This window comes from Paenibacillus sp. DRB1-1 (assembly GCF_052119485.1).
Taxonomy (GTDB): domain Bacteria; phylum Bacillota; class Bacilli; order Paenibacillales; family Paenibacillaceae; genus Paenibacillus; species Paenibacillus polymyxa_B.
Map to the genome: position 1 here is coordinate 230,687 of NZ_JBODQH010000001.1, position 115,343 is coordinate 346,029.

At 45.8% G+C, this 115,343-nt stretch carries 110 protein-coding genes, 1 pseudogene, 1 CRISPR repeat array and 1 other annotated feature (2 of these 113 running past the window's edge); of the genes and pseudogenes, 8 read left to right on the forward strand and 103 right to left on the reverse strand.

Features of this window, described 5'->3' with window-relative positions:
* Positions 1–513: direct repeats of the CRISPR family, unit length 32 nt; unit sequence ATTTCAATCCACGCACTCACATAGAGTGCGAC; it begins 795 nt to the left of the window's first position.
* Positions 514–759: 246 nt separating this feature from the next.
* From ACQW03_RS00965 to ACQW03_RS01005, 9 genes are all read right to left on the reverse strand, one after another.
* On the reverse strand, positions 760–1,569 hold the full coding sequence (locus tag ACQW03_RS00965; RefSeq protein WP_071640586.1) for an SDR family oxidoreductase: 810 nt from the start codon (positions 1,567–1,569) through the stop codon (positions 760–762).
* Positions 1,570–1,831: 262 nt separating this feature from the next.
* Positions 1,832–2,668, reverse strand: coding sequence for a hypothetical protein (locus ACQW03_RS00970; protein WP_013309993.1), 837 nt, complete (start codon positions 2,666–2,668; stop codon positions 1,832–1,834).
* 12 nt (positions 2,669–2,680) lie between these two features.
* Complete coding sequence (locus ACQW03_RS00975) at positions 2,681–3,433, reverse strand: vWA domain-containing protein (protein ID WP_071640582.1); 753 nt, start codon at positions 3,431–3,433, stop codon at positions 2,681–2,683.
* Positions 3,434–3,517: 84 nt separating this feature from the next.
* Positions 3,518–5,563 (reverse strand): hypothetical protein, encoded by a 2,046-nt coding sequence (locus tag ACQW03_RS00980; protein ID WP_441947879.1) that lies wholly within the window; start codon positions 5,561–5,563, stop codon positions 3,518–3,520.
* Positions 5,564–5,763: 200 nt separating this feature from the next.
* The gene (locus ACQW03_RS00985) at positions 5,764–6,039 is read right to left on the reverse strand and encodes a WXG100 family type VII secretion target (protein ID WP_013309990.1); all 276 of its coding nucleotides are present in this window, start codon (positions 6,037–6,039) and stop codon (positions 5,764–5,766) included.
* Positions 6,040–6,287: 248 nt separating this feature from the next.
* Positions 6,288–6,824: a WXG100 family type VII secretion target gene (locus tag ACQW03_RS00990; RefSeq protein WP_025719059.1), complete on the reverse strand. Its 537-nt coding sequence runs from the start codon at positions 6,822–6,824 to the stop codon at positions 6,288–6,290.
* Positions 6,825–6,829: 5 nt separating this feature from the next.
* Positions 6,830–7,672, reverse strand: coding sequence for a hypothetical protein (locus tag ACQW03_RS00995; RefSeq protein WP_441947882.1), 843 nt, complete (start codon positions 7,670–7,672; stop codon positions 6,830–6,832).
* A gap of 16 nt (positions 7,673–7,688) precedes the next feature.
* Positions 7,689–11,684: a type VII secretion protein EssC gene (gene essC / locus ACQW03_RS01000; RefSeq protein WP_441947884.1), complete on the reverse strand. Its 3,996-nt coding sequence runs from the start codon at positions 11,682–11,684 to the stop codon at positions 7,689–7,691.
* A gap of 67 nt (positions 11,685–11,751) precedes the next feature.
* Positions 11,752–12,072 carry a hypothetical protein gene (locus ACQW03_RS01005; RefSeq protein WP_023988263.1) on the reverse strand — a complete coding sequence of 107 codons (321 nt, stop codon included), beginning with the start codon at positions 12,070–12,072 and terminating at the stop codon, positions 11,752–11,754.
* A 389-nt stretch (positions 12,073–12,461) separates the two neighbouring features.
* Between ACQW03_RS01005 and ACQW03_RS01010 the strand changes: the two genes are divergently transcribed.
* Complete coding sequence (locus ACQW03_RS01010; RefSeq protein WP_013370782.1) at positions 12,462–12,701, forward strand: hypothetical protein; 240 nt, start codon at positions 12,462–12,464, stop codon at positions 12,699–12,701.
* Between the two features lie 128 nt (positions 12,702–12,829).
* Here ACQW03_RS01010 and ACQW03_RS01015 read toward each other — a convergent pair whose 3' ends face one another.
* Positions 12,830–12,979 (reverse strand): hypothetical protein, encoded by a 150-nt coding sequence (locus tag ACQW03_RS01015; protein ID WP_023988262.1) that lies wholly within the window; start codon positions 12,977–12,979, stop codon positions 12,830–12,832.
* Positions 12,980–13,195: 216 nt separating this feature from the next.
* On the opposite strand from ACQW03_RS01015, the gene ACQW03_RS01020 reads away from it, so the two are divergent.
* Positions 13,196–14,215: a flagellar motor protein MotB gene (locus tag ACQW03_RS01020; RefSeq protein WP_256703236.1), complete on the forward strand. Its 1,020-nt coding sequence runs from the start codon at positions 13,196–13,198 to the stop codon at positions 14,213–14,215.
* Positions 14,216–14,333: 118 nt separating this feature from the next.
* Here the strand turns inward: ACQW03_RS01020 and ACQW03_RS01025 are convergent, their stop codons facing one another.
* From ACQW03_RS01025 to ACQW03_RS01035, 3 genes are all read right to left on the reverse strand, one after another.
* Positions 14,334–14,672: a L,D-transpeptidase gene (locus ACQW03_RS01025; protein WP_013309983.1), complete on the reverse strand. Its 339-nt coding sequence runs from the start codon at positions 14,670–14,672 to the stop codon at positions 14,334–14,336.
* Between the two features lie 82 nt (positions 14,673–14,754).
* On the reverse strand, positions 14,755–15,852 hold the full coding sequence (gene rsgA / locus ACQW03_RS01030) for a ribosome small subunit-dependent GTPase A (protein WP_441947887.1): 1,098 nt from the start codon (positions 15,850–15,852) through the stop codon (positions 14,755–14,757).
* Between the two features lie 483 nt (positions 15,853–16,335).
* Positions 16,336–16,932 (reverse strand): metalloregulator ArsR/SmtB family transcription factor, encoded by a 597-nt coding sequence (locus ACQW03_RS01035; RefSeq protein ID WP_441947889.1) that lies wholly within the window; start codon positions 16,930–16,932, stop codon positions 16,336–16,338.
* A 295-nt stretch (positions 16,933–17,227) separates the two neighbouring features.
* Here ACQW03_RS01035 and ACQW03_RS01040 point away from each other — a divergent pair, with 295 nt between their 5' ends.
* The 3 genes from ACQW03_RS01040 to ACQW03_RS01050 all read left to right on the forward strand — a co-directional run bounded on the left by ACQW03_RS01040 (position 17,228) and on the right by ACQW03_RS01050 (position 19,293).
* Entirely contained in the window at positions 17,228–18,199 is a 972-nt protein-coding gene (locus ACQW03_RS01040; RefSeq protein ID WP_023988257.1) for a YpdA family putative bacillithiol disulfide reductase, read from the forward strand.
* 22 nt (positions 18,200–18,221) lie between these two features.
* Positions 18,222–18,665 (forward strand): DUF441 domain-containing protein, encoded by a 444-nt coding sequence (locus tag ACQW03_RS01045; RefSeq protein ID WP_013309978.1) that lies wholly within the window; start codon positions 18,222–18,224, stop codon positions 18,663–18,665.
* A gap of 115 nt (positions 18,666–18,780) precedes the next feature.
* Positions 18,781–19,293 carry a hypothetical protein gene (locus ACQW03_RS01050; protein WP_023988256.1) on the forward strand — a complete coding sequence of 171 codons (513 nt, stop codon included), beginning with the start codon at positions 18,781–18,783 and terminating at the stop codon, positions 19,291–19,293.
* A gap of 133 nt (positions 19,294–19,426) precedes the next feature.
* Here the strand turns inward: ACQW03_RS01050 and ACQW03_RS01055 are convergent, their stop codons facing one another.
* Complete coding sequence (locus ACQW03_RS01055) at positions 19,427–19,729, reverse strand: HesB/YadR/YfhF family protein (protein ID WP_068940673.1); 303 nt, start codon at positions 19,727–19,729, stop codon at positions 19,427–19,429.
* 584 nt (positions 19,730–20,313) lie between these two features.
* Between ACQW03_RS01055 and ACQW03_RS01060 the strand changes: the two genes are divergently transcribed.
* Both ACQW03_RS01060 and ACQW03_RS01065 read left to right on the forward strand, forming a co-directional pair.
* Complete coding sequence (locus ACQW03_RS01060) at positions 20,314–22,071, forward strand: ABC transporter ATP-binding protein (RefSeq protein ID WP_441947892.1); 1,758 nt, start codon at positions 20,314–20,316, stop codon at positions 22,069–22,071.
* Entirely contained in the window at positions 22,071–24,155 is a 2,085-nt protein-coding gene (locus tag ACQW03_RS01065) for an ABC transporter ATP-binding protein (RefSeq protein WP_071640569.1), read from the forward strand. Before ACQW03_RS01060 ends, ACQW03_RS01065 begins: the two co-directional genes overlap by 1 nt.
* Before the next feature lie 125 nt (positions 24,156–24,280).
* On the opposite strand, the gene ACQW03_RS01070 is transcribed toward ACQW03_RS01065, so the two are convergent.
* The 3 genes and pseudogenes from ACQW03_RS01070 to ACQW03_RS01080 all read right to left on the reverse strand — a co-directional run bounded on the left by ACQW03_RS01070 (position 24,281) and on the right by ACQW03_RS01080 (position 27,967).
* Entirely contained in the window at positions 24,281–25,249 is a 969-nt protein-coding gene (locus tag ACQW03_RS01070; RefSeq protein ID WP_441947895.1) for an S-layer homology domain-containing protein, read from the reverse strand.
* Positions 25,250–25,515: 266 nt separating this feature from the next.
* Positions 25,516–27,241 (reverse strand): annotated as a pseudogene (gene argS, locus ACQW03_RS01075) (arginine--tRNA ligase).
* Between the two features lie 59 nt (positions 27,242–27,300).
* Positions 27,301–27,560, reverse strand: a binding site (T-box leader).
* A gap of 77 nt (positions 27,561–27,637) precedes the next feature.
* Positions 27,638–27,967 carry a four-helix bundle copper-binding protein gene (locus ACQW03_RS01080; protein ID WP_023988251.1) on the reverse strand — a complete coding sequence of 110 codons (330 nt, stop codon included), beginning with the start codon at positions 27,965–27,967 and terminating at the stop codon, positions 27,638–27,640.
* Between the two features lie 262 nt (positions 27,968–28,229).
* On the opposite strand from ACQW03_RS01080, the gene ACQW03_RS01085 reads away from it, so the two are divergent.
* Positions 28,230–28,745: a MogA/MoaB family molybdenum cofactor biosynthesis protein gene (locus tag ACQW03_RS01085; protein ID WP_441947897.1), complete on the forward strand. Its 516-nt coding sequence runs from the start codon at positions 28,230–28,232 to the stop codon at positions 28,743–28,745.
* Positions 28,746–28,810: 65 nt separating this feature from the next.
* Here the strand turns inward: ACQW03_RS01085 and ACQW03_RS01090 are convergent, their stop codons facing one another.
* The 86 genes from ACQW03_RS01090 to ACQW03_RS01515 all read right to left on the reverse strand — a co-directional run.
* Entirely contained in the window at positions 28,811–30,274 is a 1,464-nt protein-coding gene (locus tag ACQW03_RS01090) for a nicotinate phosphoribosyltransferase (protein ID WP_023988249.1), read from the reverse strand.
* A gap of 119 nt (positions 30,275–30,393) precedes the next feature.
* Complete coding sequence (locus ACQW03_RS01095) at positions 30,394–30,960, reverse strand: cysteine hydrolase family protein (protein WP_023988248.1); 567 nt, start codon at positions 30,958–30,960, stop codon at positions 30,394–30,396.
* A gap of 67 nt (positions 30,961–31,027) precedes the next feature.
* Positions 31,028–31,816: an NUDIX domain-containing protein gene (locus ACQW03_RS01100; protein WP_023988247.1), complete on the reverse strand. Its 789-nt coding sequence runs from the start codon at positions 31,814–31,816 to the stop codon at positions 31,028–31,030.
* 65 nt (positions 31,817–31,881) lie between these two features.
* Entirely contained in the window at positions 31,882–32,304 is a 423-nt protein-coding gene (locus tag ACQW03_RS01105; protein ID WP_071640561.1) for a PaaI family thioesterase, read from the reverse strand.
* Between the two features lie 122 nt (positions 32,305–32,426).
* A complete protein-coding gene (locus ACQW03_RS01110) occupies positions 32,427–32,879 on the reverse strand; it encodes a RicAFT regulatory complex protein RicA family protein (protein ID WP_023988245.1) in 453 nt (150 codons plus the stop codon).
* 82 nt (positions 32,880–32,961) lie between these two features.
* A complete protein-coding gene (gene miaB / locus ACQW03_RS01115; protein ID WP_220031154.1) occupies positions 32,962–34,515 on the reverse strand; it encodes a tRNA (N6-isopentenyl adenosine(37)-C2)-methylthiotransferase MiaB in 1,554 nt (517 codons plus the stop codon).
* 298 nt (positions 34,516–34,813) lie between these two features.
* Positions 34,814–35,386 carry a phosphate propanoyltransferase gene (gene pduL, locus ACQW03_RS01120; RefSeq protein ID WP_013309962.1) on the reverse strand — a complete coding sequence of 191 codons (573 nt, stop codon included), beginning with the start codon at positions 35,384–35,386 and terminating at the stop codon, positions 34,814–34,816.
* A gap of 142 nt (positions 35,387–35,528) precedes the next feature.
* Positions 35,529–36,617: a low temperature requirement protein A gene (locus ACQW03_RS01125; RefSeq protein ID WP_441947901.1), complete on the reverse strand. Its 1,089-nt coding sequence runs from the start codon at positions 36,615–36,617 to the stop codon at positions 35,529–35,531.
* Positions 36,618–36,805: 188 nt separating this feature from the next.
* Entirely contained in the window at positions 36,806–37,873 is a 1,068-nt protein-coding gene (locus ACQW03_RS01130) for a dipeptidase (RefSeq protein ID WP_441947903.1), read from the reverse strand.
* 122 nt (positions 37,874–37,995) lie between these two features.
* Complete coding sequence (locus tag ACQW03_RS01135; protein WP_007430104.1) at positions 37,996–38,256, reverse strand: stage V sporulation protein S; 261 nt, start codon at positions 38,254–38,256, stop codon at positions 37,996–37,998.
* Between the two features lie 128 nt (positions 38,257–38,384).
* On the reverse strand, positions 38,385–39,179 hold the full coding sequence (locus ACQW03_RS01140; RefSeq protein WP_013309959.1) for a TIGR00282 family metallophosphoesterase: 795 nt from the start codon (positions 39,177–39,179) through the stop codon (positions 38,385–38,387).
* Positions 39,180–39,255: 76 nt separating this feature from the next.
* The gene (gene rny / locus ACQW03_RS01145) at positions 39,256–40,800 is read right to left on the reverse strand and encodes a ribonuclease Y (protein WP_013309958.1); all 1,545 of its coding nucleotides are present in this window, start codon (positions 40,798–40,800) and stop codon (positions 39,256–39,258) included.
* Between the two features lie 373 nt (positions 40,801–41,173).
* Entirely contained in the window at positions 41,174–41,923 is a 750-nt protein-coding gene (locus ACQW03_RS01150; RefSeq protein WP_441947905.1) for a regulatory protein RecX, read from the reverse strand.
* 196 nt (positions 41,924–42,119) lie between these two features.
* On the reverse strand, positions 42,120–43,181 hold the full coding sequence (gene recA, locus ACQW03_RS01155; RefSeq protein WP_023988239.1) for a recombinase RecA: 1,062 nt from the start codon (positions 43,179–43,181) through the stop codon (positions 42,120–42,122).
* Positions 43,182–43,422: 241 nt separating this feature from the next.
* Entirely contained in the window at positions 43,423–44,691 is a 1,269-nt protein-coding gene (locus ACQW03_RS01160; protein WP_028542703.1) for a competence/damage-inducible protein A, read from the reverse strand.
* A 95-nt stretch (positions 44,692–44,786) separates the two neighbouring features.
* Complete coding sequence (pgsA, locus tag ACQW03_RS01165) at positions 44,787–45,374, reverse strand: CDP-diacylglycerol--glycerol-3-phosphate 3-phosphatidyltransferase (protein WP_013309954.1); 588 nt, start codon at positions 45,372–45,374, stop codon at positions 44,787–44,789.
* A gap of 210 nt (positions 45,375–45,584) precedes the next feature.
* A complete protein-coding gene (locus ACQW03_RS01170) occupies positions 45,585–46,076 on the reverse strand; it encodes a YajQ family cyclic di-GMP-binding protein (RefSeq protein WP_025722076.1) in 492 nt (163 codons plus the stop codon).
* A gap of 144 nt (positions 46,077–46,220) precedes the next feature.
* Positions 46,221–46,385 (reverse strand): hypothetical protein, encoded by a 165-nt coding sequence (locus ACQW03_RS01175; RefSeq protein ID WP_023988236.1) that lies wholly within the window; start codon positions 46,383–46,385, stop codon positions 46,221–46,223.
* Between the two features lie 84 nt (positions 46,386–46,469).
* Positions 46,470–47,534, reverse strand: a complete 1,065-nt coding sequence (locus ACQW03_RS01180) for a RodZ domain-containing protein (protein WP_071640549.1) — start codon at positions 47,532–47,534, stop codon at positions 46,470–46,472.
* A gap of 30 nt (positions 47,535–47,564) precedes the next feature.
* Complete coding sequence (locus tag ACQW03_RS01185) at positions 47,565–48,338, reverse strand: DUF3388 domain-containing protein (RefSeq protein WP_013370747.1); 774 nt, start codon at positions 48,336–48,338, stop codon at positions 47,565–47,567.
* A gap of 227 nt (positions 48,339–48,565) precedes the next feature.
* Positions 48,566–48,820 carry a DUF3243 domain-containing protein gene (locus ACQW03_RS01190; protein ID WP_013309950.1) on the reverse strand — a complete coding sequence of 85 codons (255 nt, stop codon included), beginning with the start codon at positions 48,818–48,820 and terminating at the stop codon, positions 48,566–48,568.
* Positions 48,821–48,922: 102 nt separating this feature from the next.
* The gene (ymfI, locus tag ACQW03_RS01195) at positions 48,923–49,690 is read right to left on the reverse strand and encodes an elongation factor P 5-aminopentanone reductase (RefSeq protein ID WP_023988234.1); all 768 of its coding nucleotides are present in this window, start codon (positions 49,688–49,690) and stop codon (positions 48,923–48,925) included.
* A 20-nt stretch (positions 49,691–49,710) separates the two neighbouring features.
* Positions 49,711–50,991, reverse strand: a complete 1,281-nt coding sequence (gene yfmH, locus ACQW03_RS01200) for an EF-P 5-aminopentanol modification-associated protein YfmH (RefSeq protein WP_076292669.1) — start codon at positions 50,989–50,991, stop codon at positions 49,711–49,713.
* 2 nt (positions 50,992–50,993) lie between these two features.
* Complete coding sequence (gene yfmF / locus ACQW03_RS01205; protein ID WP_441947910.1) at positions 50,994–52,274, reverse strand: EF-P 5-aminopentanol modification-associated protein YfmF; 1,281 nt, start codon at positions 52,272–52,274, stop codon at positions 50,994–50,996.
* 160 nt (positions 52,275–52,434) lie between these two features.
* Complete coding sequence (sleB, locus tag ACQW03_RS01210; protein ID WP_441947912.1) at positions 52,435–53,286, reverse strand: spore cortex-lytic enzyme; 852 nt, start codon at positions 53,284–53,286, stop codon at positions 52,435–52,437.
* A 226-nt stretch (positions 53,287–53,512) separates the two neighbouring features.
* The gene (locus tag ACQW03_RS01215; protein WP_441947914.1) at positions 53,513–56,191 is read right to left on the reverse strand and encodes a DNA translocase FtsK 4TM domain-containing protein; all 2,679 of its coding nucleotides are present in this window, start codon (positions 56,189–56,191) and stop codon (positions 53,513–53,515) included.
* 103 nt (positions 56,192–56,294) lie between these two features.
* On the reverse strand, positions 56,295–56,507 hold the full coding sequence (locus ACQW03_RS01220) for a YlzJ-like family protein (protein ID WP_023988229.1): 213 nt from the start codon (positions 56,505–56,507) through the stop codon (positions 56,295–56,297).
* Positions 56,504–57,352: a ClpP family protease gene (locus ACQW03_RS01225; protein WP_441947916.1), complete on the reverse strand. Its 849-nt coding sequence runs from the start codon at positions 57,350–57,352 to the stop codon at positions 56,504–56,506. Before ACQW03_RS01225 ends, ACQW03_RS01220 begins: the two co-directional genes overlap by 4 nt.
* A gap of 229 nt (positions 57,353–57,581) precedes the next feature.
* Positions 57,582–59,261, reverse strand: a complete 1,680-nt coding sequence (locus tag ACQW03_RS01230; RefSeq protein WP_013309942.1) for a ribonuclease J — start codon at positions 59,259–59,261, stop codon at positions 57,582–57,584.
* Between the two features lie 350 nt (positions 59,262–59,611).
* Complete coding sequence (gene dapA / locus ACQW03_RS01235) at positions 59,612–60,493, reverse strand: 4-hydroxy-tetrahydrodipicolinate synthase (RefSeq protein ID WP_220031143.1); 882 nt, start codon at positions 60,491–60,493, stop codon at positions 59,612–59,614.
* 39 nt (positions 60,494–60,532) lie between these two features.
* Positions 60,533–61,750, reverse strand: a complete 1,218-nt coding sequence (gene dapG / locus ACQW03_RS01240; RefSeq protein ID WP_013309940.1) for an aspartate kinase — start codon at positions 61,748–61,750, stop codon at positions 60,533–60,535.
* 23 nt (positions 61,751–61,773) lie between these two features.
* Positions 61,774–62,811 carry an aspartate-semialdehyde dehydrogenase gene (locus tag ACQW03_RS01245; protein ID WP_013309939.1) on the reverse strand — a complete coding sequence of 346 codons (1,038 nt, stop codon included), beginning with the start codon at positions 62,809–62,811 and terminating at the stop codon, positions 61,774–61,776.
* 135 nt (positions 62,812–62,946) lie between these two features.
* On the reverse strand, positions 62,947–63,540 hold the full coding sequence (locus ACQW03_RS01250) for a dipicolinate synthase subunit B (RefSeq protein WP_025720896.1): 594 nt from the start codon (positions 63,538–63,540) through the stop codon (positions 62,947–62,949).
* The gene (dpsA, locus tag ACQW03_RS01255; RefSeq protein WP_025720898.1) at positions 63,537–64,436 is read right to left on the reverse strand and encodes a dipicolinate synthase subunit DpsA; all 900 of its coding nucleotides are present in this window, start codon (positions 64,434–64,436) and stop codon (positions 63,537–63,539) included. The genes ACQW03_RS01250 and dpsA overlap by 4 nt, the downstream gene beginning before the upstream one ends.
* 184 nt (positions 64,437–64,620) lie before the next feature.
* Positions 64,621–65,067: a dUTP diphosphatase gene (gene dut / locus ACQW03_RS01260; RefSeq protein WP_441947920.1), complete on the reverse strand. Its 447-nt coding sequence runs from the start codon at positions 65,065–65,067 to the stop codon at positions 64,621–64,623.
* A complete protein-coding gene (locus ACQW03_RS01265; protein ID WP_071640532.1) occupies positions 65,045–66,310 on the reverse strand; it encodes a M16 family metallopeptidase in 1,266 nt (421 codons plus the stop codon). The genes dut and ACQW03_RS01265 overlap by 23 nt, the downstream gene beginning before the upstream one ends.
* A gap of 66 nt (positions 66,311–66,376) precedes the next feature.
* Positions 66,377–67,381 (reverse strand): polysaccharide deacetylase family protein, encoded by a 1,005-nt coding sequence (locus tag ACQW03_RS01270; protein WP_441947923.1) that lies wholly within the window; start codon positions 67,379–67,381, stop codon positions 66,377–66,379.
* A gap of 230 nt (positions 67,382–67,611) precedes the next feature.
* Entirely contained in the window at positions 67,612–69,714 is a 2,103-nt protein-coding gene (gene pnp, locus ACQW03_RS01275) for a polyribonucleotide nucleotidyltransferase (protein ID WP_025720905.1), read from the reverse strand.
* Between the two features lie 214 nt (positions 69,715–69,928).
* Positions 69,929–70,198 carry a 30S ribosomal protein S15 gene (gene rpsO, locus ACQW03_RS01280; protein WP_007430074.1) on the reverse strand — a complete coding sequence of 90 codons (270 nt, stop codon included), beginning with the start codon at positions 70,196–70,198 and terminating at the stop codon, positions 69,929–69,931.
* 132 nt (positions 70,199–70,330) lie between these two features.
* Entirely contained in the window at positions 70,331–71,269 is a 939-nt protein-coding gene (locus ACQW03_RS01285; RefSeq protein ID WP_025720908.1) for a bifunctional riboflavin kinase/FAD synthetase, read from the reverse strand.
* Positions 71,270–71,327: 58 nt separating this feature from the next.
* A complete protein-coding gene (gene truB, locus ACQW03_RS01290) occupies positions 71,328–72,263 on the reverse strand; it encodes a tRNA pseudouridine(55) synthase TruB (protein WP_071640530.1) in 936 nt (311 codons plus the stop codon).
* Entirely contained in the window at positions 72,260–73,237 is a 978-nt protein-coding gene (locus ACQW03_RS01295) for a DHH family phosphoesterase (protein ID WP_023988218.1), read from the reverse strand. Before ACQW03_RS01295 ends, truB begins: the two co-directional genes overlap by 4 nt.
* A 51-nt stretch (positions 73,238–73,288) precedes the next feature.
* Positions 73,289–73,639, reverse strand: coding sequence for a 30S ribosome-binding factor RbfA (gene rbfA, locus ACQW03_RS01300; RefSeq protein ID WP_010346342.1), 351 nt, complete (start codon positions 73,637–73,639; stop codon positions 73,289–73,291).
* Positions 73,640–73,659: 20 nt separating this feature from the next.
* Entirely contained in the window at positions 73,660–76,215 is a 2,556-nt protein-coding gene (infB, locus tag ACQW03_RS01305) for a translation initiation factor IF-2 (protein ID WP_071640528.1), read from the reverse strand.
* On the reverse strand, positions 76,208–76,531 hold the full coding sequence (locus tag ACQW03_RS01310; RefSeq protein ID WP_013309928.1) for a L7Ae/L30e/S12e/Gadd45 family ribosomal protein: 324 nt from the start codon (positions 76,529–76,531) through the stop codon (positions 76,208–76,210). The genes infB and ACQW03_RS01310 overlap by 8 nt, the downstream gene beginning before the upstream one ends.
* Complete coding sequence (gene rnpM, locus ACQW03_RS01315) at positions 76,524–76,832, reverse strand: RNase P modulator RnpM (protein WP_071640527.1); 309 nt, start codon at positions 76,830–76,832, stop codon at positions 76,524–76,526. The genes ACQW03_RS01310 and rnpM overlap by 8 nt, the downstream gene beginning before the upstream one ends.
* Positions 76,833–76,855: 23 nt before the next feature.
* The gene (gene nusA, locus ACQW03_RS01320) at positions 76,856–77,953 is read right to left on the reverse strand and encodes a transcription termination factor NusA (protein WP_013309927.1); all 1,098 of its coding nucleotides are present in this window, start codon (positions 77,951–77,953) and stop codon (positions 76,856–76,858) included.
* A gap of 101 nt (positions 77,954–78,054) precedes the next feature.
* The gene (rimP, locus tag ACQW03_RS01325; RefSeq protein ID WP_013309926.1) at positions 78,055–78,516 is read right to left on the reverse strand and encodes a ribosome maturation factor RimP; all 462 of its coding nucleotides are present in this window, start codon (positions 78,514–78,516) and stop codon (positions 78,055–78,057) included.
* Positions 78,517–78,828: 312 nt separating this feature from the next.
* Positions 78,829–83,145 (reverse strand): PolC-type DNA polymerase III, encoded by a 4,317-nt coding sequence (locus tag ACQW03_RS01330; protein ID WP_220031140.1) that lies wholly within the window; start codon positions 83,143–83,145, stop codon positions 78,829–78,831.
* Positions 83,146–83,347: 202 nt separating this feature from the next.
* Positions 83,348–84,796, reverse strand: coding sequence for a proline--tRNA ligase (gene proS / locus ACQW03_RS01335; RefSeq protein WP_013309924.1), 1,449 nt, complete (start codon positions 84,794–84,796; stop codon positions 83,348–83,350).
* Positions 84,797–84,847: 51 nt separating this feature from the next.
* Positions 84,848–86,119: an RIP metalloprotease RseP gene (rseP, locus tag ACQW03_RS01340; protein ID WP_441947930.1), complete on the reverse strand. Its 1,272-nt coding sequence runs from the start codon at positions 86,117–86,119 to the stop codon at positions 84,848–84,850.
* A gap of 106 nt (positions 86,120–86,225) precedes the next feature.
* Positions 86,226–87,365, reverse strand: a complete 1,140-nt coding sequence (locus tag ACQW03_RS01345) for a 1-deoxy-D-xylulose-5-phosphate reductoisomerase (protein ID WP_023988212.1) — start codon at positions 87,363–87,365, stop codon at positions 86,226–86,228.
* A gap of 146 nt (positions 87,366–87,511) precedes the next feature.
* The gene (locus ACQW03_RS01350; RefSeq protein ID WP_076292659.1) at positions 87,512–88,303 is read right to left on the reverse strand and encodes a phosphatidate cytidylyltransferase; all 792 of its coding nucleotides are present in this window, start codon (positions 88,301–88,303) and stop codon (positions 87,512–87,514) included.
* Between the two features lie 17 nt (positions 88,304–88,320).
* The gene (locus ACQW03_RS01355) at positions 88,321–89,088 is read right to left on the reverse strand and encodes an isoprenyl transferase (protein WP_071640519.1); all 768 of its coding nucleotides are present in this window, start codon (positions 89,086–89,088) and stop codon (positions 88,321–88,323) included.
* 84 nt (positions 89,089–89,172) lie between these two features.
* Positions 89,173–89,727, reverse strand: a complete 555-nt coding sequence (gene frr, locus ACQW03_RS01360; protein WP_023988209.1) for a ribosome recycling factor — start codon at positions 89,725–89,727, stop codon at positions 89,173–89,175.
* The gene (gene pyrH / locus ACQW03_RS01365; protein WP_013309918.1) at positions 89,727–90,455 is read right to left on the reverse strand and encodes a UMP kinase; all 729 of its coding nucleotides are present in this window, start codon (positions 90,453–90,455) and stop codon (positions 89,727–89,729) included. Before pyrH ends, frr begins: the two co-directional genes overlap by 1 nt.
* A gap of 121 nt (positions 90,456–90,576) precedes the next feature.
* Positions 90,577–91,227 carry a translation elongation factor Ts gene (gene tsf, locus ACQW03_RS01370; protein ID WP_013309917.1) on the reverse strand — a complete coding sequence of 217 codons (651 nt, stop codon included), beginning with the start codon at positions 91,225–91,227 and terminating at the stop codon, positions 90,577–90,579.
* 131 nt (positions 91,228–91,358) lie between these two features.
* Positions 91,359–92,057 (reverse strand): 30S ribosomal protein S2, encoded by a 699-nt coding sequence (gene rpsB, locus ACQW03_RS01375; RefSeq protein WP_013309916.1) that lies wholly within the window; start codon positions 92,055–92,057, stop codon positions 91,359–91,361.
* 253 nt (positions 92,058–92,310) lie between these two features.
* Positions 92,311–92,958 (reverse strand): endolytic transglycosylase MltG, encoded by a 648-nt coding sequence (locus ACQW03_RS01380; RefSeq protein WP_071640517.1) that lies wholly within the window; start codon positions 92,956–92,958, stop codon positions 92,311–92,313.
* The gene (locus ACQW03_RS01385; protein WP_441947933.1) at positions 92,955–93,587 is read right to left on the reverse strand and encodes a hypothetical protein; all 633 of its coding nucleotides are present in this window, start codon (positions 93,585–93,587) and stop codon (positions 92,955–92,957) included. The genes ACQW03_RS01380 and ACQW03_RS01385 overlap by 4 nt, the downstream gene beginning before the upstream one ends.
* Before the next feature lie 41 nt (positions 93,588–93,628).
* Positions 93,629–93,949, reverse strand: a complete 321-nt coding sequence (locus ACQW03_RS01390) for a hypothetical protein (protein WP_023988206.1) — start codon at positions 93,947–93,949, stop codon at positions 93,629–93,631.
* A gap of 81 nt (positions 93,950–94,030) precedes the next feature.
* Positions 94,031–95,440, reverse strand: coding sequence for a DUF342 domain-containing protein (locus ACQW03_RS01395; RefSeq protein WP_023988205.1), 1,410 nt, complete (start codon positions 95,438–95,440; stop codon positions 94,031–94,033).
* A gap of 44 nt (positions 95,441–95,484) precedes the next feature.
* Positions 95,485–96,273 (reverse strand): FliA/WhiG family RNA polymerase sigma factor, encoded by a 789-nt coding sequence (locus ACQW03_RS01400; protein ID WP_013309911.1) that lies wholly within the window; start codon positions 96,271–96,273, stop codon positions 95,485–95,487.
* A gap of 14 nt (positions 96,274–96,287) precedes the next feature.
* Complete coding sequence (locus ACQW03_RS01405) at positions 96,288–96,701, reverse strand: hypothetical protein (protein WP_013309910.1); 414 nt, start codon at positions 96,699–96,701, stop codon at positions 96,288–96,290.
* Positions 96,702–96,703: 2 nt separating this feature from the next.
* Complete coding sequence (locus tag ACQW03_RS01410) at positions 96,704–97,201, reverse strand: chemotaxis protein CheD (protein WP_010346358.1); 498 nt, start codon at positions 97,199–97,201, stop codon at positions 96,704–96,706.
* Entirely contained in the window at positions 97,194–97,820 is a 627-nt protein-coding gene (locus tag ACQW03_RS01415) for a chemotaxis protein CheC (protein WP_071640509.1), read from the reverse strand. Before ACQW03_RS01415 ends, ACQW03_RS01410 begins: the two co-directional genes overlap by 8 nt.
* A gap of 3 nt (positions 97,821–97,823) precedes the next feature.
* Positions 97,824–98,285 carry a chemotaxis protein CheW gene (locus tag ACQW03_RS01420; RefSeq protein ID WP_007430046.1) on the reverse strand — a complete coding sequence of 154 codons (462 nt, stop codon included), beginning with the start codon at positions 98,283–98,285 and terminating at the stop codon, positions 97,824–97,826.
* 62 nt (positions 98,286–98,347) lie between these two features.
* Entirely contained in the window at positions 98,348–100,444 is a 2,097-nt protein-coding gene (locus ACQW03_RS01425; protein ID WP_076292655.1) for a chemotaxis protein CheA, read from the reverse strand.
* Positions 100,445–100,477: 33 nt separating this feature from the next.
* Positions 100,478–102,022, reverse strand: coding sequence for a chemotaxis protein CheB (locus ACQW03_RS01430; protein WP_441952281.1), 1,545 nt, complete (start codon positions 102,020–102,022; stop codon positions 100,478–100,480).
* A gap of 30 nt (positions 102,023–102,052) precedes the next feature.
* Positions 102,053–102,940, reverse strand: a complete 888-nt coding sequence (locus ACQW03_RS01435; protein ID WP_071640503.1) for a MinD/ParA family protein — start codon at positions 102,938–102,940, stop codon at positions 102,053–102,055.
* Entirely contained in the window at positions 102,937–104,379 is a 1,443-nt protein-coding gene (gene flhF, locus ACQW03_RS01440; RefSeq protein WP_441947938.1) for a flagellar biosynthesis protein FlhF, read from the reverse strand. Before flhF ends, ACQW03_RS01435 begins: the two co-directional genes overlap by 4 nt.
* Positions 104,376–106,409 carry a flagellar biosynthesis protein FlhA gene (gene flhA / locus ACQW03_RS01445; RefSeq protein ID WP_016820963.1) on the reverse strand — a complete coding sequence of 678 codons (2,034 nt, stop codon included), beginning with the start codon at positions 106,407–106,409 and terminating at the stop codon, positions 104,376–104,378. Before flhA ends, flhF begins: the two co-directional genes overlap by 4 nt.
* Positions 106,410–106,432: 23 nt before the next feature.
* On the reverse strand, positions 106,433–107,545 hold the full coding sequence (flhB, locus tag ACQW03_RS01450) for a flagellar biosynthesis protein FlhB (RefSeq protein WP_023988199.1): 1,113 nt from the start codon (positions 107,543–107,545) through the stop codon (positions 106,433–106,435).
* Complete coding sequence (gene fliR / locus ACQW03_RS01455; protein ID WP_023988198.1) at positions 107,545–108,330, reverse strand: flagellar biosynthetic protein FliR; 786 nt, start codon at positions 108,328–108,330, stop codon at positions 107,545–107,547. The genes flhB and fliR overlap by 1 nt, the downstream gene beginning before the upstream one ends.
* 10 nt (positions 108,331–108,340) lie before the next feature.
* Positions 108,341–108,610 carry a flagellar biosynthesis protein FliQ gene (fliQ, locus tag ACQW03_RS01460; RefSeq protein ID WP_007430038.1) on the reverse strand — a complete coding sequence of 90 codons (270 nt, stop codon included), beginning with the start codon at positions 108,608–108,610 and terminating at the stop codon, positions 108,341–108,343.
* Positions 108,611–108,647: 37 nt separating this feature from the next.
* Entirely contained in the window at positions 108,648–109,403 is a 756-nt protein-coding gene (gene fliP, locus ACQW03_RS01465; RefSeq protein ID WP_013309901.1) for a flagellar type III secretion system pore protein FliP, read from the reverse strand.
* On the reverse strand, positions 109,400–109,933 hold the full coding sequence (locus tag ACQW03_RS01470) for a flagellar biosynthetic protein FliO (RefSeq protein ID WP_023988197.1): 534 nt from the start codon (positions 109,931–109,933) through the stop codon (positions 109,400–109,402). The genes fliP and ACQW03_RS01470 overlap by 4 nt, the downstream gene beginning before the upstream one ends.
* A 12-nt stretch (positions 109,934–109,945) precedes the next feature.
* On the reverse strand, positions 109,946–110,311 hold the full coding sequence (locus ACQW03_RS01475; RefSeq protein WP_010346372.1) for a response regulator: 366 nt from the start codon (positions 110,309–110,311) through the stop codon (positions 109,946–109,948).
* A gap of 29 nt (positions 110,312–110,340) precedes the next feature.
* Entirely contained in the window at positions 110,341–111,651 is a 1,311-nt protein-coding gene (fliY, locus tag ACQW03_RS01480) for a flagellar motor switch phosphatase FliY (protein WP_441947942.1), read from the reverse strand.
* Positions 111,641–112,639 carry a flagellar motor switch protein FliM gene (gene fliM / locus ACQW03_RS01485; RefSeq protein WP_023988195.1) on the reverse strand — a complete coding sequence of 333 codons (999 nt, stop codon included), beginning with the start codon at positions 112,637–112,639 and terminating at the stop codon, positions 111,641–111,643. Before fliM ends, fliY begins: the two co-directional genes overlap by 11 nt.
* A 43-nt stretch (positions 112,640–112,682) precedes the next feature.
* Positions 112,683–113,156 carry a flagellar basal body-associated FliL family protein gene (locus tag ACQW03_RS01490; protein WP_023988194.1) on the reverse strand — a complete coding sequence of 158 codons (474 nt, stop codon included), beginning with the start codon at positions 113,154–113,156 and terminating at the stop codon, positions 112,683–112,685.
* Positions 113,153–113,377, reverse strand: a complete 225-nt coding sequence (locus tag ACQW03_RS01495; protein ID WP_013309896.1) for a flagellar FlbD family protein — start codon at positions 113,375–113,377, stop codon at positions 113,153–113,155. Before ACQW03_RS01495 ends, ACQW03_RS01490 begins: the two co-directional genes overlap by 4 nt.
* A 60-nt stretch (positions 113,378–113,437) precedes the next feature.
* A complete protein-coding gene (gene flgF, locus ACQW03_RS01500; protein WP_071640489.1) occupies positions 113,438–114,247 on the reverse strand; it encodes a flagellar basal-body rod protein FlgF in 810 nt (269 codons plus the stop codon).
* 104 nt (positions 114,248–114,351) lie between these two features.
* On the reverse strand, positions 114,352–114,732 hold the full coding sequence (locus ACQW03_RS01505; protein ID WP_023988192.1) for a TIGR02530 family flagellar biosynthesis protein: 381 nt from the start codon (positions 114,730–114,732) through the stop codon (positions 114,352–114,354).
* Complete coding sequence (locus ACQW03_RS01510; RefSeq protein WP_441947946.1) at positions 114,729–115,262, reverse strand: flagellar hook capping FlgD N-terminal domain-containing protein; 534 nt, start codon at positions 115,260–115,262, stop codon at positions 114,729–114,731. Before ACQW03_RS01510 ends, ACQW03_RS01505 begins: the two co-directional genes overlap by 4 nt.
* A 19-nt stretch (positions 115,263–115,281) precedes the next feature.
* On the reverse strand, positions 115,282–115,343 hold the 3' end of the coding sequence (locus ACQW03_RS01515) for a flagellar hook-length control protein FliK (protein ID WP_071640487.1). The gene runs 1,396 nt beyond the window's last position; only the last 62 of its 1,458 coding nucleotides appear in the window; its start codon lies beyond the right edge, outside the window; it ends in the stop codon at positions 115,282–115,284.

The following is a 115,343-nucleotide window of genomic DNA, read 5'->3' on the forward strand; positions in this document are numbered from 1 at the left end:
GATTTGGCGTGAATTTCAATCCACGCACTCACATAGAGTGCGACGTAATCAGCGTGCTAGAATCATTTATTCACGATCTAATTTCAATCCACGCACTCACATAGAGTGCGACTTCGTTCGGGTCCGGTTGACTGCGGTTAGATTCTAAATTTCAATCCACGCACTCACATAGAGTGCGACTGAGAAAAAGGACGAAATTGTCCGCTGGATGTTGATTTCAATCCACGCACTCACATAGAGTGCGACTGAGGAAATACGCCATCTGCCCGAAGTGCGGAAATATTTCAATCCACGCACTCACATAGAGTGCGACGACGGCGGTTCCCATACAGTTAGACTACAAAAGTAGTATTTCAATCCACGCACTCACATAGAGTGCGACAGTCCTGGCTGTGGATGGAGGCGGATACGGCTGATTTCAATCCACGCACTCACATAGAGTGCGACATTCAATTTCATTATCATGCATAAGTAATAAATGATTTCAATCCACGCACTCACATAGAGTGCGACAGCGAAAATGAAGGAATTCATACCCTAATAATATCAATTCCATACATTTTCGAAAAAAACGATGCTAAAAAAGCTTGAATCGACTATTGACTTCTAACGAAGAAAGCTAATCCGAATCCATTTCGACAAATTTCGAGGTGCGAAGGATCCGGGGTTTTTATGTGAGCTTCACATTCGCACCGTAACCAAGACAATACACTCAGGATACCACAAAACATTTCTCCATCCCAGAGAATGCTCTATTTTCTAAAACAATAACGACTCTGCTCCATCAATGACAATTTGTGCGCCAGTAATGTGACGCGAATGATCTGAGGCCAAAAATGTCACCAAATCAGCTACCTGCTCGGGTTGACCCGGTCCATCTGCCAACGGTTGTCCTCCTTCGGGAAACTTGACGGGGATGGTAATTTGCTTTAACCCTTCCGATTTCTCCGTGGTTTCATCAATATTCGTCGAAATGGCACCCGGATAGATGACATTCACACGAATACGGAACTTAGCCAGCTCCAGCGCAGCCATTTTAGCAAAACCAGTTTGACCCGCCTTCGATGTGCTGTAGGCTGACATCCCAAAGCTGGTAAAGCGCTGATTTCCATTAATGGAGCTGGTAATGATAATGCTACCGCCACCGTTCTTTTTCAAATGCGGTACTGTATACTTCACCGTCAGAAAGGTGCCATCCAGATTGGTAGATAATGTTTGCCGCCAATCCTCAATGCTCAGATCCTCGATCGGTCCGACGACCCCGTTAATCCCGGCATTAGCAAAAATGATATGCAGACCGCCAAATAATTCAACCGCTTCCAGAACTGCTTTTTCCACACGCACCGGATCGGCAATGTCCACGTCAAATGCCCGCGCTGACCCTTCACGTATAGCATTAATTTCTCTTTCTGTCTCCAAAATGCGCTCATTACTTACGTCAAAAAGAGCGACATTCGCTCCTTCTCTAGCCATTTGAATGGCCGTTGCCTTGCCAATACCAGAACCAGCCCCCGTGATTAGAGCGGTTTTGCCTTCAAAGCGTGCTCCTCCTGCATATGTGTAGCTCATATGTATCGCTCCCTTTCAGTAATCTGTATAATCACAAGATTACCCAAAAGGATATACTTTATAATCACCATTTTTGCGCATTTTTTGCTATTCCTTTGCGATATTTAAGAAAGGGACGAATATTACGCGCATTAACGCGTCTTTCCTTCTCCTCCTCGTTACATTCTATAAATATCTTAACGAATCGTATTTTTCTATGTATTCATCAAAAAAAGGACGTTCTACAACCATGGATATGGATGTAGAATGTCCTTTTGCTTATTTACCACTGCAGCTCAATAAATGCAGCATCATCATCAAGTCCCCCGGTATGGGATGCATCCAGCAATACCTGTATCTGCTCATCAGGGACAGGCTCGCGAATGGGGTCCAAATCGGATAAACCGTCCGTATACACCTGTAATCTCATCGGCATATCTGCGGGTATACTTCTTTCATACCAATGAGGCTTCCCTCCAATCGGCCCACGACTTGTAGACCAGCGCTCCGCTGTAGAAAAGGTATGATCGAACAACTCGCTAATTTCCTCGGCACCGTTCCATAGTCGCAAACGTGAATCCCCTTGCCAGGCAAGTCGGAGACGGCCACGGCTACCACGCTTCGGCAGTTCGATTTTTCCGCAAATATACATGGACTGACTTCCCTGACGACGTTTATCTTCCAATACAGAACGCATTAAGCCTGATTCGTGATCCAAAGGCTGCCGATCCAGTTCCTCTGCCGCTGTACCTGCCAAACGTTCAAGGTACACTCTCAACTGATCAGCAGACAGATCTTGTCCCCGTTCCATCCAATCCAGTAAAGAAGAACCCAGATAGCGGGCTGCAAAATCTCCTCGGTAACTGAGCCCGACACCGTCACACAAGACAAAACAACAGACGGATTTATGAATACGTACTGCGGCGAAATCCTGTCCGCTTTCTCCCATACTGGCAGATTCGGCAGATCTTCCATAGCCATAACGACACATAAAACGACTGTGATGAGATGATAAAGGCTGATCGCCTGTCTGAGAGCTTATGTAGGCAAATTGCTGAGTCAGCCTTGCATTCATTCCCTTTTTTTTGCTCGCGGGGAGCAGGGACAGCAGTGGATTCATGCTTTTACCTCCTTACCGTACAGGCGTTGCGGCCGACATTTGGAACCCAATGGACACCAGTTCCGCACAGGTTCCGGGCAGCATCATAATGGCTCCTTCACCTAACTGATAATCTGCCTCAAATAGCATTTCTCGATAGCTTTCAGGCAGTACAGAAGACATATCACGCAATTTCACAGCATGTTCATCCTGCAACGGCGTATTATGCGTCAGACCTCTCCAGCGACGGGGGTCCTGAATAGGCGTTTCTAGCAACCTGTCGGATAAAAATATATTTTCCACCAGTACATTACCGTCCGGTACACTCATGCTCATAATGCGCTTCGCAATTGGTTCCGGATCATCGCCTGTGGAAACCCCATCTGTCATATGACAGACCAAAGGTGCAGGACAATCCTGCATTCCTGGTAATTCAGCCTGCAAAATACGTTCAGCTTGCAAGAAGGCTTTTGCTGAATCTGAGAATCGTTTGGGTGTCAAATCGGGCAACGAACCAATGGCCGCGATTTCATCAATTCCCTTGACACCATTCAGCAGATCATACACGTCGTCACTATAAGCTAAAATCGCAATCCGATAGCGTGCTGTCAGCCGATTTCCTTTGGTTGATCGGAAAACCATCTGCCGGATCGCCAACGATATAGCTTCATATACAACGTCAATACGCCGCCGCCCCTCCATCAGCATGTTCATCGACGCGCTGATGTCAATCAGGTAAATGATCAGGGCGGGAGTGCGTTGTGAAGCCTGTATTGTATAATTCATGGTTTGTACATGCTCCCCTCAGTTACCTTCTATCTTCATCTGTTTTGTAGCTATCATTCCGCCCATATATAAACATATGAAATATTAAATTTTAGGCAGTCTAAAATTCGTATCGCCTAAAAAATTATAGATCGAGGAAGCCCGATATCCCACTTCGCCTACCGAACGATAATAAGAAGGATTACTATCATATAGTGTTCTAAAACGCTTCGCAAAGCTCTTTGCCTTCGCAGCGCTTCCACCTTCCTGAGAGGCATATGCCTTGTTGTACAGGGAAATAAGCTGAAGAACGTTCTCCTTGTTTCGTGCATGCATGGACTCTTTTTGCTTTTGTTCCGCCTCGGCTGCTGCCTTACGAGCTGCCTCTTCCTGGGCGGCACGGGCTTCCTGCTCCTTTTTCAAAGCCAAGTATTTTTCATACTTTGCCTGTTGATCATACGCTTTTTGCTTCGCCAACTTGGCAGCCGCCTGCTTATTTTGTTCCTTTTGGGCGAGATAAGCTTCATATTTAACCTGTTGATCGATAAGGGCTTGCTGTTTCTTCTGCTCTTCCTGTTGCTTTTGAGCAGCAAGTACCTGCTGTTTGGCCTGCTGTTCCGCTTCCTGGCGTTGTTTCTCCGTCAGCAATTTTTGAGCGGCTTCCTGCTCGGCTGCCAGCTTTTCCTCGGCCGCCTTTGCAGCCTTCGCTGCCTCTTCCTGCTTGGCTGCCTCGATTTGTCGCTGATTGGACTGATCTGCAAGAATATTCACGGCTGGGATTCCAGCTGCCAGCAGAACAACCGCGGCCGCAGTTGTCACGATAAACGCTTTGGAGCGATACCAGGCTTTTGATTTTTCAGGTTGCTCCGGCGTCTTGGGATTCAACTGCTCCTCTAGCCCTGTGATCGCAGCCGACACCTCCACATGCAGAGGACTGCCGTCTTCTACAAAATGATACAACGACCGGTATACTTCCAACGCTGCAGCAGGTTTGTTGTGCTGCTCCAAATCACGTGCCTGTCGGAACAGCTTGTCCGTTACCCCACGCTCTCCCTGCTCCAGGGCAGCCTGATTTAGCAGTGCAGCCTGTTCAGCTTTGAGCGGTGCAGGTGCTGACAAAGAGGGTGCAGCTTCATTGGCAAGGCCACTTGCCGCTGCCGATTCTATTGTTTCTGTCGCAGCAGGCTCCGGTTCTATAGCCTCAACTGGAATTTCCTGCTCAGTAACCGCATTAAGTACAACCAGCCATTCGCCAAAAGTAGGGCAACTGCTTAAATCCTGACTATCCCAGGCACGGCTGAACAATTCTACCACCTTGCTGCCCCAACGGGATTCAAGTGATTTTCGTAAAATAAAATAACGTTCGCAAGGCGTCTGCATTTCATGCTGATCAAAATAACTTTCGCCCCACGCTTTGTCGACTACTACACGGTCAGACCAGCCTAGCATTTCTCCTATAATAATTGCCCCTGCAAAACGGTCTGCATACGCACTCCATAGCCCGCTGTGGACGGTACGATGTGCGGCATACCCTGGCGAACCTGCCAATAGAGCATCTGGACGATCCATTTTAGTACTATACATTTGTTCCACGTCCACCAATTCCACAGCTGACGTGCCTTGAGGCAGTTCCACTTCAGAAAAAAACGGAAGCATCACATTCGGCGCCGATAAATCACAGTGCGCCAATCCTTTTTGCTCCATAGCTGAACCGATCCCTGCCAATGCTCTGGCTAAAGCCAGACTATCGGAAGCCTCAAGCTGACGCTGATCTGTGAGACAATCGAACCATGTCATACCGTGAACCCATGGCATCAGCACCGCATACAGCAAATCAGGCTGCTCGGCAATCAGACTTCCGTTTCTTTCTGGAGTGAGCACATCACGCTTGCATACCTGCAAACCAGGAATATCCCCGTATGCTTCCATATGCTCAGATTGATAAACCATAGCCGGGATGCGGAACTTCGGAAAAAACACTTTAAGGGCTTTTGCCTCATGCGGTGCTCCGTTTTTGGCATTCAGTTGATATACAATTCCCTGCCGCCCTGCTTGAGCATAGGCTAAACCGGGTGCAGCGGGATGTCGTCCAACCACATAAGCTGTGCCGTTTATGATCAATTCGTCTCCCGGATTCGGTTGAAAAGACATGAAACATCCCTCTCCTTACATCATTCAGTATGCTAGTTTTCCTCACCTTATTATATACATCTATGGATGGCAAGAAAACCGGGTATCCGAAGATCGCCCGGTTTTTCCTGAACATCCTGTGCCAAACCGTGAGGAATGGCTCACATATTGCTTCTTATAGAATGGTATATGATAAGTTAATGCCTATCAGGCAAGGCAACTTATTTCGTTTGGTCAACCGTACGGAATTTGTTAGCGATAGCTGTCAATTCTTGGCTGATGCTGTTCAAAGTCGTTACGAAAGCTTGCATTTGTTTGCTAGCTTCCTGAAACTCTTGGAAGAAGCGTTGTTTAGTCATACCTTCCCATTGACCTTCCATACCTGAGATGGACTGTGTCAAACTGGAAACGATCTGTTGGCTTTGCTCACCACTTTGTTTAAATTGGTTAGCCACCTGATCAACCTGTTCTGGGGTAATTAAAATGCGTCCTGCCATTTTTTGCGTCCTCCTTGATGATAAAGATGTTTTTGTTTTATCTAGTTCAAATTGTACTATGGCTATTTAATTCCCTACAAAAGGCAAAGGACCTAATTGTAACAATCCCACTTTTTAACTATAAAACAGCACCTAACAGTATAATATTAACAAAACAACCACCTAATAAGTCCCATAAAACCGGGAACTGCGAAACGAATCAAGTAAATTTTGCAGTCGATCCAGAATGTCCCGGAACGCGATCCCAACTAAGCGACCGGTTGATCTCTTGCTGTAGACGGATCAGTAAAATACCAATCCTGCGGACTGCTAGAAGATGCCTGCATCAGAATATCCTGATGCAACGTTTCTACATCCGAAGACTGTACGCCAGCAATGGCATGTACGACAGACTGCGGGTTTGAAATCAGACTGCCTGCTTCCGAAGCTTGCCCAGGCAGAATAGACGGTGATTGCTGATTCGACCAATCGAGCATCGTGACAGGTCGTCCCAATGGTTGGCTGGCAAATGACAGAATCGTTTGATAGTTGTGGTCAACAGACTGAAACTGCTCTGCCTTTCGGTTCAGTTGTGTACCTGATGTATGGAGGTAAGCATGGATCTGTTCTGACATCCGCTTGGCCTGCATCCAATGATTCAAGATCGCCTCGCGTGCAGATACATCCCAATCCAGCGATTGTAACGCCTGCTCCAAACCTGCTGTTAACTGTTGAATTTGCTCCGCCGCATGCTGTAGCTGCCCGCTAAGCCCCCGAAGCACATCCGGTTCAACTCGAATGCGCATATCCATCACCCTTCTTCTGTCACTTCTTCATTCACTGCCGACTGTTTCAACCAATTTAATAATAAATCCACAAACTGATCCCTTGAAGCCATAGCTGCAATCAGCCAGTCTCCGTTACCACTTGAGCTCATTCGAAATATCCAGTTCATTGCAGGACACAGGACAAAGGCTGCCCGTTGTGAGTCCCACTCCCTGCCGTTCCATACCAGCAATTGCAGTTCTCCCTCGGCTACACGGGAACTCAAAGACTGAGCCAGTCTTGCAGCCCCCTCTGCATCTCCGCTAGCCTCGGTCAGTTTACTGCTGATCAGAGACACACTTTCTCCTGTCGATTGCTCGTAAATTTTATTAAATGCCTGCTTGGAGAACATAAGTGCGGGGGATTCAGGCACAAGTCGATCTACCCAACCCATTTTATCAATCAATGTCTCGCAAGCCTTTTCCACATTACCCAGATCATACAGTCGATACTCATCGGGTTCATCAGCGGATTTCACGAGTTCCACTACACGCTCGTTCGTGCAATGGAGATAGCCTTCAAACTGCTTACCTCCCCGCACATAACGTATACGGCAAGCCCTGTTGGATAATCCCGCGATCGCGACTCTTGAAAAAACGGTAGGAGGCATTGCTAGCTCTTTGCCCTTATCTACGCGCTTTAGATAACCCTTTTCCAAAAGAGTAGCTTTTACCTGCTCCCACTCTTCCGCCAACTCCTCTGCTAGATAGCCCTTAAACGGATCTTCCACCCCAAGCAGTCTGTCAGAACCCAGTACGCCTGCCAGAAAAAACAGTTCCTTCGACTTGAGGGTTATTAACTTCTGCTTGGAAGCTTGAAACGTTAACATTATGAGCCACCTCCCTTCAAACTACAACATGCCATCGGTCACGAATTTTCGTTATCCAATCCTCACAGCTAACTTGCTCTGAGAAGGGAATTGCCGCTTTTATCCTGGTAAATTTGCGCCGTACGTAGTATCCCTGCCCAGGTGGCAGGACTTTTAGGCCACCAGCAGCGGCGTTCGCCTCCGAATAAGGGATACGAAAGAACGATAGATCATTCGAATCTAGTGTTCCAAATAGCATACCGCTTTGGCTTGCCTTGACATCATTAAACCAGTCCACACCAAAGGTAGGGAAATCAGATGGCACACCCGATAGCACGACATGCACATTGCGATCACGTCCCAACCGTACAATGGCGGAGAGTTGATCCTTTATCATAAAATCGTTCAGTTGCTTACTTAACATATCCGCATCATCAATGACCAGGAGCAATTCGGGATCATTCCCCTCCTTGTTCCGCTGTTGAACGATATCATACACTTTCTGTACCAGAGGTCCCATTTCTTCCTCGCTTTCGGCAGCAGCCTTAACATGAGGAAGATGCCGTAATCTAGATAGTCCTCCGCCTCCATAGCGTGTATCGATCGTATAGACTTCCAATTGATCGGGTGATGTGTAATAAGCAAGCGATATAATCCAGCTCATTAGAAAAGAGGTTTTTCCACCCTCCATTGGACTACCCACTATAAAATTGGGCCCTTCTTTCAGATTCAGGAGAAAAGGCTCAAGATCGTCACTCTGTAGACCTACAGGTACTTCATAAGGAAGTGCACCCGATGGTCCACTTGTTCGATCCCACTGCTGAAGCAGTTCCAACAGTGGAATCCGCTCAGGTAATTGGAGGATGGCTGGTGCGTGCTTGCCTTTCCATTCCTGCACAATGCCAGCAATATTGCGGCGTAGCCGTGCTGATCGCTCCGCCTCATCTTCTCCTGGTGAAGGCAATGCCGTCTGGAACTCCAGCGGAGGAACATGCCCTTTAACCAGAGCGCGGCCTGGAATTAACGGTCCTGGCGTTTTGGCTGGTCGTCCTACCGCATAGTAATAGTCACTCGGGTCGGACATTTCAAAAGAAACAGCATTCGGTATGTTACTGCGGAATTTCTCAAACACATCGGTAATCCGGTTCGCTGTAATGATAAACGTAATACCTAGACTGCCTCCTTCTCGCAAAAGAGATTCCAGCAGTTCATTTTCATCTGGATAAGCATTACGGAAATTAAGATATCCATCAATAACTACGACAATTTGCGGAATATCCTCAACAGCAGAACGTCGATAAGAGCTTATTGTTTTGACACCAGCCTCGGAAAGCATTTCCTTGCGTACGGCCACCATCTTGAACAGATAACGGAACAGTCGCTTGATCCGGTCATCCTCCTCAGCCATCATAACAGCCCCGATTTGGGGAAGTTCCCCAAAGTCGCGCATCGTTCGACCCATATCAATGATATAACCGTTCCAATGATTCGCTGCAAAACGCTGAGCCGTGGACATCAGCAATGTATGCAAAAAGGTCGTTTTTCCCATGCCCGGCATGCCATACACAGCCCAATGACCATGATCCAGCGATGCATAAATTGGCTCCTGCCGCTGATTCGGCAAATCATCGACCAGACCAATAAGGGCCTTCAGCTCCAAAGCTGATGATGTACTATCTATTTCGGTGCGTGCAGGCAGATTGGTTAAATCCAGCAATTCAGGCAGCGGCGGAAGCCACGGTCCCTGAAGTCGTTCGATCCCTGCCTTAGCAGCCTCATTCGCAATATAATCAATAAATACTTGAAGCTGTTTAGGGGCTTCTTCTCCTTTTAAGCCTGAGCTTGCCCGTTCGCCGCCCGTCAGAAGCGCTTCACGTTTCCCGTTCAGTCTCACTTCATGTACAGGTAGTGCAGAAGAAATATCGCTGTTGCCTATATACGGCGCACCGCTCCAAGCAAACTGCATCTCTTCAAACACCTCGTCGCTACCGACCTGAAAATATCCTCGTCCCGGCTTCGTAATCCACGCGGCATTCGGTATTTTCAACATGTCACGGCTATCACCTTCGCTTTGCACCCGTAAGCAGATGCGGAACCTGGAGTTACTCCAGATCTTATCATCTACGACACCTGCGGGCTTTTGCGTCGCCAAAATCAAATGGACACCTAGTGTCCGCCCAATCGCGGCAATACTGATTAGCTCGTCCATAAACTCTGGCTGATCCCGCTTTAATTGTGCAAATTCATCAATAATAATAACTAGATGAGGCAGCGGTTGTTCCTGCCGCTGCCGGAGTAGTCTGTAATATTCATCAATATGCTGTAAATTGCCTGCATCGTTTAATATCTTCTGTCGACGAACCAGTTCTGCTTTGAGAGATATTTTGGCACGTTCAATCAAATTATTGTCCAAGTTCGTAATCGTACCCACAACATGCGGCAAGTTAACGAACGTGTTGGACATGCCTCCACCCTTGTAATCGATCAGCATAAAAGCAAGATCATGCGGATGAAACTCGGCAGCAAGCGAGGCTACGATGGACTGGATAACCTCACTCTTCCCTGAACCCGTTGTACCGGCGATCAAGCCATGGGGACCATGTCCTTGACGCTCTATCTTATCATGCAGGTTAATCATAATCCTCTTACCGCCTGCTCGCACGCCCATCGGCACAGGTAAGGTATCGGGATGGCGGTTACGTCGCCACCGATCTGCCACGTCCAGTTCTTCCACACTCGCTACGCTTATCATATCAAACAGAGGCAACACAGCGGGAATATCAGAAGCAGAGGAACGCTTCAAGCGAATAGGAGCCATGTACCGTGCCAATGCATCGGCTTCCTCTTTTGACAAACGATCCGGTTTAAAACTTTGCTGTTCAACCTCTGCCGATTCTGATTTGCGGGCATATACGCCCTGCTCTTTGGAAGCCTCCACAATCAGCTGACACTGCATCGGCAAAGCCTCTTTACGAGAAGCCAGCACAATCGTACACGCATCAATGGCTCGGCCATCCTCCAGTAACAACGGCAGCAACGGTTCTTCCTCAATCAGCTGGGTGTCAGATAAAACAACGACATAACACGGGACTTCCATCCCTTTGCCCTGGCGATCATTGCGATTATTTTTACGGCGGTTCAGTCTGGCAAACAGAAAATCAGCTAGTTGATGTGCACTGCTACTGCGGTCTGACATCATCCTCTGGATTCGGTCATCATCCCACACATGTGGGAGCCAGCGCATCCAAGTCCATTCACTTTCCTCTCGCTCGTCATAGAAGGAAGCGATTTTCACTTCATCTGGCGAGTGACGAACCGTCACTTGTGCCAAGATGACTCTTAACGCAGCAAGGGTATGCTCCCGGTCGCCGACCAATCCAACCACTTTGGATTGAAACAGCGGTAATGCAATGGAAGCAGCGTCTACCAGACGAAATTCCTCTTCCAGTTCATCCGCAGCTCCCAACAAAGGATCTCGGTCATAACCGTCTGGGCGTGGAATTTGCAATTTAATATGAAAGGGAACTTGTCCAGTCCCAATACGCACCTGCAAAAAGTCCTCATCCTCCGGTGATCGTTCCCAGAGTGAACTATTGCGGTTTTTGACGATTTGAGTGCATATTTGCGGGTCACCGTGAATTTCATATAGTGTGCGAATTTGCTCCTCGCGTTTCATTTCAAGTTCTTCACGATGCTTTTGGAGCTGTTCCCGGTACATTCGGTCCCGTTCCTCCAGCTTACGCTTGTATTCCTTCTTATTATTTAAATAGACGAAAAAAGGAATCGTATAAGATGTAAGCATCATGACCACGGTGACCATCTGAAACATCAAATAGTTACTGTTACCCATCTTGCCTGTTTTGCTCATATATACGTAAAAGCCTATAGTCACCAACGTCATCATTAACGGAATAAGTATAGATATAATAGAAAAAGACGGCTTGCTCGGCTCAGCCGGAGGCCGTAAAATCTCCAGCCTCTCCTCTCGGAGTGCCGGCCTTAATCTCGGGGATCGCTGGTATAATGCATTCAAGACAAAAGTCCCCCTTTTCGCTTACTATTTCATTTTACCAAGGTTTCATATAATTTCATGTGTGTATTTACCCATTTTTTTCACTTTGAAACAGAGAACGCCTTCCATACACAGGCGCTTCGTCCTGAGTTGTCGAAAAAGCGCGCTGAATACGTACAGTACAGCCTTCCCGCAAGCCTGATCCTGTGAGTAGCTGGTTATCCCCCACCCTGAACCAAAGCCCTTCCGGGAACTTTGCTTCCATAATATATTGCATGCCTTCTGCCGGAGGTTCGCCGAAAATGCGCACACCCAGCATCAGCTTTAAATGTTCCACCGAGTATTCATCAGCTACCTCGATGTCAAACCACTCTGTTTCCTGTCGTCCTGAAAGCACGGTCAGGATCATCTGTCATCCCTCCCGATCCTTAATATATAGCAAAGTTCACGCAAAAAGCCTATTTCTACGGAAATATGGCTATCGTAACTGTAGCATCCGACTATTAGACTGTCAATTTGTTACAAAATACCCACTCTAAAAATAAAACAGCTACTTTAGTCATATTTTCTTACATTAGTAGAGTCATTGGTATCAATAATATGTATTTAATCGTTTCTAATACGGCTATATACGTCATTTTGTCGATTAGTTAGAACTAAATTCGATTGTTCCCTAGATTGTTGTGAACACTTTGTAAATTTTTCAGACCTTTATGTTTTTATAAGGTGTTTTTAAGGTAATTTTAAGAAACGGGCACTACAATAAAGCCATGAAATAACTCAGGCGAGGTGATTTTTGTGAGAACATTAATTACATTTCAAAACAAACGTATTCCCGTATACTTCAATCAAGAAAATAAGCAACCGGTACAAAAAACTTTAAAACTTCTAAGTAACACTTTGGAGAATAAAATCTCCAGCGGCAAGCGTGCCCTTCAAAAATGTCTTAACTCTTTGATCAGTATAGAGATTGTCGGTTGTGAAGCCATCCTGCATAGCGTTAGTGAAAATGATTCATTGGCATTGTCCCTCTATTAAGAGGGACTTTTTTTTGTCCACATTAGACACAAAAAAGAGAGGGGCATTTCAGCACCCTCTCCATATCAGCAACTTTGAAACATGATACATGTGACTTACCGCAGCTTATGCATTTGATCAGACTCTATTTAAAGTATTCTGCGATAACCTTTTTTACCGCCTCGTTCCTTATTCTGCGCCTTCTCAATCCGTATTCTAAACAGTTCTAGTAAATTAGCGCGTGTATGCTCTTCCCGGCAGTTGTCCAGCTTTTTTAAGATAAAACGGTCAATGGACATATGACTCAGGCTCCTTTACAGCAAGCTGCCCCTGCTTTTCAAGGGGATGATCAGGCTATCCATTTTTAACCATTCTGTACGTTGTTTAAACAGGTACGTTCCTTATAGGATAAAGCAGGCGGGATTACATAGCCTTTAATTAGGGTAAATACATAAAGTTTCGAAAATTTTATCACGTTAAGCCTGGAAGCTATGGACAAGGAGCGAGCAAAAACCATGAGTAAACACATGATTACAAAAATAGGCTGGAACCTTTTATGTGCATTCTTAATCCTAACGATGCTGGCTGCATGCAGCAGGGAAAAAGCTTCAACCCGGAGTATGGCCCAACATGAAGCTGAAGCACGTGCCTACACCGTAACGGGTAATCCCAACCAAGGCGCATCATCCCTTGATGAACGAGCTGCCAATCATACACCTGTTCATCAGCAAGGCAGCAGCTATGTCGAAATATCAGGTGGCGTTAGCATTGATAAAAATACCGTGAAAGTTACAGGACATTCCAACCTCCCGGCCGGAGCACGGATCAAAGGGAATCTTGCGGTCAAAAACTCCCTGTTAACTGGGTACACGGATGAGACCACCATTCAAAAGGACGGAAGTTTTGTACTTCAGGTACAACGCCCTGGAATACAGGGCAGTATGGATCTGACTGTTCTGTTCCGTCCGGATGACCAAGACAATGAGATACGAAATCTGTATGGTAGCGGTGGAAACAAATTGGAAGGTCCTTATGTATATCAATACGAAGAAAACAAACAGCTTTTGCATGAAGTTCGGATTGGGGCTGAATTTGATCCTGAACAAGAACGCAATACTCCTTTAGTTAAGCCCGTCTGGAACAAGCCTAAGGACTACGGTGGCCCTCAAGTGTGGATTAAGCCTGATGTGAAGCAAGAAGGTAACTATTATCATGTATATGCACGCAGCAATTTGCTGGAAGGGTCGGACGTCAAACTCACGATTGATTTTCCGGGACGATGGCAGTTTGGCTACGATGATCAAACCAAAGTTATGCCTGACGGCTCCTTCAGCATGAGGGTTAAAAAGCCGAGCCTTGCCAACCGCTACACCATAGTCATAAGTTTCGAACCAAACGAAGATATGTGGACCAACGCCAAACAGGCGTACGGTACACAAGGAGAACGTCTTTCGGGACCGTTAGTCAAATCCGCAGACGACAAAGAGGGCTCCAAACAGATTGAAGCCCGTATCCCTATCCAACCCAAATCGTAACAAAACGCAGCATCTAACTTAAAGTTACGGCCGTTCGCCATGAAATACACTTCACAGATACAGCCTATGACGCGGTTTCCACGTCTGAGCAGGTACAGAATCTAGTGTCGTCTAACCGCTACGGCTGTATCGTGACTGGCGTGCCTATACTTACCTTCTCCTGAAGCTCAAGCACATCCTTATTCTGCATTCGAATGCAGCCATGTGACACCAGCTTGCCAATGGACCATGGCTCATTAGTGCCGTGAATGCCATAATGCGGCTTGGACAGCCCCATCCAGAACGCTCCGAAAGGGCCGCCAGGATTGGGCTGTTTGTTAATAATCGTAAATTGCCCATGCGGTGTCTGTGTAGCCAGCTTGCCAATACCGACTGGATAACTAAGAACAATCTGATCTCCATCTTTCAAATATAAACGACGATCCGATAAATCCACCACAATGCTGTAGTTCGGCATATATTCACCCCTTTATACCATATGCCGACTACAACATAGATTTTCTTATATTTTTACATTTGATGCTTCACTGCAGTTCGGCTTACCACTCCACATCACGTCGCCAGCCGCTTCGCTGATCCCTACGACCCGGGGTTGTGCTTGAACGGCTATCTTTCCTGCGCCGGTCTGCCTCCTTACGCGCCTGATATTCCAGTTCCCGCTGCATTTTGCGATAATTGTTCACTCTGGATTCCGACAATTCCCCTCTCTCTATAGCTTCCTCCACTGCACATCCAGCTTCGCCCTTATGCTTGCAATCTGCAAAACGGCATTGCTGCGCCGTTTCCATAATATCCGTAAAGGTATGAGCGACACCCATGGAATCATCCCACAGATTTAACTCGCGCATACCAGGTGTATCCAGCAAAACGGCTTGCTTTGCGATGGGAAAAAGCTGTCGGTGAGTGGTTGTGTGCCTGCCCCGGCTGTCTTCCTCCCTCACATCCTGTGTCAGTTGAACCTCAGACCCGGAGAGCCAGTTTACTATCGTGGATTTTCCACTACCGGAAGAACCTGTCAAAGCAACTGTACAGCCAGGTTGAAGAAACGCCTCCAGTTGCTCTCTGCCTTCGTTCTGCAAAGCAGAAATAACGATAACAGGTACACCAGGGGCAACTCCCTCCGCTTCAGCAACCCGTTGTTCGACATCTTCACAAAGATCACTCTTACTCAAAACGACAACTGGGTTTACCCCGCTGTTCCAAGCCATAATTAAATACCGTTCCAGTCTGCGCATATTAAAATCATGATTCAGCGCATTAACAAGGAACAACGTATCCACATTGGTAGCGATCAGCTGCTCCTTCGTCTCAAAGCCCGCGGCCTGTCTAGATATTCGACTTTTCCGTGGCAAGACGGCATGGATTACTGCATCCGACACTTCATCTGGCGTAGTGATTGCTAGCCAGTCCCCTACGGCAGGCATTTCCGCCGGATCGACAATAGCATGTCGTAGCTTACCTGAAGCCACTCCCCAGCGTTCTCCATCCATTGTGATAAGCTTCACCTTTTGTCCATAATCGGCAATCAAGCGGGCAGGACGTACCTGTGTATTTCCTGCGTGTTCCTCAAAACTTTGCTTCCATTGGTCCCAAAAACCGTTCCAGTAATCAGACCAACCGTATTCATGTATACTCATTGTTTTCCTCCTGAAATCATTGTTAATTTTTTGATCGTAGTGTTATTGGATCGGTATACATTTTTCTCCCCGCATGCAAACAACGCAAAAAATCCGCAGGGGGTTTCCCTGCGGAGAGTATACGATTCAGGCCGATGTGATCCGTTCGTTCACTTAAGCAAGCAGTCCTCACAGACCACTCCCCCAGAACCAGCAACTGGATAACAAGACGCCTAACCATAAAAAATCCGCAGGGAATCACTCCCTGCGGATTTCGTTGGTTCTACTGTCCAACCAACTGCTAAGCCAAGACTATAGATCTATACAGTCTTTAACCGTGCATCGTCCGTGCGGGAGACAAGTCATTCTGCTGCTGAACCCATCCATTCATGTTCGTACGCATATAACATCGCCTCCTCCTAAAATTTCCTTTATCATACAGGTCCATCAATTGTCTGTCAAGGCTGCCCACGAAACTTTTTTGAAATCTTTGTCAAGTTTCGTTTAGTGTACCTGATCCCAGCGCGTCCACATCTCACGCGGGTTCAATTCGTACATTTCCCGTTCCCTGTACATAAACTGATGCATAATCAGCTCACGACGAATCGTTGCAAAATCCTCATGGTATTGCTTGATCCACTCGTTTAATTCACGTTCAGGATATATGCGGCCTGGCTCCAGCTTTTCTGCCAGCATCTGAAGTACGATTAATTTTTTCTTATACTGCGCAGGGATTTGGCGCAACTTGCCGTCCTTGGAAAAAAAATTGCGTAAGACCGACGCCCCCAACGTTTCATTCAACTCTGACATCTCTTCCTCCCCCTCTCCTTTTTCGAAAATAAATCGCACCGTCGCCTCGGCATGCTGCCGGATCAGCTCTGGATTCAGTGTAAAATACACCATGTTTTTATCACGTCGTTCCTTAATCACCCCTGCCTCACGGAGTTTGGAAGCATGATGTGTAACAGTCGGCTGGGACAAATTCAGCTTTTTCGCCAAAGCTTGACCATGCATCTCCCCACGGGACAAAAGAAGTAATATTCGCATACGCGTTGGATCAGCAAGTGCTTTATGATAATTGACCATTTTATCCAGTTGCATCGTTATTGCACCTCTTTTCACTAGTACATACTTGATATGCAAGCGAATTCAATCACATAAAATAGATATATATCTAATTATATGTTTACTAAAAGTAGCTGTCAATCTTCACCTTCCATCATCACTTTCTGAAAACGGCTGGATATTGTGTTCGCATTGCGGTAGGATTATTATTTGAAAACTTCTCACATACTGAGCTATTTGCTTCAATCCTGAGATCCGTTTTTAATCGTCAAAATAATGTTAACCCTACAAAACTGGCGTAATAAACCAATACAACTGGAGGTTCATCCAAATGTACGACGTAATCATTATCGGTGGCGGACCCTGCGGACTATCCGCTGCAATCGAATGCAGCCGCAGAGGTTTGCAAACTGTCATTATTGAAAAAAGCAACATCGTTCACTCCATTTTTCTGTATCCGACGAACATGCAGTTTTTTAGCACCGCCGAACTACTGGAAATCGGTGATGTTCCATTCAGCACCCCTAATGATAAACCTTTTCGTCATGAAGCACTGGCGTACTATCGTAAGGTAGCCACTCATTATAACTTGAACATTCAGCATTATGAGGAGGCCCAGTCCATTCATCGCCAGGATGACGGTACATTTACCGTACATACCCTGAGCAAAGGGGAAATAACCAAAACGTATTCGTCACGCTATGTCGTTGTGGCTACAGGATATTTTGATCATCCGAACTATTTGGGCATTCCTGGGGAACAATTGGATAAAGTCACGCACTATTTCAGCGAAGCCCATCCCTATACAGGAACCCGGGTCGCAGTCATCGGTGGCAGTAACTCTGCGGTAGATGCTGCAATGGAATTGGTGCGGGTCGGAGCTACGATTGATATGGTATATCGTCGAAGCGAGTTGTCCCAATACATCAAGCCGTGGGTTCGTCCACTGTTTGACAGTATGGTACAAAAAGGGAAGATCACGCTGCACTTAGGCGCACGTATTACCGAAATTCATCCAGACCATGTCGTAGTCACTCCGCTGGACACTGAAGCATTCCGGCTCGAAAATGATTTTGTACTGGCACTGACTGGATTTCACCCGGAACGAAAACTACTGGAGTCTGTTGGCGTCCACATGGCTGAGGATCTGGACAAACCAGAATTTAATCCTGCCACGATGGAAACGAACATCCCAGGTATATATGTCGCTGGGGTCATCGCTTCAGGCAGCAATGCCAATGAGGTGTTTATTGAAACAGGCCGCTGGCACGGGCGACAAATCGCCGAACATATCCAAAGCTAAATAAACGAAGGAGAACATCTGTATGGATTACAGCTCACTTATCTTACTGGTATTGGCTGGTCTTGGAATTGTTAGTGGTAACTCTACCGTGACTATTGCCATGGTTGTATTACTGCTGCTGCGGGTAACCAGCTTTCATTCTGCTTTCCCCTGGCTTGAAAGGTATGGCCTGACGATCGGAATTATTATTTTGACGATTGGGGTCATGACCCCGCTAGCCAGCGGTAAAATCAGTATCAATCAGGTGATGGAGTCTTTCCTGCACTGGAAATCACTGCTCGCGATTGGTATCGGAATTCTGGTAGCCTATCTTGGCGGCCGCGGAGTAACTTTGATGTCTGGACAGCCCATTATTGTGACAGGTCTACTGATCGGGACCGTCATTGGCGTTGCCTTCTTTAAAGGAGTTCCTGTTGGACCTCTGATTGCTGCCGGATTGCTTTCCTTGTTAATCGGCCGCAGCTAAATTCGCACAACAAATATAGGAATAAATGATAGCAATCTGCATGTCGGGCTGAATTCAGTCCCGCTTTGTGGTATACTCATATCGCATAATTTGGTAAATGCAGGAGGCTTGACCGATGTCTCGACAATTTGTAACGGAAGCTGTAATGGTGGCTATATACGGCCAACTACTTACATCTCCCGCCCCTGTGGAATATATAGTGCCATACACATCACTGCTAGAGCTATACGAATTCCAGGATAGCACAGAGCCGCTCATGGATAATCCTATGGACGATCAACATGTGAAGCGGAAGGTAAGCGAGTTGATCAGTTATTTTGAGGAACCGTTGAATCAGAAGAAAATTCGGCGTGCCCTTCAGATGCCTTGGGCCAAGAGCTTGCCTATTCTATTCGATGCCAATACATCACTCATTATCATTAATGCTGTTGATACTGCGCATTACGGAGAATATTTTGATCCAATTGAGACTGAACTGGTGTTGACAGCTCAGCGTGAATCATTACCTATTCTGACGGATCAATTGGACTGGATCCACCGCATTATCGAAGCTTCCGTACCTGTACATGTGTACGACATTGATGATTTTGATTTTGCACTCGATGGCCCGATACTTAACAACCCTTAACATACGACATACCCGCCTTAACTACAAAAAAGCGGCGGAGCATCATGTACAGGTTCATCTCCTGTAACACGATACTCCGTCGCTTTTCATGTCCAAGAACAACTATTTGCACGCTATGATTGACAGTAGAGCGCTAAGCTTGTCCATCCTCAACATAGGTGTAAATAATGTCATCATGTTCCTCCAAATACTTAACTTCCAGATGATGGCCCTTCAGATACCAGTAATCCTGGTCCTCCATATAAAACGTAATGCCAGCCGCTTCATGCTGTAATACGGGGTGCTGCGGAGGCTCTACGGCAATTCCCAGAGAAAAGCCTGGATGCAACCCGCCGCCAGAGCTATAGCGAACAAAAAAACGGATCGCATCTCCACGATTCAAACTAAGCTCCTTAATGTACCACTGTGCCGCAGGTTCAGTTACCTGTATGCTCATACGTTATGCTCATCTCCTTGTACAATGACGTCTGCCAACTATATCATAGCATCTTTTAGAATGACCACCAACCGTCCCAACCTAGCGAGATTCTTGGACAAGTCATATACATTTTTTTGAAAAAGGTTTGACAATTCGCAAAAAAGGGTGTTAAGATTCAACCATACGAGATCCATTTTGAAATTTATTACCAATTTGAACGATTACTCATGTTAGAATGAACCCATTTTGAGGAAGAAAGGAGTGTTACCGGTGCTAAAATTTCCTATTGCATTTTACCCACATCTACAAACACAACAACTTCATACCGGAGCATCTCCCCTGTCGCATCCTTCAGAATTGGGCCATTCACGTTGTATGGTTTAATACGAGTGGCTGCCTGCGTTTGAGCAGTTTTTCAGTGGTGAGTGTGCTGAAAATACCTGCGCGCCATATGATATTGAGATTTAGGGCATATCGTCTGCGGACGGTATGCCTTTTTTGCGCCTGTTGCCGGATCATATTTGTGGTAGCAAGTCGCTGTTGTTTCTTCAAAATGGTACACAACTCTCGAAAGAACTTGTCATGAAAGGATGGGATTCCTCTTGTTTTCGGTACTTAAAAATTTAAGCTGGTTTTTTAAAAGAGAACGAAGCCGATACTCCATTGGATTGTTTTTGCTGATAGCCGTTGGTGTGCTGGAGCTTGCTCCACCTCGGCTGCTAGGTAGTGCCATTGATGAGATTGTGCGCGGTTCGATTTCCTGGTCCTCGCTTTGGCGTTATATTTTGTACATCATAGGCATTCTAGCCGTCATCTACTACATTACGTACATATGGATGCACAAGCTGTTTGGTGGTGCCAATCTGGTGGAGCGCTTACTGCGCACACGCTTTATGAATCATCTACTGCGGATGACCCCTCCATTTTTTGAACGTAATCGCACTGGTGATCTGATGGCTCGTGCTACGAACGACCTTCGCTCCGTAGCAAGTACGGCGGGCTTCGGCATGCTGACACTGACAGACTCTACGGTCTATCTGAGCGTTGTATTAGTTGCCATGGGTACCCTAATCAGTTGGAAGTTGACACTGGCAGCTATCCTGCCCCTACCTTTTATTGCACTGGCTATGAGCATTTACGGTAAAGCCGTTCACGAGCGTTACACACTGGCACAAGATGCATTTGGTGATATGAACGATCAGGTGTTGGAATCCGTGGCAGGTATCCGAGTCATTCGCGCCTATGTACAAGAGCGAATGGACGAAAAGCGTTTTGCTGATATTACCGACGATGTATTTCGTAAAAATCTGGCTGTCGCTCGGATGGATGCTCTCTTTGAACCAACGATTCGTTTATGTGTAGGACTTAGCTATGTCATAGGTCTCGGTTATGGTATTTATCTGGTATTTCATAACGATATCACGCTAGGCGAATTGGTCTCCTTTAATATGTACCTAGGAATGATGATTTGGCCGATGTTTGCCATTGGAGAGCTAATTAACATTATGCAGCGCGGTAGCGCTTCCCTGGACCGGGTCAATGAAACTCTCGATGTCCAACCAGACGTTCAGGATGCAGCTCAACCAGTTCCAGTGGACCGCCTCGAATCCATCAGGATGAAAGACGTTACCTTCCGTTACCCTACCTCTACTATTGACAATCTGTCACATGTGAGTCTGGAGCTCAAACGCGGAGAAACGCTAGGCGTCGTCGGTAGAACAGGCAGCGGGAAATCCACTCTGCTCAAACAGCTACTGCATGAATATCCGACGGGTAGCGGTGATATTTTAATCTCCGGCATACGTTTGGAGGACATTGAAGTAGAACAACTACACAGTTGGATCGGCTACGTGCCGCAAGAGCAAATTTTGTTTTCCAAATCGGTGCGCGAGAACATTCAGTTCGGGAAACCTCGTGCAGATGATGACGACATTATGGAAGCTATCCGTACTGCTGCCTTCGACCAGGATTTAGGTACCCTGTCTGATGGGCTGGATACACTGGTCGGAGAAAAAGGTATCGCCCTGTCCGGCGGCCAGAAGCAGCGTGTTTCGCTGGCGCGCGCCTTTATCGGTGATCCGGATATTCTATTGCTCGACGATGCACTATCTGCAGTAGATGCCCGGACGGAAGCAAGGATTATTGACAATATCCGACGTAAGCGCTCGGGTAAAACAACCTTGATCTCCACCCACCGCCTCTCCGCTGTAGAACATGCAGACCGGATCGTCGTGCTGGAGCAAGGACGCATTATTGAGGAAGGAACCCACAGCGAGCTGCTTCGGGCTGACGGATGGTACCGACAACAGTATGAACGGCAACAAGTGGAATCTGATCTGACCTCAGGGGAGGTATCCTAATGAAACCTAATATCGGCAAAAGGCTATTCCAGTACGCGCTGACGAGCAAAGCAGGCTTTATTGCCGCTCTCATCGCTTTGGCTATCGGAGTAGCCGCCGAGCTGGCTGGTCCCTTCATCGCCAAAACGATGATCGACGACCATATGCTCGCTATTGAAAAACCATTTTATGAAACAACTAGTGTGGACGGAACTGTAAGCTATGCTGGAACCCACTTTAAGCGTGAAGATCGCTTTGAGTCCGGGGAGACCAAAGGTCGCGAAGCGAGGATTTTACAAGTTGGGAAATCTTTCGTATTTGTCGATGGCTCGGTTCAAGTGGCTGACGGTAACCGCTCCTTTACGAACGGAACGCTGACTGTAACACGCGGCCCCGACACCTTTCGCTATGAAGCTAAGGCTCTGACAGCTGATGAACTGTATAGCTTTTACAAACCGGAAATGCCCGGTATCTTTCAGCTGATTGGCTGGTATTGCTTCTTCCTGGTTATTTCCATTTTTGCTGAATTCGGCAAAACATACTGGCTGCAATCCTCGGCGAACAAGGTCATTCAAAAGCTTCGGCTTGATCTCTACGCGCACATCCAGCGGCTGCCGGTTTACTTTTTTGATAACTTGCCCGCAGGCAAAGTCGTATCCCGTGTTACGAATGACACTGAGGCAGTGAAAGATTTGTTTGTGGCTGTGCTCTCCAATTTCACTTCAGGGATTGTGACGATGGCAGGAGTATATGTTGCACTCTTTTTGCTGGACTTCAGACTAGGTCTTATCTCTCTGTTTATTGTACCATTACTGATCTTGTGGATTGTATTGTACCGCAAGGTCGCCACCCGCTATAATACGATCATTCGGTCCAGACTCAGTGAAATTAATGCGATTATCAATGAATCGATTCAAGGGATGTCCATTATTCGCGTGTTCCGGCACCAGAAACAAACGCAGCAAGAGTTTGAAGAACTGAATGACGACTATATGAAGCATCAGAATAAAATGCTGAATTTGAACGCCTTCACTTCGCACAATTTAGTCAACGTGTTGAGAAATCTCGCCTTTGCCGTCGTGTTGTGGTATTTCGGATCTGAGGCCCTCGGAACTACAGGTAATGCTGTTTCACTAGGCGTATTGTATGCCTTCGTCGATGTGCTGGGTCGACTGTTCCAACCTATGACGGGTATGGTCAACCAACTCGCCGTACTGGATACTTCCATCGTATCCTCAGGACGCGTATTTGAGTTGATGGACGAAACTGGAGAGCCGGTGACAGACGGCACGATGCCGCGCTACAAAGGCCAGGTAGAGTTTAACGACGTTTCCTTTGCCTACAAAAAGGATGATGTACTTAAACATATTTCCTTTACAGCACAGCCCGGGCAAACAGTTGCCCTTGTCGGACATACCGGATCAGGCAAAAGTTCGATTATCAACCTGCTATTCCGGTTCTATGATCCGCAAAAAGGAACGATCACCATTGACGGAACGTCTGTCAAAGACATCCCTAAGCAATGGCTTCGCCATCATATGGGTATTGTTCTTCAAGATCCATATTTGTTTACAGGTACGGTAGCCTCTAATGTCAGTCTCGAAGACAGCCGAATCACGAGAGAACAGGTGAATAAAGCACTGCATGACGTTGGAGCCGACAAATTGCTGGCCCATTTGCCGCAAGGATTCGATGAGCCTGTTATTGAAAAAGGCAGCACCTTATCAGCCGGGCAACGCCAGCTTATTTCCTTCGCTCGTGCACTAGCCTTTGATCCCGCAATTTTAATTCTGGATGAAGCTACTGCCAATATTGACACCGAAACGGAAGCGCTCATCCAATCCGCTCTTGAGGTACTCAAGAAGGGACGTACGACCTTTATCATTGCTCACCGTTTGTCCACCATTCGCAGTGCGGACCAAATTTTGGTGCTGCATCGAGGTGAAATTGTTGAACGGGGTAGCCATGACGAACTTATGGCCCAAGGTGGTCGTTACTTCCAAATGTATCAGCTCCAGTCGGGAACAGTTGCAACAGATTCGGCTTCATCCTCTGCTACGCCTCCTGCGCAAGATGACCTGCTTGCAGGCAAAGTCAGCATTTAAAGCTTTAATAGCCCTATTGCTTAGGGCTAACGATTAACATTTGGTATGAAAAAAACCAGCGAGTCTCCCCTACAAATTGGAGACTCGCTGGTTTTATTTATATCTATAACATGTGGCTCGTAATTTTATTTAGCTACAGACGTGCCTGTTCCTGCGGGCGGAAGCACTGTTCCATCTACTGCTTTAAGCGTAACCTTATACTTGCTGTCTACCAATGTACTTGTGTGGGTATCCGTAATGACCTGAATATTCATTTCCCCTGGCTTTGGACTAGTCAGCTTGTAGTAAATTACTGCGTTCGTATCATCTACGTAGTCGATGTGATCCACTTCAATGCCGTAACCTGGATTAGGTGCCTGTAGACGGGTAATTGTCACGTTGTTCTGCTGGTCATTTGCCTTCTCTATGCTCATACTAATGTTATTCTGTTGAACCGGATCTACAGGCTCAGCCGGATTTTCAGGAGTAGCTTCAACCGTTTTATGACTTTGTACAAATTCGGATGCGTTATAGACCATTTCTGCTGCCTCCATCCGCGTTACTTTACGATCCGGGTTAAAGTTGCTCTGTTCGTCCAATTTTGCAATTTTGGTCAATAACAGGAATTGAACGGCTGCATTTGATTCCTGGTCTAGTTTTTTGCCATCCGCTACATTAATTAACATACGGACAGTTGGATATTCACCCGTTGCACTCACTGCTTTATACAGAATATTCGCAAATTGTTCTCTTGTCATACGGGTGCTTGGATCAATATCTGGTGACAAAGGGATTTGGTGTTGGGCTGCAATCCGATAGGACTGGGCATACCATGCGGAAGCCGGAATGTTTGCAAAGGAACCTGTTGTGAAATCAGGCATTACCTGAAGATCCATTGCACGAACAACCAAGTGTACTCCTTGTGCATACGTGAGCATTTGATCCGGTGCAAATTTATCCTTGGTTATTCCTTGAATAATTCCTTTGTCCTGAAGTGAGTTTACAATCTTCTCCTGTTCAGCTCCCTTTATATCACGAAAAGCAGAAGCCGACGTAGCAACTGCCAATGAGCAGATGACAAGCAGGGCAGCTGTCACGCTTTTATTCTTTTTCATGAGATACACCTCCATGTTTACTTTGCTTCTACACTTACCGACGCAATAAAAGCATCAAATGTTTCAAATATGCACAAATTGGTTGCAAAACAGTGGAATACCTGCGATTAGTGTAACCCGTCTAACTCTTTTCTGCTCACAATCTTTATACATACCCAAAAGTGCCTGTAACAGAATTAATTTTTTTACAGTATTCCTTTGGAAGAGCCAGGTCTGGGTAGCAGTCATCCCGCCAGCAAAAACTCGCTTCCCTTTGTTCGCTTTGCTTACATCCGATTCGGTGCTTTCAGACCAAGAACTTGCAGCGCGCATGCCAGAATATCGGCAGTTTGTTCCGCCAACTGGATACGCCACTGTCCACCATCGACAATCCTTTCCTTGGCGTAAAAACGGTTAAACGCCTGGGCCGTATCCAATGCAAATCTCGCAATAACCGAAGGCTCCAGTTGGCGAACCGCACGTATCAGTTGTCCGTGATAGCGACCCAACTGCTTAAGCAGCGCCCAACCTGCGTCACCCAACATTCCATCCGATACGTCATACAAATCACGAGAATGGCTATCTTGGACAAGGTCGTTGTCGCTAGGATTAGTATTAACATCGGCGCGAGCGTGAGCTTTCTCCAAAAGGCTGCGGATGCGCGCATGAGTATACTGTACATAAGGCCCGGTCTCGCCTTCAAAGGTCAGCGCCTCCTCCAACGAAAAATCCACTTCATTCAGCCGGTTGTTTTTTAAATCACCAAAAATAATCGCCCCAATGCCAACGTCCTCAGCTACTGCCTGTTGTTCCTGCAAATCGGGGTTCTTCTGAGTAATGATGGCTTGAGCACGCGCTATGGTTTCATCCAGCACCTCCTCCAGTTTGACAACTTTTCCGCGTCTTGTGGACATTTTCTTACCCGCAAACCGCATTAATCCAAACGGCACATGCTCACATTGCTCCGCCCAAGCCTCCCCTGCTTGCTTCAGCACCGCAAACACCTGCTGAAAATGCAACTTCTGTTCTCCACCAACGACGTACAGCAACCGATCAGCCTTCATCACTTCATGACGATAAATCGCTGTTGCCAGATCACGTGTCGGATAAATGGTGGTCCCATCCTTTTTTAGAATAAGACACGGAGGCAGTTCCTCATCTTCCAGACGAACCACGAGCGCACCATCACTTTCCTCCAGCAATCCTTTTGCTCTTAATTGAGCAACAACTGCCTGCATCTTATCATTGTAAAAACTTTCTCCCAGCACATGGTCAAATGTAATGTTCAGACGCTGGTACATACGATCAAATTCACCCAGACTGACTTCAACAAAAAACTCCCATAGTTGTTGAGCCTCAGCATCCCCATGCTCCAAACGTCGGAACCACTCGCGGCCTTCATCCTCCAAAGTCGGATCATGCTCGGCCTCCTGATGAAAACGAACATATAGCTTCAGCGATTCACCAATCGGATCATGTTGTAGCTGCTCCTCATTTCCCCATCTTTTATAGGCCGCAATTTGCTTGCCAAACTGTGTTCCCCAATCCCCAAGATGATTCACACTAATTGGAATATATCCGGTTTCACCAAGAATGCGATACAAGGCAGCACCAATAACAGTAGAGCGAAGATGACCGATACCAAACGGTTTGGCAATATTGGGCGAGGACATATCAATAACTACCCGCTGTCCGTGCCCGATATTGGGGCCTGAGGAAATCAGCCTTGCTCAATTCAGTAAGCATAAGCGGAATATGAACAGATCGATCCAATGTTATATTTACATAGGCACCCGATGCTGTAGCAGTTAAACCTTCTTCATGATTCACTAGCTCCGCCAATTCCAGTGCAATGTGCTGTGGAGACTTTCGAAACTTTTTAGCCAGCACAAAACAGGGAAACGCCACATCTCCCCATTCAGGCTGCGGAGGCACCTCAAATAATGATAAAATTTCTTTCTCCTCCAAGCCCGTATGGGCCAATATCGCTTGAGCAGCAATCCTCATCAACATGATCTCTCTCCTTCTTTTTATAAGATCTAACAAAAAAAGCCCCCGCCTCTTGAAATAAATCAAGAGACGAGAACTTTAATATCCCCGCGGTACCACTCTTCGTAAATCGGTTGTGTAGCTACAGCTAACTTACACAAAATCGCGATTTCACTCCAATGACTAATAACGGTGTCTGCCGGGCTGATCTACTAGAAGCTCTGCTCGTTGGATCAACCGTCTCCCGGGTGCGCTTCACATCGGACCTCATACCGGCTTACACCTCTTCCGGCTCGCTGTAATGATACGGCTCCGCTGCTACTCTCCCGTTCCATGACGTTAATTCCAATCATTATACAAACCTATTCAGTAGAAAGCAACCTTTTATTTCCTCTTCACGCACTAGTTCCATATATGTAATTACACTGCCACCAATTGGCGGCATGCCTGAACGCAACGACGACAGGCTTCTGCACAATGTTTGCAATGATCATGGGAATGCTTGCTGCATTCAGCAGCACATACCTCACAGGCCTTGGCGCACAGCTCACAGATTTGCTCGGCAAAATCCGTTCCGCGCTGCAGCATTTGAGCAGCAAATCCGCATATTTCTGCACATTCCCTACTCACTCGAATACATTCACGCAGCATAGCTAAATCATATTCCTTCAAACTCGCTACGTAACATACATTGCAAGCGTTCATACATTCCAGGCAAGCATCCACGCATTGTTGGTATGAATGATTCATATTACATTACCTCCCAGTTGTTGACCCTGCTGTACTATTACCCGCTGACCCTTGAGATTAATCATTTGATGTGCGCGCTTTCAATAAAATAAAAACAAAATAATCCCGACTTATGTAAGGAAGTGTACTATATTCCAGTGTGCAAGTGCAAGGATATTAATCACATGGATTTTTAGCCCCTGTTTCTGACTTGCATACACTCAGTCATTACTCTATTGTAAAAAGTGTATGTCTAACCACCGATCAAGGAGTGAGCATTTCAATGAATATGTCTTCTGTAGAGGAGCACCGACAGGAATCCCCGCAACAGGTTAATTGCATGGTCGTAACTGTCTCGGACACACGCACCGTGGAAACAGATACTGGGGGGCGACTGCTCATGGATCTACTGGAAACCAATGGATATAAGGTTGTTCGATATGTCATTGTCAAGGACGACTACGAAGGTATTCAGCAGTTGGTATCCGAAGCAGCCGCACAGGATGACCTCGAGGCTGTACTTTTGACAGGCGGTACCGGTATTTCTCCACGTGATACTACATATGAAGCCGTCTCCTCTTTACTGGATAAGGAATTACCTGGTTTTGGGGAAATCTTCCGCTATTTAAGCTTTGCCGAGGACATTGGTTCAGCAGCTATATTAAGCCGGGCTGTGGCTGGCACTGTGGGCCAGACAGCCGTATTTTCGATGCCTGGCTCACGTGGAGCCGTTCGTTTGGCAATGGAACGCATTATTGTCCCTGAGCTACGACATGTGATGAGAGAAATTTATAAATAAGCTCCTATTTCCTACATGCCGCGACACAAAAAGGCACCCCATACATTATGAGGTGCCTCTTCCAACTATTCTTTTTCTTCAACTTCGGGCTGCATATAGCTGTCGATCAGCTTTTGCTTCAGCTCCCATACCTTCTCGCTCAGATTTACACGATAAATTTCAGGGTTCAGCTTCCGCAAATATTCTGGCCAAAACAGTTTCAACTGTGAAGTATGGTAGGCACGAATTTCATCCAGTTCAGGAAGCTCATATACCTTCTGTCCATTTATAAAAATAGGCTCAAGCATTGGTACAGCTTCATAATTTTCTACATACTTCTTCATATACGGATGCAAAGGGTTAAACAGCTTCAGGCGCTTACCATTACGCGGACGCTCTTCATCCGGGAAAGAAATATAATCGGCTACAGCTCTCCCTTTCTTCTTATCCACAATGCGATATACATCCTTCTTGCCTGGTGTGGATACTTTTTCTGGATTACCCGAGATCTTAATCGTCGGCAACATTTCGCCATCCACTTCACGCTCAACCAGCTTGTACACCCCGCCAAGCGAAGGTTGATCTGAAGCCGTAATAAGCTGTGTTCCTACACCCCATACATCAATACGTGCCCCTTGTGCTTTCAGGTTAAAAATCGTATTTTCATCCAAATCATTGGAAGCTACAATTTGTACGTAATCTAAGCCTTCAGCATCGAGCATTTCCCGCGCCTGAATGGATAGATAAGCCAAGTCACCGCTATCCAGACGGATTGCATTCATACGCTTGCCCTGACTCTCCAGCATTTTTGCTGTCCGAATCGCATGAGGAACACCGCTTTCCAGCGTGTCAAAGGTGTCTACCAACAGTGTAACCTGGTCTGGTAAAACCTTCGCATACACGTCAAACGCCTCCTGCTCCGTCATAAAGGTCTGCACCCATGAATGGGCATGTGTCCCCTTCGTCGGGATTCCAAAGTGCTCGCCTGCCAGCATATTAGAAGTCGCGTCAAAACCTGCAACATAAGCTGCCCGTGCTCCCCAAATCGCTGCGTCAGCTTCCTGCGCACGCCGTGTTCCAAATTCGAGCAGTGTATCGTCACTTGCCACCTGCTTGATGCGCGATGCCTTTGTCGCAATGAGTGTCTGATAGTTCATAAAATTCAGCAATGCCGTCTCAACAAGCTGCGTTTCCATAATCGTTCCTTCGACACGTACCAGAGGCTCGTTTGGAAAAACAAGTGCCCCTTCTTTCATCGAATGGACCGTTCCACCAAACTTAAACTGGCGAAGCGCCTCCATGAACATGGGATCGTACTTCTCCTCCTGTTCAGACAGGTAGCGAATGTCCTCTTCTGTAAACCGCAAATTTGCAATGTAATTCACAATGCGTTCCAGACCAGCGAACACGGCGTATCCATTACCGAAAGGGAGCTTACGAAAATACGCCTCGAACACAGCTTTACGCTGGTGACTTCCGTTCACCCAATGGGCGTACATCATATTAATCTGATATTTATCTGTATGTAATGCGAGGCTCGTTGACTGCATCGTAATCATCCTCTCTGACTGTCCCCAGGTTTGTGGCGGCGACCGCCTCATCTGCCCAGATTCAGCAATATCCGGCTCCATTTTGTTATCGGACATTGGTGCACAATCGTTAAGTTATTTTACTTCTTCTGGCGTAAAACCGTATCCTCAGCCGACCGTACCGCAGCTCCAAGACTTCCCTCAAAATGACCCAAAGCCCAATCATGTCCAGCTTGATTAAAGCTCGCCACAGCGTCCTTGTATACAGTAATAGCAAAACCTTTGTTATAAGCATCTACAGCCGTATGCAGCACACATATATCTGTACACACACCAATCAGATGGACTTCCAGAACACCACGTTCACGCAGCCTGAGCTCCAGATCTGTGCCTGCAAAAGCACTGTACCGTGTTTTATCCAACCAATAGATAAGATCACTTTGTTGTTCATAGAGGCTACGAAGCTTGCCATACAAATGTCGTCCGTTGGTTCCACGTATATTATGTGGAGGAAACAGTTTGCTCTCCGGATGATAAAGGTCGTTCTCCTCATGCAAATCCACAGCCATGACAACAAAGTCCCCTTGATCCACATATGCCTGCGTAATTGCTGCGATCCGTTCATCCAACTCAATCGCAGGTTGTCCTACAGGCAAACTACCGTCCACAAAATCTTTCGTGTAATCAATAACAATTAGTGCCTGCATCGTACGGTCAGCTCCTTATCCTCAAAGTGAAATTGTACGTTCTATGCGTAACCTATTACATTAGACGTTACGTGTAGATAGATAAACGCGGTACTCTGTCACTAAAACGGTACAACTGTGCCGGTCTTTGTGAATACTGGTTGGAACTGAGCGGTTTGCCGTTCTCATCACGCACCTCTTCCAGTATTCCCTGCCTGCTACGAGTCGATGTTATTTTGCGAATAAAGTTTGGCTCTTCGAAATCTGGTACGACACTCTGAATCACCTGATATAATTCACCCAGTGTAAAATGTAGCGGTAAAAACTGCTTGGCTATCGTCGTCTGAAGCATCTGCAACTGAATTTTGCGATAAGCATCTACTATGATATCCCGGTGATCGAATGCCAGCTCCAATTCCTCCAACGCTTCGCGGATCGTGAATAGCCCGACCTCGGAAGCATCATCGGCCGCCTGACGCTGTTCCAACATCCATTCTTCTACCAGCGCAAAAAACGCATGCGATATGATCCACCCGCGCGGATCACGTCCCGGTCCACTATATACACCCAAATACTCCAGATGCCCGCCGTCCACACCCGTTTCCTCTAACAGCTCCCGCTTGGCAGCTCCATACATGGATTCATCTTCCTGACAAAACCCTCCAGGCAACGCCCAGCGTCCTGCAAAAGGCCAACTGCGGCGCTTGATGAGCATGACTTTCAGCTCCCGAATCGGCAATGTCTTTGTTACCGTCTTGCGCTCCCGCTTCGTTAAGGTAAACATAACGATATCCGCCGGAGCTCCATCCGGGGTACGGTATTTCTTAATGTTGTACGACGCCTTTTGCGCCTCTTCGTTTATACGATTGCTATCCATTGGCATCACCATATTATATCGTTTTGATAAATTCATTATGACATAATAAAAATTTTTGTCAAGTGTCAGGCCTTGCCTGAATCACTTGCTTGTGTACGTAATACTCGGAAGGTTGCTGTAGATGTAGAACCAAGTGTGCCTTCACTATCTCTTACTTCCGCCTCAGTGGTTATCGTGCGACCTCCCTGATGGAGAATTCGCGCCCTAACCTCCAGTCGTCCTTGCCTCATGGCTGACAAGAAATGAACATTCAGGTTCGTCGTTACACATGGATCCATATTTCGTGAAGCCATACTGACCATCCCCATCGCCTGATCCATCAATGAAGTAAGTACACCCCCATGGACAATACCCATCACATTGGTATGCTCTTGTTTGGCCTCCAAAGCGATCTGTACCTCGTTTGCATCAGCTGCAACCAGTTCACACCCTAAATACTCCCAAAAAGTATTATTCTCTCCCTCTAGCATCTTACCCAACTTATCCATTCCCTTGCTTCCATCCCTTCTATGTTGTCCCATTTCTCTTGATGTCCTATAACCATATACGACGGCAAAATGCTTTCGAAAAAAAGGCGTGGAAGCTACGCCTCCACACCATAGATTTCATTCTAATCACTGCAATTCGACGAGGAAGTGCTTTTTCCCTCTTCTACGTTTACCTTCTCAGCAACGGTATCACGGATCGCCATAATCACCATTTGCAGTAACTCATTAATTTCCACCTGACTCTGCTGAAACTCCGTTACAATTGGAATACCGTCAAGCTCTTCCTGTAGCTCCTGAAGTTCGGCCTCTATTTTGGCAATCATTTTTTGATTCTTCAAGGATTCAAATGCTACAATTTCCTTTTGCTTCTTTTTCATCGTTGCAATCAGTTGCTGGATGCGCCCATGATCCTGAATCTTTTCTTCTGCTTTTCGGAATACCTGTACTTCCTCACTGCTACCCAAAATACCTGCCAATTCTTTGGCTTTTGCCAATATCATTTCGCGATTGACCAAATGATCATGCTGGCGCGCCGCCGATTGAAGTTCTGTTTGTTGCAACCGCTCCTCTGTCATTGTCCATCGCTCCTTTTCTCACTTAGACGGCCTTGCACACAGCCCTTTACTCAGACCGCATGCAACCCGCTAGAATATTCTTTTATCCGTTAACTGCTACAGCCGTTTCAACCAGATCACCTTTGATGTAAAAGGTCATAGGTTCCGTAATTTTCACTTGAACAAAGGAACCAATCAGGTCCTTAGAACCCTCAAAATGTACAAGCTTATTGGAACGGGTCCGACCGGCAAGCACTTTGCTGTCATTTTTGCTCTCGCCTTCCACCAGCACTTCAACCACTTCGCCACGCAATCGACTATTAAAGCGAAGGCTGTTTTGGTTCACAGCAATGTTCAGACGCCGGAGACGCTCTTTTTTGACCGACATAGGCACATTATCTTCCATCGAAGCAGCTGGTGTACCTTCACGTGGTGAATAAATAAATGTGTAGGCAAAGTCATAGCCGACCTCGCGCACCAGGGATAGAGTATCTTCAAACTGCTCGTCTGTTTCGCCCGGGAAACCTACGATGATATCTGTTGTCAGAGAAGCATGCGGAACAGCTGCTTTAATCTTCGCGGCCAGTTCCAGAACACGCTCACGGGTATATTTTCGGTTCATTTTCTTCAATATATCCGTATTACCGGATTGAACAGGCAGATGGATATGCTCCACCAAATTGCCACCCTTACCAAGCACTTCAACCAAATGGTCATCAAAATCACGTGGATGTGATGTCGTAAAACGTACACGCGGGATATTGATTTTGCGCATATCATCCATCAGATCCCCGAATCTGTAATTCAAATCTTTCAAATCCTTGCCATAAGCGTTAACATTCTGCCCCAGTAAGGTGATTTCTTTAAAGCCTTGACGTGCCAAATCCCGTACTTCAGCAATAACATCCTCTGGACGACGGCTTCTTTCCTTACCACGTGTAAAAGGAACAATGCAATAGGTGCAAAATTTATCACAACCGTACATAATGTTCACCCAAGCCCGCATACCCTCGCGCTTCTTCGGCAAGTTTTCGATAATGTCGCCTTCCTTAGACCACACTTCGACCACCATTTCTTTGCTAAAGAGTGCTTCCTTGACGAGCTGAGGCAGACGATGAATATTATGGGTACCAAAAATCATATCGACAAAACCGTGTTTTTGCATAATCCGGTTAACGACATTCTCTTCTTGTGACATGCAGCCACACACGCCGAGCAGCAGTCCTGGCTTTTCTGTTTTGAGATGCTTGAGGTGACCCAGCTCCCCAAACACTTTATCCTCCGCATTTTCACGGATAGCACAAGTGTTCAGTAAAATGATGTCTGCTTCCTTCCGATCCTCGGTTGCCTGGTAGCCCATTTGCTCCAGCAAGCCTTTTATGGTTTCGGAATCATGCTCGTTCATTTGGCAACCGAATGTGTATACGACATAATGCTTTCCCTTACCGATATGCTTTAGCTCATCCGGGACTGCGTTATCATATAATACCTGTACATCCTCTTTACCGCGTTGCTTTTCTTTTCTATGGTTCGGCTCCGCCATAATGTTGATTTCACGTCCGCGAATACGGATCTTTTTGCTATGCTCATCTTCAGAAATAATCTTCGCATCCGAGAAATCAAAATATTTGGAGTAATCTTTTGTTTTCTTTTCCATTCCTTAGTCACTCCTTACACCATCTATTTCACGAGCTAATTTGTGATTTTACTGTATCTTTGGGCATGGGTAAATTTATTTTAAGTTCTAAAAACCTTTAAAAAAGGCATTACACTAAATTATAGCATGATTTATAGGCCATCGCCATAGATCAGCCGCAGAACCATTGAGTGCAATTTGAACTCATGTTCTTTTTGTACATAAGTGAAGTATTTGTGAACTATAGAGTATGTAAAAAGCCCGATTCTTTTGCAAGAATCGGACTCTTCAAGCCTTCCGGCATTTAAATACGTGTATATTAGTCTACGATTTCAGCGTTGTCACCGTTTTTCACACCGGCTCCGTTCGCTTCATCTGTATCAATGTGCATATCCAAAGCAAAAGAATCGGACACACGTGCAAGAACATTTTCAAATACAAGGCCACGTTCGCCGCCGACACGTACTTTCAGCAACTGCTTGTCCTTAATGTCCCATTTAGCTGCATCAGATGTATGGAAATGAATATGGCGGGCTGCTACAATCACGCCTTCTTGCAGTTCCACTTCACCAGCTGGTCCTTTTACCGTGATTCCTGGTGTACCATCAATGCTACCAGATTCGCGTACAGGTGCTTTTACACCAATAGCAAAGGAATCAGTGCGAGAGATTTCCAATTGGGATGCAGGACGAGCAGGTCCCAAAATGCGAACCTTATCAAATTGGCCCTTAGAACCAATTACAGCTACCGTTTCATTTGCGGCAAATTGTCCTGGTTGGGACAAAGGTTTAAATTCAGTTAATTGATAGCCTGCTCCGAACAAAATTTCAATATGCTCTTGAGTCAGGTGAATATGACGGGCTGAAACGCCGACAGGTACGATTTTACTCATCGTGTGGTCACTCCTTTTTCTCTATACAATACTTTACACATCCATGCTATTATACTCCTATTTTGCCAAGAAAGAAAAGGAGAGCGTATAAAGTTCCCTTTTTCGCCCCAATCAGCGTTAAATATCGTCCATAGAAATCGGATCAAACCGTCGTTTTAGCGAACAAGAGAAAGAAAAGCATGATTTCAGCTACGATGAGATGAGGGGGAACGACAATAAATATATTAAGGATAAACAGGACACAGAGTATTCCAGTTAAGAAAAAAATGACTCTGAGACGAGGTTTAAGATGACTTAATCGGTACTGATGAAATACCAGCAAAACCGACAAAAAGTAAATAAAAACAGAAGCAAAGGTAAAGCAAAGCACAAAGATATAGTCTACTTGTCCCAAAAACAAGAGCTGTATTGAAGCAGCTAGCATGCTAAGGGAGAGATAAATAAACAAATGTCCATAAATAATAGTCTGTCCTGCTGATTGTTTTGACTTATCTACGCGCTTCTCCATATTCTCAAAGTATTGCCACCAGATTGCGATGACTAACACAAAAGCCAAAGCAGCAAATATAACGGAAGAAACTGTAAAATGATCGGATTGTAAAACAGAAAGCATACTTATCACAGATTCGCCAAGCAAAATTAAGGTGAACTGTGCAAAGCGTTCTAAAAGATGCTCCGTATGGATAGGTGTGATCACCAACTTTTTACGGCCAATCAAAGGAACGAGGATATCAATAGCTATACCGATATATAAAATCAAATATCGAATCCAAGAATCAAAGAAGAGGGAGAAACTAGAGATGACTATTCCAATCCAAAAATAAATTCCGAAAAAACGAGCTGTTTCCTGTTTATGAGCCGTTTCTTTGGGTGCCGAAAGTAAATATTGAACGACAGTCAAACTTCTTAACCCAATATAGCCAACAAAAAAAGATACATAATACGCATCAAAATCTATATTCAGGCTGGCGGTCATGATCAACACGAAAAACAATTGCAGGATCATAAAAATTCGATGTGTTATACTGTCTTGCCCAAAACGATTGTTGTAGACCGTTTGCCCCACCCAAGCCCACCATATTGGGATAAAAATCATAATAAACTTTTCCATATGTTCCCATGAGATACTACCATGCTCAACATGTAGCAAAACATGAGTGGCCTTGGAGACAGCAGCTACGAACAACAAGTCATAAAAGAGCTCAAGCCAGGTAACCTTTTTTATCAACATTATGTAATGGAGCCCCCTCTGATATGGCGGTGCAGCATGGTGACCCGTCAGTCTCGCTCCAACGTCTGCCGTATTTCTGCAAATGTTATTTTAGCACCATGCAATTCTAAGATGCTCCAATTATTTCGTAATCCTTCTCGCTTTGTCAAGAGTGTTCGCAGCTAAAAATTCCCTCTATAAATAGCTATTTAAGAAGAAATTTTGGAAGGCAGATTCGTTTGCAAGTATTCCAGCGCATGTCCTCCCAGCCATCCCTTGACCAACTCCTCAGGGTAATGCTTCAGCAGCAGTTCTGCAAAAATCGGATATTTCCCCGAGTGCTCCAGCCCTTGCACATGGTGCTCGATACCGTCAAAATCAGAGCCAAACATCAAATGCCTTTCGCCGCCTAATGAACAAATATGCTCAATGTGTGGTAGCAGATCCTCAGCAGTTACCATGCCCTGCTCTTTGAGAAACATTGTGACGAAGGTCAAACCAATCCGTCCGTTACGAGCGATCAGTGCACGAATCTGTTCATCCCGTAGATTTCGAGGATGAGCACATCTCGCAAAGGCATTCGAATGCGAGGCGATGGGTGGTAGAGCTGCCTCCTCTAGCACCTCCCAGAAGCCCTGTACGGACAAATGCGATACATCTAGCAGCAGTCCCAGATCATTACAGCGATTGACCAAATCGCGCCCCTTGCTAGTCAGCCCGCCACCTCTATGTTCCATAATGCCGTCAGCTGCCCAGTTCGCATAATTCCACGTCAGCCCAATCAATCGTATTCCCATAGCATAGCACAATTCTGCATAAAATGGGTTCCCTTCCAGCGCATCTACCCCCTCCAGTGAGAGCAAAGCCCAAGGTGCCCATGTATGATCCGTCCCACTACCACCCACATACGTTATCTTTTCCATGCGCTTCTCTTTTCCTGCCTGCTTTACTCGCTCCTCCTGATGCACTGCGGACGTATTTTTACACATTACCAAGTCTTCCTTCCACAGCAATGGTCTCAACCCACCTGAGATAGAGGTAACACGCTGCCTGAACAACTCAATTTGACGAATCACATGCTCAAATCTTGGCGTGCCCAATACCTGAGAAATATATATAGCAAATGTTTGCAACCGCACGTTACCTTCTAGCAAACGTTCTTTTGTCACATCAAGCGATGGATGACTGAAATCGATCTGCGCATCGAGCTGCATTTTACATAACACATCACAATGAAAGTCAACAACTGGCCAATTCACTTTTAGCTTTTCATTCATGCACTTTACCTCCATCTAGAGATTGAAGCACCACAAATTTATTTTAAAAATCATAGTAACAGACTCACAAAGCAAAAAAGCCCGTTTACAAATCGTAAACAGGCTCAAGCAACTTACATTTATTATCTTGGCTCTACAATCAATTTGATCGCAGTCCGATCTTCTCCATCAATAACAATGTCTGTAAAAGCAGGAATACAAATCAAATCCACTCCGCTTGGTGCGACAAATCCCCGGGCAATGGCTACCGCTTTAATGGCTTGGTTTAGTGCACCCGCTCCAATCGCCTGTAATTCTGCATTTCCGCGTTCACGCAGTACTCCTGCGAGTGCGCCTGCAACTGAATTGGGATTGGATTTTGCTGATACTTTTAATACATCCATAGTAAGTACCTCCCCTGGGAATGATGATGGTTTGATTCCACTATTAGATGTTATTCGAGGGTCAGCAAAAAATTCCTGCTTTTTGGTGACAGTTTTCCTTATTCTTTCCTTAAGTGCTCACAAAAAGGTTAATCCATCCGCCATTCATCTTCTTTGAGTCTGATTTTCTGAATTTTGCGGGCTTTTCCATCATTATCATTCAGCTCTACGCTGATGGCATGAAAATGCCATTTGCCCATGTCCACTTGAAAACGTACCGGAAGCTGGGTCTGGAATTTCTGTAACACAGCCTCTTTCTGCATCCCAAGCACTCCCTCATAAGGACCTACCATTCCCGCATCTGTTTGATACGCAGTTCCTTGTGGCAAAATCGTATCATCATTGCTCTGTACATGTGTGTGCGTACCTACCACGATTGAAGCACGTCCATCCAAATGCCAACCCATAGCGATTTTTTCCGAGGTTGCTTCGGCGTGGAAATCAACTAGGATATGTTTATGTTTTTTACGCAGCTCATCGACAATTTCATCTGCTGCACGAAATGGATCGTCAATAGCTGGCAAAAAGGTTCTACCTTGCAGATTAACAATAGCCAGCTCCTTACCTCCACCCTTTACAACGGTATAACCCCGGCCCGGTGTTCCTGGTGGAAAGTTAGCCGGGCGGATGATCCGCGGCTCATCATCTATAAAATCAAATATTTCCTTATTGTCCCAAGTATGATTTCCCATCGTAATCCCATGAACGCCCCAATCAAAAAACTCTCTGGCGATGGCTGGGGTAATTCCTCTTCCCGATGCCGCATTTTCTCCGTTCACAATAATAACATGCGGGTTGTATTTTGATTTTAGCGAAGGGAGATTCTCCCTCAGTGCCTTTCTGCCTACACTGCCGACGATGTCTCCAATAAATAATACGTTGATAGAAAGCCCTCCCTAGTCTGCCTTACATAATGAAAAGTGGCCCTACAAGCAGCGGCCACTTTTCATTGAAATGCTTTTATTTTGCGTATTCTACCGCACGGGTCTCGCGTATGACGGTAACCTTGATATGTCCCGGATAGTCCAGTTCATTTTCAATCGTTTTCGTAATATCGCGGGCCAGTCGGAATGCTTCCGCATCATCAATTTTCTCTGGCTGTACCATGACACGAACTTCGCGTCCGGCTTGAATCGCGTATGATTTTTCAACGCCTTCAAAAGATTCGGAGATGCGTTCCAGCTTCTCAAGACGACGGATGTACGTCTCTAGCGTTTCACGCCGCGCTCCCGGTCTTGCTGCTGACAGGGCATCTGCCGCCCCAACCAGCATGGCGATCACTGAAGTCGCTTCGCAGTCGCCGTGATGTGAAGCAATGCTATTGATGACGACCGGGTGTTCCTTGTACTTCTTCGCCAGCTCCACGCCAATTTCAACGTGCGATCCTTCCACTTCATGATCCAGCGCCTTCCCGATGTCATGCAGCAATCCTGCCCGTCTTGCCAGTACAACGTCTTCGCCCAGTTCCCCGGCCATTAGACCTGTCAAGTATGCAACTTCCATCGAGTGCTTCAATACGTTCTGTCCGTAACTCGTACGGAACTTGAGACGTCCCAAGATCTTGATCAAATCCGGATGCAAGCTATGCACGCCCACCTCAAAGGTGGCCTGTTCACCATACTCACGGATTCGTTCGTCCACCTCTTTACGGGATTTTTCCACCATCTCTTCAATACGAGCGGGATGTATCCGTCCGTCCGCTACGAGCTTTTCAAGCGCAGTACGCGCAATCTCTCTACGAATCGGATCAAATCCGGACAAAATAACAGCTTCCGGCGTATCATCAATAATGAGGTCAATTCCTGTAAGGGTTTCAAGTGCACGGATATTACGGCCTTCGCGCCCGATGATCCGGCCTTTCATTTCTTCGTTCGGCAATGTGACAACAGAAACCGTCGTTTCTGCTACATGATCTGCCGCACAGCGTTGGATGGCCAGTGTGATGATTTCACGAGACTTTTTGTCCGCTTCTTCTTTGGCCTGCTGTTCAATTTCTTTAATCATCTGAGCTGTTTCATGACGAACTTCCTGCTCTACGTTGGTCAGAATAATACTTCTTGCATCCTCCATCGTCAGATTGGAAATACGTTCCAACTCAGTTACTTGACTCTTGTAAATCAAATCAATTTGCTGCTGGGTTTCATCGATTCGTTTCTCTTTGTTGGCCACTTGTTCTTCTTTGCGTTCCAGCGATTCCAATTTTTTATCCAGCGATTCTTCTTTTTGCAGCAATCTTCGTTCCTGTCGTTGAATTTCATTGCGACGCTCACGAGTTTCTTTTTCAGCTTCGGCACGAATGCGGTGGATCTCATCTTTCGCTTCCAATACCGTTTCCTTCTTCAGCGCTTCTGCCTCTTTTTTCGCGTTCTCCACGATTTGCGCGGCAGCTTCTTCCGCACTGGAGATCTTAGCTTCTGCAATAGATTTGCGAATAAAATAACCAATCCCGAACCCAAAGAATAACGCGGCTACAGCAACGAGAACGAACCAGATCGCAGTCATCATACTGTTCACCTCCCCGTTGGTTCCTCCAAGGCATTCCTTGGGACTTTTTGCAATTGTCACATTTACTTTGATCGTCAAACTAAGACAACGACACAAGGTCGTTTCATTTCATATGCACATGCTTTCACATGTACAATTCCGCCTGGCATAGCGGCATCACTTGTTATTTGGCGATGAGAACTCACCGTGGATTCCGCTTTTTTGGAAGGAAAAAGGGCGTTCCACAAGTATCGTTTCATATATATTTTATTATTTGACAAATAGCATTGTCAAGGGAATGCAAACATTAGTAGACTACCATGCAGCTTTCCATGTAATAACTAGCTCATCCTATCCGTTCATACTAGCCAAAGGTTCAGCAGCCGTTTGGCAACTATTCCTCCCACTGCAACAATTCCTCGTCATCTGAAGCAGCGTCATGCCCGGCCGCAGTGAGATGATTGACTACCCGGCGTGTCATATCCCCCGAATATCCGCGTCTCATGAGAAAAGGGTAGGTTTTCCTTTTTTTCTCCATTATATCACCACGTACCTGATTCCATTTCTTACGTCCGACCGTCAAAGCGCTCTCCCACTCCTCATTATCGGTAATCTCACCTAACGCTTCGCCAATAGAGGCTTTAGAGATGCCCTTCTGACGAAGTTCTTGCCTAACCCACATCTTCCCCTTACGTTGGCTTGTTATGCGCTGCCTTGCCCATTGACGGGCGTATAAATCATCATCTACGAGTTGTTCCCTATGCAGTCGGACCATTACTTCGTCAATAACAGACTGATCCAGTTCTTTTTGCGCCAAACGCTGGGCAATTTCCTGACATGTGCGAGGCTTTCGCCCCAAATAACGAAGCGCAAGTACATAAGCCTGTTGCTTTTCATCTGCCAGAACGATATCTTCCAGTTCTTTTTTAACGAATGACGTTCCTTTGAACATATTGTACTTGATCATTACATCTTCTAATACAGACAGTGAATAAGGACCAAAATGAATGATATACCTTCCACGTTTGCGTCCCTGTCCCTGCTCTATCCTAGTAATCATCAATTCCTCATGATCCGGAAAAAGAGAAATCCCTTGTTGCTTATTTGCTTCCGAAGTGTATTCATCTTCATCGTCCAACTGCAATATACTTCCCTCACTTTGAAATTCACGAAAGCAGCCTTTGAACACCTGCTACGCAAAAGTTAGATTCCACTGACAAAGCAGACTCTAGTTGATGCAAAAATGCCCTGCACAACTGTGCAGGGCATCAGAATCATGCTATTCAAACGGACGATGCCATAACCCTGGCCCCAGTTCACAAACCAGGATTCACCGAGCTTTATTCAAGCTCCAACAATTCCTGTTCTTCCTTCGCTTGCTGTGCCAACTCTTCTTCTGTAGGCGGAGCAACCGTCGTAATCAAATTGCTGGCCACCCGAATTTTTTGTTCGATCGTACTAGCAATATTCGGATTTTCCTTCAAAAATTGCTTAGCATTCTCACGTCCCTGACCAAGGCGCTCACCTTCGTAGGAATACCAGGCTCCGCTCTTGTCGACAATGTCATGCTCCGTACCGATGTCGATCAAGCTACCTTCTTTGGAAATGCCCTCACCGTACATAATATCCACCTCAGCCTGACGGAAAGGAGGGGCAACTTTGTTCTTCACGACTTTAATACGTGTGCGGTTACCCACAATGTCGTTACCCATTTTCAAACTTTCAATACGACGAACATCCAAACGTACCGTAGAGTAAAACTTCAAGGCACGTCCACCTGGTGTTGTTTCAGGGTTACCGAACATAACACCTACTTTTTCACGTAGCTGGTTAATAAAAATAGCAATGGTTTTCGACTTATTAATGGCTCCAGAAAGCTTACGCAATGCCTGAGACATCAAACGTGCTTGAAGACCAACGTGGGAATCTCCCATTTCGCCTTCAATCTCTGCCTTGGGCACAAGTGCCGCTACGGAGTCAACAACTACAATATCTACTGCTCCACTACGTACAAGAGCTTCGGCAATCTCAAGCGCCTGCTCTCCTGTATCTGGTTGCGATAGTAACAACTCATCAATATTGACGCCCAGCTTGCTTGCATACGACGGATCAAGCGCATGCTCGGCGTCGATAAAGGCGGCTTGTCCGCCTGTTTTTTGCACCTCTGCGATAGCGTGAAGAGCTACTGTCGTTTTACCGGATGATTCCGGTCCGTATATTTCAATAACCCGGCCTCTTGGAAAGCCGCCCGTTCCTAACGCAATATCCAAAGCAATCGAACCACTGGGGATCGTTTCCACTTGCATGTGGGTAGACTCACCCAACTTCATAATGGAACCTTTACCAAATTGCTTTTCTATTTGACGGAGCGCCATATCCAGCGCAGCACGACGATCTGACAATAAACTCACATCCTTCATTGTTTGTACTTTAATAATACCTTGTTTTGACACGCTTGCCAAGCATTTTTTCGAACATACATTCGTTTTTTTGTTCACACAGCTCTCTTCTACAATTACACCTGTCTCTTAAAACAAAAAAAGAACCGCTGGCAAAAGGCTTTGCAACGGTTCTTCCGATAAGAAGATTATATCATGAATATCTATCTAAAACAACTCTACGACCCACACTGTACATAGATGTTTAAGAGAGTTTCTCGTTCTCTACCAGTCTGCGCCACAATCTGTACAGGATTGCTTTGACTGATCGCAGTCGGATTGTTTCACGGTTACCACTCAGTCTCAGTTCATGTACTTCCGTTTCCTTGTCGCGTTCAGCAATGCCAATATACACCAGACCGACTGGCTTCCGTTCGGAATACCCAGGCCCGGCAACACCAGTAACTGAAAGTCCAAAATCACTGTCCATGATCATTCTTGCCTGCTCTGCAAGCACAAGGGCTACTTCCTTACTCACTGCACCTGGCGCTTGATCCCCTTCCAAATAATCATAAGGCACGTTGAGTAATTTCATCTTCATTTCATTGGAATAGCACACGATGCCACCTTGAAACATAACAGCACTGCCAGGTATAGAAGTGATGTGTTCCATCAGCATTCCACCTGTACAGCTTTCTGCCGCACTCACAGTGAGTCCGCGTTTGGCCATTAGATCTACGATAACCTTCTCCAGCGTAACATCTTCGCTTGCATACATATATTCCGAAAGACGCTGCTGAATTTCTACTTCGGTAGCCGTCAGCTTAATTAATGCTTCACTTTCGCTGGCCGCCTTGGTGGATATACGGATCGTGACTTCCCCTTCCTTGGCATAAGGAGCAATCGTGGGGTCTGTCTGGGATTGGATCAGATCTAACAAATGGGTTTCAAGAGCTGACTCACCGATCCCTGCAAATTTTAGCATTTTTGAATAAATTGGCATTTCCTCACCGCTCAATGCCTGCTGAAGCAACCAAGGTTTCGCTTGGTTTGCAAACATGGGTTTGAGTTCCTTAGGCGGTCCAGGCAAAACTACATAAAATTTACCGTCCTGTGCAATTGCGTCGCCCACAGCTAGCCCCGTCTCATTTTCAAGCGGAGTAGCTCCTTCAATAGAAAGCGCCTGCCGGCGGTTATTCTCGGTCATTTCTACCCCACGGTTACGGAAAAACTGATCTAGCTTATCCATTGCAAGACGATCTATGTGCAATTTTCGCCCCAATACAGACGCTATCGCATCTTTCGTCAAATCATCCTGAGTCGGTCCCAGACCGCCGGAAAACAAAATAATATCCGCACGCTTCTGAGCAATTCTTATTGCTTCCTGAAGCCGATCTATGTTATCGCCAACTACAGTCTGAAAATATACATCGATTCCGATTGTAGCCAACTCTTGTGACAAATATTGAGCATTTGTATTTACTATTTGACCGAGCAATAACTCTGTACCTACTGCAATTATTTCAGCTTTCATCAATTCTTCCTCCTGTACTGCAAATATTATGGGAATTATGTAAAGAAACAGCAATAAGTTTAGTCCCTATTGCTGTTTCCATAAAATTTATCCTGTTAAACTTTGGAGGAACTCAGCAAGTGGATATTTTTTACAAAGTAATCAATACCCGAATAAATGGTGATCAACACCGCTGCCCATATCGCTATTAAATCAAACGGGATACCAAGAAAAACAAACGGGAAATTATTAATGAGCAACGCTACAATAGCAACGATCTGGATGATCGTCTTCAATTTGCCCCAATTGCTTGCAGCAACCACAGAACCATCCAGTAAGGCAATCTGACGCAGACCCGTAACCGCAAACTCACGGCTAACAATCACAACGACAATCCACGAATCAATTTTTCCCATTTCTACCAAGGAAACCAAAATGGCGGTTACCAAAAGCTTATCAGCAAGGGGGTCCAACAGCTTGCCCAAATTGGTGACCATATTATTTTTACGTGCCAAATATCCGTCAAGACCATCCGTGCTGGCTGCTACAAGGAAAATGATAGCCGCAATCAGCTGATTATACGGCAGCTTGAAAGCTCCGATCTCAATCGGCGGCGGATAAAAATCAAAGTCCACCAGCAAAGCCAGCATCATCACCGGAATAAGGCAAATCCGCGTTATTGTAATTCTGTTGGGTAAATTCACAACACACTCTCCCCTGATTATCGTACTTGATTACAAATGGCAGTTTTCGGATTAAATTCAATCCTATGTAAATCGCTATCGACGAGCGCTATACACCTGAATTGTCTGCATTTTCGTTACAAGTATAATATGGCGCAAAACGCATGTCAAAATAACCTGCCGCACATCAAGCAACGTTTTTTCCTACAAAATGTATGAGGGAAAACGGCTTTATTTCATGTTTGTAAATTGAAGCTCCAATGGCAAATCAGCTTTACGCAGCAATTGAATGATCGCCTGTAAATCATCCCTGTTTTTTCCGGTCACTCGGATTTGATCACCTTGAATCTGACTTTTAACTTTTAACTTGGAGTCCCGAATAAGAATGTTAATTTTCTTGGCATTCTCCTGATCAATTCCCTGCTTAAGCGAAAGACGCTGACGCACTGAACCTAAAGAGGCGGGTTCCAATTTGCCATACTCCACATTTTTAAGGGACAGACCTCGTTTGGCCATTTTAGATTGCAAAATATCAATCACCGCATTTAGCTTGTATTCGTCTTCCGATGCAATCGTAAGAGCTTCTTTCTCAAGCTTGAGGCTACTTTTGCTATCCTTGAAATCAAATCGTGTTTCAATTTCACGCTCCGTCTGATGAACCGCATTTGTCAACTCCTGCATATCCATTTTGGAGACGATATCAAATGAATTTTCTGAAGCCATCGTTTCACTTTCCTTTCCACAACAAAGTTCAATATCTAATTATAGGCTAGTCATTTACAAAAATCCAATAATCCGTTGACTAAAAAGGCGTTCTTGCCAGTTTTCCTGACAAAAACGCCTTTATTTCAATTACGGTCAAAATATCTAATTATGGCTTCGTGTTGGGGTTCGGAACATATCCAAAAGTCCAAGCACAATATGAGCAAGACCAAAGCCCAGTATGCCATAGCCCCATGCATTCGGTGTCAGATAATAGCCCAGTAAACTGACAATTATACCGAGCCCAGTCACAATCCAGCTGACGGTCATAACGTATACACCTCACTTTGCGGAAAATGAAATGACTGCCTTTCCAGGAATTACAGTCATTAGTATTTCCTCGCACCAAGGCGTTTATTCACCATCAGTAGTTGTAGAATCTGTACCACTTTGTGCTGAATCCGTACTGCTACCTGTCGTAGAATCTGCAGGTGAACCCGTCACCCCTGCACTCGTTCCGGTCGAAGAAGCTTCTCCTTGCTGGATCAGTACACGAGTAGTCGATTTATTATCTGTTATCGGTTGACCTGCTACGGAAATATCTGTGGCAGAAGACCGTCCTGATTTGATATATAAACCTTCTGGACCAATATCGAAAGACATGGCATCTCCACTTTTAGTCATACCATAACTCAGCTTTTCTCCACGGGAATTTTCTCCCTTGTACACTTCAAGCCAGCTTTCGCCCGTCGCTTTAATATCAACCTTGACTGCCGCTCCCGTTGAACTGGATACTTTGAAAATCGTCGTCTTGCCTTGCTTGCCGTCCTGTGCCACTGTTACACCTTGTTGTGGCGTAGTCGTACCCGGCTGCTGTCCAGTATCTGGAGTAGTAGCATCCGTACTCCCCGTACCACCTGGCTGAGTTTGGCCGGTTTGCCCCGCATCAGGAGTCTGCCCACCAGCACCATTTGGAGCCGTCGTTTGACCATTGTTCGGCTGTGTTGTAGTGGTATCAGGAGTAGACGTGCTTGGTGTGGTGCTTGGTGTGGTAATCGGCGTTGTGTTTTCTGCTGTTTTTGGAGTTGAATGGTTGTTGCTCACCCAATAAGCATAAATAACCCCAACAATGAGAACTAGAAAAAGCCACATTAACGCTGTAGGCAACCATTTAAGATTACCAATCGTGGCGGGACGGCTGGAGCGTTTCTGTGTAACAGGCTCCATGACTGCTTCCGGCTCAGGTTCAGGCACATTGCTTTGATGCCCTTCCAGAATCTCATCGGGGTTTAACCCGACCGTTTCAGCGTATGTTTTAATAAAAGCTCTGACATAAAAGCTTCCCGGCAGCACTTTGTAATCGCCCGTCTCAATGGCTTCCAGATAACGTTTGCGTATCTTCGTCATTTCCTGAACATCGTCAAGGCTCAATCCTTTTTGCAGCCGGGCCTCCTTTAATTGCTGACCCAGTTCTGACATGTCATCATCTCCTTGTGTAATTACGCTTATTTAAAGATCTTCTGTATAACTGGCTGTAAAGGTATCATAAATAATTTCCTCAGCCGGATTATTGCGAAGTTCAATAATGATATTGAAATCGTCAAAGCTGTATCCTGATTCACGTACAAATACATCAGGATGCTCAATCACTTTAGTACTTGGCATACTCATGATTTCCTGAAGCAGATGATAATGTCTTTCATTTGACCGAATTGTACTCACAATACCATCAATAATAAACACATTGTTTGGGTTCATTTCTTCTTCAGAGAGCTGACTGCGCACCGTCTGTCGTAGTAACGTTGAAGACACAAAAGTCCAACGCTTCATTGCGCATACACTACTGGCAATAATGGATTCCGTTTTGCCCACACGTGGCATCCCGCGAAGACCGATTACCTGATTGCCGTCCCTCTTTAATACTTCACCCAAAAAATCGACCAGCAACCCAAGCTCATCGCGTGTAAAGCGAAATGTTTTACGATCATCCGAATCCCGATCGATGTAACGGCCGTGTCTTACTGCCAATATATCAACCAGTCTCGGAGCACGTAAGGCCGTGACTGTAATGTTGCTCGCTTTTTTTAACGTGTCTCCGAGAATGCGTATCTTCTCGTCATCGTCCGTTTCAAGCAACATCCCCCGTCTTTCGCCTTCAACACCGTTGATCGTCAGTATATTAACCCCCAGAATACCAAGCATGGAAGCAATGTCTCCCAGCAGTCCGGGTCGATTTTTATGTATCTTGTACTCCATGTACCACTGTTTCGTTTCTTCCGTCACGTTAGCACCTCATTCACATTCAAACCGTCAACAACTCCAAATCAAAGCATTATTGTATCATAAAATAACATCTTTCGACAAAACCAATTATTGAAATTTTATAGGCTGCATTGTGTTGTAAGCCTCAATCACGTTTATGATATATAAATTACAATGGAATTACAAGAACAGCTCTGTAACCATTACAGAAAAGCCCCCAAAAGGGAGCTTTTCATGTTGGTTCCTACTTATGCGTTGCTCTTGGCCAATTTAACCATTAGCCGGGCGATGGTGTGACGCTCGTCCTCATCGGCAACTCCCCACAGTTCTTTCAGTGCGCGGTTAGAGTGGTTGGCTGGATCGACCTTCTCATCCAGAAAATCACCGATTTCATAAGCAAGCTCTGAAATGGTATCTTGGCTGATTCCCAACTTCTCCGCTTGCTCTACACGCTGACCAAGGAACTTTTTCCAAACATCAAAATTCTGAACAACTGTTGACATGCTTAAATCCTCCTTAGATGATTCAGATTTAAAATCAACAGTTGTAATATGCTCTTCTCAGACGCTTACTATACTGGTGGATTCCTCCAAGCGCTATTTCCCTTAAGTCACCCATCCTCCGTTAGGACTTATGACCTGGCCATTAATATAACCTGACTCAGGAAGCGCAAGAAAATAAACCAGGGACGATATTTCATCAGGTCGAGCCAATCGTCCGGCAGGAATTTCTTCTTCCAAACTGGTAATTTCGCCTTCATCCAAATGATCCAGCATCGACGTATCCACTGCACCTGGAGCTACAGCATTCACTGTCACCCCGGAAGGTGCTACCTCTTGAGCCAGCGCTTTAGTGAAAGCGTTAATGCCTCCTTTGGTGGTGGAATACAACACCTCGCACGAAGCGCCACATATCCCCCACACGGATGAAACATTCACAATGCGGCCATAGCGTTGGGATATCATATGCGGCATAAAAACCTGCGTGCACAGAAAGGTTCCCTTAACATTGACAGCCATCACTTCGTCCCATTCCTCTTCCGAAACATCTGTCAACAGCCCATAATGAGATAATCCGGCGTTGTTCACAAGAATATCCGGCTTCATCCCGTGATTATCCAGCTTTTCCCGCATGCGTTCGATCTGCTCCTTGCTCCGCAGATCCGCTGACACGGTCATTACCTTACCTGAATAAGCCATGCAACGACGGGCAACTTCATTTGCTTTTTCATGGGACTTCATGTAGTGAATGACCACATTCATCCCTACAGCTGCAAAACGCTCAGCAATAGCCGCACCAATTCCGCCACTCGCTCCTGTAATCAGCACGGTTGTATCGCCAATCGCTTTTAATTCTCCGCCCTCGGTGGTCATCGTTTCCCTCTCCCTGGACATTACGGACTCACCACTAGTGATATTGCGAGTTGATCCCACTGGATATGGTCTTTCAGACGGCGATTTACATCCTCAAGCGTGATACTTTCATAAATCGGAAGCAGTTGGAAAAAATCGCTGCCCCGGAAGCGATGTCTTGTAAATTCATGCGCAATATTTTCTGGTGAATTGAGTGTACGCAGATAACCACCGATTTTCTTTTTGCGTGCCCGTTCAAAATGTTCTGCTGCAAAGCCCTGCTTCTGGATGGACTCCACCTCTTCACGTATTCTCGCCAACAGCCGATCCGGGTCTTTGGTATCCCCACCGATTGCAGAGAATGCATATTGCTGCGTACTATTGTACTCATGACCAAAACTGTCCGAAATCAGATCCTCATCGTAGAGCTTTTGATACAGTTGTGTACTGGAACCAAACAGGAGATCTAACATCAGCTTGGTTTCCAGATCATGACGGAGCAATTCTTCACCCGTTAGACCTACTTCAGCCTCCTTGAATCCAAACAGTAGCTTTGGCAGAGAAACGGCCAGCTTTACCTCACGACGTGATTCTGCAACTGTAGTGGGTTCATCGTCGAAAATCCGCTCGATCTCTCCCTGCGGCTTATAGTCCTTTTTAGCCTGATTGTTACGTACCAGCTCTATTACTTCAGCTGGATCCACTCCGCCCACTACAAAAAGAATCATATTGCTTGGGTGGTAGAAAGCTTCATAGCAACTGTACAGCGTTTCCTTTGTAATCGTACTGATGGATTGAACAGTACCTGCGATATCAATATGCACCGGATGGACCTTGTACAGCGCCTCGATCAGACCAAAGTAACTTCGCCAATCGGGATTATCTTCATACATATTGATTTCCTGGCCGATAATGCCTTTTTCCTTTTCTACATTTTCATCTGTAAAGTAAGGATGCTGCACAAAATTGACCAGCGTGGTCAAATTTTCTTGAATACGCTCGGTTGCAGAAAACAGATATACTGTTTGATCAAAGCTCGTAAATGCGTTCGCTGATGCCCCATTAGAAGAAAAGGTAGCAAAAATATCGCCTTCAGGCTCTTCAAACATTTTATGCTCCAAAAAATGGGCTATGCCATCCGGCACCTTTACGGGCTGTTGACCTTCTACGCGGAAATGATTATCAACCGAGCCGTATTTAGTCGCAAATGTGGCGTAAGTCTTCTGAAAACCCGGTTTGGGCAACACATAAACGTGTAAACCGTTATCCATTACTTCATAGTACAGCGTTTCCTGCAAATGCTCATAAGGTATATGCTCCACCGCTATTCCCCCTTCTGGTCTCTCAAGAAATAAATAGTGTCCAGTCGGAACGTCCGGGCGGCATCCTGAACATCCTGCACCTTGACTGCCTCCACCTGACTCAGCAGCTCATCTACCGTCCGCTCTTTACCGGAAAGCTGTCTGTTAAAATCATAGGCGATCATTTCAAAAGCGGAATCCTGCATCTCCTTCAGCAAGTTGCGAATCATCGCCTGCGTTTGGGTCATTTCCAGCTCGGTAATCGCTCCATTTTGCGTATCTTCCAGTTGCTTGCGGATAATAGTAACCGCTTTTTCATAATTAGGAATTTCGATACCAGATTGAATCGTACCAATCCCTTTATGCCCGTCATACCGCGATGAAGCGTAATACGCCAAACTTTCCTTTTCCCTTACATTAACGAACAGCTTTGAATGCGGATACCCGCCCAAAATGCCATTGTACATCAGAGCGGAAGCATAGCGATCGTCTCCATACGTAATAGGGGTGCGCAAACCCATGTTGAGCTTGCCCTGGTTCACATCAAGACGCTCTACAACGGTTTGAACCTCACGCTCTACCGATTTGGGCTGTTCAGGAACATATCCTGTTTCCGCTGAACGGTTCAATTGAAAATAGCGATCAACAAACTTCTCAACTTCTTCCAGCGTCGTATCTCCCACAACGTATAAATCCATGCTGGCATTATTCAGCCATTCTCCATAAGCCTGATACAAACTCTGTGCATCTATGCTGTCCAGATCGGATCGTTGACCAAGAGGGTGCAGACGATAAGGCTCATCTTTGCACATTTCCTCCATACAGCGCTCACCAGCATAACGTATTTTATCGTTAACTATAGATTCCAGCTTTTTACGCACATTTTCTCGTTCCTGCTGGACGTATCCCGTTTGAAATGCACCATTTTCCAATGCAGGCTTCGTCAGCACTTCTCCGAGAAAAGCAAACGAACGATCCAGCAAACTATCCGGACTGTTTACAAAGCTGTCATTAATCGTATCCATGCGAAATTGCACGATCTGATAATCTCCACGTTTGTATACATCGAATCCGAAACCCGCGCCATACAATTGTTCTAACTGTTCTCTGAATTGTGTAGTCTGCGGATACGATTCTGTACCCCGTCGCAGAACGAAAGGTACCAGCCCCACTCGGGTTACGGTCTCCTCACGTAGCGGAGTACCTACATACAACGATATGGCAAACGTCTTAAAGCGCTTGGTCGGCAGTACATGAATCCTCAGTTGACTGCGTGTGCCACGCTCGAAACCTGTTTTGTTCAAGTCCAAAACTCCTTTGTGACGTCAATTTGCGTCTAGCCTTTGATTAGCATTAGCTGCTGTAAATCATCCTCCTGTAAAGAGGTAAAGTGTACCAATCTTTATTCTAACCATGCAAAAGCCAAGAAGCAACCGGAGACAAGCTCCCGGCTGCTTCGGCGTTTTACATGCAGAAAATATGCTCCCCGATGGTTTTCACCTGCGGACGGGACCAAATCCATTTGGAGGTAGCTGTTTTTGGGTTAAAATAATAAAGACATCCTCCGCTTGGGTCCCAGCCGTTCAGGGCTTGGCGTACCGCCTTTTGTGCAGTCTCATTCGGTGTGAGCCAGATTTGGCCGTCTGCTACAGCTGTGAAAGCTCCTGGCTGAAAGATCACTCCAGATGGTGAGTTGGGAAAGCTGGGTGACTTAACCCTGTTCAAAATAACAGCCGCGACGGCAACTTGTCCTTCAAATGGCTCGCCGCGGGATTCACCGTAGACCGCGTTGGCCATAATTTTAAGATCATTTTCAGATAGTCCCATGGTGTTGGCCGATCCCATCGTTTCATCATTTTGATCCGCTTTATCATTATTGTTCGCTGTCTGTCCCTGAGCAGAACCTTGATTGTTACGATGCATAGGAGTTTCCGTTGGCTTCCAGTTAGGAGTAGCATTCACCAGCTTTAATTTCGTCTTTGCTCCGACCACTCCATCGGGCCGGATGCCAAATTCCTTTTGAAAACCCTTGACAGCTTTTAGTGTACTGCTGCCAAAATGGCTGTCCACTTTCCCGCCAAAAAAGCCCAGCAACTTCAAACGTGATTGCAACTCATATACATCCTGACCGTAAGATCCAAAATCAACTGCTCCCGAGCTGAATGTCGGCTGGGAAGGTTGCGCCGATTGTACTTTCTGCTGTGTGCTCAGCGGCTCTGCTTGCTGCTGTGCAGAGTCATTTTTAAAAAGTCCTGTGTACGTAATAGCCGAGGCTGCGAGGATACCCGTGCAAATCCAGACCATTGTCTTTTTCATATGCTGCGCTCTACCTTTCTTTTGTGGGATTAACAGGATGGCTACGTTTATTATGACAAGCTCCGCTTAAAGCTATTCACCCTTTTAATCTTCTTTCAGCAGGTAGTCGCCACACCTCAAAAAAACATCACAAAAAAACGCTGTTTGTTCACTTGGAGTTGTCATATTAGAACAACCACCATGCGAACAAACAGCGTTTTAATGTAGTGCTGGATAGAGATAATGCTTAGGAACTAACTTTATTTTGCTGATATTGCTCCATTGAGATAAGAACCTCACGGGGCTTGCTGCCCTCGTAAGGGCCGATGACTCCGCGAGCTTCCATGGAGTCAATCAGTCGAGCAGCACGTGTATAACCGATCCGCATACGGCGCTGAAGAAGCGAAACGGAAGCTTGTTTAGCCTCTAAAATGATGTTGACAGCCTGATCGTACAGCTCATCCAGCATTTCATCTGCATCACCCGATACCTCTTCCACCTCCGGCACTAGCGTTTCATCATACTGCGCTTCACCCTGTTCACGTACATAGTTAACAATATTTTCGACTTCTTGATCGCTCATGAACGCTCCCTGAACGCGGACTGGTTTAGAAGCACCCATCGGCATGAACAGCATATCACCACGTCCGAGTAGCTTCTCGGCTCCGCCCATGTCCAATATGGTACGGGAGTCTACCTGCGAGGAAACGCCGAAGGCAATACGTGAAGGAATATTAGCTTTAATCACCCCGGTAATTACGTCAACCGAAGGTCTTTGTGTTGCAATGATAAGGTGGATGCCTGCTGCACGCGCCATTTGGGCAAGTCGTGCAATCGCATCCTCCACATCTCCGGCAGCTACCATCATTAAATCTGCCAACTCGTCCACAATAACGACGATGTAAGGCAGAAATGCATCCGGGTTATCTTTCATCAGATTATTATAGCCCTCAATATTACGGGTTCCTGATTTGGAAAATAACTCATATCTTTTTTCCATTTCAACTACAATTTTCTTCAATGCAAGTGAGGCACGCTTTGGATCAGTCACGACCGGAGCCAACAAATGCGGGATTCCGTTGTACACGTTCAACTCCACCATTTTAGGATCGACCATCAAAAATTTGACCTCATCCGGCTTTGCTTTGTACAAAATACTCGTGATGATCCCATTGATACACACTGATTTACCCGAACCTGTTGCCCCAGCCACAAGCAGATGGGGCATCTTGGCCAAATTACCAACAATCGTCTGTCCTGCAATATCGCGTCCGAATGCAATGGATAAATTGGAAGTTGACTCCTGGAAAACGGTTGTCTCCATTACCTCACGCATCGTGACAATGGAAACTTCATTATTCGGAACCTCAATTCCGATAGCAGATTTGCCAGGAATCGGAGCCTCCATACGGATATCTTTGGCAGCAAGCGCAAGCGCAATGTCATCCGTCAGACTCACAATGCGGCTAACCTTCACTCCAATGTCCGGCTGAATTTCATAACGCGTTACGGCAGGGCCACGGACAACCTCCAGCACCTTCGCACGCACACCAAAGCTTTCCAGCGTTGCTTCCAGCTTGCGTGCTGTTTGCATGTAATCCTTTTGTCCCATACCTTTGCCTGTGTTTTGTGGTTTAGCAAGCAAACGAAACGATGGGAGCTTGTACGGTTTAGGAGGCGGCGGAGCCGGAATAGCTGTATGGGTACCTTCAGCCTCTTCGCCTGCAACCCCAGTTGCAATCGTCTGAGCTTGTCCCTGAGCACCTTCTAATGCCCCCTGGATCGTTGTCGAATCATCCATATCCGTATTGGCATTGGCATCCACAAAGTCATCATCCAGGGATTCATCAATAATGGAAGTTGTCTGCTCTACCCCTGTCAGTGACTCTCCAAATTCAGCTTCCGGTCTTCTTTCCTCATGCTTTACTTGTTCGAAGAAATCCCTAATAATGGGCGACCTCTTTACCGGAATTGCAGCTTCCTGCTCAGCGTGTTCGACTACGTCAGACAGCTCTTCACTCTGGTTTCCGTTTCTCCACTGGGCCTGCGCGTCCTCAGCTTCATATGGAAGATCATGATCATCCTTATCCGTATCGACGGAATGCTCCCCCTTGTCCGCTTTATCTGAATTTTTGAGACCAAACAACTGAAAGAAAATCGGTTGTTTGCGTGCAGGAGGCTGCATTTCGTCAAAGTCATCATCCATGTCTTCCTCATAGGCAGGAATCGGCTCAGACTTGATTTTTCTATTTCCACTACCTTTGCTAGATGCCGAAAGCGGAGTAGCTTTACCAGTCCATTTTTTGCGCACGCTTCCCCCGACTGTCAGCAGCTTGGTCTTTACAATCCGTACCAAATCCACATAAGACAGTTGGGTCATCAGCATGAAACAAATGACGAACATAACAATCATGATCAGTTTAGCTCCTGTGAGACCAAACAGCCACAACAGAACAGTAAGCTGCAATGCGCCTACATACCCCCCGCTGATATCCTTGTTCAGCATTGAGGTATGGCCCTGCTGGTCAGGCGACAGCAACTGCTCACGCATATCTATATGTATTTGGGTCATCACTCCGCCCGGCTGAAGCGCGTTGATAGGCCCCAAACGCTGCTCCATAGATGAAATAGAACTCATAAGTGTAAAGGCAAATACCAACAGGAGCAAACCCGTTTTACGCGAGTTCCACTGGTTCGGCCACTTGCGGTGAATCATCACCATCAGACCATAATAAATGCCAATGAGAGGGATAACAAAATAGAATTTCCCCAGTACGAGCCCAAACATCTTGGATAGCGACCGACCAACTGCCGCTTCACCCGACAACGCAATGACCGCTAATGTAATCAGCACAATGCCGTAAATTTCAAATTTTAGAACTCCGCCAAATGCGGCTTTCTTTTTTCTTTTTCTTCTTCTGGACATACAAGGTCACCCCCCAGAAGAATATTATACCACGTCACCCGGTATCCGCACATATGTTCTTTTTCATCAGTAAATGACCTATTTCTATACTATTCGACACCTTCTACGACCACTCGATGACTTGACCTGGTCCATAACGCGGATTCAGGTAGGCTTCCAGCGGACAGTCCAACAACCGTACAATGATCCCCCGACGACTTTCAAGCGGCTGTACCTGCATAAGTAGACCGTCTACCCGAACCTCTGCAAGCTCCTCAGCCTCTTTCCACATCCCTTGCCATACCATTTCCATTGGCATCACAGTATATAGTGTCATTGAGGTAGCTCCCCGCTATGCTCCCCTGACAGTGTCTCTGTAGGAGCTCCTGTGGCACTGGGAGAAAAAGGAGCATACGGAGCCTGCTGTTGAATCCCAGCGATCCCGTTTTGCTGACGCCGCGTTTCAATAATGGCGTTCAGCTGTTTTAAAGCCTCTCCGATACCTCCAACCGCGTCCATCAATCCATACTTCACTGCATCGGCTCCCCCAACCGCTGTACCAATATCGCGGTTTAACTCACCGGTTTTAAACATCAGTTCCTTAAACTGCTCTTCTGTAATACGAGAATGAGAAACGACGAAGCGTACAACACGTTCCTGCATTTTTTCCATGTATTCAAAAGTTTGTGGTACTCCAATGACCAGACCGTTCATACGAATGGGATGAATGGTCATCGTCGCACTCTCCGCAATGTAGGAATAAGTGGAAGACACAGCAATCGGCACACCTATGCTATGCCCCCCACCTATGACAATAGTCACCGTTGGTTTACTCATCGATGCGATCATTTCAGCAATAGCCAGTCCTGCCTCTACATCACCACCAACTGTATTCAGCAAAATCATTAATCCTTCAATACGAGGATTTTGTTCTGCCGCTACCAACTGGGGAATAATGTGCTCATATTTTGTCGTTTTGTTTTGAGGCGGTAAAATGAGATGCCCTTCAATCTGACCGATAATCGTCATGCAAAAAATATTGGACTCGCCTCCAGGCATGGAGGTTTGACCCAGTTGCTGCAAAGCCTCCATAGCAGGTAAAGCGGGTCTTTGCCCAATTTCTGGTTGATTTGGCGCTTCCGTTTCCTCGTTGCCAGATGTTAGATTGCTGTATTGTTCCATATGGGTGATCTCCCTTTCGCTTTACGCATCTATATGACCCGTATTCACCCTATAGTATGGGATGAAAATGGAATATTTTATACCCTCCTCCATGCTTTTCCTTGTCCCGCAAAATCAAAAAAGCCTCTCCTCCCGCGGAAACCGTCCAATATTTCCTGCGGGAAGAGAGGCGACTGTGTGCCTGTGACTTAAGTTTTTAATTCAGGTTTTTGAACAAATTTCAATTGAATCACACTTCCATTATAATTGGCAGGATCATCGGTCTGCGACGAGTTTGCTCATACAAGAAGCGACCTAGTGCATCCTTGACATTTGTCTTGAGGGAAGCCCATTCATTTACATTTTCACTCATGAGCTTATGCAGTGTACTTGAGACAATACGATTCGCTTCATCCAGCAAACCTTCCGATTCACGGACATATACGAAACCGCGGGAAATGATATCTGGTCCGGATTTAATCGTTCCGTCTTGCTTGCTCAGCGTAACAACAACCACCAAAATACCGTCCTGTGACAGCAATTTGCGGTCGCGCAATACGATATTTCCTACATCTCCTACGCCTAGTCCATCGATCAGTACGTTACCTGCTGTAACTTTACCAGCTCTGCGTGCTCCACCATTTTGAATTTCAATGACTTCACCGATATCCGTGATGAAGATATTTTCAGGCTCAATACCTACGCCTTCAGCAAGAAGAGCGTGACGACGTTGCATTCTGAACTCACCATGAATTGGCAAGAAGAATTTTGGTTTCATCAGATTCAGCATCAGCTTGAGTTCTTCCTGGCTTCCGTGTCCAGAAACGTGAATACCTGGATTAGCTGCGCTGTAATATACATTGGCACCCAGACGGAACAGTTCATCAATTGTGCGTCCAACATATTTTTCATTACCTGGTACCGGAGTAGCTGCGATGATGACTGAATCACCTGGAAGAATGTCAACCTTTCGATGTGTGGAACGAGCCATTCTTGTCAAAGCGGACATCGGTTCACCCTGACTGCCTGTGCAGAGAATAACTACACGATCCGCTGACATTTTGCCAACTTCTTCAGGCTCAATCAGCATTCCATCTGGGATTTCCAAATAGCCCAAGTCCGAAGCAATACCTACGACATTAACCATGCTTCGACCAATAACTGTTACTTTACGTCCCGTTGCTTCAGCAGCATTAATTACCTGCTGAATACGATGTACGTTAGAAGCAAAAGTGGCTACGACCACACGCTGTCTAGACTTGCGGAAAATGTCTTCCAGGACAATACCAACGCTCTTTTCCGAAGGTGTAAAGCCCGGTTTCTCGGCATTTGTACTGTCTGACAAAAGAGCCAGTACGCCACGTGTGCCAATTTCAGCCATACGCTGCAAATCTGCATATTGTCCGTTCACCGGAGTATGGTCAAATTTGAAGTCACCTGTATGAACAACAGCGCCTTCAGGAGTATCAATACATACACCTACAGAATCCGGAATACTATGGTTGGTTCTGAAGAAAGTTGCTTTTAATGTGGAACCCAGCTTGATTTCGGAATCAGCATTGATCAAAATACGTTTGGTTTCACCAAGCAGATTCGCTTCCTTCAGCTTATTTTCCACCAATCCCAGCGTCAATTTGGTACCATATACTGGTACATTCAAATGTTTCAACACGTAAGGCAAACCGCCGATATGGTCCTCGTGACCATGAGTCAGCACAATGCCTCTTACTTTGTCGCGGTTCTCTGTAAGGTAGGAAATATCAGGAATAACGATATCAATGCCCAGCATGTCCTCTTCCGGGAATTTCAGACCGGAATCCACCACGACAATGTCATTGCCGTATTGAACGACATACATATTTTTCCCGATTTCACCGACGCCGCCCAAAGCGAAAATCATCAATTTATCGTTGTTTGTTTTTTTAGACAAATGAATCTAAACCTCCTATGGTAGTTGGACGTCGTACCTTGATTTGTTTATTTAATTTTCAAAAAAATACCGCACCCAGTCACTTGACCCCATTATACATGATTAAAATAAGAAAAAACAAGTCATCCTGTTCGTTACGCTAGGTTTCCCATTGCCGTCTGAAACCATTAGTATCTGTCATTTTATCTACATGCATGGTTAAAAGCACAGCAAAAAGGACGTCCTATAAGAACGCCCTTCACGCTGGAGAACCTTGTCAGACAATAAACCCTATCGGTTTTGTACCTACCGACTGCCCTTAACAAGGATACTCCTTAGTATTAATTAACAGCTTACATTCCTATTTCTCTTTAGCGGGTAAATAATTTCTTAATAAATTCCGCTTCATCCTCAGTTGGAGGAATGAGTGGCAACCGAACCGAACCTACCTTAATCCCCCGTAATTCCAATGCATATTTTACTGCCACCGGATTAGGAAGAGGATGAGGACACCCAAACAAACCCTTGAAAATCGGGAACAACTGCTGATGCAACTTTGCTGCCTCCTGCGAGTGTCCTCCTACAAGTGAATCGATCATCTGCTTCATTTCAGCACCTACCACATGACTCGCTACGCTGATAATACCATAAGCACCTACAGCCATAGCAGGCAACCCAGAAGCATCATCCCCGGAATAAACCAGAAAACCTTCTGGCGCTGCCGCTGCAATCTGTGTGACCTGCGCAAGTGATGCACATTCTTTGGTTCCCACAATGTTCGGAATTTGTGCAAGACGCAGCGTTGTTTCAGCTGTTAGACTCGCTCCAGTACGGCTTGGAACATTATACAGTATAGCTGGAAGGGATGTGGAGTTTGCAATACATTCGAAATGCTGATACATCCCTTCCTGATTCGGTTTATTATAATATGGCACTACCAGTAGAACACCATCTGCTCCTGCCTGCTCCGCGGCACGGGTTAGATGAATGGAGTGACGCGTATTGTTGCTTCCAGTCCCGGCAATAATTTTACATCGTCCAGCTGCTTTTTCTACAACAAATGCAAACAACTTGATTTTTTCATCATCGCTCAGGGTAGGAGACTCCCCTGTTGTTCCAGATACAACAAGTGACTCTGAGTGCTGTTCTTCTATTAAGTAATCAATCAACGAGGACAATGCAGTCCAGTCAATCTCTCCTTGCGAATCAAAAGGTGTCACCATTGCGGTAATCAATCTGCCGAAGTTCACCATGCTGCCTCCTTTTTGCAAGTCCGAGCACGGACAATGCGCCTATTGATGGAGTTCAAATTTATTATGCAATGCGCGTACAGCCTGCACCATGTCTTCTTTTTTAACAAGTACCCAGATCGTTGTGTTGGAATCTGCGGATTGAAGGATCTGTACGTCTGATTCTGCCAATGCCTCCACAATCGTCGCCATAATGCCCGGTACCCCGTTGATACCACCGCCTATGACAGAAACTTTAGCACACCCGGCCAGTATCTTAGGTTCTAGACCCAAACCGTTCAATACTTCAACCGCTTTGCTTCCATCATGATCGAACACAGTATAAACTGCCCCCGATGGAGTTACGTTAATAAAGTCAACGCTGATTCCATGTTCAGCCATAGATTTGAATACTTGTAATTGCAAGTGCTCCAAACCCGGCTTTAATTCAACATTAATCTGAGTGACATTGCCGACATACGCAATACCGGTCACGAAACGGTCTACGATGTCTGCCTGCACGTCTTTAAAGCCTTCCGGGTGGGTAACTAACGTACCTTCTCCTTCGGAGAAGGTAGAGCGAACACGGACCGGGATATTAGCCTGCATGGCGATTTCAACAGCACGAGGATGGATAACCTTTGCTCCCTGATGAGCCATATTGCAAATCTCCGTATAGCTAACATGTGTAAGTGGCTTTGCATTTTCCACAATGCGCGGATCGGCGGTTAATATACCATTCACATCCGTATAAATATCAACCATATCCGCATGTAGAGCAGCACCCAGAGCAGTAGCTGACGTATCGCTGCCTCCCCGACCCAAGGTAGTCATATCACCGTCTGCTGTTTGTCCCTGAAAACCTGTCACAATGACAACTCTGCCTTGGTTCAACTCTTCAACAACACGGTCTGGCTTTATATCCAAAATACGAGCATTGCCGTATTGATCATCCGTAATAAAGCCCGCCTGTGCCCCAGTTAGCACCGTAGCAGGAATACCTTCCTTCTCCATCAGGCTGCATAATGTAGCAGCAGAAATGATTTCACCACAGCACAGCAGTAAATCCCGCTCGCGCTTCGGAAGACTGTCGCCGTTAGACGCCGCCCAATCCAGCAGCGTGTCGGTGGCATAAGGCTCTCCTTTTCTCCCCATGGCCGACACAACAACAACCAATTGAAGATTTTGTTCCAGCTCCCGCTTCACATGTGCCAGCACAAGTTGACGTGCTTCAGGTGTGGACAGCGAGGTTCCCCCAAATTTTTGCACCAAAATACCCATTATTCTTCCCCCATATCGGAACGTTACTCCGCGTTTGCAGCAATAATTTCCGCGATTTGCACCGCGTTCCATGCCGCTCCTTTGAGCAGATTATCGGATACAACCCACAAATTCAATCCACGGCTATTGCCCAAATCACGGCGTACACGCCCCACAAATACGTCAGGTTTTCCAGCAGCTTCGGATGCCAGTGGATAAAGCTGAGCAGCAGGATCGTCCACTAGCGTTACTCCCGGTGCCGAAGCCAGCAGATTGCGGATTTCTTCTAAATCATAATCTTTTTTAAGTTCTACATATACAGATTCCGAGTGACCGTATACAACAGGAATACGTACACACGTTGCTGTTACGTCCACAGATTCGTCACCCAGTATTTTTTTCGTTTCACGTACCATTTTCATTTCTTCCAGTGTATAACCATTGTCCTGGAATTTATCGATTTGCGGGATAGCATTGAAAGCAATCTGATGCTTTACTGGCAACGAGCCTACTGGCAACAGATCAGGCTGAACTTCATCACCGTTAAGAATCGCTGCGCTTTGACGATTCAATTCATCAATAGCTCGGCTTCCAGCCCCGGAAACGGCCTGGTATGTGGATACTATGATACGAGAAATGCCATACTGATCATATAATGGTTTCAAAGCAGCCACCATCTGAATGGTGGAGCAGTTCGGGTTCGCAATAATTCCTTGATGCTCGGCAATCTTGTCGCTATTCACCTCAGGCACTACAAGAGGAGCTGTCGGATCCATTCGGAATGCATTGGTGTTGTCAATGCAAACTGCCCCATGACGAACAGCATGCGGCGCCAATTCCTTACTTACGTCTCCACCTGCACTAAACAAAGCAATGTCGATTCCTTCAAAGCTGTCGGGGGTAGCAATCTCTACTGGAATTTGCTGACCTTTAAAGCTAATTAACGTGCCGGCAGAACGAGGCGAAGAAAGAAATTTGATTTTGTCCACAGGAAAATCCCGTTTTTCCAGCAGATTTACGATCTGTTCTCCTACAGCGCCTGTCGCTCCAACGACAGCTACATTAAACTTTCTATTGCTCATCTGGTGTATCTCCCCTTCTCGACTAAAAAACCATTTTTTATTCTGAAAGCATCCACCGCCAACAAGAAATTAGACCCGATACAATATCGAATCATTCTTCTAGGCGATTGATGCTCAGCAGTTAACTATAGTACTTCATGGGGTCTTGCGTTCCACAATCATCGGCTGAAGCTGTTTGCCTTGCAATGCTTCATAAGCTGCCTCCGGAATCAACTCCATGTTAGCTACAAGCGAGTTCGGCTTTTTAACTGGATTGTCCTGTCCGAACGGCACAAAAAAGATATTTTTGGCTACGAGTAATTTGGCGATATTGGCAGCATTTAGACCCAGTCCATCATTAGTAGATATGGCTAAAAGAAGTGGACGACCGTTGCGCAATTGCGCCTTGGCAGCCATCAAAACCGGACTGTCTGTCATCGCATTCGCTAACTTACTCATCGAATTCCCCGTCAAAGGTGCAATCACTAGCACATCAAGTAGTTGGGAGGGACCCAGTGGCTCAGCCTCCACAATTGTAGAAATGATATCATTCCCTGTTATATCTTTCAACTGTTTTTGCCAACTTTGCGAAGTACCAAAGCGAGTATCCGTTGTTAGTACTGTATTGGATATAATAGGAACGACCTTCGCACCCTCATCAACAAAGCGCTGTATAACAGGCATTACCTCTTCAAATGTGCAATGTGAGCCTGTAATTGCATAACCTACTGTTTTCCCTTGCCAACTCATTGTGCATCCCCCCGATCAGGATTATCTTCCATTAACAACTGCACCAGCGTATTCGCTATAATGGCACCAGCAGTTTTGGGAGCAACAATACCGGGAAGACCAGGGGCAAGCATAGCCTTGATTCCACGCTTTTCCGCATAACGGAAATCACATCCGCCCGGGGCGGAAGCAAGATCTATAATCACGGTGCTCAATGGCAATTTAGACAGGATTTGCGCTGTGATAATCATAGAGGGTATTGTATTAAAAATCAAGTCAACTCCCTTTGTCTCATGCGCTAAATCCCTTGTCATAAAAGGCTTCCAACCCATTTCCACGGCTCTCGCTGCATCCTCTACCCGCCGTACTCCAACCTTCACTCTGGCTCCCAACCCCTGTAGTGCCCTTGCCATGGTAAATCCAGTCCGTCCCATGCCTAGAACCATACAATCTGCACCGTGAATCGTAAAATCGGTATGCTGAATGGCCATCATCAGTGCGCCTTCGGCCGTAGGTATAGAGTTGTATATGGCCACATCATCTCTCTCCAGCAGCTCTACCAGCTTTAACTCATGTCTGGTACAAATTTCTTTTAAGTACGCCCGCGCCATCCCTGTATACACAACACAATGCGGTGGAAGAGCAGCAGCATGCTCATTCAGAAACTGGAGCTTCTGTGCTCCAAAAAGTGCATTTACGTTGCCTTCCTCATCGCATCCCACCACCGGCAAAATCAGTGCGTCTGACGATTCCAGCAGCTTGACAGACATTGGTTCTAGTGTCACTCCTTTGAGTGGTACTTCAAGCTTGTCAAAACCGACCACACTGACGGTAGCATCCATGTCCACACATTTGCGGATTACCTCAAGCTGCCTCGCATCGCCACCCAAAACAACGACGCGTATTCCTGTTAGCATCCGGATCACTCCTTTCCGAGACACGATATGCTTTTAGTCTATGCGAGTGCCCGGAGAGGGGTGAAAAAACACAAAAAAAGCCGCCCCTTTATGAGGCGACCTTTATTTGCATGCTTACTCTTAAGCAAGTAAATTTGAAGATTTTACAAAATAGACATTCGTACATCGCAAACCAAGCATAGCCTCAGCGTCCTGTATGGCCAAAGCCTCCAGCACCACGCACTGTTTCCGATAATTGGTCTACTTGTTTCAGCTCTACCTCAGGTACAACCTGAAATACCATTTGTGCAATTCGCTCATTGCGCGTAATCGTGAACGATTCCTCGCCCAAATTAATAAGAAGTACCTTAATCTCCCCACGATAATCCGCATCAATCGTTCCCGGTGTATTGAGACAAGTAATACCATGCTTAAGAGCCAGTCCACTTCGCGGACGGATTTGTGCCTCCAATCCCGCTGGCATAGCTATTGCAAATCCAGTTGGAACGAGGCAACGTTTGCCGGGTTCCAGTACCAGATCTTCCTGTACTGCTGCATACAAGTCAAACCCTGATGCAAGCTCTGACATTTTGCGGGGCAGCTCAATATCTTCATTGCCCGCGAGTCTGTTAATTTCCACGTAAGTTAACAAAATAGTCCCTCCTCATATCCTTTACCGCTGAATCACTCGCTCCCACCATCGACAGGGCAAACGGCTCCGAAAACATACGATCCAGCACTTTGTTCACATCATTTGCCGTCACTTGTTCGATATGTTCGATCATTTGATCCAACGTATAATGCTGACCAAGCATCAATTCATTTTTTCCAAGCCGATTCATCCGGCTACCTGTACTTTCAAGGCTTAAAATCAAACTTCCTTTTAATTGCTCCTTACCTTTACGCAGCTCATTAGCGTCCAAACCGTTGACAGCCACATCTCGTAAAAGCTCCAGCGTCAAATCCAGCACGTCCTTTGTTTGCTTAGGAGCCGTACCTGCATAGATCGTGAACATACCACTGTCCGCATGGGAGCTATGATAGGAATAGACCGAATAAGCCAGTCCACGCTTTTCCCGAATTTCTTGAAACAAACGTGAACTCATGCCGCCGCCGATAGCGTTATTCAGCAAAACCATAGCATACTGGAGTTCGTCACCCGTTGCAAATCCAGGCAGGGATAAACAAATATGATTTTGCTCCGTTGCTTTCTCATGATACAACAGCTCACCGTTAAACGCAGGTACTGTCAGCGGCGAAACGGTTCCATGATTATCAAAATGTCCAAAATGTCGTTCCAACAATTCTACCAAGCGATCATCAACATTACCAGCCACACTGATAACTGTATTGTCAATTGTATAATGCTCCCTCATATAATGGCTGAGATGTGAGCTATTCATAGCAAGCAGGTGATCTTCGGTTCCGAGAATCGGATAAGCCAGTGGATGTTCACCATAGGCCGCGCGTGATACAAGATCATGCACCATATCATCCGGTGTATCCTCGTACATGGAGATTTCCTCCAAAATCACATTCTTCTCTTTTGCCAATTCTTCCTGATCTAGTTTAGAATTAAAAAACATATCAGACAGCACATCAACTGCAATCGGTAGATGCTCATCCAACACCTTGGCATAATAGCATGTATATTCCTTCGAAGTGAAAGCATTAACATTTCCCCCGATGGCATCGAATTGCTCAGCGATTTCCTTAGCGTTAAAACGCTCTGTTCCTTTGAAAAGCATGTGTTCGATAAAATGAGAAATACCGCTATTGTCCGGCGTTTCATTCCGGGAGCCGGTTTTAACCCAGATACCGAAAGAAACAGAACGCACGGTTGGAATTTTTTCAATGACCACTCTTAGGCCGTTTTTGAGTTGAATTCTTTCCACGATTGGCCCTCCTAAACTGAATTGCATACTTAGCCATAATGTTCAATCCTAACAGAAAAAAGACATTCACTCAACCGGAGCAGGTAGCTGTCGATCAGGGGAAAGTGTCTGACTGACAGTTCCGAGCACAAGTCCCTTACTACGAATGGCATGGATCATGCCTTTGAGAGCAGCCGCTGAGGAATCTGTTGGGTGCATCAATATCAGTGTGCCTGATTCGACCTTACTAGTGATTTTGTTAATCACCGATTCTGGTGACGGATGTTTCCAATCTACAGTGTCCAATGTCCACAACACTGTTTTGAGCCCACGTTCTGCTGCTATATCCACCGTCTGCTGATTAAAATCGCCCGATGGAGGGGCAAACCAGTTATTTTTGACGCTCAAAGTTTCTTGAAGAAGCTCTTGTGTCTTTTCAATTTCTTGTATAGCTCTGGCCCGACTCAGACGGCTCATATTCGGATGAGAGTAAGCATGATTCGAAAGCTCATGTCCTCTTTTTTGAATCTCCTTGGCGAGTTCAGGATTTTTTTTCAGCCAACTTCCATCAAGAAAAAATGTGGCCTTGACCTTTTCCTGATCCAGCGTGTTCAGTATCGGCAGGATAAATTCATTCCCCCATGCTACATTGATCATGAAGGATACCATTGGCTTTTCGGGATTGCCCCTGTAAATTGGAACATTACCAAGCTGATTTAAATGTATTTTAGGTGCCAATTGCCGATATACATATTGAATGGGTCGATCCGGAGATGCAATCGCTTTGCGATAGGTAGCATCCAAATCCACCTCCAGTCCGTTATAGCCTGGAATAGCCTTCCATACCCTGTCGATCTTGGCATCAACTGGTTCCCGCCGCTGACGGGCTGCTTCTGTTCTTAGTCGCTGCATAAGCGCATTATCGGGTAAAGCCGCCATCGCCATCGTTGTTTCAGCTTTAGGCTCCCCAACTTCTGTAGCGTCTCCATTGCGTAATTGATTAGCGAAGTCACGAACCCCGCTAAACTGTCCGATTACCAGTGTGATGGCTAAACTGGCTACCACCCACACTGCTCTTTTTGCCCTACTCATGATTCCTTCATCCTCCCGACCGTTTGTCCACATTGTATGCGGGGAGGACAAGAACTATGACGCAGTAGCCTCTAGAAGCCTACTTTGGCGCAGCTTGTGCATATGTATGAAAAAAGAGCCAGAAACGTAGCTCTGCCTCTTTCCAAAAGCTTAAACAATGCTATTCAAATTCCTTGTACTGTTAATACGAAAAGCTACTCCTGCCTTTCTAGTCTGCAACATGCAGGTACCTAGGATTTTGCAGGTGCTTCTGCAGTCAGAACAGCCTTACGGGACAGATTGACACGACCTTGTTGATCAATTTCGGTTACTTTCACCGTAATTGTATCCCCAATAGCAATTACATCTTCAACTTTGGCTACACGTTCAGTAGACAGTTGAGAAATATGAACCAGACCATCTTTGCCCGGTAAAATTTCAACAAATGCACCGAATTTCTCAATCCGTTTTACTGTACCGATGTAAATCTCACCGACCACGACTTCCTTTACGATACCCTCAATAATGGAACGTGCCTTTTCATTCATCTCTTGATTTGTGGAAGCGATGAACACACGACCATCTTGTTCAATATCGATTTTTACGCCGGTTTCTTCGATGATTTTGTTGATGATTTTACCACCAGCTCCAATAACATCACGGATTTTGTCCGGGTTAATGTGCATCGTCATAATTTTCGGAGCATACTGAGACAACTGCTCACGTGGCTTCTGGATCGCTTCCATCATTTTGCTAAGAATAAACAAGCGTCCTTCTTTAGCTTGCTTGAGCGCATCCTGTAAAATCTGGCGGTCAATACCGTTAATTTTAATATCCATTTGAATGGCAGTTACGCCTTCCGCGGTACCAGCAACTTTAAAGTCCATATCGCCCAGGTGGTCTTCCATCCCTTGGATATCAGTCAATACGGAAACATGGTCTCCATCCTTGATCAATCCCATCGCTACACCTGCAACCGGAGCTTTAATCGGTACACCTGCATCCATCATAGCCAGTGTACTAGCACAAATACTAGCTTGTGAAGTCGAACCATTTGATTCCAGTACCTCGGAAACCAAACGGATGGTGTATGGAAATTCAGTTTCGGAAGGAATTACTTTGGAAAGTGCACGTTCACCAAGAGCACCATGTCCGATTTCACGACGGCCTGGCGCACGCAAAGGACGAGCCTCACCTACGCTGAATGGCGGGAAATTGTAATGATGCATAAAGCGTTTTGTTTCTTCCAAATCAATACCGTCCAAAATTTGTACATCACCCAATGCACCAAGTGTACAAATGCTAAGCGCTTGCGTTTGACCGCGTGTAAATAAGCCCGAACCATGAGTACGCGGCAAAATACTAGTGTCGCTTTCAATCGGACGAATTTCGTCAAGCTTACGACCATCAGGACGCACTTTATCATGCGTGATCAAACGACGTACTTCTTCCTTGACGATATCATAGAGAACTTCGCTCACGTCGCTCAAAAGCTCAGGTGTCTCTATGTATTGTGCTTCAAAATGGGCAACTGTCTCTTCGTTGACTGCATCAATCGCCTCTTGACGGGCATGTTTTTCTGCAATTTTAACAGCTTCCATTAAACGTTGAGCTGCATAAGCACGTACTTCACTGTTCACTTTTTCATCAACAGCATGCAGTTTAACCTGCATTTTCTCTTTACCTGCTACTTGCACCAATTGTTCAATGACTGCCACAATGTTCTTAATCTCATCATGACCGAACATAATAGCTTCCAGCATAACTTCCTCTGGAATCTCATTGCCTTCGGCTTCTACCATCATGATGGCATCTTTCGTTCCGGCTACAACCAGGTACAGATCGCTTACATTCTGCTGTGCAATATCCGGGTTAATCACAAATTGCCCGTCTACACGTCCTACAGCGACTCCACCGATTGGCCCATTAAAAGGTACATCCGAAATGCTAAGTGCTGCCGAGGTTCCGATCATTGCTGCAATTTCAGGTTCGCAATCCTGATCGACACTCATAACCAGGTTCAACACCTGTACATCATTCCGGAAACCTTCCGGGAACAATGGACGAATTGGACGGTCTGTCAAACGGCTCGACAAAATCGCTTTTTGACTCGGACGTCCTTCACGTTTAATAAATCCGCCAGGAATTTTCCCTACAGCATACAATCTTTCCTCATAGTTTACGGTCAGGGGAAAAAAGTCCAAATCTTTCGGTTCACGGGAAGCGGTCACGGTACAAAGCACAACTGTTTCTCCGTAGCTCACTTTAACTGCCGCATTGGCTTGTTTCGCAAGACGTCCTGTTTCCAGCACCAGCTTTCTTCCGCCGAGCTGCATTTCTACGCGTTGCTCCATGGTATCCCTCCATTTCATTTCATTGTAAAAGTTCTATACATATCCAGTATTTCCTGCGCAGGGCTTATTCATAAGAAGCTAGCAGATAAATCAGGATATGTAATTCAAAAAAAGATTCCTCATTTCAAAAAAGAACCCGGCTGCTGTCCGCCGTCGCCTTAGCAGGGACAAGCGGTGAACAACCAGGCTTCTTTTCTCATTACATGTCTGAAAATTAACGACGCAGTCCGAGACGCTCGATCAACGCACTGTAACGTTTAACATCAGTCTTCTTCAGGTAAGCCAAAAGTTTACGACGCTGACCGACCATTTTCAACAACCCGCGGCGGGAGTGATGGTCTTTCTTGTGCGAACGAAAGTGACTTTGCAAGTTGACGATGTTTTCAGTAAGGATAGCGATTTGTACCTCTGGTGATCCTGTATCGGATTCATGAGTTTTGTACTCCTCGATCAATTGCTGTTTACGCTCTTGAGTCAATGCCATCCTGTTCACCTCCTTCATTATAATCGCCATTAGCCTCGTAGCCGCCGGTGAAAGCGGACAACCAAGCTAAGGTTCATCGTTGTTTACACAACATAAGTCAGTATAACACAGCGCCTGTCTTATGTAAATAAATTAGCCTAACAGCTTTTTAGCCGTTTGTGCGTCATTGCCAATTTGGCTGATCAGCTCATCCACCGAAGAAAATTTGCGTTCAGGGCGGATGTAATGGTGAAGCTCCACAAGCACAGAATCCCCATAAATTTGCTGATTAAAATCAAATAGGTGTACTTCAAACGACGGATTCAGCACACCTTCATGAAAAGTAGGCTTAACCCCTACATTCATTACACCATTTATCCAACGATCGCCTACAAGCGCCCGTACAGCGTATACACCCTTGATCGGAATCACGTAGGTATCATCCAGTTTGAGATTAGCGGTCGGAAAACCGATCGTACGTCCGCGCTTCTCTCCATCCATTACAGTACCTTGGATACGATAAGGACGTCCCAACCAGCGAGAGGCATGTGCTAGATCCCCGTTCTGTAAAGCACGGCGAATGCCAGAACTGCTCACCTTGTCCCCATCCAGTTCGAACGGTGATACGGTGTGTACAGACATCAGCTCTCCTCCCAGCTTCCGAAGGGTATCCTCATGCCCGGCTCCCCGGTGGCCAAACCGAAAATCAAAGCCTACTACCGCTGTTCGAATTTGCAATGGAAGCAGCACGTCGCTCATAAACGCCTCAGGGCTGACCTTGGAAAATTCTTCGTTAAAACTCAAAATATAAAGTACGTCCACACCCATATCAGCCAGAATAGTCTGCTTGTCCGCAAGCGGTGTTAAATAACCTTCATAATCGCCTTTTTTCATGACTTCCTTTGGGTGAGGATGAAATGTCATGACAGATACCGGCACTTGCTGTTCACGAGCCAGCGCAACGGCCTTACGTATCACGCTTGCGTGTCCCAGATGAAGACCATCAAACTGACCGATCGCCGTGACCTGTGGATGTCCCCATTGCTGCAAAAGCTCATCACTCAATGGATAAGATAACGATACGGTAATCATTATTAATTCACCTGCATTTCACATCATTTGACTAACTTCGTCAAAATTATAGCACAATTCAAGGTAAAAAAACTTTAATGGGAGCGATCGCGTCTGATTCATCCCGACCATATATGCCTAAAAACGTTTTATCCTCTTTATACAAACGGAAGGGCTGGTTGTCCGTCACAGGTGGTGAAATCATATTCAGCGACAGGCGTTGGCCTTGCAGAGCCGCAGTTACCTTGGCTTCAGCCACTATATGCTCAGGCATATAGTCAATCGCCTGATCAGTTGTAATAAGTCGCTCTCCAAGACTACCATCCGCTACGAAACGCTCTATCTCTTCGAAAGTCAGACAACGTTCCGCAGGAATTCCCGCAGACATGGTTCGCTCCAGTTTAACCATCGTTGAAGGATATCCTAATTCACGGCCAATATCAACACATAGTGTACGGATATAAGTACCTTTGGAGCATAAGGCACGAAAAGAAATATCCACATACACCCCCGTCTCCGCGAATCCCGTCATTTCCAACTCGTAAATGCTCACTTCACGACTTTTTCGTTCCACGGTTTTGCCTTCTCGAGCCAGTTCATATAGACGTTTGCCATCCACTTTTAGCGCGGAGTACATTGGAGGAACTTGGGAAATCGTACCAACAAAACGCTTCAAAACCGCTTTGACTTCCACTTCCGTCACCTCTACTTGACGTTCACTCTCTTCCGTGATTTTCCCAGTCAGGTCTTCGGTATCCGTGGCAATTCCTAATCGCAGTGTAGCCCGATATTCTTTGGGCCGCTCTTGCATGTATTCCACCACACGGGTGGCACGTCCCAGACACAAGGGCAAAACACCAGTTACTTGCGGATCAAGCGTTCCAGTGTGTCCGATTCGCTTCATACCTAATAAACGGCGAGCCTTGGCCACCACATCATGAGAGGTAAATCCAGCAGGTTTATAGACAGGTAGAACGCCTTCCCAAGTTGCCTGTTCTTTCTTTATCGAATTCATAGCTCAGACTTCACCCGCCCTACAACTGTCTCAATGATATCTCCCAGCTTACCCTCTAGCCGGCAGCCAGCCGCACGTACATGTCCACCGCCCCCAAATGATTGAGCCAGCGCAGCTACATCAACATTCCCTGCCGATCTCAAGCTGGCCTTGACCGCTTGATCATTAATAACCTTAAAGAAAATACCTACCTCAACTCCACGAATATTTCTTGGATAATTCACAATGCCTTCCAAGTCCTCATTTACAGCGCCACATTCCGTCATGTCGTCAGGTGATACTACGACCCAAGCAACTTTTCCATCCTCCGACATCGTGAGCGTTTGCAATGCTTTTGTCAGCACCTTCATTTGTGGAAAAGTCATTTCCTCGAGCAATTTCTCGGATAAAGATGGACCATCTACACCGTAAGCAAGTAGCTGTGACACAGTAGACATCACTTTCGGTGAAGTGTTGGAGTAACGGAAACCTCCTGTATCCGTTAGCAACCCTGTATATAAAGCCGTAGCTATTTCAACATCCCAGGTTACTGCAAACTCTTTCAGTAGGTCAAAAAGAATTTCTGCTGTTGCAGCAGCATCCGACTTAATCACATTAACTGTACCATACGCATCATTCGTTGGATGATGATCAATATTCAGGATAATGGCATCTTCCGTAAAAAACTGCTCTGTCAAACCAACACGACGGTAATCCGCACAATCTACACAAATGATCCGGTTGTATTTCCGTTCTGGCGGTTGCTGGCTCATATCCATAATCTCATCGGCATGCCATAAAAAATCCATACGCTTGGGAATAGGTCCCTCATTTAGCATGGTAAATTTCTTCCCCAGACATGAGAGAAGCCAGCCCACCGTTACGGTGGAGCTGACTGCGTCTCCGTCCGGCTGTACATGCGATACGATCAGGTAATCATCATGCTCCAGAATAAATTCCTTCGCTTGTTGAAGCGCCTGTTCATAGGTATGCATTGCCTTCTCCTTTACATTCAGTTCATGGTTCCTTCAGACAAACTAAAAGTTTTATTTTTCATCCTTGTCGATATCACTCAGCAGTTTTTCAATTCGACTGCCGTAAGCAATAGATTCGTCAATTTTGAAAATCAACTCAGGAATATGGCGCAGCCGTATCCGTTTGCCGAGTTCAGAACGAAGATAACCGTTCGCTTTGTCCAATGCCTTCAGGGAAGAATTTTTTTGTTCTTCATCCCCGAGCACGCTCAAGTATATTTTCGCTTGGGACAAATCATTTGTAAGATCGACACCCGTTACCGTGATAAAACCGATGCGGGGGTCTTTTAATTCAGTTTGTATGAGTTGGCTTAGCTCCTTCTTGATCTGCTCGCCAACCCGACCTGTACGTATTTTAGCCATGGATGCTCACCTCTCTGCCGTTAGCGCTCCACTGTTTCCATGACGAACGCTTCAATAATGTCGAGTTCCTTAACATCATTATAGCCATCAAGGGTAATACCGCATTCGTAACCTTGGGCAACTTCTTTTGCGTCGTCCTTAAAGCGTTTCAGTGAGTCGATTTTACCTTCAAAAATGACGATGCCATCACGAATCAGGCGTGCTTCTGCTGAACGGGTAATTTTACCGGATGTCACCATACAACCAGCGATCGTACCGACTTTAGTAACTTTGAATACGTTACGTACTTCAGCATGCCCAATCACATTTTCTTTATATTCAGGATCCAGCATGCCCTTCATGGCTTGCTCTATTTCTTCAATGACATTGTAAATGACACGGTGTAGACGAATATCCACTTTTTCAGCTTCCGCTGTAGATTTCGCCTGGTTATCCGGACGAACATTAAAGCCAATGACAATAGCATTGGAAGCTGCTGCCAAAATAATATCGGATTCGGTGATTGCTCCTGCACCACTGTGAAGAATTTTAACGCGCACACCTTCAACTTCAATCTTGTTCAAGGAACCTTTCAACGCTTCGACGGAACCTTGTACGTCACCTTTAATAATGACGTTCAGATCCTTCATTTCGCCATCCTTGATGTGTTGGAACAGGTCATCCAGTGTTACACGGGTATTACTGCCCAGATCAGATTGGCGTTGCGTGATCGCACGTCTATCAGCAATAGCACGAGCTTTGCGCTCATCCTCAAACACCATGAATGGATCGCCAGCAAGTGGAACTTCTGTCAAACCAGTAATTTCAACTGGAGTGGAAGGACCTGCTTCCTTAAGACGACGACCTTTATCGTTGACCATGGCACGCACACGTCCGAAGCAGTTACCCGCTACGAAAGCATCGCCGACTTTCAGTGTACCGTTCTGAACGAGGATACGGGCTACAGAACCGCGACCTTTATCCAGTTCTGCCTCGATGATGGTACCACGTGCCCGTTTGTTCGGGTTCGCTTTGTACTCATTCACTTCAGCTACGAGCAGAATCATCTCGAGCAGGTCTTCCAGACCCATTCTTTGTTTCGCGGAAACGTTGACGAAAATTGTATCGCCGCCCCACTCTTCAGGTACCAATTCATATTCAGTGAGTTCTTGCTTCACTTTATCCGGGTTGGCATCCGGTTTGTCGATCTTGTTCACAGCTACGATAATTGGCAGACCTGCCGCCTTCGCATGGTTAATAGCTTCGACCGTCTGTGGCATAACACCGTCGTCAGCTGCAACCACGATAATCGTCATATCTGTCACTTGGGCACCACGTGCACGCATAGCAGTAAAGGCTTCGTGACCCGGTGTATCCAGGAAAGTAATTTTTTTGCTGTTAATTTCAACTTGGTATGCACCAATATGCTGTGTAATACCGCCAGCTTCGCCACCGGTTACATTAGTCGAGCGAATGGCATCCAGCAAAGTTGTTTTACCATGATCGACGTGACCCATAATCGTTACAACCGGTGGACGTGTTTTGAGATCCGCAGGATCATCATTTTCTTCCACGGTTTCAAAACGATCTTCTTCGACAGGAATTTTCACTTCTACCTCGACACCAAAGTCTCCGGCAAGCAAGAGGATGGTATCCATATCCAGTTCCTGGTTGATGGTCGCCATTGTTCCGAGCACAATCAGCTTTTTGATGACTTCTGACGCATCCTTGTGAAGAAGCTTGGCTGTTTCGCCTACAGTCATCTCACCACGCACAATAATTTTCTTAGGCGTGTTGTCGATTTTCTCGCGACGCTCCTGTTGTTGACCTTTACCACGATTGTTGAATTTCCCGCCACGATTGCTGCCGCCGCGATTATTGCCTCCACGACCACCGTTACCACCACGTCCGCCGCCTTGACGGTTATCGTCAAAACGTCCTTGACCGGAACGGTTACCACCATTGTTGGAGTTACTACCTGTACGGTTGCCACCACTACGGTTTGCATTGTTGCTTCCTGTGGAGGATGACGTTCTTACTGCCGTACCACCCTGACTACTTCCCTGAGGGCGTGAGTTAGTGCTCTGGTTGCCTTGAGGACGCGAACCTGTGTTACCGCTGGGACGCTGTTGTCCTCCCTGTTGTTGACCGTTACTGCGGTTCTGTGTACTTTGCTGACCAGTTGGTCTGCTAGTACTTTGTTGGCTGCGGTTTTGACCGCCCTGCTGGCTGCTTTGCGCTTTTGGAGCGCTACTTCGGTTACTGTTTTGGTTGTTGTTTGTCCTATTCATACTTACCTGCTTTTCCTGTTGATTTTTGGTTTGCTCAGTTGAATGATTACTATTCTGGCTTGAACCGGCCTGATTCGAGCTTACTTGCGCCGTACCTGCTCCGCCTTGCTTGGCCGCAGCATTGGATTTAATATTCTTAAAAAAACTTTCCACTTTACCTACGGCATCATGTTCCATGACGCTCATATGGTTGTTCACGGGAATATCCAGCCGTTTAAGAATGGTGATAATTTCTTTGCTGCTCATGTTCAACGATTTGGCGTATTCGTATACCCGCACTTTGTCTTTGCTTTCTTGTTTACTCAATATACTCCACCTCCGACATTATCCCCGCATGTTTCTTGATCAATTTCGCGAATCCTTGATCTGTCACAGCCAGCACAACCCGTTCAGGTTTGCCGATACTGCTTCCCAAGCTTTCCCGGTCAAATCCTATCAATAAGGGGATTTTGTACGTCCCGCATTTGTCGCGGAATTTCTTTTGAGTATTCATTGAAGCATCTTTCGCAAGAATGACCAGCTTGGCTTCTGAAGACCTGATCGCTTTATAAACGATCTCATCACCTGTTAGCAGCTTGCCAGCTCTCATGGCAAGACCCAATCCAGACAGCGCCTTATTCATCCTGCACGCTGCCTTGTGCCGCCAGGAATTCTTCCTCGACGGCAGCAAAATCACGACTTAGCTGCTCATAAATTTCAGGATGAACCGAGTGCTTCAATGCTCGATCCAGTGCCTTGCTCTTTTGAGCCAGCTTGAAGCAGGCGGCTTTGCCGCACAAGTAAGCGCCGCGTCCCGACTTTTTGCCAGTCAAGTCAATCAACACTTCGTCTTCAGGGGTTTTGACGACACGGATCAACTGCTTCTTTGGCATCATTTCATGACAGGCCACACATTTGCGCAAAGGTATCTTTCTCTGTTTCATGCATTAACCCCCCTACACTCCGCTTAATCTACAGAAACGGAATCCTGATGCATTTCATCGGTGGATGTTCTCGGTCTGCCGAGTTCTTCCTCCGCCTGTGTTTCACTCTTAATATCAATTTTCCAGCCCGTAAGCTTAGCAGCTAGGCGAGCATTTTGCCCTTTGATACCAATAGCAAGAGAAAGCTGATAATCAGGCACAATAACACGCGCCATTTTCTCTTCTTCAAATACCTGCACTTCAAGCACCTTGGACGGACTCAGCGCATTAGCCACGTATTCATCAACATTATCGGAATAGCGTACAATGTCGATTTTTTCACCACGCAGCTCGTTCACAATGGTCTGTACACGTGTTCCTCTCGGACCCACACAAGAACCGACCGGATCAACCTCGGCGTTACGGGAATGAACCGCGATTTTAGAACGGAAGCCTGCTTCACGCGCTACGGAACGAATCTCTACAACACCATCAAAAATTTCAGGCACTTCGAGTTCGAACAAACGCTTAAGCAGACCCGGATGTGATCGAGACAGCATAATTTGCGGTCCTTTGGTTGTGTTCTCTACCTTGGTAATATAAGCCTTAATCCGATCCAGATGGCTAAATTTCTCATTAGGCATCAGTTCGCCCAACGGAAGAACTGCTTCCACCTTACCAAGATCAATATAAATATTACGTGGGTCTTGGCGCTGTACAGTTCCTGTTACAATATCTTCTTCCTTGTCCACAAACTTGTTGTAGATCAGTCCCCGTTCCGCTTCGCGGATACGCTGGGTCACGACCTGCTTCGCAGTTTGTGCAGCAATCCGTCCAAAATCACGTGGTGTGACTTCAATTTCAGCGATATCTTCCAACTGAAAATGCGGGTTAATCTCACGGGCCGCAGGCAACGAAATCTCGGTGCGAGGATCCAATACCTCCTCAACGATCAGCTTGCGGGCATATACCTTAATGACTCCCGAGTTGCGGTTCATATCAACACGCACGTTTTGTGCGGTGTTGAAATTCCGTTTGTAACTGGAAATCAAGGCTGCTTCAATGGCCTCAAACAGCACATCCTTGCTGATCCCCTTTTCTCTTTCCAACTCGTTCATTGCTTCAATAAAATCCATACTCATGGATCACTGCTCCCCCTTTCAAATGATGCACCTGCGTACTGGTCGGCACACGAGGTAAAAAAACATGTAGTACATGTCAAACAGCAACAGTCAAATCTGAATTAAAATATGATCGCGAGCCTTGCACCAGCTACCTTGTCATAAGGTATAACATGCTTCTTTTGTCCGCTTTGAACGGTGAGTTCCCCATCTTCAAAAGAAAGCAAACGACCTTCGAATTCCTTCAGGCCGTTGATCGGCTCGTATGTAGTAACGAATACGTTTTTGCCTACCGCTTTAGTAACGTCCTCCGCTTTTTTCAGCGGTCTTTCGGCGCCTGGTGAAGACACTTCCAGAAAATATGCTGTAGAAACAGGGTCATTTTCATCCAACTTTTGACCCAGATATTCACTGATCATACTGCAGTCGTCCAGATCAATTCCTCCGTCTTTGTCTACAAAAACGCGAAGAAACCAATTGCTGCCCTCTTTGACATACTCGACATCGACCAGTTCAAAACCATGCTCATCGAGGTAAGGTTGGGCCATTTCTTCTACTACTGATTTGATCTTTGGTGTGCTCAAAGATTATAACCTCCAAAAGTGAACTTTCCTGTGGTGAAAAAAAGACGCCCTATTGCCATGGACAATGCTTCTCCATCACCGGCATTTTCATTTTCATTTGATGTAATGTTCATTTCGGGCTCACTGCAAATAAACCGGCGTACCGGTTTCGTGCCCAAAAATAACCTTTTCACGTTGTAACTGTATATCAAACAGTAAAGAGTGGGTTTCCCCACTCTTTTAGCAACGGTTTTATCTCCATGATTACCAAAAAAATTATAACATAACCATAGTTATGTGACAAGTGCCAGAGCTTGACTACTCTAGTTCGGATTAAAACAGAGACAGCTGATTACTCTCTGGCAGACCTCGAAAGCATCCCAACTGGGATAGCATTTCGACAATGGTTTTACTTGCCTTCGATTTTTGTTGAAAATCCTCGACAGACAAAAATTCACCCTGTTCACGGGAGGCTGCGATGTTACGTGCTGCATTGTCTCCAATTCCCTGAAGAGCTCCGAATGGCGGAATGAGTGAATCTCCATCGACCTTGAAGCGTGTAGCTTCGGAACGGTACAAATCAATGGATTTAAAACTAAACCCGCGAGCCGTCATTTCTAGAGCCATTTCCAGGATCGGAAGCATCCCTTTTTCTTTGGGCGGTGCCTGAAAGCCGAGCTGCTCGATTTCGACAATCTTCCGCGCGATTGCATCATATCCCTGACAGCACAGCTCAATATCAAAATCAGCTGCACGTACTGAAAAGTAAGTCGCATAATATTCAATCGGATGATACAGCTTAAAGTACGCTGTGCGCACTGCTGAAATAACATAGGCTGCAGCATGCGCCTTCGGAAACATGTACTGGATTTTCAGACAGGAATCAATGTACCACTGTGGCACCTTGCATTTTTTCATTTCCTCAATCCATTCGGCACTAAGCCCCTTACCTTTACGTACGCTCTCCGTAATTTTAAAGGCCAGACCTGCGTCCATCCCTGCCTTGTAAATCAGAAACAACATGATATCATCACGGCAACCAATTACAGTCTTGATGTTGCAGGTATTATTCTTAATCAGTTCCTGTGCATTCCCCAACCATACGCCCGTGCCGTGAGACAGTCCGGAAATTTGCAGTAAATCAGCAAAAGAACTTGGCTGCGACTCTACTAGCATTTGGCGTACAAACTTTGTTCCCATCTCCGGTACACCATAGGTTGCAACAGGCGTGCGGATTTGCTGGGGTGTTACACCGAGCGCCTCCGTGGAGTTGAACATGCTCATCACTTTAGGATCATTCATTGGAATGGTCGTAGGATCGACACCGGTCAAATCCTGAAGCATCCTCATCATGGTCGGATCATCATGACCCAGAATATCGAGTTTGAGTAAATTCGCATCAAAAGCGTGATAATCAAAATGCGTTGTTTTCCATTCCGAGCTCGTATCATCGGCCGGGTACTGTACCGGCGTAATATCCTCGACCTCAATATAATCGGGAACAACGACAATTCCGCCTGGATGTTGCCCTGTACTACGTTTGACCCCTGTACAGCCCGAAGCCAGCCTGTTCAGCTCAGCCCCACGCCATTTTTTATGATGCGCCTCTTCATATTTCTTTGCAAAGCCAAAGGCAGTTTTTTCGGCAACTGTACCTATGGTTCCAGCACGGAATACACTTTTCTCACCAAACAATACTTTCGTATAGTTATGTGCGACAGGCTGATATTCGCCAGAGAAGTTCAAGTCAATATCGGGAACTTTATCTCCCTTAAACCCAAGAAACGTTTCAAACGGAATATCCTGTCCCTCACCCTTCAATTTGCCACCACAGTTCGGACAGTTTTTGTCCGGCAAGTCAAATCCGCTCGGCACACTACCGTCCAAAATCCATTCGCTATGTCTGCAATCAGGATTATTGCAAATATAATGTGCAGGCAGTGGATTAACCTCGGAAATTCCGAGAAAGGTAGCGACCACAGAAGATCCAACAGAACCCCGTGAACCTACCAGATATCCATCCTTATTAGACTTTTTAACCAGACGCTCGGAAATGAGATAGTTGGCAGAGAAACCGTATTTAATAATCGGCTCCAGTTCTTTTTCAAGGCGGGCTACAACCACCTCGGGCAATTCCTCACCATAGATGGATTTAGCCGTCTCGTAGCAAGTGTTGCGGATTTCCTCGTCCGCCCCATCCAGCAAAGGTGTAAACAGCTTGTCAGGGAACAGCTCCAGCTCCTCAAACCGATCCGCCAGCTCAATGGTATTCTTCACAACGACTTCATAGGCTTTCTCCTCGCCTAAAAACTCGAATTCTGCCAGCATTTCGTCTGTGGTGCGTAAATGCGCATCTGGCTTACGAATATCTTTTAGCGGGCTAAATCCCGTAATGCCGTGTATCGTAATATCACGGTACAGCTTATCTCGAGTTTCCAAATAGTGAACATTACCTGTGGCAATTACGGGCTTATCAAGGCGCCGTCCAATTTCGCATACTTTGCGTATCGCCGTTTTCAGAGCATCAGGACCGCTTACCAGTTGCTTTTCCACTAGATGCATATACATTGTCAAAGGCTGAATCTCCAACACATCATAAAACTGTGCAATTTCCTCAGCCTCTTCCTCGGACTTGTTCAACACAGCCTCGAAGAACTCTCCTTTTTCGCAGCCAGAAATAATAAGCAATCCGTCTCTCATTTCTGACAATTTTGATTTAGGAATACAAGGCACACGCTTGAAATATTCGGTATGAGACATCGAAACCAGCTTGTACAGATTTTTTTTACCAATCGGGTTGAGGGCATAGATACAGCAGTGAAAAGGACGAACGGTCGATAAATCCTTACCCACATAATCATTCAGACGATCGAGCATTTTTAAACCCTTAATTTGTTCCGCATCATTCAGCAAGCCATTCAGCACTTCAGTCAGTGCGACTGTATCGTCAATGGCCCGGTGATGGCTTTCGAGCGCCACTTTATATTTGGTCGTCAGCGTATTCAGACGGTGGTTTTTCATCGTTGGAAACAGTAAACGAGCCAATTCGAGCGTATCCAGTACCGGATTGGTCATTTCAGGCAAACCCATATTTCGAAGGGTGGCCTGGATAAAGCCGACATCAAATCGCGCATTATGGGCAACCAATACAGCATCGCCAGCAAAAGCTACAAACTCCTTCATAACAGGTTCTACATCCGGCGCATCCTTGACCATTTCATCGTTAATGTTGGTCAGTTGCTGGATATTATATGGTATACGCTCATGCGGATTGACAAAGGTAGCATAACGATCAACTTCTTTGCCATCATGCATTTTTACAGCCGCAATCTCAATAATTTTATTCTGTGTAACCGATAAACCGGTGGTTTCAATATCAAAAACGACATAAGTCGCTGTTTTCAAATTTAATGGTTGTGCCTGCATTACAACCTCAACGGCATCATTAACCACGTTGGCCTCAATACCGTAGATCATTTTAATTCCGTTTTTCTTTGCTGCTTTTGCTGCGTCAGGATAGCATTGCACACCACCGTGATCGGTGACCGCAATCGCTTTGTGCCCCCATTTGGCGGCTGTTTTGACGTATTGATCAATCGAGGCGACAGCATCCATTGCACTCATCTTTGTGTGTAGATGGAACTCAACCCGTTTTTCCTCTGCCTTATCCTTACGTGTGGGTGGAGCCTGTACTTCAACTAGATCGGAAGGAATCATAACCAGCTCGGGAATTTGCATAAAACGATCATATTCAACTCGCCCCCGCACTTTGACCCATTTCCCGTTAGCCAACAAACTGAGGATCTTCAGATCTTCTTTAGTTTTAGCAAACATTTTCATTTGCAGGGAATCACTAAAGTCGGTCAAATAATACGTAAACAACGTACTGCCATTGCGCAATTCTTTACTATCCAAACCGAAGATTGTCCCTTGTAAGGTGACTTTCTTTTCTTCGTCCTGAATATCTTGCATCGGAACAGCGGGTTCTTTGATGTCATAACCAAATTGAAGCCGTACGTCTCCTTCTTCTTCATCCAAAGGCGGCATTTCGGATTCCATACTTTCCATCATCTGCTGAATAACTTCGCGTTCTTCCTGCATTTTCTTCTCTTGGAATTGCTGTAATGCCTCCTGGTTACTTTCACCCACCTGGACTTTAATGCGCATAGAGAGCCCGAAATATTTATTGTAAAATTTGATGATAGCTTGATCTATCTGCTTTTTACGCGCCAGTTCCAATGACATACTGTCGCTCATCGTTAGCAATAATAGACCGTCTTCCCACTCATGCACAGCCCGATTTAACCAACCGTTAACAGAAGGAATCTCACGATGTACCCACTCTAGAAAAAGTTTCCAGTATTCACTAATGATATCACTCGGCTGAACCTGCTCACTATACTGAAACCGGAACGTAATTTTTGCGATGTGACTCATTTTTTCCTGTACTTGAATACAGAACGTACGATACACCTGAGCGGGGACCAGTGTCTCCTTGGCAATAGTGATATTCCAATCCTTATTGGTACGGCTAATCTCCACTTGTTCAATCCAACCGTCCAAAAAATAAGGTTCAACCACTCCCGTTGGCATCACAACCTGCTTCATCAGCAGTTCCAGCCGCTTTCTCTTTTCTTCAGCTCCGCCCATGGCTCTCCCCCCAATTTCAAATCTACCATTCTGAAAACATGAAAAGCTTCTGCGTCAAAAACATCTCCGACCGCAAAAGCTTTTCGTAACCCTCTTTAATCCTCCTCACAACGACATAGATCCTTCGGAACATTGTCCCGTAACAGCTACCATGTCAGCGAAAAGAATGAAGTGAGTATAGTGATATTGCCCTACTTCTATATTAGTACGCCCGTGCGAACACTACTGTATGCTTGGCAGGTTTGCCACAGCACAAACATGTGGACTTTTGCTCAGTTGTTTTAAACGGTATGTTACGGCTTGTAGCACCTGTTACTTCTTTAACTTTGTCTTCACATTCTTCGGATCCGCACCAACCTGCCAAAGTAAAACCGCGTTTTTCTTCCATGAGAGTCTTCATTTCGTCCAACGTATCGACGGAATAGAAATTTTCTTCCATGAAATTTTTCGCACGATCAAACATTTCCTGCTGTACCTGTGCGAGCATCGCGTGTACTTCCTCAACCAGATTATCCTGCTGCACGATTTTTTTCTCACCGCTGATACGGGATACGAGCACACAGACGCCGTTTTCCATATCACGAGGCCCGATTTCCATACGAACCGGAACACCGCGCATTTCATATTCATTAAATTTCCAGCCTGGGCTTACATCACTGCGGTCGTCCATTTTAACACGCACTCCCGCTTGTTTCAACTCAGCAAATAGTTCATCTGCACGAGCGATAACCGCATCACGCTTCTTAGGTGGTCCAATTGGAACCATAATAACCTGCGTAGGCGCAACTTTAGGAGGCAATGCTAGACCACGGTCATCTCCATGGACCATAATCAGTGCGCCGATCAAACGTGTACTTGTTCCCCATGAAGTCGTATGCGCGAATTCCAGGTTGTTTTCACGACTCAAATATTTAATGTCAAATGCAACGGCAAAATTAGTCCCCATGTAATGGGAAGTCCCAGCTTGTACCGCCCGTCCATCCTTCATCATCGCTTCCAGTGAAAATGTATCCTTCGCACCTGCAAACTTTTCAGAAGGTGTTTTCTGTCCAGTAATAACTGGAATAGCTAGAACTTCCTCAATAACCTCACGGTATACTTCCAGCATTTTCATCGTTTCTTCACGTGCTTCTTCTTCTGTTTCATGGGCCGTGTGACCTTCTTGCCACAAAAATTCACTTGTGCGCAAGAAAGGAAGCGTGCGTTTTTCCCAACGCACTACGTTAGCCCATTGGTTAATAAGCACCGGCAGATCACGATAGGATTGAATCCATTTAGAGTACATATGACCTATCATGGTTTCCGAAGTCGGACGTATTGCAAGACGCTCTTCCAGCTTTTCTCCACCAGCTTCGGTTACCCAAGGTAGTTCAGGATTAAACCCTTCGACATGCTCTTTTTCCTTTTGAAAAAAGCTTTCGGGAATGAACATTGGAAAATAGGCATTACGATGGCCTGTTTCTCTGAAGCGCACGTCCATTGCTTCCTTGATATGCTCCCAAATTTCAAAACCATCGGGTCGGAATACAATACACCCGCGAACAGGGGAATAATCCATCAGTTCTGCTTTTTTAATAACATCAATATACCATCGGGAAAAATCTTCGCTCTGCGGCGTAATTTCCTCGACAAACTGTTTATCATTCGACATAGAAATGCATGTCCTCCCATACAGACCATTTTTATACAAGTCCGTCTCTAATTAACCATTAATTAAGCGTAAAATATCGTTATACGTGACCGCAATCATAAGCAGGAATAGCATAGCAAAACCAACGAAATGGACCATTCCTTCCCTGCTCGGATCAACGGGACGTCCTCTTACCGCCTCCACACCAAGGAAAACAAGTCTGCTTCCATCCAGCGCCGGAATAGGCAATAAATTAAATATCCCCAGATAAAGACTCATTATAGCAGTCCAATACGTCAACTGCTCAATCCCCTGCTTAGCAATTTGCCCCGTCACTTCAAAAGTACGTACCGGGCCTCCCAAGTCATTGATAGAAAAACGTTGAATGAGCTGGCTAAATCCTTGGAAAATAATATCGGTCGTTCTGACCATAGATTGTCCGGCAAATTTGAACGTTTCACCCACACCTGCTTGGCGTTTTGGAAGTTCAGGCATAATGCCCACCTTGCCACCCTTTTGTCCTTCCATTGCACGAGGTGTAATAGTAAGATCAAAGGTCTTATTATCACGGCGAACCGTCCACTTCATCGGCTTGTCTTGAGAATCCGCAATCAGTTTGATCATGTTTTCAACATTCGCACCAATGGCTATTCCATTCACCGATTCGATGATATCTCCCTTATGCAAATCAGCTTCAGCAGCGGGCATACCTGCTGTAATTTCACTAATTTGGACATAAGTCGGGTTGTCCACTTGTATGCCGACCATCTGAATATGAAGACCAAACAGAATAAAGGCAAGTATAAAATTCATCAATGGTCCAGCAAAAATAGCCATCGCACGCTGTCCTACTGTTTTACTCCCATACTGCCGATCCTTTGGTGCAATCTGAATGGATTGTCCTTTGGTTACCATCATCGCTTGCGGGTGTACAGTGTATTGCTGATCTTCGCCATCTACATCCAATTTTAAAGTTAACGACTGTTCCAAATCAATATCCAACACTTCGCCGCGTACCACATTCTTGCGATTATCTAGTTGATCTAGATAGATGGTTTTAACGACGTCATCCGTTACGCGTACAGCAATCGTTTGTCCGGTCTCAATTTCATTGACCTCCGGATCCTCTCCCGCCATGCGGGCAAAGCCACCGAACGGCAACAAACGCAGCGTAAATCGCGTCTCGTTTCTTTTATAAGAAAACAGTTTCGGACCGAAACCGATCGCAAACTCCCGTACCAGAATCCCGGCGCGTTTGGCAAAATAATAATGCCCCCATTCATGCACCGTCACTATGACGAAAAACATGAGCACCGTCATCAACACTATTTGAATCGTTTCCAATCGTTTCCGTTCCCCTTTCAATGAGATCGAGTTTGTCTTCCTAGATTATCATTATTCTCCGATCCCGCACAAGAGAATCACATTTCATTTCTAACCCAACATTAGCCTACAACCCCGCAGCTATGCTACGAGTCTCTCCGTCGCAGGCTTCAATCGCAGAAAGATCAGGATTAGCCACATTGACATGCCGCTCCAGCACACGTTCAATAATAGCTTCAATATGCAGAAAAGAAATTTCTCCACGCAGGAAACGGGCAACAGCAATCTCATTAGCAGCATTAAATGCGGTCGGTGCTGTACCACCCATTTTACCACATTCGAAGGCAAGCCTTAAACAAGGAAAACGATTATAATCCATTTCCTTAAAATGGAGTCTACCCACTTCAGCCAGTGACAACGGCTTCGCCGGGGACTTCATACGCTCAGGGTAAGTTAATGCATATTGAATGGGTACTCTCATGTCCGGATTCCCAAGTTGAGCAACAATGCTTGTATCCTGAAACTCAACATAGGAATGAATAATGCTTTCTGGATGAAGCAACACATGAATCTGCTCATAATCAAGTCCGAATAACCAATGCGCCTCAATGACTTCCAGCCCCTTGTTTACCATCGTTGCTGAATCAATCGTAATTTTGGCCCCCATTGACCAATTGGGATGCTTGAGTGCATCTTCCACTGTAACTTCAAGCAACTGTTCTCTTGTCAAATCTCGAAAAGAACCCCCTGATGCTGTGAGGGTAATATGTGCCACATCTTTCATACGCTCACCATTCAAGCATTGGAAAATAGCTGAATGCTCACTGTCAATCGGCAGCAACGGCACTCCTTTCGCCCGAGCCCGCGCTGTGACCAGATGACCAGCAGTAACCAGTGTTTCCTTATTGGCCAAACCGATCTGTTTTCCAGCCTCAATCGCGGCCAGCGTGGAGTGCAATCCGACACTGCCCATTACAGCCGTCACAACCATATCCGCCTCTGTGTTCGCAGCAAGCTCAACGAGTCCTTCATTTCCCCAATACAGTTCCATTCCAGAAGGCAGTAAAGGACGAATTTCATCCGCCAACTGCCGAGTACCCACAGACACTTTTTTGGGTTTATAGAGATGCGCCTGCTCAGCAAGTAACTTTATATTAGAACCACCTGCTAAAGCCTCAACAGTAAACTGATCCGGGTGCATGGACACTACATCCAGCGTTTGAGTTCCAATAGATCCGGTTGAACCAAGTACCGTAATTCTTTTCATGATGCACCTTCCTATCCTGAAAATCACTTTTATCCAGGAGCTCATTGTTTGTTATTCAGGCAACTATGCTACTGGTTCCATCCTTCTAGTAGCGCAGAGTGAGCAGCATAGAGATTAAGCCTGAGCATAAACTGTAATCAACAGACTCATGGAAGCAGCATCAGCATATGTACAAATGGAAAAACGACAATCCAGCTGTCGCAGCGGTCTAGTATACCACCGTGCCCTGGCAGCAGATTACCGGAATCTTTAATGCCGTACACTCGTTTGTATGCAGATTGTACCAAATCGCCCAGTTGTCCCACAACTGCACATGACAAACCGATGCCGATGGCTTTGCCCCATGGCAGCAGTCCATCTGATAATCCAGCGAATACAAGAGCTATAACCAACGCTAAAACAATGCCGCCAATGGATCCTTCGACCGTTTTGTTTGGACTGATCGCAGGCCATAGTTTCGTCTTCCCTGCCATTTTGCCTACAAAATACGCCCCTGCATCACTTGCCCAAATACAAGCCAACAATAAAAAAGTCCATAACAGTCCATGTTCCATATGACGTGATTCCGCTATATACGAAAATCCAAACCCTATATAAACGGTACCGAGGAATAGTATAGCTACCGTTTGAATTGGGATTTTATTTTTCGTTCCTACCGTGATGATCATAAAAGCTATCATTACCAGCCAAAACATACTGGCAATGGGTAAGGGTGAGTGCAAACCAAAAGGTTCATATGGGAATACAAAAGCAAATATGCTTACGTATCCAAGTATTGCTGTACCTCCAAAAGGAGATACCTGCGCCATTCGTGCGAACTCATAAAATCCGATTAGGGCCATCGCCAATATAAGCAAATGGTAGGCCAAGCCGCCCCACAGGACCATCGCCAAAAAGAATATGCCTGCCAGAATACCGGTAATTAATCTCTGTCTCAACGGCTTTCATCCTCCATTTACTTCAGTCCGCCATACCGCCGTGTTCTTTGCTGATATTCGATCACTGCTTCGTATAAGTGTTCTTTCTTAAACTCAGGCCAATAAATATCAGTAAACCACAACTCACTGTAGGCAAGCTGCCAGAGCATAAAATTACTAAGTCTAAGCTCACCGCTTGTTCGAATCAGTAAATCAGGGTCTGGCATACCACTAGAAAGCAACGTATTACCGATCAGCTCAGATGTTATATCTTCTGCTTTAAGCTTCCCATCCGCAATTTGACGGCCCAATGTTTGCATGCATTCTGTGATTTCCAACCGACTACCATAATTTAATGCAAAATTAAGAACAAGTCCGGTATTATTTTCAGTTCGTCGAGTCGCTTCAGTCAGCGCCTCAACGGTATGGGAAGGTAAATGTTCCTTATTTCCCATCATACGCACTTGCACATTTTTTTCAATCAGCTCATCTAGCTCAATAGCCAGAAATTCCTGCGGTAAGCGCATTAGAAAATCAACTTCGTCCTTTGGACGCGTCCAATTTTCAGTTGAAAATGCAAACAAAGTCAAATACTTAATACCCAGTTCATCCGCCGCAATTGCTGTGCGTTTCACTGCCTTCATTCCATTTTGGTGCCCTACAATCCGCGGCATTCCAATCCGTTTGGCCCATCTGCCGTTCCCATCCATGATGACAGCAACATGCTGCGGAATATTGTCTTTTGAAATGGCCGGTGTTTGCTGTTTTTGTTCCCCGTTCCACCAAGACCGAACCCGTTTGATCATTCCAGTTCCTCCAGCATTCTCTGAAAATGTGCCTCAGGCTTGAAAAGAGACAAACCCCACCGTAAGGGAGGGGCTGCCAATCTTTTAAACTTCCATAATTTCTTTTTCTTTTGCAGCTAAAACTTTATCCACTTCAGCAATAAATTTATCAGTGGTTTTCTGGATATCTTCCTGATATTTACGAGATTCGTCCTCGGAAATATCACTTTTCTCCATTTTTTTGATGTCATCATTTGCATCACGACGAATGTTACGAATAGCGACCTTCGCTTCTTCACCGTTCTTTTTCGTCAACTTCACCAAGTCAGTTCTGCGCTCCTCCGTCAAAGCAGGAATGCTCAGACGAATGGTGTTGCCATCATTCGAAGGTGTCAAACCTAAATCGGATTTTTGTATAGCGCGCTCGATATCGGCCAAGGAAGATTTGTCCCAAGGCTGAATCATCAAGGTCCGGCTGTCAGGTGTATTGACATTCGCCAGCTGGTTGACTGGAGTCATTGCACCATAATACTCTACCTGCACACGGTCCAGTAAAGCTGGTGTCGCCCGTCCTGCACGCAAAGATGCAAGATCACGTTGCAATGCTTGGATTGCTTTTTGCATGCGCTCCTCAGCACTCTTTTTCACAGATTGTGGCATTAATTTACACTCCCTTTGACGATCGTACCAATTTTCTCACCCAGCACGACACGTTTAATGTTACCTTGCTCTGTAATAGCAAAGACAATCAACGGAATATTATTATCCATGCACAACGAGGAAGCAGTAGAATCCATGACACCGAGATTTTTGTTGAGCACATCCAAATACGTAAGCTGCTCATACTTCTCAGCTGTGCTATCTTTAAACGGATCAGCAGAATATACGCCATCCACTTTATTTTTAGCCATCAGAATCACTTCCGCTTCAATCTCAGCGGCACGCAGTGCAGCAGTAGTATCAGTCGAGAAGAAAGGATTACCTGTACCTGCTGCAAAAATTACAACCCGACCTTTTTCCAAATGACGGATAGCTCTACGGCGGATGTAAGGTTCTGCAATCTGTTGCATTGCAATGGATGTTTGTACACGCGTAGGTACTTCAATCTGTTCCAAAGCATCCTGTAAGGCCAGTGAGTTCATCACTGTTGCCAGCATACCCATGTAATCTGCCGTGGCCCGGTCAATTCCGTTGGCACTTCCAGCAATACCACGCCAGATGTTACCGCCACCACACACGATAGCAACTTCTACTCCCAGTTCCACCACATCTTTGACTTGTTCGGCAATGGACGCAATCGTATCCGCATCAATACCGTAACCGTTAGGACCTGACAGCGATTCACCACTAACTTTCAGGACAACACGCTTAAACACAGGTTTTTCCAAATGATCACCCTCCAATATCATTTATACTTTATGTAACAGGATAGGTGTCCTGTTGCAAGAAAAGGAACACTGATGTGTTCCATTTCCGTTTCTTGCATATGCAATTACCGTTCGTTGGTAATTATTGTTTCACTTGAGACATAACTTCTTCGTAGAAGTTGTCTTCTTTTTTCTCCAGACCTTCACCCAGTTCAAAACGAACAAAGCGACGCAGGGAGATGTTTTCGCCAATTGTACTGATTTTTTCGTTGATAAGCGTAGAGATTGTTTTGTCCGGATCTTTGATGAAAGATTGCTCCAACAAACAGAACTCTTCATAGAACTTACCAATGCGGCCTTCAACCATTTTCTCAACGATTTTCTCTGGTTTACCTTCGTTCAGAGCTTGTGCTTTCAGGATTTCTTTTTCTTTTTCGATTTCTTCCTGTGGCACTTCTTCGCGACGAACATAACGAGGGTTCGATGCAGCGATATGCATTGCAATGTCGCGTACAAAATCTCTGAACTGGTCTGTTTTAGCTACGAAGTCTGTTTCGCAGTTTACTTCTACCAGTACGCCGATACGGCCACCAGCATGAATGTAGGATTCAACAACACCTTCAGTAGCAATACGACCTGCTTTGTTGGCTGCAGCTGCAAGTCCTTTTTCGCGCAGAACTTCAACCGCTTTTGTCAAATCACCATTTGCTTCTTCAAGCGCTTTTTTACAATCCAGCATTCCTGCGCCTGTTTTTTCACGAAGCTCTTTTACTGCGCTAGCATTAACTGCCATATTATTTCCCTCCAAATTTGATTTTCAGTGGTATACCGTGCTTTATTCCTTAAAAAAAGGGTAGTGAGAGGTTATACACCTGCCAACCACCCTTTTCATTTAATTCATATAGGTATTTCCTAATGGAAATATTATGCTGTAGTTTCTTCGCCTTGGTTTGCTTCCATAACTGCATCAGCCATTTTACCTGTCAGCAATTTAACAGCGCGGATTGCGTCGTCATTACCTGGGATAACATAGTCGATTTCGTCTGGATCGCAGTTTGTATCAACGATACCTACGATTGGGATACCCAATTTGCGAGCTTCAGCAACCGCGATACGTTCTTTACGTGGATCAATGATGAACAGAGCACTTGGAAGGCCCTTCATGTTTTTGATACCGCCCAAGAATTTTTCAAGACGATCTTTTTCTTTGCGAAGAATGATAACTTCTTTTTTAGGAAGAACTGCGAATGTACCGTCTTCTTCCCAAGCTTCTAGTTGTTTCAAACGGTCAATACGTTTTTGAATCGTTTGGAAGTTAGTCAGCGTACCACCCAACCAACGTTGGTTAATGTAGAATTGACCAGCGCGTGCTGCTTCTTCTTTAACGGAATCTTGTGCTTGTTTCTTCGTGCCTACGAACAGAATTGTACCATTCTCAGCTGCAATGCTTTTTACGAAGTTGTAAGCTTCCTCAACCTTTTTCACTGTCTTTTGCAAGTCAATGATGTAAATACCGTTTCTTTCAGTGAAGATATAACGATCCATTTTCGGGTTCCAGCGACGTGTTTGGTGACCAAAGTGAACCCCAGCTTCCAAAAGCTGTTTCATGGAGATTACTGCCATCTTCACGCACCTCCTAAGTTTGGTTTTTTGTGTGTCCTCCGCCGACATCATTTTTCATAAAGACTTTCCAATGGAAAGCACCCTCTACAAAATTAACCGACGTGCGTTTTTAACACCGTCAATTAATATACCATAACACTTGCATCGTTGCAACCAACTTTTCGACAATAGTTGGAACAACGCAAAATGTGACGTTTTACGCCTCTCATCGAACTTGTCAGCAAGAATAAAAGCCGCCCACTTCCCAGTCTGGTCAGTTGGACGGCTTTTTCGTAATTTTAGTAATGATAGAACTGAAATCCTCACCCTTAGCAAACTGATAGGTACCGGTACGAATTTTGGTATTGATTTTTTGAGCCTTAGCTGCTGCCTCAAATGCACTAGCATCAGATACGACCCCTGCCCGTTGCAATCCTGATGCCACACTTCTCAAATTGCTTCCCGATGCAATGCTATACTGCACTTGTGGGGTGGCAGGCTGCTTGGGGATATTGGGAGTCGTTGTAGTGCCAGCTCTTTGAGTTTGCGGCTTATTCGGACTTTGTGGAACCGATGTGCTAGTCGAAGGTTTAGACGCAGCCGAGGATGTGCTGTTTACAGGTGCCTTTGGTGTTGCCGGCGTTTGAGCTGGTTTAGCCTTTTGGGGTGCAACCGGAGTTTTATTACCTTCCTTGATCACCTTATTACGCCATTCCTCTTCTGTCATTTTCGGATCAGAGCTGTCACTGATCTGAAGATTTAATTCGGCTGCTGCCTTTTCTAATTGCTCTCGCGTCATGTTTTTCGGGTCTGTGGAAGATTGCTGCGATTGTCCCTGACCAATCATTGCCAGTTGCAACAGCAATGCCCCCGTTATCAGACCAGTACCCATGCCTAGCATAAATGAACGGTTTTTGATCACGTTACATCCTCCCGCTCCGCGAGTTGCAATATGAGCTGTACTTCACCCCGTTGAATGCCTGATTGCTTGGCTATATAGTCCACCGACTTGCCTTGCTCATGCAGCGCAAACAACTCTTGATAACGATCACGGATGGACTCTGCTTCCTGCTCCGTTTCAGGGTCTTGTAATACCGTCTGCTCCTCCATAGTTATGAGGGGAGCTTCTGAACCAGAGTAGCCTTCCTGCACAGACATTCCAGATTGCGGACTTTGAAATTGACCGTATGCAACCGCTGCCTGATGAGAAGTAGCTGTATGTTGTATTTCCTTAGATACAGGCTCGGTTTGCATAGAAACAGTAGCAAACATAGCCTGGCGCTCAAGCTCCACGATACGGCTCCGAAGCTCAGCTAATTGCTCCTGTAATGCCGCCTGTTTAACTGTATGCTCCTGCTTCATACCCGAAACGAGCTCAATCAACTCGTCATTATCGTTTTCAATATCGGCCATATATTGCTCCAATGTGGCCTCGACCTTTTGGACGACGGCCTCTTCTGTTCCCCGGCCTGGCTGACGCTTAGGCAGAAGCCAGGCGTAGACAACAGCTGCGGCGCCCAGCAGAACAATATAAATCCATGGTTGATCCACTGCCCATCGTCTCCTTTAATAACGCTTCTTCACCTGTCGGATCAGAGCGAAAAATCAATATGATGTCCCTTGAACGGATGCTCTGCCGGATGCTCCTTAGGTAGCTCAGACTCATCTGAGCGGGAGCGGCTCTGCTGGGAAGAATCTCTGCTCTGCCCTCCTGTTTGCCGCTCACCGACGAATGTTTCCGCAGACTGGTCTACGGCACTGCTTCGCTGACGCATGTTTTCCGTCTCCAACGCGGCCTTTTGTCCAAGCAATGCTTGATCATTCATCGGCCGCTGCTGGGACTCACTTTGGTATTTTCCTGCTTCGCTGGTGCGAGGTACGGCAATTTGCAATTCAACAGCCTTCAAGCTCATTGGACCACACCCTTTCCGATTGGGCATCCGTTCTGTCTTCCAAGGAATACAATGTTGAATGTTGTTTTTCAGTGTGCCGAATTACACGTAGGAGGACATGCTGATGTCTCCTTCGTGATAATAAAACGCCATTCTTTCCACTGAATCTTTAATAAATTTTGTATATCTGCCGATAACTATTTTAGAGCCACCGTAAATTACATTTTTCACTTCTACCCGTGCGCGGCTCGTATCCTCTAATGTTCGTTCAATTTCAAGCATTCTGGACTTGGTTTCCAAAAGCTCCTGTTCATTAGATTTTTTAGTAGATGTCAGCTTGATTCGCATAGCCATTCTTTCAGGTGCAAGCTGTCCGGCGGCGGCAAGCTGATCCAATATGGTAAGGGCCTTATTCGTTTTATCCTGACTGTCTGTCTGCTGCTTCAAACGTGCGCGGAGTTCTGTCAGTTCATCGCGCAGTTCGGGTAGCACACCCACTTCGATAACAGTAGCTGTGGACATCGTATTACCGATGGTACGAGCCACTACCTTTTTACCAGCTTGTACACTGCCACCTACGATAAGCCCTTTAGTCCCCTCGCAGAGTACATTTACACTCGCTTTAATCTGGGAATGCATGATGCTCTGGGATACAAGTATATCGCCTCCGGCAATCACGTTACCATCTTGTATGAATGAGCATTTGACATTTTGTGCAGCTTTCACGAACCCCTTATGATATCCGATAATACCGCCACTGATTTCCACTGAACCTTCCGCCTCAATTTCAGCGCCTTCCACACCACCGATGACACGAATGTCGCCAGCCGCCCGAACTCGAAAACCAGTCAAGACATTCCCACGAATGACGACGGTTCCAACAAAATCAATGTTACCGACACTATAATCGACGTCCCCGTTCACTTCATATACAGGGAATACATTAAGTTTGCCCTTTTCAGTCGTAGTCACCAGTCCATCAATAGCCGCATACATCGCAACACCTTCTGGATGGATCACTACATTTTTTCCGACTTTAAAACGCGCCTCTTTACCTGGAAGAAAAGGAATTTCCTCTCCGGTTACAGCAATCCCCGGTACACCCGGCACAGGATCAACCCGTTCGGCAATCAGTTGACCACGTTTCACATTTCTTAAACGAGTTAATTCTTTATAATCCACCCGTCCATCCACGGTTTCAAGCGGCTTATGTGCATCTTCGCCAGTCACAATATCAGCCAGATTAATTTTTCCGTCTGTGCCATGGATCGGCTGCTTTCCCTGAGCAATCAGTAATTTTCCAAAGAAATGATCTTCCGGACTTGCTGCAAATACACGAATTGCATCGGTCATTAAACCGTAGGATATTTTTTGGTTGCTTAGAAAACGCTCTAATTCTTCCACAGAACAGGCAAAGCCTTCTTCACGTTTGGCAAACTCCAAGTAGGCGGTTTGTTTGTCAGGTGAGACAACCACTTTTAAAAACTGGTCCAAAGCATATTGCTTCTCCACAAGGGTGCTCCTTCCGTCTAACTGTTACTGTAACCTCCCGTACGTTAATCTTTACGCATTAGCAAATCCCGTTGTTTGTCCAATGTCGCTCTCAGACGTAATATTGCTTTGGAATGCAACTGTGAAATTCGCGATGGAGATAGCGACATGACCTCAGCGATTTCGCTGAGTGACAAATCCTCGTAATACAATAAAGAAACAACGATACGTTCTTTTTCAGTCAATTTATCAATGCCTTGTGCAAGGGCATCACGAAGTGTAAATTCATTGACCTTATGATCCGGATTTTTCGCCTTCTCGTCTACCAAAAGGGAAAGCCGTGTTTCCGATTCCTCTTCGCGGATCGGGTCCTCCAGTGAGACAATCGACATAACGGCGACCTCCTGGATCATATTTTGAAACTCTTTCTCAGAAACGTCCAAATAATGACTCATCTCTTCGTCGCTTACCGTGCGTAGATATCTTTGTTCCAAATGCTGGTAGGCATCCTCGATTTTTTTCGCTTTTTCCCTAACTGAACGAGGAACCCAATCCCCTTGACGAAGACCATCCAAAATCGCTCCACGAACACGCCAAGAAGCATAGGTCTCAAACTGCAAACCACGCTCATAGTCAAATTTCTCTAAAGCGTCAATCAAACCCATAACGCCGTTACTCGCTAGATCATCCTTGGATACATTTTTAGGCAAGCCTACTGCAAGACGGCCTGACACATATTCCACAATATGGAGATACTTTTCAATTAACTGTTTTTTTGCTTCCTTGTCACCGTGTTCTTTCCATTGTTCCCATAGTTCGGAATGGTTTAAGTGAGCGGCTTTTCGCTCGTTCATCGGCTTCACCCTCCTTATTTGTCTGTCAGGTGACGAACGGCCTTGGCCAATTCTTCAGGGTCCTTGTTGGAAACCAGCTTAGGTGGGTTTAAAGGTGCGAAACCATTATTCCCCTCGTCCGTCTGCTCTGGTTTCGGTTTCAGCAATTCATTCAGGTCTTCATTTTCGTCTGGTGTCGTCAGGTCCAGATTCCCCCCTACGCCATCAACCTGAGAGCTTGCCCGGCTTTGGGCATTCCCCAGATCTGGCCGCGCCACAACACCTAGTGTCCAGCGCAGCACAAATGCAAGTAGGAACCAAAAAACGAAGGCGATCAAGCCACGAATTAAGCTCGTGGTCAGCAGATTGCTGCCAACGGACAACACAAAAGTCAGAATAAATCCGACTACTCCAGACCAAAGATTAATGCGTAAGCTGCCAAATAACATGTTTATAATTCCTTTACACCTTTTTGTACGCTTCGAATATTCAAAACGCCAGTTTCAGAGTCCAACTCAATCGTTCGTCCATAATTGCCACCTGTGTCCTCCGCAATCAAAGGAATGCCGAGATCTACGAGCATTTCCTTGCATGATTCTACATTACGTGGACCAATCCGCATGGTGTCTCCACTACCAGCAAAGGCGAACATCTGCGCTCCCCCTGCCATTTTGGCAATCAGTCTGCGTCGTTCAGCACCCAATTTCAACATCCGCTCAAATAACTCGGGCAGCGCCGTATCGGCGTATTTAGCAATATTCAGTTGCCCTTCACGTGCAATATCCGAGGATGGTAGCATCACATGTGCCATACCTGCCAGTTTCAAATGAGGATCGTAGAGAGTCAATCCGACGCAGGAGCCAAGTCCTGTAGTACGAATTGAGTTCGGGTTACTGGTAACATTTAAGTCAGCCATACCGACTTTAATGATGCTTTTATCCTCAATCATCGTTCATCGGGACTCCTAACGACCTAAAGATTTTCCCGAACGATTCTGGATCAGGAATCAGGAAAAATTGACCCTCTATCTGATTCTGCCCTTCCAGAAACGATGTGTCAATCAATAATGCAGCATCCCCCATCTGCCCAAACTGCAGCAGTCCGTAGCTAAGAATTGCTCCTGCCATGTCCAACGCCAGCGCAGGGACTGTTGGATACATGGATAAACGTGTAAAATCGGCCAGCGAAGACAGGTATGAACCTGCTAAAATGTTACCGATCTCCGACAGGGCTGAGTGCTCCATTTCATTAAAACTGTCCTCGTCATCTGAAGGAATATTTGCCAAACGGGAAAGTAAGCCTTTTGCCGCCTGAGGCTGCAATATGAAGAATAGATTGCCGGGGGCTTCCCCTTCTACCCTAAAAAATATTGCAACAACAAGTTGCTCATATCCGCCCACTTTGTCCGCAATTTCCTCAAAGGGCAGCATTTGTACTTTGGGGACACCCATATCGACCGGTTTATTGAGAAGCCGGGAGAGCGCTGTAGCAGCGTTCCCCGAGCCAATGTTGCCGACTTCTTTCAACACATCCAACTTGAAGTCTTCGAGATTTCCAAGATTCTCCATATATTAATCCTCTAAGCCTTCCAGCTGGTTCATTTCGCTACGATTCAGGACTTCCGACAAGTTCAGCATAATCAACAAGCGCTCTTCGCCAATTTTAGCAACTCCGCGAAGGTATTTAGCCTTAACTCCGCCAATCACTTCCGGTGGTGTCTCGATATTGTCAGTATTCAGGTCAATAACATCATTCGCTGAATCAACGATAAAGCCGACTTGCATTTCGCCCACTGCAACGATAATGATGCGAGTTTGATCGGTATATTCAGCTTCAGGCAATCCAAATCGGCCACGAAGATCAATAACCGGAATGACTACGCCTCTCATGTTGAATACGCCTTTAACAAAATCGTAGGTTCTTGGAACCCGTGTAATCGGCACCATGCGTTCAATAGATTGGACTTTTTCTACTTCAACACCGTATTCCTCTTCACCAAGCTTAAATACGATAACTTTAATTTCTTCTCCCATGTCTAAAAACCCTCCTTATTGATGTCAGCAACTTCACATTTCTTTCATTTCTGATGAAGACATTATTTAATGAAAACATTCGGGTCAATGATCAAAGCAACCTGACCGTCACCCAGAATCGTGGCACCTGAAATTCCTTGGATGTTTGGAAGATATTTGCCCAGATTTTTAAGGACAATTTCACTTTGTCCCAAAAAGTCCTGTACGGAAAGAGCTGCCAGACGGTCTCCCTTGCGGATGACAACGACCTCTGTCTCTTCTTCTTCATCTTCATTGAAGTCCGGTACCTCAAACAGCTGACTCAAGGAGATGAGCGGGATATGAGAATCGCGGAAAGCAATCATTTTATTGCCATGTACAGAACGAATTTGTGTCCGTTTGACGATCGCAGTTTCCACAATGGAGGACAATGGAATCGCATATTTTTCAGAACCGATCTGTATCATCATGGCTGCAATAATGGATAGGGTCAGCGGCAATTGCACAGAGAAATTAGTGCCTTGGCCCAGTGTAGAGTGAACCGTAACATTGCCACCCAAAGCGGTGATTTTGGATTTAACAACGTCCAAACCGACACCGCGTCCTGATACGTCTGAAATGACTGCAGCTGTGCTAAAGCCCGGAGCAAACAATACCTGATAGGCTTCCTCGTCGGTCATGACCGCTGCTTGCTCTGCCGTCAAAATCCCTTTAGAAATAGCACTATTTAGTACCTTATCGCGATTAATACCATTTCCGTCATCTTCAATCTCGATGAATACGTTATTTCCGCTATGGAAAGCACGTAAGTTAACCGTTCCTGTCTCAGGTTTACCAGCTGCTATCCGATCGGCTACCGACTCAATGCCATGATCCACGGAGTTACGAAGCAAATGCACCAGAGGATCGCCAATTTCGTCGATAACAGTGCGGTCCATTTCAGTTTCTGCTCCAGTAATAACCAAATCAAGTTTTTTATCCAGCGATTTGGCCAGATCGCGCACCATACGCGGAAAACGATTGAAAACAGTATCTACTGGTACCATCCGCAATTTAAGAACGACGTTTTGCAAATCGCTGCTCACACGACTCATGTGCTCTACCGTTTCTGTCAGTGCTGGATTGGAAGCTTCACTTGCCAACTGCTCTAACCGCACACGGTCAATGAGCAACTCGCTAAATAAGTTCATAAGCACATCCAGACGTTCAATATCTACACGAATCGTACGGTTATGCGTAGGCGCAGCTGCCTTAGCTGCTGGCGCCTTACCTGCAGCTGGCTTAGCCACAGAGGCCGCAGCTGGAGACTGCGGCTGCGAAGGAGCAGGTGGTTGCACGGCAACAGGAGCTTCCTGTACCGCAGCAGTCTCAGCCAGTCCAGCAGTAACTTCGCTCATTTGTTTAAGCGATTCCTGATCTAGTTGTACCACTGAGACAGTCTCAATTTCAGAGATACCCGCGATTTCCTTTTCCAGCTCCCCAACTTCTTTCTGCGTTATGTAATATAACGAGAAGCTTTGCTCGAATTTCTCCTGCTCAATATCCTGTACCGACGGATAGGCCTTGACGATTTCACCAGAGTTTTCCAGCGTATTGAACACCATAAAAGCACGTGCCGCTTTCAACTGGCTATCTGAGCTGATTGTTACCTGTATATAGTGAACACGATGTCCTTCAGAAATAGATTGCTCCAGTACAGAATACTGGAACTGATCCAAGACAAGCCCAGCACTATCGTTTTTGTCCACTTTTTTAGATGGAGACTCCTCAGTCGCGGCATTTGCTCCGGACTTTTGGAAATCTCCGCTCACGATGGATTGTAGTGAAGATACAATAGAGGAGACATCCGCTTTTCCGTCGCCTCCCTCTGTAATGTGCTGCACCATGGACTCCAAAGCATCCAATCCTTTAAATAAGGTATCGAATATAAATTCATGCATCGCCAGCTTGTTGTTACGTACCAGATCAAGAACGTTTTCCATTTGGTGAGTCAGCGATGCTAGGTCTTCAAATCCCATCGTAGCAGCCATTCCTTTGAGGGTATGGGCAGAACGGAAAATCACCTGAACGATGCCTAGATCGGTTGGATTGCTTTCCAGTTGTAGCATTTTTTCGTTAAGAGATTGCAGATGATCATTCGACTCATCAATAAACATGTTTAAATATTGGTTCATGTCCATTGTGAGACACCTCCTCCATGAGTTACACTCCGATTATTTCACAACTTGTACAAGCTTGGGGGCGATCTCCTGCATTGGCAGAAGGTGACGCACACATTTTAACTCTACTGCTGAGCGGGGCATTCCGTACACTACACAAGTTTCCTCATTTTCAGCAAATGTGGATTGCACCCCAGCATCATAAAGCTTTTTCATCATTTTGGCCCCGTCGCTCCCCATTCCAGTGAGCAATACTAGATGCCGCTCCAACGAGGTTAACGAGAGCAACGATTCAAACATCGTATCTACGGAAGGACGGTGACCATTGCGAGCTTCCTCCATCTTCAGTGACACAGTGTATTTACCACCGGCTCCTGGCACAATTCTTAGTTGATATCCCCCTGGGGCAATGTAGGCCGTTCCAGTCTCCAGCGTCATTCCCTGCTCAGCCTCCACAACTCGGAGTGGACTTAACGTGTTTAAGCGTTGTGCCAGCGAACGAGTGAAGTTTGGCGGCATATGCTGAACGATAACGATTGGAGCAGGAAAATCACCAGGAATGCGTTCCAACAGCGTCTTAAGCGCCCGCGGGCCGCCCGTAGAACATCCCACCGCCACCAGTTTGCGAAAGCTGGACGTGTACACACCTTTTTTAAGAGAAAATCCCTTAGGTGTGGCAGGAACTGTAGGTGCCGTTACTGGAGGCGTAGCAGCCGCAGGAGTATGCATAGCTGATGAAATCACCGTCTTACGGGGCTCCGGCTTAACCAGCCCTGCTTTATCCTTACCATGCAGCGATTTGCCAGCGGCCGTATTAGAACTGTTTAGTTGCCCTGGTGTTCGTCCCATCCCCTTGGACAAGTCTTCCTTCTTCTGAACAGAAGGTGCTTGGACTGACTTGCTTGGCTGAGCAGCTGGCTGTTCTATGCGTCCCGCTGTAACTGATGTTCCAGACTGTTGTCGTTTAGTTTCCTGCTTGGCTGTTGCCGGGACGGACTTGCCAGCATCACGCTTCGGCTGAGCTGCTACAGCAGGTGAAGGAGCAAGCGGAACAACAGAAGGCTTGTCTGTCGAAGCTTGACTGCTTGTTCGTTTCTCAGTCACAGCCTGTCCTGGAGGCTTTTCCTGTGGTATTTTTTTCGCTTGTTCCAATGCAGCTTTGCGCTCATTAGCTTCCTTGCGCTCCAGGCGGCTCCGCACTGCTTGCATAGCAGTGTGCATCTGTTCCAGCAGTGCCTTGCTCACTTGCTCAATATCTTGCGCATGAGCAATGGAAGGCTTTCTTATAAAATCGAAAGCTCCTGCCTCCAGAGCCATGATGGTCTCCTTCATACCTTGTTCATTAATGCCTGACAGCATAATAACAGGTAGCGGATGGGCTGCCATAATCAATGGCAATGCTTCAAGACCATTCATTTCAGGCATCTCGACATCCATGGTGACCAAATCGGGCTGCAATTCCTTCACTTTCTCTACAGCCTCTTTGCCATTGGCGGCTGTACCTACGATGTTGAACGACTCATCCCTTACAATTAAATCTGTAATAATTTTGCGCATAAAGGCCGAATCATCTACAACCAGCACCCGGTAAGCACACATGTTAAACACCTCTGTTTCCTCTCATCAAAATCAATGTACAGAACGCCGCAACCATTTTTGCATAAACCCTTTAATTCCACTCAATGCACCTGATTGCGGAATCTGTGGCATTGCTGCAAAACGGTGTGCCAGACTCAATACATCTCTTGAAGCCGCACATCCCGGAAAAGCAACCATAAAAGGTACTTGCCTTTTGACTGCTTGCATGACATGAGTATCATCACTGATATGTCCAAGCAACGGGATTTCGATCTCCAAAAAGCGTTTCGCAACCAGTGCGATCTTATCGGCAACTTGACGGGCCTCATTATCGTTATCGGCACGATTGACTATAATTTTGAATACCGTATCCTTTTGTAACCCGCTGACGACTTTAATTAGCGCATACGCATCTGTTAAGGACGTCGGTTCCGGTGTGGTTACGACCAGGCATTCGTCAGCTGAAGTGATGAATTTAAGGTTTTCTTTGGATAAACCTGCACCTGTATCAAATAGAATGTAATCCATATCTGCCGCCATTTTCTCTACTTCTTCGGCAAAATAATTCAGATCGTTATCCGATAACGTAAACAATTCGCTCAAGCCCGATCCTCCAGCAATATAAGGCAAACCACCTACACCCGTTTGAATAATTTCATCAATTGATTTCTCACGTTTTAGCAGGTGAAGAAGATTGTATTGTGAATTGGCTCCCATTAATACATCAATATTGGCCATACCTATATCAGCATCAAACACAAGTACCTTTCGACCAAGGGATTGCAAAGCCAGAGCAAAGTTCAGCGTAAAATTGGATTTGCCCACCCCGCCTTTACCACTGGTGATCGTTATAATTTTTGCTTGACGATTACGTGGAGGCAATCGATATTTATCCAATGAAGAAGCCATTTGTCTAAGTGATTGGGCTTGGTCACTCATATGGAATCTCCGTTAACTCCTGTTGCTGCTTTGGGTCCAAGCAGCATGCTTGTCACCATTTCTGCATCGGGATGAAGCAGGTCGTCAGGAACATTTTGTCCATTGGTAATATAAGCCAGCTGCATCGGAAAATGATGCAAAAGGTTAAACATCCCACCACAGCTACCTGTCTCGTCCATCTTAGTAAATACAACCTTACCAAGACCAAACTTACTGAAATGTCCAGTTATATTGAGCATATCTTTACTTTTGGATGTCAGACTGAGTACCAGATACGTCTCACTTTCATTAATAGGCGAAAGCAGACTTTGCAGTTCCGAAACAAGTAATTCATTACGATAATTTCGTCCTGCGGTATCCATGAGGATCAGGTCACAATGTTCCAGTCGTTGAATGGCTCTGTGGACGTCACCAGGAGATTGCACAACTTCAAGCGGTACATTCAAAATCGTAGCATATGTACGCAGTTGCTCGACGGCTGAAATCCGGTACGTGTCAGAAGTAATAAATCCAACTTTGCGATGATGCTTGAACAACTGCTCTGCTGCTAACTTGGCAATGGTTGTCGTTTTCCCTACTCCGGTAGGACCTGCTACATACACAATTTTGGTATCTTTGGAGATCCCTTTGTCCAGTCTTGTTTGAATAAAACTGGCCACTTCCTCACGAAAGGCTTGTTCCCAATCAAAAGTTTCAAGCGCAAAAGGGTGCTCACTCCGACGCACATATACCTGTTCGAGCCAATACTCCAGTAAATCTCGTTCCACTTCCTGCTCCAGCACACGCTCACAAATCTCTTGCAGCGGCTCCGGCCAAGTACTTTCCAATGAAGAATTTCGGGAAAACCGAGTCATCATGGCTTTCATTTCCCGCAATTCATTAAGCAGAGCCTGATTTTCCTCTACTCCGCTCTTATCTGGAGCACTTACTTCAATGGGCTGTTTAAACAGTTCGCTGGATGATTTCATGTTCGAAAGCAATGCTTCATGATCAAGTGCTTGAGATATAGTCTCCAGATTATTAGCAGACCTAGATGACAAATGCTCAGTTGCTGAAGCAGCTTGTTCTTCATTAATCGTTAATTCAGCTTGTTCTTCTTTGGAACCACCCGTCATCTGCGTTACCCGACGATAAGCTTCTGGAGCAGCTTGTCTGGGAACCACAGGCATAAATGATTTTTCTGGCTGTTCAGGAGCGTTCATTAGAGGTGAAGCCGCCTGGGCAAGTTCTTGTGAAGAGGTTCCAAACCGTCGTGGCTTTTGAGGTTGCTTCTCCTCTACCGCAGCAACCACTTCGATTTTCTTTTTACTGAACATTCCCATGAAACCGCCGACCTTCATTTCCTTTGTACTTAAAATGACGGCGTCTGTTCCTAAGTCACCCCTGATTTGCAGCATAGCTTCTGGCATGGTATCCACTACATATCGTTTCACTCTCATAAGTTCACCACTCCGACACTTTGAATTTCAACGTTCGGCTCCAGCTCACTGTACGACAGCACCGGGACATCCTGCATCGTCCGCTCCATCACTTGCCGCAAATACATACGAATTGTCGGTGACGTTAACACAATAGGCTGCTGTCCAGATTGAATAAGGCGGTTGATTTGCTCCATCATTCTTTGATACACCGTTTGCGTAGACACCGGATCAAGAGCCAAATAGCTACCTTGCTCCGACTGTTGCACGCTTTCAGCAATTTTCTTTTCCAATCCTGGTCCCACTGTAATAACGCGTAACGTCTCCCCTTGTTGGGCAAATTGCTGCGTAATCTGGCGGGACAACGCCTGACGGACATATTCAGTCAGCACGTCGGGATCTTTTGTATAAGTACCATAGTCAGCTAGCGTTTCGAAAATAGTCACCATATCGCGAATGGAGATTTTTTCTTTCAACAGCTTGGCCAGCACTTTTTGTACATCCCCAATCGCAAGCACAGAAGGAATAAGGTCGTCCACCAGCACTGGATAATTCTCTTTGAGATTGTCGACCAGCGACCGTGTTTCCTGTCTGCCAAGCAACTCATGAGCATGTTTCTTGATTGTCTCCGTAAGATGAGTAGCTACAACTGAAGGTGGATCAACTACGGTATAACCCGATAGTTCCGCAACATCCTTGGTGTTCTCATCAATCCAGAGCGCAGGCAATCCGAAGGCTGGTTCCGTCGTTTCGATTCCTGTAATAGAATCATCATCGTATCCTGGACTCATAGCCAGGTAATGATTTAACAGAAGCTCTCCGCCGCCCACGGTATTACCTTTAATTTTAATTACATACTCGTTAGGCTTGAGCTGAATGTTGTCCCGAATACGAATGACCGGCACAACCAAACCCAGCTCCAAAGCACATTGACGACGGATCATAATAATCCGATCCAATAAATCCCCGCCCTGCTGTGTATCCGCCAGCGGAATTAACCCGTATCCAAATTCAAATTCAATTGGATCTACCTGAAGCAGATTAATGACACTTTCCGGGCTACGGACTTCTTCAATTTGTTGCTCCTCTTCCAGCTGTTCATCAGCTATCTGTTTGCGCTCCATATTGCCCTGCATTCTTCGAGCCGCGAAAAACAGCAGAATCGCCAGTGGAAGAGTTGTAATGATATGAATAGGTGTGAAAAGCCCCAATAATGCAATTGTGGCAGCCACAATGTAGATCAGTTTTGGATAAGAAAAAAGCTGTCCAGTTAAATCCTCTGCCAAGTTGCCATCCGACGTAGCCCGCGTAACAATCAAACCTGACGCCGTGGATATGAGCAGTGCGGGAATCTGGCTGACCAGTCCGTCACCGATGGTGAGGACAGAATAAGTCGACAGCGCCTCTTGAAATCCTTTTCCCTGAACGGCCATACCGATAATAAAGCCACCGACCAAGTTAATGATCAAAATGATAATACTAGCAATGGCATCACCTTTAACGAATTTACTCGCACCATCCATCGCTCCGTAAAAATCAGCTTCCCGTTCAATTTTACTGCGTCGTTCACGGGCTTGCTGCTCATTGATCAAACCTGCATTCAGATCAGCATCAATACTCATTTGTTTACCCGGCATCGCATCCAATGTAAATCGTGCGCCTACCTCAGCAACCCGCTCAGATCCCTTGGTGATAACAATGAACTGTACGACCACGAGAATGAGAAAGACAACAAAACCGACGGCAATTTGCCCTCCTGCAATCCAACTACCAAACGTAGCAACTACTTCCCCTGCATGGCCCTCACCTAAAATAAGTTTGGTTGTAGAAATATTAAGTGCCAAACGAAACAACGTTGTAATGAGCAGCAATGAAGGGAAAATAGAGAACTGTAATGCTTCCTTCGTATTCATAGAAACGAGTAGAATCATCAAAGCAATAGAAATATTAATGACGAGTAGGATATCCAGCAGCCATGATGGGATCGGGAGAATCATCATAAGAACGATACCGATGACGCCTGCAAGGACAGTTATTTCTTTTATTTTCACGGGTCTCTAGCCCTCCGATCCCTTTATTTCACTTTACCTTTTAATTTATATACATACGCCAGCACTTCGGCAACGGCCTGGAACAGATCAGCTGGTATCGCATCCCCGATTTCGGCTCGTTGAAACAGCGCCCGCGCCAGCGGCTTGTTTTCCATCGTTATTACGCCGTTTTGCTTGGCAATTTCTTTAATTCGGAGTGCAACGTAATCTTGCCCTTTCGCAATAATCTGCGGCGCTTCCATCTCCGAACCGTCATATTTCAAAGCCACAGCAAAGTGCGTAGGGTTGGTGATGATGACATCTGCATTAGGAACCTCCTGCATCATACGCTGCATAGCCATACGGCGCTGACGCTCGCGAATTTTCCCCTTGATCAGCGGGTCACCCTCCATTTTCTTGTATTCATCCTTAATGTCCTGTTTGGACATTTTCAGGTTTTTCTCATGCTCGTAACGTTGATACATATAATCCAACACCGCTAAAACGAACAGTACCACACCAATTTTGAGCCCCAGTTCCATTGTTAATGAAGCTGTAAAGCTTAACATCTGATCGCCGGACATTTCAGCTAGTTTGGGTAGGTCAGCCTTTGTTTTCCAGAGTACGCTGTACACCAGATAACCAATTACGGTCATCTTTAAAACAGATTTCAGGAATTCAACCAATGACCTCATGGAAAAAATATTTTTGAATCCTTTAATCGGATCAATCTTGCTAAACTTGGGCGTAATGCCCTCTCCGGTTAATAAAAAACCGATCTGCATGTAATTTGCTACTATCCCGATGACAATAGCCCCAATAAAAATAGGTGCCAGCATAATCAAGATTTGCACGCCGTACTCGCCCATCATCAGCAGCGTTGTGTTCGGCGTTACCTCCATAGAGAGCCGATTCACAAAAATATCTCGAAATAGTCGAACAGCATGATCCTTAAAATACCCGCCGAAAATCATGAGGCAAAAAAACGTAACCAGCAGGACACCAGCGGCGGGCAACTCCATGCTTTTGGCAACCTGCCCTTTTTGTCTTGCATCCTGTTTCTTTTTGGGTGTAGCTTTTTCCGTTTTTTCCCCTGAGAACAACTGCAGGTTCATAGCATATTTAAATGACAAACTACGTTCCTCCAGACCAGACATTAAGGACGATTACCCATAATATCCAACAAGTTGCGCATGGATTCGAACATCACAGAAAACAATCTTTCGAATATAAAAGCAAAACTTGGCATGAGAAGCAGTAACATGAACAGTCCCACAATAATTTTAAGAGGTACACCAATAACAAAAATGTTGAATTGTGGCGCTGTTTTAGCTAAAAAACCGAGTCCCACATCTGTTAAAAAGGTAGCCACTACAATGGGAGCAGCAATTTGAAAAGCAAGCATAAATGATTCCGCAAAAGAACGTACCAGGAATTCAGTTACACTGCCACCATACAGCTTTACAAAAAAATCATTTGTCAACGGTACCCAATCATAGCTGTATAAGATAGCATTTAGCAGATGATGGTGCCCATTTATACTTAAAAAGAATAATACAGCTATGGCAAACTTAAAATTCCCCGTTAAAGGCGTTGAAGCCCCTGTCATGGGATCAAACACACTCGCCATTCCGAAACCTACCTGAAGGTCTATAAATGAACCTGCGGTTTGGATCGCTGTCATGAACAGATATGCAGTAAACCCCAATAACAACCCAATCAGCACTTCACGGCCCACTAAGAGCACATACGCTACATCGGTCGGTACCTGTTGATGCGTACCATATGTAAGATACACGACCAAAGCTAGAAATCCTGAAATTCCGACCTTAAAGATATTAGGTACCCCTCGGGTTGAAAAAATAGGCGCTACTACAAAAAATGAGGTAATCCGACAAAAAATCAGCAAAAAAACAGGAAAACTCTGTAACAATATGTTCATAACATTCAGCCTAACCTATATATTTGTACAAATTGTCCAGAATGTTATACGTAAAGTCCACTAATGTGGTCAATATCCAGGGCCCGAACAAAAGCAATGCCAGCAATACGGCGACAATCTTCGGAACAAAGGCCAGTGTTTGCTCCTGAATTTGGGTTGTCGCCTGAAAAATGCTGATAATCAAACCCACGACTAGCCCCAAAATCAGCATCGGAGCGCTCACCTTGAGTACAATGTACACCGCTTGCCCAGCCAGGGAAATAATAAACTCCGAAGTCATTGCCGTCCTCCTTGATTGCTGTCCTTGCATGAAGTATTCATGTGTTAAAGCTCAGAAGCAATGATTTGACAACCAAATACCAACCATCTACAAGTACGAAAAGCAGTATTTTAAAAGGAAGTGAAATCATTACCGGTGGTAGCATCATCATCCCCATAGCCATGAGTGTACTCGACACCACAATGTCTATAACTAAAAATGGTATGAAAATCATAAAGCCCATCTGAAATGCCGTTTTCAACTCACTGATTGCATAAGCCGGAACCATCACCGTTAGTGGAATATCCTGATAATTCTTTGGTTTTTCCATCTTGGTGTATTTCATAAAGAGCAGTAGATCCTTCTCACGTGTATGAGAGAACATAAAGGTCTTGATCGGTACCGATGCCTTATCCAGCGCCTGAGACTGTGTTATATCCCCCTTGAGATACGGCTGAAGTGCAGTTTCATTCATAGCTGAGAATGTCGGTGCCATAATGAATAAAGTGAGAAACAAAGCCAGTCCGACAAGCACCTGATTAGGCGGCATCTGCTGGGTTCCCAGCGAAGTTCGCACAAAACCAAGCACAATCACAATTCGCGTAAAACTTGTCATAAGTACAAGCAACGCGGGCGCTACACTAATGACAGTAATAAGTAAAATAATAGACAGCGAGGTGGCACCGGGCTGTCCTTTGTCCGAATTGCCGACTTGAATATCAATGTTCGGAATCGGTTCCGCAGAGGCCGCCGTCACCGAAATGAAGCTGAACAAGACAAGCAGCAAACATGCAAGTATAATCTTTTTTCTCATGAATCTCCCGACCGATCTGTAGTATTCTCCTCATTGCGCAGCTTTTCAAGTTTATCCTTGCGATTCGGCATTTGCCGAAGCTTGGATTCAAACATCTCGTGAAAAGATGTCTCCTCTTCAGGCTGCTGCTGTGCCGCGTTGTTCCGGCGAAGCTTATCCGCAATTTTAGCGAATAGCGGGGCAATCGGGCCGCGCTGCAGAGAAGCTTCTTGCTCCAGTGCGGCCAAAATTTGCTCCACTTCTTCAGGATCGGATACTTTGTCAACAAGCCGGATATCTTCTCCCACACCAATGAGGTACACACTGCTACCAACTTCAACAAGCTGAAGGGATTTATTGGGACCAAGTCCCACGCCTCCCAGTATGCGAACGGAGCGGTTGCTGAACCAGCTCTGATTTCTTTTACTCAAAAACCGTATCAAGTACACGATCAGTACGATGATAAAGATTAGCACGAAAAGGACCCAGGCAATGTTGCCTATATTGCTGGATGTACTCAATGCGTCAGAGGCACCCTGTTGTGTATCCATACTGGGTGCGCCTTACACACCCAGTGTTTTGTTGATGGCTTCGATAACCCGATCCGATTGGAAAGGCTTAACGATAAAATCTTTTGCGCCAGCTTGAATGGCATCAATAACCATTGCTTGCTGACCCATCGCAGAACACATGATAACCTTTGCGTTCGCGTCAATTTGTTTGATTTCCTTCAGAGCGGCAATGCCGTCCATTTCAGGCATCGTGATATCCATCGTAATCAGGTCCGGACGAAGCTCCTTGAATTTTTCAATGGCCTGTGATCCGTCCTGGGCCTCTCCTACTACTTCAAATCCATTTTTGGACAGGATGTCCCGAATCATCATTCTCATAAATGCAGCATCGTCCACGATCAAAATACGGTTTGCCATCTGAAATAAATCCTCCCTAAATTATGCTTTTATTGTAATTTTTGAATACGGTCCCATTGGCTTACAATATCTGTTACACGCACGCCAAAGTTCTCGTCGATTACGACAACCTCGCCCTTGGCAATCAGTTTGTTGTTAACCAAAATGTCCACCGGCTCCCCGGCAAGCTTGTCCAGTTCAATAATTGAACCTTGTGAGAGCTCCAGAATATCTTTAATTTGCTTTTGGGTCCTTCCTAATTCTACGGTGACTCTAAGGGGAATGTCCATCAATAAATTTAAATTGTTTTCATCCACTTGCGCAAATGCACCGGACTGCAAGTTAGAAAATTGTACAGGTTGTACATTTACATTACGTCCCGGTACTGCGCCGTAGTGATGAGGCGTTCCGTAAGGAGCTTGCGGTGGTACACCAGCTGGCATTCCATAACCCGGTGTTCCATAGCCTGGAGCGCCCTGCTGCCCGTATCCCGGGTCTTGAGGATACATTGGCGGTTGTTGCCCATAGCTTGGGTCTTGCGGCGCCTGCGCGGCTGCAGGCGGCTGCTGATAGGCTGGTGCAGGCGGTTGCTGCGGAACGCTAGCTTGTTGCGGCACTTCAGGAGCTGCTGTTGCAGCTACCTGCTGTGCGGACGCTTGCGGTTGTTCCTCATCCTCTCCGCCATTCATTAGGATGCTCACCATTTTTTTGGCGAAATTAACAGGTAACAGTTGCATCAGCGTAGAGTCAATAAGATCCCCGATCAATAACCGGAAGGATACTGTAATAAGCGTCTCTTCATCCGGCAGACTGGATACTCCATCACCGTGCATAGGATCCAAAATATCAATCCCCGGTGGAGAGATATTAACAAAACGATTAAACATGGTAGACATAGAGGTCGCCGAAGATCCCATCATCTGGTTCATCGCTTCCTGCACGGCACTGATGTGGATTTCATTCAATTCTTCATCTACTGGGTTTCCTTCACCACCAAGCATTAAGTCCGCTATCACTTGTGCATCACGCTTTTTGATTACGAGTGAGTTAATACCCTCGAATCCATCGACATAATTTACATGTACAGCTACGTGTGGCTTTGGAAATGCAGTTTCAAATTCAGAACGGGTAATAATTGAAACTTTAGGTGTCGTAATATCCACCTTTTGACCGAGCAGTGTGGAAAGAGCCGTAGCTGCGCTGCCGAACGTTATATTACCGATTTCCCCGAGAGCATCCTGCTCCAGAGGAGTCAGAAAATCGTCAACGGTCTTGTTGGCGGGAGTAGAATCCGTCCCCGCTTCAGACTGTTTCAGCAAGGCATCGATTTCCTCCTGGGACAAATAGTCTTTACTCGTCAATTTCTTCAACTCCTTCGTTGACAATTTCATCAATTTGTACGGCAACACGATCTCTTACCATGCCGGGACTTCCCATAAACTTCAATTTCTCGCCTACCCGGATGGATAGTCCTTCTTTGACAGGCTTGTTCAATGAAATGACATCCCCTACCGAAAGACCCAGAAACTCGGCTACATTTATCCGGGATTCACCCAACTCCGCAATAATAGGGAGCTCTGCTTTGGTGACCCGTAATCTCAAGGCGTCGATCTCTTCGGGCGCCCTTGATTTCTTTTCGGATGTAAACCACTGGTGCGTGGACAGTCTGGCCATAATGGGTTCCAATACCACGTGCGGGATACAGAGGTTAATCATCCCTGTGGTATCACCAATTTTGGTGCTAAGCGAAATCAGAGCAATCGTTTCATTCGGCGAAACAATCTGCATAAACTGCGGATTTGTTTCCATCGCCTCTAGGCGCGGTTCAATGTCTAGTACCGTTTTCCAAGCCTCTTGCAGGCTATCAAAGGTACGACTGAAAATTCGCTCCATGATCGTCGTCTCGATTTCGGTCAACGCAGCAACCTTTGACGGTGCCGAACCTGTTCCTCCGAGAAGCCTGTCCAACATGGCATAAGCAACGTTCGGGTGAACCTCAAGCACCATACGGCCTTCCAGCGGTTCAGCTTCAAAAATGTTTAGAATGGTCATTTTCGGAATGGAGCGAATGAATTCATCATAAGGAAGCTGCTCCACCTGAACGACATTAATTTGGACAAAAGTACGAAGCTGCGCTGAAAAATATGTGGTCAGATACCGTGCAAAGTTCTCGTGTATCCGCGTCAGACTCCGTATATGATCCTTGGAAAACCTAAGCGCTCTTTTAAAATCATAAGCGCGAACTTTCTTTTGGGTATCTTCCTTTTTAAGTTCTTCCGCATCCATTTCACCGGACGAAAGAGCTGCTAAAAGGGCATCAATTTCCCCTTGTGACAGTACATCCACCAATGTTATTCACCCCCTTACGTGTTCCTGACAAGTTCACCTGGAATCAAATGGCTGCCAGCAAAAAGTCTGTAATTTTGGCGTTCCCCAGGTGACCTTCAGGGAGCGACTTGTTGATGAGATCCGTCAGCTTGTCACTGAACTGGTCCCGGCCTTTAGCCGTTCTGAGCTCATCAGGTTTGGTGTCTGCAAGTAATTGAATAACGATGGGCTTAATACTGATGTCTTTGATTTTTTCAAAAGATTCTTTTGCTTTGGCATCGTTCAATTGAAAAGATAGGTTCATCTGAACAATGTAATCTGCATCTGCCAGATTTGTTTTGATACCAGTAATTTCAGAACTCACTTCCACCAATTCATCTGCTGACAATCTTGGAAGTTGTTCTGCCTGAGCAGCTTGCGCATTCGGTATGACTTCCGACTTCTTCCCGCTAAGCGCTGGTATAAGTACAAAGGCCGCGCCTGCAATCAAAGTAATCGCGAGTAAAATTGTAATGAGCCATGGCAGCATCTTCTTCATTCGTCTTCCTCCATTTGTTGCACTTTTATCGTGGCGGCATGCATGCCGATTTCACGGCTGTAACCCTTGATCAAGGAGACGACATCTGCCGCTTTTTCCAATACAATCAACCGTTTCCCCGTCACCAAAGTGACGTATGTATCCGGTGTTTCCTCCACAGTCTCAATGAGCAGCGCATTAAGCCACATAGGCGAGCCGTTCAGCCGCGTTAACGGGATCATCGTAACACCAACCTCCTGATAGGTGCGGAGGAGCCTCTACTCCTCCGCGTTTAAATGAGATTATCGTTTCAAGTTTACAACTTCCTGAAGCACTTCATCCGAGGTCGTAATGATACGCGAGTTCGCTTGGAATCCGCGCTGAGCTACGATCATTTCGGTAAATTCGCCTGTCAGATCAACGTTGGACATTTCCAGCTGACCCGCGATGATAGCTCCACGCCCCTCTGAGTTGGCTGCTCCAGGCTCAATTGCATCAATATTTGAGTTGACCGTAGTACGGTACAAGCTCCCACCGATTTTTTCTAAACCTTCTGGATTCGTGACTCTGGCTAATCCAATTTGTGTACCATTATCAACTGTTCCGTCATCCAATTGTTGTACAATTGTACCGTCCTGCGAGATGGAGAATGCTGTAACATTGTCAGCAAGTGTGATAGGATCTCCACCCGCATCTCCTACGAAAAATCCATCAGAAGTAACCAGATTTCGGTTCGCGTCAACATGAAAATCGCCCGCACGAGTCAGATAAGGAACTTCCTGTGCATCATTCATTTTGACCAGGAAAAATCCGTCACCGTTAATACGTAAATCCGTTGGGTTGTTCGTAGTCATTGCACTACCTGGAAGATGCAGTGTATCAATTGAGCTGACCGATACCCCCAAACCTACCTGCTTGGCATTCTGCCCGGCGGTTGTTGTTCCGTCTGGTGCACTTGCGCCTGAACTCGTTTGGCTCAAGATATCCTTGAACATCACTCGGCTGGACTTGAAGCCTGTAGTATTTACGTTTGCAATGTTGTTACCGATAACGTCCAGCTTCGTTTGAAAGCCCTTCATGCCCGATACACCTGAATACATTGATCTCAACATTGAGTATAAATCCTCCTCTGATTGGTTGCTTAGTTGACCGCATCAGTCGATCCGCGGCTTTTTCATGGCTTTCCTATTCGGGCCAGCCACTTCGTATACATTTTTCATGAAATAATTACAGCACTATCTATCTGCGTAAATACGTTATCCTCCATGGATTTCTTATCCATCGCGGTAACAACTGTTCGATTAGGTACACTTACAATCAAAGCCATATCCTGCATTAAAATCAATGATTCTTTGGCGCCTTTGGCAGCTGCTTTATCCACAGCAGAGTTGATTTTCGCCATTTGGTCACTTCTCAACTCTATTCCCCGCTGCTCCAGACGCTTGGCTGCATGGTTGCTCAGCTTGAGCACCTGATCCTGCAACACCTGACCGAACGGTCTGGCATCCTTGGATACCGAATTCACTCGGTTTTGTGTGATTGCTGCCGGGGGCACGTTGGCGGGAAAAAGGCGTCCGACCGTTATCCTGTCATTCATGAGTTCTCACCGCTTCCAGTAGAGGAAGAAGATGAAGTATCCAATTTATCTGTAGCGGGAGTCGTTGTGTTAGCTTGGCTCACTGATGTTACATCTTTTAATGCCACCTCAGCCGCTCCCATTTTGGCATACTGCACACCGTCGCGAATAACGATGGAATCTACGATTCCACTTTTTACTGTACCCGCACCTGTTTCACCTGTAATGGAGTCTTTTTTACCTGCCTCAATCCAGCTGACTTCTTTTCCTATCAAACCGGAAGCCGTACCTAAAGACTGTCCCAATGCATTCAACTGCGTAGAAATGTTCATTAGTTGTTCCACCGAGGAAAACTGGGCCATTTGAGCGATAAATTCTTTATCCTCCAAAGGCTGCATCGGATCCTGATTTTGTAGCTGGGTGATCAAAATTTTCAGAAATTGATCTTTACCCATCGTTTTAGTATCCTTGGCACTTGCTGTTTTGACATTGTTCACATTGTAATTCGGCCAGACGTTACTGGTGGATACATTGTTGTCTGTAGTCGCCATTGTGTTCTCACCTCCATCATTACGCTTGTGCTGTAAAGGAGCCTGTCCGATTCATATCATCTGCGCGTTGCTCTGCTGTCC

Coding starts and splice junctions, on each gene's coding strand:
- ACQW03_RS00965 (WP_071640586.1), bottom strand. CDS start 1,569: ATGAGCTACACATATGCAGGAGGAGCACGCTTTGAAGGCAAAACCGCT.
- ACQW03_RS00970 (WP_013309993.1), bottom strand. CDS start 2,668: ATGAATCCACTGCTGTCCCTGCTCCCCGCGAGCAAAAAAAAGGGAATG.
- ACQW03_RS00975 (WP_071640582.1), bottom strand. CDS start 3,433: ATGAATTATACAATACAGGCTTCACAACGCACTCCCGCCCTGATCATT.
- ACQW03_RS00980 (WP_441947879.1), bottom strand. CDS start 5,563: ATGTCTTTTCAACCGAATCCGGGAGACGAATTGATCATAAACGGCACA.
- ACQW03_RS00985 (WP_013309990.1), bottom strand. CDS start 6,039: ATGGCAGGACGCATTTTAATTACCCCAGAACAGGTTGATCAGGTGGCT.
- ACQW03_RS00990 (WP_025719059.1), bottom strand. CDS start 6,824: ATGCGCATTCGAGTTGAACCGGATGTGCTTCGGGGGCTTAGCGGGCAG.
- ACQW03_RS00995 (WP_441947882.1), bottom strand. CDS start 7,672: ATGTTAACGTTTCAAGCTTCCAAGCAGAAGTTAATAACCCTCAAGTCG.
- ACQW03_RS01005 (WP_023988263.1), bottom strand. CDS start 12,072: ATGATCCTGACCGTGCTTTCAGGACGACAGGAAACAGAGTGGTTTGAC.
- ACQW03_RS01015 (WP_023988262.1), bottom strand. CDS start 12,979: ATGTCCATTGACCGTTTTATCTTAAAAAAGCTGGACAACTGCCGGGAA.
- ACQW03_RS01020 (WP_256703236.1), top strand. CDS start 13,196: ATGAGTAAACACATGATTACAAAAATAGGCTGGAACCTTTTATGTGCA.
- ACQW03_RS01025 (WP_013309983.1), bottom strand. CDS start 14,672: ATGCCGAACTACAGCATTGTGGTGGATTTATCGGATCGTCGTTTATAT.
- rsgA (WP_441947887.1), bottom strand. CDS start 15,852: ATGAGTATACATGAATACGGTTGGTCTGATTACTGGAACGGTTTTTGG.
- ACQW03_RS01035 (WP_441947889.1), bottom strand. CDS start 16,932: ATGCAACTGGATAAAATGGTCAATTATCATAAAGCACTTGCTGATCCA.
- ACQW03_RS01040 (WP_023988257.1), top strand. CDS start 17,228: ATGTACGACGTAATCATTATCGGTGGCGGACCCTGCGGACTATCCGCT.
- ACQW03_RS01045 (WP_013309978.1), top strand. CDS start 18,222: ATGGATTACAGCTCACTTATCTTACTGGTATTGGCTGGTCTTGGAATT.
- ACQW03_RS01050 (WP_023988256.1), top strand. CDS start 18,781: ATGTCTCGACAATTTGTAACGGAAGCTGTAATGGTGGCTATATACGGC.
- ACQW03_RS01055 (WP_068940673.1), bottom strand. CDS start 19,729: ATGAGCATACAGGTAACTGAACCTGCGGCACAGTGGTACATTAAGGAG.
- ACQW03_RS01065 (WP_071640569.1), top strand. CDS start 22,071: ATGAAACCTAATATCGGCAAAAGGCTATTCCAGTACGCGCTGACGAGC.
- ACQW03_RS01070 (WP_441947895.1), bottom strand. CDS start 25,249: ATGAAAAAGAATAAAAGCGTGACAGCTGCCCTGCTTGTCATCTGCTCA.
- ACQW03_RS01080 (WP_023988251.1), bottom strand. CDS start 27,967: ATGAATCATTCATACCAACAATGCGTGGATGCTTGCCTGGAATGTATG.
- ACQW03_RS01085 (WP_441947897.1), top strand. CDS start 28,230: ATGAATATGTCTTCTGTAGAGGAGCACCGACAGGAATCCCCGCAACAG.
- ACQW03_RS01090 (WP_023988249.1), bottom strand. CDS start 30,274: ATGCAGTCAACGAGCCTCGCATTACATACAGATAAATATCAGATTAAT.
- ACQW03_RS01095 (WP_023988248.1), bottom strand. CDS start 30,960: ATGCAGGCACTAATTGTTATTGATTACACGAAAGATTTTGTGGACGGT.
- ACQW03_RS01100 (WP_023988247.1), bottom strand. CDS start 31,816: ATGGATAGCAATCGTATAAACGAAGAGGCGCAAAAGGCGTCGTACAAC.
- ACQW03_RS01105 (WP_071640561.1), bottom strand. CDS start 32,304: ATGGATAAGTTGGGTAAGATGCTAGAGGGAGAGAATAATACTTTTTGG.
- ACQW03_RS01110 (WP_023988245.1), bottom strand. CDS start 32,879: ATGACAGAGGAGCGGTTGCAACAAACAGAACTTCAATCGGCGGCGCGC.
- miaB (WP_220031154.1), bottom strand. CDS start 34,515: ATGGAAAAGAAAACAAAAGATTACTCCAAATATTTTGATTTCTCGGAT.
- pduL (WP_013309962.1), bottom strand. CDS start 35,386: ATGAGTAAAATCGTACCTGTCGGCGTTTCAGCCCGTCATATTCACCTG.
- ACQW03_RS01125 (WP_441947901.1), bottom strand. CDS start 36,617: ATGTTGATAAAAAAGGTTACCTGGCTTGAGCTCTTTTATGACTTGTTG.
- ACQW03_RS01130 (WP_441947903.1), bottom strand. CDS start 37,873: ATGAATGAAAAGCTAAAAGTGAATTGGCCAGTTGTTGACTTTCATTGT.
- ACQW03_RS01135 (WP_007430104.1), bottom strand. CDS start 38,256: ATGGATGTATTAAAAGTATCAGCAAAATCCAATCCCAATTCAGTTGCA.
- rny (WP_013309958.1), bottom strand. CDS start 40,800: ATGATGACTGCGATCTGGTTCGTTCTCGTTGCTGTAGCCGCGTTATTC.
- ACQW03_RS01160 (WP_028542703.1), bottom strand. CDS start 44,691: ATGAAAGCTGAAATAATTGCAGTAGGTACAGAGTTATTGCTCGGTCAA.
- ACQW03_RS01170 (WP_025722076.1), bottom strand. CDS start 46,076: ATGGCTTCAGAAAATTCATTTGATATCGTCTCCAAAATGGATATGCAG.
- ACQW03_RS01175 (WP_023988236.1), bottom strand. CDS start 46,385: ATGACCGTCAGCTGGATTGTGACTGGGCTCGGTATAATTGTCAGTTTA.
- ACQW03_RS01180 (WP_071640549.1), bottom strand. CDS start 47,534: ATGTCAGAACTGGGTCAGCAATTAAAGGAGGCCCGGCTGCAAAAAGGA.
- ACQW03_RS01190 (WP_013309950.1), bottom strand. CDS start 48,820: ATGTCAACAGTTGTTCAGAATTTTGATGTTTGGAAAAAGTTCCTTGGT.
- ymfI (WP_023988234.1), bottom strand. CDS start 49,690: ATGACCACCGAGGGCGGAGAATTAAAAGCGATTGGCGATACAACCGTG.
- sleB (WP_441947912.1), bottom strand. CDS start 53,286: ATGAAAAAGACAATGGTCTGGATTTGCACGGGTATCCTCGCAGCCTCG.
- ACQW03_RS01215 (WP_441947914.1), bottom strand. CDS start 56,191: ATGTCCAGAAGAAGAAAAAGAAAAAAGAAAGCCGCATTTGGCGGAGTT.
- ACQW03_RS01220 (WP_023988229.1), bottom strand. CDS start 56,507: ATGACACTATATACTGTGATGCCAATGGAAATGGTATGGCAAGGGATG.
- ACQW03_RS01225 (WP_441947916.1), bottom strand. CDS start 57,352: ATGGAACAATACAGCAATCTAACATCTGGCAACGAGGAAACGGAAGCG.
- dapA (WP_220031143.1), bottom strand. CDS start 60,493: ATGGTGAACTTCGGCAGATTGATTACCGCAATGGTGACACCTTTTGAT.
- dapG (WP_013309940.1), bottom strand. CDS start 61,750: ATGGGTATTTTGGTGCAAAAATTTGGGGGAACCTCGCTGTCCACACCT.
- ACQW03_RS01245 (WP_013309939.1), bottom strand. CDS start 62,811: ATGAGCAATAGAAAGTTTAATGTAGCTGTCGTTGGAGCGACAGGCGCT.
- ACQW03_RS01250 (WP_025720896.1), bottom strand. CDS start 63,540: ATGAGTTGGCAAGGGAAAACAGTAGGTTATGCAATTACAGGCTCACAT.
- dpsA (WP_025720898.1), bottom strand. CDS start 64,436: ATGCTAACAGGAATACGCGTCGTTGTTTTGGGTGGCGATGCGAGGCAG.
- ACQW03_RS01270 (WP_441947923.1), bottom strand. CDS start 67,381: ATGAGTAGGGCAAAAAGAGCAGTGTGGGTGGTAGCCAGTTTAGCCATC.
- pnp (WP_025720905.1), bottom strand. CDS start 69,714: ATGGAGCAACGCGTAGAAATGCAGCTCGGCGGAAGAAAGCTGGTGCTG.
- rpsO (WP_007430074.1), bottom strand. CDS start 70,198: ATGGCATTGACTCAAGAGCGTAAACAGCAATTGATCGAGGAGTACAAA.
- ACQW03_RS01285 (WP_025720908.1), bottom strand. CDS start 71,269: ATGATTACCGTATCGTTATCTTATCCATTGAGTGATGAGCTTTTGCAG.
- truB (WP_071640530.1), bottom strand. CDS start 72,263: ATGAATTCGATAAAGAAAGAACAGGCAACTTGGGAAGGCGTTCTACCT.
- ACQW03_RS01295 (WP_023988218.1), bottom strand. CDS start 73,237: ATGCATACCTATGAACAGGCGCTTCAACAAGCGAAGGAATTTATTCTG.
- rbfA (WP_010346342.1), bottom strand. CDS start 73,639: ATGGCTAAAATACGTACAGGTCGGGTTGGCGAGCAGATCAAGAAGGAG.
- ACQW03_RS01310 (WP_013309928.1), bottom strand. CDS start 76,531: ATGAATAAGGCGCTGTCTGGATTGGGTCTTGCCATGAGAGCTGGCAAG.
- rnpM (WP_071640527.1), bottom strand. CDS start 76,832: ATGAAACAGAGAAAGATACCTTTGCGCAAATGTGTGGCCTGTCATGAA.
- nusA (WP_013309927.1), bottom strand. CDS start 77,953: ATGAGTATGGATTTTATTGAAGCAATGAACGAGTTGGAAAGAGAAAAG.
- ACQW03_RS01330 (WP_220031140.1), bottom strand. CDS start 83,145: ATGGGCGGAGCTGAAGAAAAGAGAAAGCGGCTGGAACTGCTGATGAAG.
- proS (WP_013309924.1), bottom strand. CDS start 84,796: ATGTCGAATGATAAACAGTTTGTCGAGGAAATTACGCCGCAGAGCGAA.
- ACQW03_RS01345 (WP_023988212.1), bottom strand. CDS start 87,365: ATGAAAAGAATTACGGTACTTGGTTCAACCGGATCTATTGGAACTCAA.
- ACQW03_RS01355 (WP_071640519.1), bottom strand. CDS start 89,088: ATGATCAAACGGGTTCGGTCTTGGTGGAACGGGGAACAAAAACAGCAA.
- frr (WP_023988209.1), bottom strand. CDS start 89,727: ATGCCACAATCTGTGAAAAAGAGTGCTGAGGAGCGCATGCAAAAAGCA.
- tsf (WP_013309917.1), bottom strand. CDS start 91,227: ATGGCAGTTAATGCTAGCGCAGTAAAAGAGCTTCGTGAAAAAACAGGC.
- rpsB (WP_013309916.1), bottom strand. CDS start 92,057: ATGGCAGTAATCTCCATGAAACAGCTTTTGGAAGCTGGGGTTCACTTT.
- ACQW03_RS01390 (WP_023988206.1), bottom strand. CDS start 93,949: ATGAGCTTGAAGGCTGTTGAATTGCAAATTGCCGTACCTCGCACCAGC.
- ACQW03_RS01400 (WP_013309911.1), bottom strand. CDS start 96,273: ATGAACGAGCGAAAAGCCGCTCACTTAAACCATTCCGAACTATGGGAA.
- ACQW03_RS01405 (WP_013309910.1), bottom strand. CDS start 96,701: ATGTTATTTGGCAGCTTACGCATTAATCTTTGGTCTGGAGTAGTCGGA.
- ACQW03_RS01410 (WP_010346358.1), bottom strand. CDS start 97,201: ATGATTGAGGATAAAAGCATCATTAAAGTCGGTATGGCTGACTTAAAT.
- ACQW03_RS01415 (WP_071640509.1), bottom strand. CDS start 97,820: ATGGAGAATCTTGGAAATCTCGAAGACTTCAAGTTGGATGTGTTGAAA.
- ACQW03_RS01420 (WP_007430046.1), bottom strand. CDS start 98,285: ATGGGAGAAGAAATTAAAGTTATCGTATTTAAGCTTGGTGAAGAGGAA.
- ACQW03_RS01425 (WP_076292655.1), bottom strand. CDS start 100,444: ATGGACATGAACCAATATTTAAACATGTTTATTGATGAGTCGAATGAT.
- ACQW03_RS01430 (WP_441952281.1), bottom strand. CDS start 102,022: ATGTGTGCTTACCGGGTGCTGGTTGTAGATGATTCGGCCTTTATGCGC.
- ACQW03_RS01435 (WP_071640503.1), bottom strand. CDS start 102,940: ATGAGTGACCAAGCCCAATCACTTAGACAAATGGCTTCTTCATTGGAT.
- flhF (WP_441947938.1), bottom strand. CDS start 104,379: ATGAGAGTGAAACGATATGTAGTGGATACCATGCCAGAAGCTATGCTG.
- flhB (WP_023988199.1), bottom strand. CDS start 107,545: ATGTCTGGTCTGGAGGAACGTAGTTTGTCATTTAAATATGCTATGAAC.
- fliR (WP_023988198.1), bottom strand. CDS start 108,330: ATGAACATATTGTTACAGAGTTTTCCTGTTTTTTTGCTGATTTTTTGT.
- fliQ (WP_007430038.1), bottom strand. CDS start 108,610: ATGACTTCGGAGTTTATTATTTCCCTGGCTGGGCAAGCGGTGTACATT.
- fliP (WP_013309901.1), bottom strand. CDS start 109,403: ATGAGAAAAAAGATTATACTTGCATGTTTGCTGCTTGTCTTGTTCAGC.
- ACQW03_RS01470 (WP_023988197.1), bottom strand. CDS start 109,933: ATGGATACACAACAGGGTGCCTCTGACGCATTGAGTACATCCAGCAAT.
- ACQW03_RS01475 (WP_010346372.1), bottom strand. CDS start 110,311: ATGGCAAACCGTATTTTGATCGTGGACGATGCTGCATTTATGAGAATG.
- ACQW03_RS01490 (WP_023988194.1), bottom strand. CDS start 113,156: ATGAAGAAGATGCTGCCATGGCTCATTACAATTTTACTCGCGATTACT.
- ACQW03_RS01495 (WP_013309896.1), bottom strand. CDS start 113,377: ATGATCCCGTTAACGCGGCTGAACGGCTCGCCTATGTGGCTTAATGCG.
- flgF (WP_071640489.1), bottom strand. CDS start 114,247: ATGTTGAGATCAATGTATTCAGGTGTATCGGGCATGAAGGGCTTTCAA.
- ACQW03_RS01505 (WP_023988192.1), bottom strand. CDS start 114,732: ATGAATGACAGGATAACGGTCGGACGCCTTTTTCCCGCCAACGTGCCC.
- ACQW03_RS01510 (WP_441947946.1), bottom strand. CDS start 115,262: ATGGCGACTACAGACAACAATGTATCCACCAGTAACGTCTGGCCGAAT.